At 62.2% G+C, this 111349-nt stretch carries 110 protein-coding genes and 2 pseudogenes (1 of these 112 cut by a window edge); 71 read left to right on the plus strand and 41 right to left on the minus strand.

All coding sequences use genetic code 11. The features are described from left to right. Positions 1 to 222: 222 nt before the first annotated feature. Positions 223 to 2220 (minus strand): methyl-accepting chemotaxis protein, encoded by a 1998-nt coding sequence (locus tag FHT70_RS09195; RefSeq protein ID WP_183700462.1) that lies wholly within the window; start codon positions 2218 to 2220, stop codon positions 223 to 225. 419 nt (positions 2221 to 2639) lie between these two features. Between FHT70_RS09195 and rpmH the strand changes: the two genes are divergently transcribed. The 4 genes from rpmH (at position 2640) to yihA (ending at position 5784) form a co-directional block, all read left to right on the plus strand. Next, positions 2640 to 2774, plus strand: coding sequence for a 50S ribosomal protein L34 (gene rpmH / locus FHT70_RS09200; RefSeq protein ID WP_183700465.1), 135 nt, complete (start codon positions 2640 to 2642; stop codon positions 2772 to 2774). A gap of 21 nt (positions 2775 to 2795) precedes the next feature. Next, positions 2796 to 3197, plus strand: a complete 402-nt coding sequence (rnpA, locus tag FHT70_RS09205; RefSeq protein WP_183700467.1) for a ribonuclease P protein component — start codon at positions 2796 to 2798, stop codon at positions 3195 to 3197. Beyond that, positions 3197 to 4990 carry a membrane protein insertase YidC gene (yidC, locus tag FHT70_RS09210; RefSeq protein ID WP_183700469.1) on the plus strand — a complete coding sequence of 598 codons (1794 nt, stop codon included), beginning with the start codon at positions 3197 to 3199 and terminating at the stop codon, positions 4988 to 4990. The genes rnpA and yidC overlap by 1 nt, the downstream gene beginning before the upstream one ends. A 140-nt stretch (positions 4991 to 5130) precedes the next feature. Beyond that, entirely contained in the window at positions 5131 to 5784 is a 654-nt protein-coding gene (gene yihA, locus FHT70_RS09215; RefSeq protein WP_183700472.1) for a ribosome biogenesis GTP-binding protein YihA/YsxC, read from the plus strand. Between the two features lie 160 nt (positions 5785 to 5944). On the opposite strand, the gene FHT70_RS09220 is transcribed toward yihA, so the two are convergent. Beyond that, complete coding sequence (locus FHT70_RS09220) at positions 5945 to 6664, minus strand: anti-sigma factor (RefSeq protein WP_183700474.1); 720 nt, start codon at positions 6662 to 6664, stop codon at positions 5945 to 5947. Continuing rightward, positions 6661 to 7195: pseudogene (locus tag FHT70_RS09225) on the minus strand (sigma-70 family RNA polymerase sigma factor). Before FHT70_RS09225 ends, FHT70_RS09220 begins: the two are co-directional and overlap by 4 nt. Positions 7196 to 7341: 146 nt before the next feature. On the opposite strand from FHT70_RS09225, the gene argB reads away from it, so the two are divergent. Continuing rightward, positions 7342 to 8229: an acetylglutamate kinase gene (argB, locus tag FHT70_RS09230; protein ID WP_011423809.1), complete on the plus strand. Its 888-nt coding sequence runs from the start codon at positions 7342 to 7344 to the stop codon at positions 8227 to 8229. 30 nt (positions 8230 to 8259) lie between these two features. On the opposite strand, the gene FHT70_RS09235 is transcribed toward argB, so the two are convergent. Further along, the gene (locus tag FHT70_RS09235; RefSeq protein WP_183700769.1) at positions 8260 to 9105 is read right to left on the minus strand and encodes an oxidoreductase; all 846 of its coding nucleotides are present in this window, start codon (positions 9103 to 9105) and stop codon (positions 8260 to 8262) included. 123 nt (positions 9106 to 9228) lie between these two features. Here FHT70_RS09235 and FHT70_RS09240 point away from each other — a divergent pair, with 123 nt between their 5' ends. The 4 genes and pseudogenes from FHT70_RS09240 (at position 9229) to FHT70_RS09255 (ending at position 12136) form a co-directional block, all read left to right on the plus strand. Further along, positions 9229 to 10125 (plus strand): LysR family transcriptional regulator, encoded by an 897-nt coding sequence (locus FHT70_RS09240; protein WP_183700476.1) that lies wholly within the window; start codon positions 9229 to 9231, stop codon positions 10123 to 10125. A gap of 62 nt (positions 10126 to 10187) precedes the next feature. Continuing rightward, positions 10188 to 10297: pseudogene (locus FHT70_RS09245) on the plus strand (acetylglutamate kinase); the annotation flags it as partial. A gap of 209 nt (positions 10298 to 10506) precedes the next feature. After that, a complete protein-coding gene (locus tag FHT70_RS09250; RefSeq protein ID WP_183700478.1) occupies positions 10507 to 10878 on the plus strand; it encodes a VOC family protein in 372 nt (123 codons plus the stop codon). Positions 10879 to 10987: 109 nt separating this feature from the next. Then, complete coding sequence (locus FHT70_RS09255; RefSeq protein WP_085776761.1) at positions 10988 to 12136, plus strand: alpha-hydroxy acid oxidase; 1149 nt, start codon at positions 10988 to 10990, stop codon at positions 12134 to 12136. A gap of 64 nt (positions 12137 to 12200) precedes the next feature. Here FHT70_RS09255 and FHT70_RS09260 read toward each other — a convergent pair whose 3' ends face one another. Both FHT70_RS09260 and FHT70_RS09265 read right to left on the minus strand, forming a co-directional pair. After that, positions 12201 to 12971 (minus strand): isocitrate lyase/phosphoenolpyruvate mutase family protein, encoded by a 771-nt coding sequence (locus tag FHT70_RS09260; RefSeq protein WP_183700480.1) that lies wholly within the window; start codon positions 12969 to 12971, stop codon positions 12201 to 12203. After that, complete coding sequence (locus FHT70_RS09265; RefSeq protein ID WP_183700482.1) at positions 12968 to 14041, minus strand: trifunctional transcriptional activator/DNA repair protein Ada/methylated-DNA--[protein]-cysteine S-methyltransferase; 1074 nt, start codon at positions 14039 to 14041, stop codon at positions 12968 to 12970. Before FHT70_RS09265 ends, FHT70_RS09260 begins: the two co-directional genes overlap by 4 nt. Before the next feature lie 104 nt (positions 14042 to 14145). On the opposite strand from FHT70_RS09265, the gene FHT70_RS09270 reads away from it, so the two are divergent. Together FHT70_RS09270 and FHT70_RS09275 are read left to right on the plus strand one after the other, a co-directional pair. Next, entirely contained in the window at positions 14146 to 14862 is a 717-nt protein-coding gene (locus tag FHT70_RS09270) for a pyrimidine 5'-nucleotidase (protein ID WP_085776758.1), read from the plus strand. Positions 14863 to 14970: 108 nt separating this feature from the next. Then, complete coding sequence (locus tag FHT70_RS09275; protein WP_183700484.1) at positions 14971 to 15588, plus strand: EF-hand domain-containing protein; 618 nt, start codon at positions 14971 to 14973, stop codon at positions 15586 to 15588. A 56-nt stretch (positions 15589 to 15644) separates the two neighbouring features. On the opposite strand, the gene FHT70_RS09280 is transcribed toward FHT70_RS09275, so the two are convergent. Beyond that, positions 15645 to 16526 (minus strand): LOG family protein, encoded by an 882-nt coding sequence (locus FHT70_RS09280; protein WP_183700486.1) that lies wholly within the window; start codon positions 16524 to 16526, stop codon positions 15645 to 15647. A 194-nt stretch (positions 16527 to 16720) separates the two neighbouring features. Between FHT70_RS09280 and dapD the strand changes: the two genes are divergently transcribed. From dapD to FHT70_RS09295, 3 genes are all read left to right on the plus strand, one after another. Then, entirely contained in the window at positions 16721 to 17581 is an 861-nt protein-coding gene (dapD, locus tag FHT70_RS09285) for a 2,3,4,5-tetrahydropyridine-2,6-dicarboxylate N-succinyltransferase (protein WP_097599424.1), read from the plus strand. 101 nt (positions 17582 to 17682) lie between these two features. Beyond that, on the plus strand, positions 17683 to 18876 hold the full coding sequence (gene dapE, locus FHT70_RS09290) for a succinyl-diaminopimelate desuccinylase (RefSeq protein ID WP_183700771.1): 1194 nt from the start codon (positions 17683 to 17685) through the stop codon (positions 18874 to 18876). Beyond that, on the plus strand, positions 18863 to 19459 hold the full coding sequence (locus FHT70_RS09295; protein WP_085776754.1) for a hypothetical protein: 597 nt from the start codon (positions 18863 to 18865) through the stop codon (positions 19457 to 19459). Before dapE ends, FHT70_RS09295 begins: the two co-directional genes overlap by 14 nt. Positions 19460 to 19480: 21 nt before the next feature. Here FHT70_RS09295 and truA read toward each other — a convergent pair whose 3' ends face one another. From truA to FHT70_RS09325, 6 genes are all read right to left on the minus strand, one after another. Beyond that, positions 19481 to 20278 carry a tRNA pseudouridine(38-40) synthase TruA gene (gene truA / locus FHT70_RS09300; protein WP_183700488.1) on the minus strand — a complete coding sequence of 266 codons (798 nt, stop codon included), beginning with the start codon at positions 20276 to 20278 and terminating at the stop codon, positions 19481 to 19483. After that, positions 20278 to 21213, minus strand: coding sequence for a methionyl-tRNA formyltransferase (gene fmt / locus FHT70_RS09305; protein WP_097599428.1), 936 nt, complete (start codon positions 21211 to 21213; stop codon positions 20278 to 20280). The genes truA and fmt overlap by 1 nt, the downstream gene beginning before the upstream one ends. A 20-nt stretch (positions 21214 to 21233) precedes the next feature. Then, positions 21234 to 21656, minus strand: coding sequence for a type II toxin-antitoxin system VapC family toxin (locus FHT70_RS09310; RefSeq protein ID WP_183700490.1), 423 nt, complete (start codon positions 21654 to 21656; stop codon positions 21234 to 21236). Next, complete coding sequence (locus FHT70_RS09315) at positions 21653 to 21937, minus strand: plasmid stabilization protein (RefSeq protein WP_183700492.1); 285 nt, start codon at positions 21935 to 21937, stop codon at positions 21653 to 21655. Before FHT70_RS09315 ends, FHT70_RS09310 begins: the two co-directional genes overlap by 4 nt. 62 nt (positions 21938 to 21999) lie before the next feature. Beyond that, positions 22000 to 22515, minus strand: coding sequence for a peptide deformylase (gene def / locus FHT70_RS09320; protein ID WP_085779941.1), 516 nt, complete (start codon positions 22513 to 22515; stop codon positions 22000 to 22002). 98 nt (positions 22516 to 22613) lie between these two features. Then, positions 22614 to 24110 (minus strand): globin-coupled sensor protein, encoded by a 1497-nt coding sequence (locus tag FHT70_RS09325; protein WP_097599430.1) that lies wholly within the window; start codon positions 24108 to 24110, stop codon positions 22614 to 22616. 181 nt (positions 24111 to 24291) lie between these two features. On the opposite strand from FHT70_RS09325, the gene FHT70_RS09330 reads away from it, so the two are divergent. From FHT70_RS09330 to FHT70_RS09340, 3 genes are all read left to right on the plus strand, one after another. Continuing rightward, positions 24292 to 25515, plus strand: coding sequence for a DNA recombination protein RmuC (locus FHT70_RS09330; protein ID WP_183700494.1), 1224 nt, complete (start codon positions 24292 to 24294; stop codon positions 25513 to 25515). A gap of 79 nt (positions 25516 to 25594) precedes the next feature. Further along, a complete protein-coding gene (locus tag FHT70_RS09335; protein ID WP_085779939.1) occupies positions 25595 to 26494 on the plus strand; it encodes a ribokinase in 900 nt (299 codons plus the stop codon). Between the two features lie 240 nt (positions 26495 to 26734). Then, positions 26735 to 29089, plus strand: a complete 2355-nt coding sequence (locus FHT70_RS09340) for a methyl-accepting chemotaxis protein (RefSeq protein ID WP_183700496.1) — start codon at positions 26735 to 26737, stop codon at positions 29087 to 29089. Positions 29090 to 29163: 74 nt separating this feature from the next. On the opposite strand, the gene ptsN is transcribed toward FHT70_RS09340, so the two are convergent. The 7 genes from ptsN to lptC form a co-directional block, all read right to left on the minus strand. Beyond that, positions 29164 to 29628 carry a PTS IIA-like nitrogen regulatory protein PtsN gene (gene ptsN, locus FHT70_RS09345; RefSeq protein WP_011423788.1) on the minus strand — a complete coding sequence of 155 codons (465 nt, stop codon included), beginning with the start codon at positions 29626 to 29628 and terminating at the stop codon, positions 29164 to 29166. A 73-nt stretch (positions 29629 to 29701) separates the two neighbouring features. Then, positions 29702 to 30277 (minus strand): ribosome-associated translation inhibitor RaiA, encoded by a 576-nt coding sequence (raiA, locus tag FHT70_RS09350; protein WP_085776747.1) that lies wholly within the window; start codon positions 30275 to 30277, stop codon positions 29702 to 29704. Between the two features lie 251 nt (positions 30278 to 30528). After that, the gene (locus FHT70_RS09355; RefSeq protein WP_183700497.1) at positions 30529 to 31473 is read right to left on the minus strand and encodes an EamA family transporter; all 945 of its coding nucleotides are present in this window, start codon (positions 31471 to 31473) and stop codon (positions 30529 to 30531) included. 87 nt (positions 31474 to 31560) lie between these two features. After that, complete coding sequence (rpoN, locus tag FHT70_RS09360; RefSeq protein ID WP_183700501.1) at positions 31561 to 33120, minus strand: RNA polymerase factor sigma-54; 1560 nt, start codon at positions 33118 to 33120, stop codon at positions 31561 to 31563. A gap of 144 nt (positions 33121 to 33264) precedes the next feature. Continuing rightward, positions 33265 to 34041 (minus strand): LPS export ABC transporter ATP-binding protein, encoded by a 777-nt coding sequence (gene lptB, locus FHT70_RS09365; RefSeq protein WP_085776744.1) that lies wholly within the window; start codon positions 34039 to 34041, stop codon positions 33265 to 33267. 37 nt (positions 34042 to 34078) lie between these two features. Then, complete coding sequence (locus tag FHT70_RS09370) at positions 34079 to 34711, minus strand: LptA/OstA family protein (protein WP_085776743.1); 633 nt, start codon at positions 34709 to 34711, stop codon at positions 34079 to 34081. A gap of 15 nt (positions 34712 to 34726) precedes the next feature. After that, complete coding sequence (lptC, locus tag FHT70_RS09375; RefSeq protein WP_097599436.1) at positions 34727 to 35392, minus strand: LPS export ABC transporter periplasmic protein LptC; 666 nt, start codon at positions 35390 to 35392, stop codon at positions 34727 to 34729. 223 nt (positions 35393 to 35615) lie between these two features. Between lptC and sppA the strand changes: the two genes are divergently transcribed. From sppA to FHT70_RS09390, 3 genes are all read left to right on the plus strand, one after another. Continuing rightward, positions 35616 to 36566, plus strand: coding sequence for a signal peptide peptidase SppA (gene sppA, locus FHT70_RS09380; RefSeq protein WP_097599437.1), 951 nt, complete (start codon positions 35616 to 35618; stop codon positions 36564 to 36566). Positions 36567 to 36595: 29 nt separating this feature from the next. Continuing rightward, positions 36596 to 36895 (plus strand): integration host factor subunit beta, encoded by a 300-nt coding sequence (locus tag FHT70_RS09385; protein ID WP_003544934.1) that lies wholly within the window; start codon positions 36596 to 36598, stop codon positions 36893 to 36895. Positions 36896 to 37024: 129 nt separating this feature from the next. Beyond that, positions 37025 to 37357, plus strand: a complete 333-nt coding sequence (locus FHT70_RS09390) for a LapA family protein (protein ID WP_085776740.1) — start codon at positions 37025 to 37027, stop codon at positions 37355 to 37357. Between the two features lie 19 nt (positions 37358 to 37376). Here the strand turns inward: FHT70_RS09390 and FHT70_RS09395 are convergent, their stop codons facing one another. Together FHT70_RS09395 and FHT70_RS09400 are read right to left on the minus strand one after the other, a co-directional pair. Further along, positions 37377 to 37811 (minus strand): GNAT family N-acetyltransferase, encoded by a 435-nt coding sequence (locus FHT70_RS09395; protein WP_183700773.1) that lies wholly within the window; start codon positions 37809 to 37811, stop codon positions 37377 to 37379. A gap of 58 nt (positions 37812 to 37869) precedes the next feature. Continuing rightward, on the minus strand, positions 37870 to 38325 hold the full coding sequence (locus FHT70_RS09400; RefSeq protein ID WP_183700503.1) for a carbon monoxide dehydrogenase subunit G: 456 nt from the start codon (positions 38323 to 38325) through the stop codon (positions 37870 to 37872). Between the two features lie 104 nt (positions 38326 to 38429). Here FHT70_RS09400 and FHT70_RS09405 point away from each other — a divergent pair, with 104 nt between their 5' ends. From FHT70_RS09405 to FHT70_RS09430, 6 genes are all read left to right on the plus strand, one after another. Then, the gene (locus FHT70_RS09405) at positions 38430 to 39020 is read left to right on the plus strand and encodes an NUDIX hydrolase (protein ID WP_183700505.1); all 591 of its coding nucleotides are present in this window, start codon (positions 38430 to 38432) and stop codon (positions 39018 to 39020) included. A 105-nt stretch (positions 39021 to 39125) separates the two neighbouring features. After that, positions 39126 to 40223: a class I SAM-dependent methyltransferase gene (locus FHT70_RS09410; protein ID WP_183700507.1), complete on the plus strand. Its 1098-nt coding sequence runs from the start codon at positions 39126 to 39128 to the stop codon at positions 40221 to 40223. Further along, a complete protein-coding gene (locus FHT70_RS09415) occupies positions 40220 to 41080 on the plus strand; it encodes an RNA methyltransferase (protein WP_183700509.1) in 861 nt (286 codons plus the stop codon). Before FHT70_RS09410 ends, FHT70_RS09415 begins: the two co-directional genes overlap by 4 nt. Continuing rightward, the gene (gene lspA / locus FHT70_RS09420) at positions 41077 to 41580 is read left to right on the plus strand and encodes a signal peptidase II (protein ID WP_085776735.1); all 504 of its coding nucleotides are present in this window, start codon (positions 41077 to 41079) and stop codon (positions 41578 to 41580) included. The genes FHT70_RS09415 and lspA overlap by 4 nt, the downstream gene beginning before the upstream one ends. A gap of 55 nt (positions 41581 to 41635) precedes the next feature. Continuing rightward, complete coding sequence (locus FHT70_RS09425) at positions 41636 to 43918, plus strand: ATP-binding protein (RefSeq protein ID WP_183700511.1); 2283 nt, start codon at positions 41636 to 41638, stop codon at positions 43916 to 43918. Positions 43919 to 44028: 110 nt separating this feature from the next. Then, positions 44029 to 44904 carry a GNAT family N-acetyltransferase gene (locus FHT70_RS09430; RefSeq protein ID WP_085776733.1) on the plus strand — a complete coding sequence of 292 codons (876 nt, stop codon included), beginning with the start codon at positions 44029 to 44031 and terminating at the stop codon, positions 44902 to 44904. A 225-nt stretch (positions 44905 to 45129) separates the two neighbouring features. Here FHT70_RS09430 and FHT70_RS09435 read toward each other — a convergent pair whose 3' ends face one another. Then, positions 45130 to 47412, minus strand: coding sequence for an NADP-dependent malic enzyme (locus tag FHT70_RS09435; protein ID WP_183700513.1), 2283 nt, complete (start codon positions 47410 to 47412; stop codon positions 45130 to 45132). A 113-nt stretch (positions 47413 to 47525) separates the two neighbouring features. On the opposite strand from FHT70_RS09435, the gene mutS reads away from it, so the two are divergent. From mutS to murJ, 4 genes are all read left to right on the plus strand, one after another. Then, positions 47526 to 50252 (plus strand): DNA mismatch repair protein MutS, encoded by a 2727-nt coding sequence (mutS, locus tag FHT70_RS09440; RefSeq protein WP_183700515.1) that lies wholly within the window; start codon positions 47526 to 47528, stop codon positions 50250 to 50252. Positions 50253 to 50263: 11 nt separating this feature from the next. Next, positions 50264 to 50539, plus strand: coding sequence for a hypothetical protein (locus FHT70_RS09445; RefSeq protein ID WP_085776730.1), 276 nt, complete (start codon positions 50264 to 50266; stop codon positions 50537 to 50539). Positions 50540 to 50664: 125 nt separating this feature from the next. After that, a complete protein-coding gene (locus FHT70_RS09450) occupies positions 50665 to 53568 on the plus strand; it encodes a [protein-PII] uridylyltransferase (protein WP_183700517.1) in 2904 nt (967 codons plus the stop codon). Between the two features lie 10 nt (positions 53569 to 53578). Next, positions 53579 to 55165: a murein biosynthesis integral membrane protein MurJ gene (gene murJ / locus FHT70_RS09455; RefSeq protein WP_183700519.1), complete on the plus strand. Its 1587-nt coding sequence runs from the start codon at positions 53579 to 53581 to the stop codon at positions 55163 to 55165. Positions 55166 to 55377: 212 nt separating this feature from the next. Here murJ and FHT70_RS09460 read toward each other — a convergent pair whose 3' ends face one another. After that, positions 55378 to 55806, minus strand: a complete 429-nt coding sequence (locus tag FHT70_RS09460; protein WP_085776727.1) for a D-Ala-D-Ala carboxypeptidase family metallohydrolase — start codon at positions 55804 to 55806, stop codon at positions 55378 to 55380. A gap of 187 nt (positions 55807 to 55993) precedes the next feature. Between FHT70_RS09460 and FHT70_RS09465 the strand changes: the two genes are divergently transcribed. From FHT70_RS09465 to FHT70_RS09540, 16 genes are all read left to right on the plus strand, one after another. Then, on the plus strand, positions 55994 to 56401 hold the full coding sequence (locus FHT70_RS09465) for a VOC family protein (RefSeq protein WP_085776726.1): 408 nt from the start codon (positions 55994 to 55996) through the stop codon (positions 56399 to 56401). Positions 56402 to 56488: 87 nt separating this feature from the next. Then, positions 56489 to 57553: a tryptophan--tRNA ligase gene (trpS, locus tag FHT70_RS09470; protein ID WP_085776725.1), complete on the plus strand. Its 1065-nt coding sequence runs from the start codon at positions 56489 to 56491 to the stop codon at positions 57551 to 57553. A gap of 100 nt (positions 57554 to 57653) precedes the next feature. Continuing rightward, positions 57654 to 58145, plus strand: a complete 492-nt coding sequence (locus FHT70_RS09475; protein WP_011423764.1) for a universal stress protein — start codon at positions 57654 to 57656, stop codon at positions 58143 to 58145. A 109-nt stretch (positions 58146 to 58254) separates the two neighbouring features. After that, on the plus strand, positions 58255 to 58821 hold the full coding sequence (locus tag FHT70_RS09480; RefSeq protein ID WP_183700521.1) for a NifU family protein: 567 nt from the start codon (positions 58255 to 58257) through the stop codon (positions 58819 to 58821). 89 nt (positions 58822 to 58910) lie between these two features. After that, positions 58911 to 59573, plus strand: a complete 663-nt coding sequence (tsaB, locus tag FHT70_RS09485; RefSeq protein ID WP_085776724.1) for a tRNA (adenosine(37)-N6)-threonylcarbamoyltransferase complex dimerization subunit type 1 TsaB — start codon at positions 58911 to 58913, stop codon at positions 59571 to 59573. A gap of 1 nt (position 59574) precedes the next feature. Continuing rightward, positions 59575 to 60069 (plus strand): N-acetyltransferase, encoded by a 495-nt coding sequence (locus FHT70_RS09490; protein ID WP_085776723.1) that lies wholly within the window; start codon positions 59575 to 59577, stop codon positions 60067 to 60069. A gap of 82 nt (positions 60070 to 60151) precedes the next feature. Beyond that, a complete protein-coding gene (locus FHT70_RS09495) occupies positions 60152 to 60580 on the plus strand; it encodes a Fur family transcriptional regulator (protein ID WP_085776722.1) in 429 nt (142 codons plus the stop codon). Between the two features lie 27 nt (positions 60581 to 60607). Next, entirely contained in the window at positions 60608 to 61405 is a 798-nt protein-coding gene (locus FHT70_RS09500) for a 1-acyl-sn-glycerol-3-phosphate acyltransferase (protein ID WP_183700523.1), read from the plus strand. A gap of 48 nt (positions 61406 to 61453) precedes the next feature. Beyond that, complete coding sequence (gene miaB / locus FHT70_RS09505) at positions 61454 to 62863, plus strand: tRNA (N6-isopentenyl adenosine(37)-C2)-methylthiotransferase MiaB (RefSeq protein ID WP_183700525.1); 1410 nt, start codon at positions 61454 to 61456, stop codon at positions 62861 to 62863. Positions 62864 to 62881: 18 nt separating this feature from the next. Further along, on the plus strand, positions 62882 to 63934 hold the full coding sequence (locus FHT70_RS09510; protein ID WP_085776720.1) for a PhoH family protein: 1053 nt from the start codon (positions 62882 to 62884) through the stop codon (positions 63932 to 63934). Then, the gene (gene ybeY / locus FHT70_RS09515; RefSeq protein WP_097599452.1) at positions 63934 to 64449 is read left to right on the plus strand and encodes an rRNA maturation RNase YbeY; all 516 of its coding nucleotides are present in this window, start codon (positions 63934 to 63936) and stop codon (positions 64447 to 64449) included. Before FHT70_RS09510 ends, ybeY begins: the two co-directional genes overlap by 1 nt. Then, positions 64446 to 65591 (plus strand): hemolysin family protein, encoded by a 1146-nt coding sequence (locus FHT70_RS09520; protein ID WP_183700527.1) that lies wholly within the window; start codon positions 64446 to 64448, stop codon positions 65589 to 65591. Before ybeY ends, FHT70_RS09520 begins: the two co-directional genes overlap by 4 nt. A 111-nt stretch (positions 65592 to 65702) precedes the next feature. Next, positions 65703 to 67307, plus strand: coding sequence for an apolipoprotein N-acyltransferase (gene lnt, locus FHT70_RS09525; protein ID WP_183700529.1), 1605 nt, complete (start codon positions 65703 to 65705; stop codon positions 67305 to 67307). Between the two features lie 147 nt (positions 67308 to 67454). Next, the gene (locus FHT70_RS09530; RefSeq protein WP_064707753.1) at positions 67455 to 67874 is read left to right on the plus strand and encodes a helix-turn-helix domain-containing protein; all 420 of its coding nucleotides are present in this window, start codon (positions 67455 to 67457) and stop codon (positions 67872 to 67874) included. A gap of 179 nt (positions 67875 to 68053) precedes the next feature. Further along, the gene (gene metK / locus FHT70_RS09535; protein ID WP_085776717.1) at positions 68054 to 69307 is read left to right on the plus strand and encodes a methionine adenosyltransferase; all 1254 of its coding nucleotides are present in this window, start codon (positions 68054 to 68056) and stop codon (positions 69305 to 69307) included. Further along, entirely contained in the window at positions 69304 to 70005 is a 702-nt protein-coding gene (locus tag FHT70_RS09540; RefSeq protein ID WP_183700531.1) for a tRNA (guanosine(46)-N(7))-methyltransferase TrmB, read from the plus strand. Before metK ends, FHT70_RS09540 begins: the two co-directional genes overlap by 4 nt. 209 nt (positions 70006 to 70214) lie before the next feature. On the opposite strand, the gene FHT70_RS09545 is transcribed toward FHT70_RS09540, so the two are convergent. Continuing rightward, entirely contained in the window at positions 70215 to 71093 is an 879-nt protein-coding gene (locus tag FHT70_RS09545; protein WP_097599455.1) for an alpha/beta hydrolase, read from the minus strand. Between the two features lie 213 nt (positions 71094 to 71306). Here FHT70_RS09545 and FHT70_RS09550 point away from each other — a divergent pair, with 213 nt between their 5' ends. After that, positions 71307 to 71861, plus strand: a complete 555-nt coding sequence (locus tag FHT70_RS09550) for an isoprenylcysteine carboxylmethyltransferase family protein (RefSeq protein ID WP_183700533.1) — start codon at positions 71307 to 71309, stop codon at positions 71859 to 71861. Positions 71862 to 71948: 87 nt separating this feature from the next. Here the strand turns inward: FHT70_RS09550 and FHT70_RS09555 are convergent, their stop codons facing one another. Further along, on the minus strand, positions 71949 to 72206 hold the full coding sequence (locus tag FHT70_RS09555; RefSeq protein WP_008524631.1) for a DUF1150 family protein: 258 nt from the start codon (positions 72204 to 72206) through the stop codon (positions 71949 to 71951). A gap of 47 nt (positions 72207 to 72253) precedes the next feature. Beyond that, entirely contained in the window at positions 72254 to 72679 is a 426-nt protein-coding gene (locus tag FHT70_RS09560) for an Hsp20 family protein (protein ID WP_010032703.1), read from the minus strand. Positions 72680 to 72960: 281 nt separating this feature from the next. Here FHT70_RS09560 and FHT70_RS09565 point away from each other — a divergent pair, with 281 nt between their 5' ends. Further along, complete coding sequence (locus FHT70_RS09565) at positions 72961 to 73905, plus strand: nucleoside hydrolase (RefSeq protein WP_183700535.1); 945 nt, start codon at positions 72961 to 72963, stop codon at positions 73903 to 73905. Positions 73906 to 73938: 33 nt separating this feature from the next. Here FHT70_RS09565 and grpE read toward each other — a convergent pair whose 3' ends face one another. Both grpE and hrcA read right to left on the minus strand, forming a co-directional pair. Next, complete coding sequence (grpE, locus tag FHT70_RS09570) at positions 73939 to 74574, minus strand: nucleotide exchange factor GrpE (RefSeq protein ID WP_085776712.1); 636 nt, start codon at positions 74572 to 74574, stop codon at positions 73939 to 73941. Between the two features lie 110 nt (positions 74575 to 74684). Beyond that, complete coding sequence (gene hrcA, locus FHT70_RS09575; protein WP_085776711.1) at positions 74685 to 75773, minus strand: heat-inducible transcriptional repressor HrcA; 1089 nt, start codon at positions 75771 to 75773, stop codon at positions 74685 to 74687. 125 nt (positions 75774 to 75898) lie between these two features. On the opposite strand from hrcA, the gene rph reads away from it, so the two are divergent. The 4 genes from rph to hemW are packed head-to-tail and all read left to right on the plus strand — an operon-like array spanning position 75899 to position 78898. Then, complete coding sequence (rph, locus tag FHT70_RS09580) at positions 75899 to 76618, plus strand: ribonuclease PH (RefSeq protein WP_085776710.1); 720 nt, start codon at positions 75899 to 75901, stop codon at positions 76616 to 76618. Then, positions 76615 to 77040 carry a VOC family protein gene (locus tag FHT70_RS09585; RefSeq protein WP_183700537.1) on the plus strand — a complete coding sequence of 142 codons (426 nt, stop codon included), beginning with the start codon at positions 76615 to 76617 and terminating at the stop codon, positions 77038 to 77040. Before rph ends, FHT70_RS09585 begins: the two co-directional genes overlap by 4 nt. A 1-nt stretch (position 77041) precedes the next feature. Continuing rightward, on the plus strand, positions 77042 to 77686 hold the full coding sequence (gene rdgB, locus FHT70_RS09590; RefSeq protein ID WP_183700539.1) for an RdgB/HAM1 family non-canonical purine NTP pyrophosphatase: 645 nt from the start codon (positions 77042 to 77044) through the stop codon (positions 77684 to 77686). Between the two features lie 9 nt (positions 77687 to 77695). Beyond that, positions 77696 to 78898 carry a radical SAM family heme chaperone HemW gene (gene hemW / locus FHT70_RS09595; RefSeq protein ID WP_183700541.1) on the plus strand — a complete coding sequence of 401 codons (1203 nt, stop codon included), beginning with the start codon at positions 77696 to 77698 and terminating at the stop codon, positions 78896 to 78898. A 56-nt stretch (positions 78899 to 78954) separates the two neighbouring features. On the opposite strand, the gene FHT70_RS09600 is transcribed toward hemW, so the two are convergent. The 5 genes from FHT70_RS09600 to mutM form a co-directional block, all read right to left on the minus strand. Beyond that, complete coding sequence (locus FHT70_RS09600) at positions 78955 to 80037, minus strand: saccharopine dehydrogenase C-terminal domain-containing protein (protein WP_183700543.1); 1083 nt, start codon at positions 80035 to 80037, stop codon at positions 78955 to 78957. A 121-nt stretch (positions 80038 to 80158) separates the two neighbouring features. After that, entirely contained in the window at positions 80159 to 81709 is a 1551-nt protein-coding gene (dnaA, locus tag FHT70_RS09605; RefSeq protein WP_085779934.1) for a chromosomal replication initiator protein DnaA, read from the minus strand. An 838-nt stretch (positions 81710 to 82547) separates the two neighbouring features. Beyond that, entirely contained in the window at positions 82548 to 82826 is a 279-nt protein-coding gene (gene rpsT, locus FHT70_RS09610) for a 30S ribosomal protein S20 (protein ID WP_064800423.1), read from the minus strand. A gap of 191 nt (positions 82827 to 83017) precedes the next feature. Beyond that, positions 83018 to 83791: an enoyl-CoA hydratase gene (locus tag FHT70_RS09615; RefSeq protein WP_183700545.1), complete on the minus strand. Its 774-nt coding sequence runs from the start codon at positions 83789 to 83791 to the stop codon at positions 83018 to 83020. 23 nt (positions 83792 to 83814) lie between these two features. Continuing rightward, a complete protein-coding gene (gene mutM / locus FHT70_RS09620; protein ID WP_183700547.1) occupies positions 83815 to 84705 on the minus strand; it encodes a bifunctional DNA-formamidopyrimidine glycosylase/DNA-(apurinic or apyrimidinic site) lyase in 891 nt (296 codons plus the stop codon). A gap of 147 nt (positions 84706 to 84852) precedes the next feature. Between mutM and ubiE the strand changes: the two genes are divergently transcribed. From ubiE to FHT70_RS09670, 10 genes are all read left to right on the plus strand, one after another. Continuing rightward, complete coding sequence (gene ubiE / locus FHT70_RS09625; protein ID WP_183700549.1) at positions 84853 to 85629, plus strand: bifunctional demethylmenaquinone methyltransferase/2-methoxy-6-polyprenyl-1,4-benzoquinol methylase UbiE; 777 nt, start codon at positions 84853 to 84855, stop codon at positions 85627 to 85629. 48 nt (positions 85630 to 85677) lie between these two features. Next, entirely contained in the window at positions 85678 to 87252 is a 1575-nt protein-coding gene (ubiB, locus tag FHT70_RS09630; protein ID WP_183700551.1) for a 2-polyprenylphenol 6-hydroxylase, read from the plus strand. Positions 87253 to 87340: 88 nt separating this feature from the next. Beyond that, the gene (locus tag FHT70_RS09635) at positions 87341 to 88918 is read left to right on the plus strand and encodes an aromatic amino acid lyase (protein ID WP_183700553.1); all 1578 of its coding nucleotides are present in this window, start codon (positions 87341 to 87343) and stop codon (positions 88916 to 88918) included. A 137-nt stretch (positions 88919 to 89055) separates the two neighbouring features. Next, positions 89056 to 90435, plus strand: a complete 1380-nt coding sequence (locus FHT70_RS09640) for an amidohydrolase family protein (RefSeq protein WP_183700554.1) — start codon at positions 89056 to 89058, stop codon at positions 90433 to 90435. After that, positions 90432 to 91712, plus strand: coding sequence for a Zn-dependent hydrolase (locus FHT70_RS09645; RefSeq protein ID WP_183700555.1), 1281 nt, complete (start codon positions 90432 to 90434; stop codon positions 91710 to 91712). The genes FHT70_RS09640 and FHT70_RS09645 overlap by 4 nt, the downstream gene beginning before the upstream one ends. Beyond that, a complete protein-coding gene (locus tag FHT70_RS09650; protein ID WP_183700560.1) occupies positions 91693 to 92790 on the plus strand; it encodes a DUF917 family protein in 1098 nt (365 codons plus the stop codon). Before FHT70_RS09645 ends, FHT70_RS09650 begins: the two co-directional genes overlap by 20 nt. A gap of 3 nt (positions 92791 to 92793) precedes the next feature. Further along, entirely contained in the window at positions 92794 to 93123 is a 330-nt protein-coding gene (locus FHT70_RS09655; protein WP_183700561.1) for a TfoX/Sxy family protein, read from the plus strand. Positions 93124 to 93190: 67 nt separating this feature from the next. Further along, positions 93191 to 94852: a urocanate hydratase gene (locus FHT70_RS09660; protein ID WP_183700563.1), complete on the plus strand. Its 1662-nt coding sequence runs from the start codon at positions 93191 to 93193 to the stop codon at positions 94850 to 94852. A 54-nt stretch (positions 94853 to 94906) separates the two neighbouring features. Beyond that, a complete protein-coding gene (gene vapB / locus FHT70_RS09665; protein WP_097599470.1) occupies positions 94907 to 95149 on the plus strand; it encodes a type II toxin-antitoxin system VapB family antitoxin in 243 nt (80 codons plus the stop codon). Further along, positions 95146 to 95538, plus strand: a complete 393-nt coding sequence (locus tag FHT70_RS09670; protein ID WP_183700565.1) for a type II toxin-antitoxin system VapC family toxin — start codon at positions 95146 to 95148, stop codon at positions 95536 to 95538. The genes vapB and FHT70_RS09670 overlap by 4 nt, the downstream gene beginning before the upstream one ends. A gap of 15 nt (positions 95539 to 95553) precedes the next feature. Here the strand turns inward: FHT70_RS09670 and FHT70_RS09675 are convergent, their stop codons facing one another. Both FHT70_RS09675 and FHT70_RS09680 read right to left on the minus strand, forming a co-directional pair. Beyond that, the gene (locus FHT70_RS09675; protein WP_183700775.1) at positions 95554 to 96792 is read right to left on the minus strand and encodes an MFS transporter; all 1239 of its coding nucleotides are present in this window, start codon (positions 96790 to 96792) and stop codon (positions 95554 to 95556) included. A gap of 33 nt (positions 96793 to 96825) precedes the next feature. Further along, complete coding sequence (locus FHT70_RS09680) at positions 96826 to 97731, minus strand: LysR family transcriptional regulator (protein WP_183700567.1); 906 nt, start codon at positions 97729 to 97731, stop codon at positions 96826 to 96828. A gap of 126 nt (positions 97732 to 97857) precedes the next feature. On the opposite strand from FHT70_RS09680, the gene FHT70_RS09685 reads away from it, so the two are divergent. Both FHT70_RS09685 and coaBC read left to right on the plus strand, forming a co-directional pair. Beyond that, the gene (locus FHT70_RS09685; RefSeq protein WP_183700569.1) at positions 97858 to 98622 is read left to right on the plus strand and encodes an SDR family oxidoreductase; all 765 of its coding nucleotides are present in this window, start codon (positions 97858 to 97860) and stop codon (positions 98620 to 98622) included. Positions 98623 to 98869: 247 nt separating this feature from the next. Continuing rightward, complete coding sequence (coaBC, locus tag FHT70_RS09690) at positions 98870 to 100078, plus strand: bifunctional phosphopantothenoylcysteine decarboxylase/phosphopantothenate--cysteine ligase CoaBC (protein ID WP_183700571.1); 1209 nt, start codon at positions 98870 to 98872, stop codon at positions 100076 to 100078. 35 nt (positions 100079 to 100113) lie between these two features. On the opposite strand, the gene FHT70_RS09695 is transcribed toward coaBC, so the two are convergent. After that, on the minus strand, positions 100114 to 100926 hold the full coding sequence (locus FHT70_RS09695) for a class II glutamine amidotransferase (protein WP_183700573.1): 813 nt from the start codon (positions 100924 to 100926) through the stop codon (positions 100114 to 100116). Positions 100927 to 101432: 506 nt separating this feature from the next. On the opposite strand from FHT70_RS09695, the gene FHT70_RS09700 reads away from it, so the two are divergent. The 4 genes from FHT70_RS09700 (at position 101433) to FHT70_RS09715 (ending at position 105434) form a co-directional block, all read left to right on the plus strand. Then, positions 101433 to 102110, plus strand: coding sequence for a FadR/GntR family transcriptional regulator (locus FHT70_RS09700; protein WP_097599476.1), 678 nt, complete (start codon positions 101433 to 101435; stop codon positions 102108 to 102110). Next, on the plus strand, positions 102107 to 103396 hold the full coding sequence (locus FHT70_RS09705) for an MFS transporter (RefSeq protein WP_183700575.1): 1290 nt from the start codon (positions 102107 to 102109) through the stop codon (positions 103394 to 103396). Before FHT70_RS09700 ends, FHT70_RS09705 begins: the two co-directional genes overlap by 4 nt. Positions 103397 to 103495: 99 nt before the next feature. Then, positions 103496 to 105022 (plus strand): carboxypeptidase, encoded by a 1527-nt coding sequence (locus FHT70_RS09710; RefSeq protein ID WP_183700577.1) that lies wholly within the window; start codon positions 103496 to 103498, stop codon positions 105020 to 105022. A gap of 10 nt (positions 105023 to 105032) precedes the next feature. Then, positions 105033 to 105434 (plus strand): GFA family protein, encoded by a 402-nt coding sequence (locus tag FHT70_RS09715; protein WP_183700579.1) that lies wholly within the window; start codon positions 105033 to 105035, stop codon positions 105432 to 105434. 255 nt (positions 105435 to 105689) lie between these two features. On the opposite strand, the gene FHT70_RS09720 is transcribed toward FHT70_RS09715, so the two are convergent. From FHT70_RS09720 to FHT70_RS09730, 3 genes are all read right to left on the minus strand, one after another. Continuing rightward, a complete protein-coding gene (locus FHT70_RS09720) occupies positions 105690 to 105962 on the minus strand; it encodes a BON domain-containing protein (RefSeq protein ID WP_183700777.1) in 273 nt (90 codons plus the stop codon). Between the two features lie 636 nt (positions 105963 to 106598). Next, positions 106599 to 106886, minus strand: a complete 288-nt coding sequence (locus FHT70_RS09725; protein WP_183700581.1) for a DUF1236 domain-containing protein — start codon at positions 106884 to 106886, stop codon at positions 106599 to 106601. Positions 106887 to 107111: 225 nt separating this feature from the next. After that, positions 107112 to 108695 carry a peptide chain release factor 3 gene (locus FHT70_RS09730; protein WP_183700583.1) on the minus strand — a complete coding sequence of 528 codons (1584 nt, stop codon included), beginning with the start codon at positions 108693 to 108695 and terminating at the stop codon, positions 107112 to 107114. A gap of 90 nt (positions 108696 to 108785) precedes the next feature. Here FHT70_RS09730 and dut point away from each other — a divergent pair, with 90 nt between their 5' ends. Then, positions 108786 to 109256, plus strand: coding sequence for a dUTP diphosphatase (gene dut / locus FHT70_RS09735; RefSeq protein WP_183700585.1), 471 nt, complete (start codon positions 108786 to 108788; stop codon positions 109254 to 109256). After that, the gene (locus FHT70_RS09740; RefSeq protein ID WP_183700587.1) at positions 109256 to 110155 is read left to right on the plus strand and encodes a GNAT family N-acetyltransferase; all 900 of its coding nucleotides are present in this window, start codon (positions 109256 to 109258) and stop codon (positions 110153 to 110155) included. Before dut ends, FHT70_RS09740 begins: the two co-directional genes overlap by 1 nt. A gap of 5 nt (positions 110156 to 110160) precedes the next feature. Here FHT70_RS09740 and FHT70_RS09745 read toward each other — a convergent pair whose 3' ends face one another. Next, a complete protein-coding gene (locus FHT70_RS09745; RefSeq protein ID WP_183700589.1) occupies positions 110161 to 110634 on the minus strand; it encodes an Lrp/AsnC family transcriptional regulator in 474 nt (157 codons plus the stop codon). A 111-nt stretch (positions 110635 to 110745) separates the two neighbouring features. On the opposite strand from FHT70_RS09745, the gene FHT70_RS09750 reads away from it, so the two are divergent. After that, on the plus strand, positions 110746 to 111349 hold the 5' portion of the coding sequence (locus tag FHT70_RS09750) for a DMT family transporter (RefSeq protein WP_183700591.1). It continues 296 nt past the right edge of the window; 604 of the gene's 900 nt are visible here — the first part of the coding sequence; it begins with the start codon at positions 110746 to 110748; its stop codon lies beyond the right edge, outside the window.

The raw sequence follows: 111349 nt of genomic DNA on the forward strand, positions 1-111349 counted from the left end.
CGCCCGAAAACTCATCGTTCTCGCCAACACAATCCTCTTTCGCAAGACCGAATGGACGCCACAACACCGCAAGAATTAAACATGGTTGCTCCCCGTAAACGGGGCGAAGGGACATGCCGCACCGGCCTCCTCCATCTCAACGTCGCGCCTGGCACGTCCCCTCGCCCCGTTTTACGGGGCGAGGGTTAGGGTGAGGGGCAGCTACTGGGCGTTGGAAAATTCTCAGAACTCTTCCCAGCTCTGCTCGGCTGCAGCCGCACTGCCGCCGAAGGCGCGGGCGACTTTGGCGATCGCGCGGCGGGCGGGTGAGGCGACCGGCTGCCTGTGCGGCTCGTTGCGCACAAGCGCCACGGGCGCCACCGCATCCGAAAGCTTGAAGCGGGCAATGAGGTGCACCAGCCCGTTGGCTTCGGCTGAAAGCCGGTGCGTGGCGGCAGAGGTTTCTTCCACCATTGCAGCATTCTGCTGGGTCACCTGATCCATCTGGTTGACGGCCGTATTGACCTCCTTGAGACCGGTCGACTGTTCGACCGCGGCCGTGGCGATCGAATGGATATGGTCGTTGATGGCGATGACGCGGGCGCCGATTTCCGACAGCGCCTCACCGGTCGCCTGGACGAGTTTGACGCCGACCTGCACCTCATCGCCCGATTTGGTGATCAGTGCCTTGATGTCCTTGGCAGCGGTCGCCGAACGCTGGGCGAGTTCACGCACTTCCTGCGCGACCACCGCGAAGCCCTTGCCGGCCTCGCCGGCGCGGGCGGCCTCGACCCCGGCGTTCAACGCCAGGAGGTTGGTCTGGAAGGCGATCTCATCGATAACGTTGATAATCTGGCTGATTTCGCGCGAGGCCTGCTCGATGCGGCCCATGGCCTCGACGGCGTTGCGGACGACGACGCCGGAGCGGCCGGCATTTTCTTTGGCTTCTGAGACCATGACGGTCGCTTCATGCGCCCGCTCGGTGGAGTTCTGGACGACGGCTGTGATCTCGTCGAGCGCCGCGGAGGTCTGTTCGAGGGCCGCCGCCTGCTGCTCAGTGCGCTTCGACAGGTCGTCGCTGGCATTGCGCAGCTCTGATGTGTTGCCGTTCATCGCTTCGGTCGTCTCGCGCACTTCGCGCATCGTCGCCTGCAGCGTTACGAAGCTGTTGTTGACGTTCTGCTGCAGCTCGGCGAAGGCGCCCTGGAAATTGCCGTTCATCGTCTGGGTCAGATCGCCTTCGGCAAGGCTTGCGATGACGCGGCGGGTCTCGCCGATCCCGGCATCGACGCTCGACAGCAGCGTGTTGATATTGCCGGCGAACTGGTTGAGGTTCTCGTCCTGATAGTCCTTGTCGATGCGATGGCTGAAATCGCCGGCCGCAGCCGCGGCCACGACGACCGACATGCTCGACTGCAGATCGTCGCTCTTGGCGCGCATCGCCGCCTCCTGAGCGTTCAGGCGCTTGACGGCAAGGCCGTTCTCCTTGAAGACCGCGACCGCGGCGGCCATCTCGCCGATTTCGTCCTTGCGGCCGGCAAAGGGAACCTCGGCGTCGAAATTGCCGTTGGCGACCTCCTTGATCGCGTGGGTGACACGCTTGATCGGGCGGCTCAGATGGCTGGTGCCGATATAAAAGCCCATGCCGATGCCGACCGCGATGCCGATGCCGGTAATGCTGAGCACGAGCGTCAGGACCCAGGAGCGGAAACTTTCGATATCGGCGTTGACGGCTTCGAGAGCTGCCTTGTCGGTAGCGACGACCGCGTCGATTTCAGCCTGGAAGGCCTTGCGATTGGCGCGATTGGCCTCGTTGTTGCCCTGCTGGCTGGCGGCCTCGGGCCCGACTTCGGTGCCGAGGCGGGCCGTTTCCGTGCGGAAGGTGCGGAATTCGGCGGCGCGAGAGACGAGCTTGGCGAAGTTGGCCTTCTCGCTTTCGGGAACGAGCGGCGCCCAGCCGGCGATGACCTTGTCGATCTCATCGAGAGCGGCCGTGATGCCCTTGGCGAAGTTCGGCGTATCCTTGATCGTCTTCGCCGCATAGATGCCGCGCGACTCCATGACGACAGCGGTGACGAAACGGTTGAGGCGCTCGCCGGCATAGGCGCGGGCGGCGGCCTGCTCGTAAGCAGTGAGGTTGCGGCTGTATTCGCGCATGGCGGACAATGCCGTTGCGCCGATCAGAAGGGCGACGGCGCCCATTACGCAAACCAGCAGATTAATCTTGCCGCGGATCTTCAATGCAATGCCTCCTAGCTCCCATCACTGCCTGGAAAGCCAGTTCCCGGCTGATGGTGCGAATATCCGCGAAATTCCTTAAAGTTACATTTCTAATGTTTACGATTATGGCCCCAGAATATTAGCCATGCCGGCGTCCGCCCCAGGCGCAAGTCGCTGAAAAGCATGACTTTCCGTCGCGGCGGCGACCAAGCACAACCTTCTGGAGCAAAACAAACTTATTAACACTTACATGCGAAAACCACGCGCAGGCCAGCATTACCGGTGAAATGATCTGTTATAAATTGACTTTGGCAGGCTTCATCCGTATAAGCCGCCGCACGTCCGGTCACCTAAGGCCTTCATGGCTCGCCCGTTCGAAAAACAACGCTCCTTGCATCATGCAAATTCAAGAAGGGCCGCACTCCGCGGTGTTTAAATAAATGAAGCGTACTTACCAACCATCCAAGCTTGTTCGCAAGCGTCGCCACGGCTTCCGTGCGCGCATGTCCACGAATGGTGGCCGCAAGGTCATCGCTGCCCGCCGCGCGCAGGGCCGCAAGCGTCTCTCGGCTTAAGGCCGGGTTGCCCGATAAGAGATGGCGGGCGAATTGACGACCAGTGAGAAAAAACACGCTGTCGGGCGGCTGAAGAGCCGCCCGCAGTTTCTTGCCGTGCGCGAGGGCGAAAAACGCCGGGGAGGACTCTTCCTTCTCGAAGTGCTCGACCGGAAGGAACCCGACAGCCAGGCGCGTGTCGGTTTCACAGTCACCAAAAAACATGGCAATGCCGTAGAGCGAAACCGCATGCGCCGCCGCCTGAAAGAGGCGGTGCGGCTTCATGCGGGGTTTGCAATGAAGCCCGGACACGACTATGTGGTTGTCGCGCGCAGGGACGTGCTCGACGCGTCCTTCCAGGAATTGGCCGCGGAATTGAAATCCCGCGTGGAAACCAGGCCGAAACACCGGCGCCCAGGAAACGGACGCCCCAGGAACCTATGATGGAAAACAACCGCAATTATTTCATTGCGATCGCTCTCTCGGTGCTGATCGTCCTCGGCTGGCAGTTTCTCTATATGAATCCGCGCATCGAGGCCCAGCGCAAGACGCAGGAAGCCCAGAAGGCGCAACAGCAGACCGAGCAGACGCAGCAGCCGGCTGCTGCCGGCGGAGCACCGGCGCAAACGACCGGCGCGGCCCCGACCGGCCAGGCAGCCGCGACGGCGACGCGCGAGCAGGCGCTCGAAAAGACCCCGCGCATCGTCATCGACACCCCTGCCCTTTCCGGCTCGATCAACCTTGCCGGCGCCCGGCTCGACGACCTGAAGCTCAAGGGCTATCACGAGACCGTCGACGACTCGAGCCCGACCATCACGCTGTTCAGCCCGGCCGAAACCAAGGATGGTTACTTCACCGAGCTCGGCTATATCGGCAGCGACGCAACGGGTGCGGTCCCCGGTCCCTCGACGCTGTGGACGGCGCCGGAGGGCGCCAAGCTCACCGAGAAGACACCGGTGACGCTCTCCTATACCAATGACAAGGGCCTGACCTTCACTCGCACGATTTCCGTCGACGACCGCTACATGTTCACCGTCGCCGACAAGGTTCAGAATTCGAGCCAGGCTCCTGCCTCGCTTTCCTCCTACGGCCGCGTGACGCGTTACAACAAGCCGACGACCCCCTCCGTCTACGTGCTGCACGAAGGGTTTATCGGCGTCATCGGCGACGACGGCCTGATCGAAAGCAAATATAGCGCGGTGGAGAAGGAAGCCGTGGCCCCGGCGAAATCCACCGGCGGCTGGCTCGGCATTACCGACAAATACTGGGCGGCGACGATCGTACCGCCGCAGACGTCAGCCTATGAGGCACACTTCTCGTATTTTTCCGACGGTCAGCCGCGCTATCAGGCCGACTATAAGGACGATGCCTTCACCGTTGCGCCGGGCCAGTCGGTTGAGCTCAAGAACCTCGTCTTTGCCGGCGCCAAGGAAGTGCCCGTCATCGACGGCTACGAGGCCTCCTATTCGATCCCGAAGTTCGACCGGCTGATCGACTGGGGCTGGTTCTATTTCATCACCAAGCCGATGTTCAAGCTGATGGACTTCTTCTATCGCTTCTTCGGCAATTTCGGCGTGGCGATCCTCTGCACCACGATCGTCGTCAAGGCGCTGTTCTTTCCGCTCGCCAGCAAGCAGTACGCCTCCATGGCGAACATGAAGCGCATGCAGCCGAAGATGGAGGAGCTGAAGGCGAAATTCGGCGACGACCGCATGGCGCTGCAGCAGGCGACGATGCAGCTCTACAAGGACGAGAAGATCAACCCGATCGCCGGCTGCTGGCCGGTGGCGCTGCAGATCCCGATCTTCTTTTCGCTCTACAAGGTGATCTATATCACCATCGAGATGCGGCACGCCCCGTTCTTCGGCTGGATCAAGGACCTTTCGGCGCCCGATCCGACGACGATCATCAACCTGTTCGGCCTGCTGCCCTTTGAGGCGCCGACCTTCCTGCATCTCGGCGTGTGGCCGCTGATCATGGGCGTCACCATGTTCCTGCAGATGCGCATGAACCCGACGCCGCCCGACCCGACGCAGGCGATGATCTTCAACTGGATGCCGCTGGTGTTCATGTTCATGCTGGCAAGCTTCCCGGCCGGCCTCGTCATCTACTGGGCCTGGAACAACACGCTCTCGGTGATCCAGCAGTCGGTGATCATGAAGCGCCACGGCGTCAAGGTCGAACTCTTCGACAATCTGAAGGGCCTGTTCCGACGAAAGACGGCACCGTCGAAATGATGCTTTCAAGCCCCGCTTCGGCGGGGCTTTTCATTTCCGGCCAGCTTGTGAAGCAAGACGCTGCCCGCCTGAAAGCTTGACATCCGCCGCCAAAACCACGAAGCCGACAGAAGACTGAACCCGGAGATTGCCGAGCCCGCATGCCCGAAAACGAAAAGCCACTCTTCGGCCACCCATGGATTTTTATCCGCGGCGTCCCGTCGCTCAACTTCCTGCCGCCGGAAGGACCGCCGGAAGTGGCCTTTGCCGGACGCTCGAATGTCGGAAAATCGTCTCTCATCAATGCGCTGGTCGGCCAGAAGGGCCTGGCGCGCACCTCGAACACGCCGGGGCGCACGCAGGAACTCAACTACTTCGTGCCGGACGGATATTCCGGCGAAGCGGGCGACCTGCCGCCGACGGCGATCGTCGACATGCCGGGTTATGGCTATGCGCAGGCGCCGAAGGAACAGGTCGACAAGTGGACGAAGCTCGTCTTCGATTACCTGCGCGGCCGCGCGACGCTGAAGCGCGTCTACGTGCTGATCGACAGCCGCCATGGCATCAAGAAGAACGACGAGGAGGTTCTGACCCTGCTCGACAAGGCGGCCGTCTCGTACCAGGTGGTGCTGACCAAGACCGACAAGATCAAGGCGCCGGCCGTGCCGAAACTTCTGGCCGACACGGCGGAAAAGATCCGCAAGCGCCCGGCCGCCTATCCCTACGTGCTGTCCACCTCGTCCGAAAAAGGCGACGGGCTCGATGACCTGCGCCAGGCGATCGCCGAAACCGTCGGCATTGCAGGTTGGAAATAAAAGCGGCGCTCCGCAGAGCCCCCGATGCCTCTGCCGATACGGATAGTTTTACATCGTCGGCAACAGCACCTTATCGACGACGTGGACGACGCCTTCGTCCTTGTCCTTGTCCTTGATTATCTTGGCGACGGGCCTGGCCATCGCATCGCGCGAGGCATCGTTATGGCCGGTGCACCTTACCGCTCGCAATGACCGGACCGCTCACCTGTCCGCTCGGCGAGCCGCCGAAAGGCTCTAGGCTGACGGCAAGGGTTGCGCCATCGGCGACGTTATTGCGCAGATCGGCGGGAATGACGAGTTCGCCGCTTTCGCCGGGCTGAAAGATGCCGAGCGATTTCGGCGCGCCGCTGCCCGGCACCAGCCAGAGTTCGAGCGATTTCTCCTCCGGCGTGCCGGCGGCGACCGGCACGATCTTCAGCCGGCCGCTCTGGATCTCATAGGAGGCGCGGAGATTGATCGCGTTGTTTTGGCCCGAAAGTTCGGCCGCCAGCGGTGCCGGCCCCTGCGGCTGCGGCACAAGGCCGGAGGCGAAGATGACGGCACTGACGGCGACGACGATGCAGGCGAACGCCAATGAGCGCCAGAAGACCGCCGAATTCCACAGCCCCTGCGAAAAGGATGCGGGTTTTCCGGCCTCGCCGAACAGCCGGGACTCGATCTGCTTGAAGGTTTCCCGGCTCGGCGCGACGCCGTCATATTCGTCGTTGAAGGCGGAGAGGTTGGTTTCCCAACGGCTGACGATCGCCGCAAATATCCGATCGCGGCGCATGCGCTCTTCCACCACCCGGCGATCCTGCTGCGATAGGACGCCCAAGACATATTCACCGGCGAGGACCTCGTCGCGGGAGCGGTTTCCCTTGCTTTTGTCGGGCGATGTCATCGTTCCATGCACTCTCTCAGTTTCAAGAGGCTGCGCCTGAGCCAGGTCCGCATCGTGTTCAGCGGAACGCCGAACTGATCCGCCAGTTCCTGATAGCTCAGCCCTTCGACATAAGCCCGTTTCACGGCGACCGCACGATCAGCTTCCAACTCTTCCATGCAGGTGTCAATCCGCCTTCCTTCATCCTTCGTCACCGTCTGTCTTTGCGGGGCGGATTCGGAATCGGCAAGATCGTAAACGCTCTCGAGTTCGTCGGTGACGGGCTTGCGCGCACGCAGCAGATCGATCGACCGGTTGCGGGCAATTGCGGCCAGCCACGCCGAGGACGATCCCGCGGCTGCCCGGAAGCTTCGAGCGCTTGCCAGATGCTGATATAGACTTCCTGCAGGGCATCCTCGGCCTCCGTGCGGTCCTCCAAGATGCGCAGGCAGATTGCGAAAAGTTTCGGTGCAGTCTGATTGTAGAGGGCAATGAATGCCAGGCGATCGAGCGCGACGCGGCCGTCAGGTCCTTGATCTCATCGCCTTGCATGCCGTTCCCCATATCGTGCCTCGCTCAGCCGGCGGGTCCAACTCCTTTGGCTCCGTGCCACATACGAAAAACTATTGCGGTCTGGATTATTCCCTCTGTCAGAAACTTGCGATAAAAGGCCCGCGATCAACTCCTGCGGGGTCCCCATGAACGAGTCCGAAAGCGAAATCCAGGCACGTCTTCTCGCCCAGGCGCTGCCTTTCATGCAGCGTTATGAAAACAAGACGATCGTGGTGAAGTACGGCGGCCACGCGATGGGCAATCCCGAGCTCGGCAAGGCCTTTGCCAGCGATATCGCGCTTCTGAAGCAGTCGGGCGTCAACCCGATCGTCGTCCACGGCGGCGGCCCGCAGATCGGCGCGATGCTGACCAAGATGGGCATCGAATCGAAATTCGAAGGCGGGCTTCGCGTCACCGACCAGAAGACGGTCGAGATCGTCGAGATGGTGCTCGCCGGCTCGATCAACAAGGAGATCGTCGCGCTGATCAATCAGACCGGCGAATGGGCGATCGGCCTTTGCGGCAAGGACGGCAACATGGTCTTCGCCGAAAAGGCGCGCAAGACCATCAAGGACCCGGATTCCAACATCGAGCGGGTGCTCGATCTCGGCTTCGTCGGTGAAGTGGTGGAGGTCGACCGCACGCTGCTCGATCTGCTCGCCCGCTCCGAGATGATACCGGTCATCGCGCCGGTGGCGCCGGGCCGCGACGGCGCGACCTACAATATCAACGCCGACACTTTCGCCGGCGCCATTGCCGGCGCGCTCAACGCCACCCGCCTGCTGTTTTTGACCGACGTTCCCGGCGTGCTCGACAAGAAGGGTCAGCTCATCAAGGAACTTTCCGTCGCCGAAGCGCATGCGCTGATCGCCGACGGCACTATCTCGGGCGGCATGATCCCCAAGGTCGAGACCTGCATCGATGCGATCAAGGCCGGCGTGCAGGGGGTCGTCATCCTGAACGGCAAGACCGCCCATTCCGTCCTGCTCGAGATCTTCACCGAGCACGGCATCGGAACGCTGATCGTTCCCTAATCGAACAGGGCGCTTGCAGGCGCCCCTTTCTCATGCTTCGGCAAAATCCGTCGAAAGCGTGAGGTTTTCCCAGGCGTCGATTTCCGCGCTCAAGCTTTTCAGCTTGTCGCGGATGAGCGAAAGGGCATCGGCTCCAAGCACCAAATGGACAGGTGGTTTTTCTGCCTCGACCAGCGCCATCACGGCTGCGGCTGCCTTACGAGGATCGCCCGGCTGTTTGCCGTTCTTTTCCTCACGTGCCCTGCGGATCGGATCGAATAGCGCATCGTAATCGGCAATGTTCCTGCCGCTGCGCACCATGGAGCGGCCCGCCCAATCGGTTCGGAACGAGCCAGGAGCCACCGCTGTGACCGAGATGCCGAAGTCTTTCACTTCTTTTGCAAGAACCTCGCTCACGCCTTCCAGCGCAAATTTGCTTCCGCAATAATATGCGATGCCCGGCATGGTGATGAAACCGCCCATGGAGGTGATGTTGATGATATGGCCTGCCCGTCGCCGGCGCATAAACGGCAGGACGGCCTTCATCATTCCGACAGCCCCGAAGACATTAACTTCGAATTGCCGGCGCATTTCCTCGATGGGCGATTCCTCCAATGTTCCCTCATGTCCGTAGCCGGCATTGTTGATGAGAACGTCCACGGGACCGACTGATTTCTCGATATGCATAACAACCAGTTCAATCGCCTCGACATCGGCGACGTCGAGCTGAACGGCGATGGCACGACCGGGCGCCAGATTTTCGAACCGTCTCGCGGCTTCGATGTTGCGCACCGTGCCAACGACTCTGTACCCCTTTGCGAGTGCGGCTTCCGCGAAGGCTCGGCCAAGGCCCGAGCTAACACCGGTAATCAGCAACTGCTTTCCAATTGCACGCATGTTGAACTCCTGAATCGCTATAATCGCGCACCGGCAAGGCGAGTGCGCTGCGATTATGTGGACAGGCGAAAGGAGTATTTCCAATATATTGCACAGGCGATGTTGATATCTTAAAGGTATGACATGGAGCTGCGTCACCTTCGTTATTTCATTGCCGTCGCCGAAGAACTGAACTTTACGCGGGCGGCGCGCAGGGTTGGCATCGGACAGCCCCCGCTGAGCAACCAGATTCGCGATCTTGAAAATGAGGTTGGCACGTCGCTTTTCCGGCGCCTTCCGAGCGGCACCGAACTGACCGAGGCGGGTAAGGCTTTTCTGCCTGAAGTTCGAGCCATCCTGTTGCAGGCGGAACAAGCAAAGCAAAGCGCTCTGCGGGCAGCGCACGGCCAGCAGGGTCGGCTGCGGGTGGGGTTTACCAGTTCAGCGGTTTTCAATCCGATCGTGCCTGCCGCGATCAACGTCTTTCGCGAGAAATATGCAGCGGTCGGGTTCAGCCTGGAGGAAGCGCCCACTGCGCGATTGCTGGAACGGCTGAATGCGGCCGAACTCGACGCCGTCTTCATCCGTCCGGGCAGTGGCGACCCGGCGCAAGCCCGGTCTCAGCTTCTGGCCGAAGAGCCGATGGTCATCGCCCTGCCGTCCGGACATGCCAAGTCAAAAGCGCAGGCATTGCGGCTCGACGAACTTGCGGAAGAAAGCTTCGTCCTCTTTCCGCGCGAGGCAGGCGCCGGTTTTTTCGACGACATTCTCGCCGCCTGCCGACAAGCGGGATTTGAACCGGTTCTTGGCCAGCCGGCGCCGCAAATCACGGCGATTCCCAGCTTGATCGCCGTCGGCCTCGGCATCTCGATCGTACCGGCGGAGATGACCAAGATCAATGTCCCCGGCGTTCGTTACATTGCGATCGCCGGTGACGCGCCAAAGGCACGATTGGCCCTCTCGACCCGGCGTGACGAGCGCTCGCCCGTCGTTCGAAATTTCGTCGCACAAGCCATCAGCATGCAGCGGAGCTTCGCCTAGCAAAAGCCAGCTGCGGCGCAAGTTCGCCGCCGTCAACGACCTCAGGCCGCACGATCCGAAGGTCAGTCAAGGCCGGCGTGCAGGGCGTCTTCATCCTGAACGGCAGACCGCCCATTCCGTCCTGCTCGAGATCTTCACCGCGCACGGCATCGGGACGCTGATGGTTCCCTGATCGAGGCTGCGCCCCTTGCCGCACGAGAGGCGCATCTGCCCAGCTGGTCCCTCCTGTCGCGCTTTTATCCGGCGATCAGACCGGCATGGGAAGGATGCCCCGCGCCGAAGCAAAGAGGTGTTGAAGGATCGCATCCCATGCAATAACTGGCATTGAAGCGTGGCAAGGCAGAGCCAATGCGGGTGCGCCCTCAGCAGAGGATATGGATCATGCGCCTCAATCAGGTGACCGTTACGATGCCTGACCTCGATGCGGGCTGGCATTTCTACTACGTCCTCGGTCTTCGCCCCGTTGTCGATGCGCGTCCCCGGTATGCGCGTTTCGTCTGCCCCGATGGGGACAGCACTTTTTCGCTTCACCAGGGCGAGAAAGGCGGCGGCGGGACGACCGTCTATTTCGAGTGCGAGGATCTGGACGAAACGGTCGCCAAGCTTAGCGCAGCCGGACTTCGGTTCGCAAGCGGGCCGGAGGACAAGAGCTGGCTGTGGCGTGAGGCGGAGCTGTTCGATCCCGGCGGCAACCGCGTCGTTCTCTATTTCGCCGGATCCAACCACGTCGATCCGCCATTGCGGGTGGGATGAGCGGCCAATCTTCGCGCCGAGAGGTCGCAAATCGTACAATGAAGCCTTGGCAAGATTTCGAATCGTGCTTTAGGTTGCGCCCCGAAAATCAAACGGCTCGAGCAAAAAGATGCGCCTTACAGACTGCTATAACTTCCACGATTTCCGGCGCATGGCCAAGCGGCGTCTTCCAGGGCCGATCTTCGACTATATCGACGGCGCCGCCGATGACGAGGTGACGTATCGGCGCAATACCGCAGCCTTCGACAATTGTGATCTGGTGCCCGATGTTCTCAAAGGGGTGGCCGATGTCGATATGTCGGTGACGGTCATGGGGCAGAAGCTCGCCATGCCGGTCTATTGCTCGCCGACGGCGTTGCAGCGGCTGTTTCACCACCAGGGGGAACGGGCAGTCGCGGCGGCAGCGGCGAAATACGGCACGATGTTCGGCGTCTCCTCACTCGGCACGATCAGCCTGGAGGAGGCCAGGCAGATCAGCGACGGACCTCAGGTCTACCAGTTCTATTTCCATAAGGACCGCGGGCTGAACCACGAAATGATGGCGCGGGCGAAAACGGCGGGCGTGCAGGCGATGATGCTGACGGTCGACAGCATCACCGGCGGCAACCGCGAGCGCGACAAGCGCACGGGTTTTTCCATTCCCTTCAAGCTCAATCTCGCCGGCATGATGCAGTTTGCGATCAAGCCCTCCTGGGCGATCGGCTGGCTGACGCATGAGGGTTTCCGGCTGCCGCAGCTCGAAAACCATGTCAAGATGGATGGCGGCGCGCTGTCGATCAGTCGCTATTTCACCGAAATGCTCGATCCCTCCATGTCGTGGAACGACGTGGCCGACATGGTACAGGCCTGGGGTGGGCAATTCTGCCTGAAGGGCATTATGTCGGTGGAGGACGCCAAGCGCGCGGTCGAGATCGGCTGCACCGGCATCGTGCTGTCCAACCATGGCGGCCGCCAGCTCGACGGCTCGCGCAGCGCCTTCGATCAGCTGGCCGAGATCGTCGATGCCGTCGGCGACCGGATCGACGTCATGATGGATGGCGGCGTTCAGCGGGGAACGCATGTTCTCAAAGCGCTGTCGCTGGGGGCCAAGGCCGTCGGGCTCGGCCGTTACTACCTCTTCCCGCTGGCAGCGGCCGGCCAGCCGGGCGTGGAGCGGGCGCTGGAGACGATGCGCACCGAGCTCGAGCGTGACATGAAGCTGATGGGCTGCACCTCGGTCGACCAGCTGACGCGGCGCAATCTGCGCTTCCGTTCCTGAGCGGCGCAGCATGTGATTACGGGCCGCAGCCTTTCATGCGGATGCGGCCCCCGCCGCAGCCCGCTCAGAGTAGGCTGTAGATCGCCGCGGCCTCCTGCTTCAGCTTTTCCATCATCGACCGGTATGGTCCCGGGCCGTAGCTGATGCGGCCGACGCCGAGCTTTGCCAATGTTTTCACGTCAGGCGCGCCCGTCCGCATCATGATGTTGACCGGCAGCGACGAGGCTGCGCAGATCTTTTCGATCAAGGCGGGATCGATCAGGCCCGGAACGAAGAAGCCGCTGCCGCCGGCCGCGGCGTAGGCCCTGCCCCGCTCGATCGCCTCATCCACCAGGCCGGTATGTTTGGAGAGGTCGCTCTCGGCCAGGAAGAGGTCGGTACGGGCATTGACGAAGAAAGGCATGTCTTTGCTGTCGGCCATGGCGCGAATGGCGCGGATGCGGGCCGCCTGGCTTTCGACCGGATAGAGCCCCTCGCCCGCAACCACCCGATCCTCGAAATTGATGCCGATGACGCCGACCTCCATCAGCTTGGCGACATTGGCGGCCGCACCCTGAGGGTCTGCCGAATAAGCCCCTTCGAAATCGACCGAAAGCGGCAGGTCGACGGCATCGGTGATGGATTTCGCCGTCTCTACAAGCACCGACATCGGCAGTTTCTCGCCGTCGGCAAAGCCATGAGCTGCGGCAACCGACCAGCTTCCGGTGGCAAGCGCCTTGGCGCCGGCATCGGCGACGGCCTTCGCCGTCCCCGCATCCCAGATATTGTAGAGGACGATCGGGTCGCCCTTCTTGTGAAGCGCGCCGAATGCCTTGGCCTTTTCAGTCCGGTTCATGCTGTCTCCTCCATCCTTGTCTCCATGCTGATCTTCTCTTCGTGGCGCAGCAGCCATTGCTTGCGCCAGAGGCCGCCGCCGTAGCCGGTCAGCGAGCCGTCCGCACCGAGGATACGATGACAGGGCACGATGATGGCAAGCTGGTTGGCGCCATTGGCGCGGCCGACTGCCCGTACGACCTCCGGCCTTTCCATCTCCCTGGCGAGATCGCCATAGGCGCGCGTCTGCCCGACCGGGATCTCCATCAGCTTTGCCCAGACATGCTTTTCGAAGGGCGTGCCGCCAAGCGCCAGAGGCGTCCTGAAGACGGTCAACCGGCCTTCGAAATAATCGCGGATCTCCCCCTCGATCTGATCTATCGCGGGGGTGCGGCCGATTGCGAGGGAGGAGCGAACGCGCTTCTGCAGCGCTTCGAGTTCGCTCAGTAGCGCCTTGCGATCGTGAAATTCGAGAAGATGCAGACGCGTCTTGTCCGCGACCGCGATCATCGGCCCGAGCGGCGTATCGAACCAGTCGGCAAAAAGCAGTTCGCGATTCTGCGAGAGTGCCGGCGCCTTGCCGACGAGCCGCTGGAACGCCGCCCGGAAACCGCTCGGAGATTCGTACCCCGCGTCGATCTGGGCATCGATGACACGCGCCCCATCCGCCAGCTGCCGGGCCGCTTCGCCGAGCCTGATATAACGGACGATGTCATGGAAGGTCATGCCGAGCGCCCGCTTGAAGGCGCGCCGCACGGTCGAGGGATCATGGCCGCGGCGCACGAGCTCCTCCTCGCTCCAGCGAACCTCCGGCTCGTCGTCGAGTGCGGCAAGCAACAGATCGACGACCGGCTCCCTGCCCGGTTGCTCCAATGGCCTGCAGCGCCGGCAGGGGCGGAAGCCGGAATGCATGCAGGCGGCGATTGTCTCGAAGAACAGCGTATTTTCCCGCTTCGGCTTGCGCGCCGGACAGGTCAGACGGCAGAAGATGCCTGTCGTCTTGACGCAGACATAGGCCTGGCCCTCATACTCGGCGCTGCGCGCGATCAGGGCATCATAGAGCGTGTCATCGTCGGGGCGTTCGAAAAGCATGACCGCTTTCTAACATCCCTGGCCTGCCGCGTCCGCCGAAAATCGGGCGCCTATTTTTTCTCTGTCGATTTCCTTGGGCGACCAGCCGTGCCATAAGGGCGGCCATGACCAAGATCGACCGTACGCCTGAAAAAGCCGATTTCGAACACGTGACAGATTGGGTGTTCGATCTCGACAACACGCTCTATCCCCATCACATCAATCTCTTCGCGCAGATCGACAAGAACATGACCGCCTATGTCGCGGCGCTGTTGCAGATGGAGCGGGAAGAAGCGCGCAAGCTGCAGAAGCAGTATTATCTCGACCACGGCACGACGCTGCAAGGCCTGATGATCCATCACGGCATCGATCCGAACGACTTCCTCGAAAAGGCGCATGCGATCGACTATTCGGCGCTGACGCCGCAGCCGGAACTCGGCGAAGCGATCAAGGCGCTGCCGGGGCGCAAGTTCATCTTTACCAACGGCAGCGTCAAACATGCAGAGATGACCGCCGGAGCGCTCGGTATCCTCGAGCATTTCGACGATATTTTCGACATCGTCGCCGCCGAGTACGTGCCGAAGCCGGCGCAGGCGACCTATGACAAGTTTGCGGCGCTGAAGCGTGTCGAAACGAACAAGGCGGCGATGTTCGAGGATCTGCCGCGCAATCTGACGGTACCGAAGGCGCTCGGCATGCAAACCGTGCTGCTTGTGCCGCGCAACCTGGAAGAAACGGTTGTCGAATGGTGGGAAAAGACCAGCGGCGACGAGGATCACATCGATTTCGTCACCGACGACCTCGTCGCGTTTCTCGGCAAGGTGACCAGATCCGGCGGCTGACCGCCAGGTTACGAAAGTTTCACACAGCTTACCGATGTTTAACTGGGTCTTTCAGGCCCGCTGCCATAGCTTCTTTCGTGAGGGGACACCTTACGAAAGGGAAACACGATGTACCGCAACAAGCTGATACTGGCAGCGCTCTCCTCCGTCCTAATCTTCGGCGCTGCAACCGGCGCAAGCTTTGCCGCGCCGGGCGACGGGCCGCGCCCGCATCATACCGGCATGGACCGCCCGGGCCGCGACGCCTTCCTCGAAATCACCTATGTCCGCATGCTCAAGCAGTTCGACGCGAACAAGGATGGAAAGGTCTCCAAGGAGGAGGCGACAAGCGGCCTCGACAAGATTTTCGCGGCGATCGACACCAACAATGACGGGTCGCTGACGCCCGGCGAAATCCGGCAGTACCGGCAGACGCAGCTGCAGGCGATGAGAGATCAGCACAAACAGGACGCCGGCGACGAGAAGGACGCGAATGCCGCGCCCGACATGCCGGACAGCGAATCCGGGCAGCGGCCGCGCGACGGCCATGACGGTCATCGCTGGATGCGCCATGGCGGCAACATCATGCGCGCTTCGATGATCATGCATTGGATCGACACCGACGAGAACGGGCAGATTTCCAAACAGGAGGCCGTGACCGCCTTCGACAAGCTGTTCACGCGCATGGACCGCAACAAGGATGGCGTCATCTCGATCGACGACATGCCGGATCGGCCGCTGCTGTAAGCGCGGACGAACCGTTGCCCCTGCTCTTTCCCCGTCCGACGGGGAAAGAGCATATCTCAGAGACTCTGGCCCGGTTCGCGGTGTTCGTAGAACTCCTGGACGATCTTCCACGCGGCGTCAGCCGTGTCGACGAAGCTGATCAGCTTGACGTCATCCGGCGCGATCGTGCCGAATTCCGCCAGGGCGTCGAAATTGATGATGCGGCGCCAGAAGGCCTCGCCGAAAAGGATCAGCGGCAGACGCTCCATGCGGCCGGTCTGGATCAGCGTCAGACATTCGAAGAATTCATCGAGCGTTCCGAAACCGCCGGGGAAGACCGCGATCGCTTTGGCGCGCACCATGAAATGCATCTTGCGAATGGCGAAATAGTGAAAATTGAAGCTGAGTTCGGGCGTGACATAGATGTTCGGAGCCTGCTCGTGCGGCAGCACGATGTTGAGACCGATCGACGGCGCGCCTTCGTCGGCCGCACCGCGATTGCCGGCCTCCATGACGCCGGGGCCGCCGCCGGTCACGATGACATATTCCTGAAAGTCGAAGCCCGCCGAATATTTCGAGCAGAGACGGGCAAATTTGCGCGCCTCGTCATAATAGACGGAGGCCGCCTCCAGATTGGCGCGCTGGATCTCGTTGCGCGCCGCCCAGGCACTCTGGCCGGGAGCGGGAATGCGGGCGCCGCCGAACATGACGACGGTCGACCGGATGCCGCGCTCGGTCAGCATCATCTCCGTCTTCAGCAGTTCCAGTTGCAGGCGGATCGGCCGCAACTCCTCACGGCAGAGGAAATCCTCGTCGACATAGGCTAGGCGATAGGCCGGCGACAGCGTCTGCGGCGTCTTCGGCACGGCCTCGGCGCGCTGCCTGTCGGTCGAGCTGCTCTTCAACGGGTCCCATACGCCGTCCTTGCGCCTAGAACCGCCGTTTCGTCCCTTCGCCATGTCGAAATGCCTTTCAGTATTGCCGGCCGTGAAACCGGATATGTCGCTATAACGCCTTGAATCCAGGTATGATCTTGTTCGAAAAATCATTCCGTTCTACGCGTGCATGCTGTAGAGCAGGACAAACCCACGCCGATCGCATGTCCGGAGACTCCGCCGTCTCCACGATAAAGATCGAAGTTTAAGGAATTCTCATGAGCGCCACCGACCTCGCATCCCTGGAAAAGACCATCGAAGCGGCCTTCGACAATCGCGATAATGTGAACGTCTCGACGAAGGGCGAGGTCCGCGATGCGGTCGAAGCGGCGCTCGATCTGCTCGATTCCGGCAAGGCCCGCGTGGCGACCCGCGGCGCCGACGGCGCCTGGACGGTCAATCAGTGGCTGAAGAAGGCGGTGCTCTTGTCCTTCCGCCTCAACGACATGGAAGTGGTCAAGGGCGGCTCGGGCAATTCCGTCTGGTGGGACAAGGTCCCCTCGAAGTTCGAGAACTGGGGCGAAACCCAGTTCCGCGCCGCGGGCTTCCGCGCCGTTCCGAACTGCGTCGTGCGCCGCTCGGCTTATATCGCCCCGAATGCGATCCTGATGCCCTCCTTCGTCAATCTCGGCGCCTATGTCGGCGAAGGCACGATGGTCGACACCTGGGCGACGGTCGGCTCCTGCGCGCAGATCGGCAAACATGTGCATCTGTCCGGCGGCGTCGGCATCGGCGGCGTGCTCGAACCGATGCAGGCCGGCCCGACCATCATCGAAGACAATTGCTTCATCGGCGCCCGTTCCGAAGTGGTCGAAGGCTGCATCATCCGCGAAGGCTCGGTGCTCGGCATGGGCGTCTATATCGGCAAGTCGACCAAAATTGTCGACCGCGCCACCGGCGAGGTGATGTACGGCGAAGTGCCGCCCTATTCCGTCGTCGTCGCCGGCTCGATGGCCTCGGCCAACGCGACGATGGCAAACGGCCAGCCGGCGCCGCATCTCTACTGCGCCGTCATCGTCAAGCGCGTCGACGAACAGACCCGCTCCAAGACTGGTATCAACGAGCTGCTTCGCGATTGATGACATCGGGAGATTGATCCGGTAAACAGACGGCGTCTTTTTGCGCGAGGCGGCCCCGCCTTGCCATGTCTTTGCCATTGCCGCTGGATAATTCGACCGCCATGACCGTTACCGATCCCGTCGCCAATCTGCAGACGCTGATTCGCTGCCCCTCCGTCACACCAGCCGAAGGCGGCGCGCTGACGGCCCTCGCGGCGATGCTTGCGCCGCTTGGCTTCAAAGTCGACAAAGTGAGAGCGAGCGAAGAGGGAACGCCCGATATCGAGAACCTTTATGCCCGCCTCGGCAGCAACGGCCCGCACTTGATGTTTGCCGGCCATACCGATGTCGTGCCGGTTGGCGATGAAGCCGCCTGGACGCACCCGCCTTTTGCCGCGGAGATATCAAAGGGCGAACTCTTCGGCCGCGGCGCCGTCGACATGAAGGGCGGCATCGCCTGTTTCGTCGCCGCCGTTGCCCGCCACATCGAAAAGAACGGGCCGCCTGCCGGCTCACTCTCTTTCCTGATTACCGGCGACGAAGAGGGCCCGGCGATCAACGGCACGATCAAACTGCTGCAATGGGCGGCGGAGCGCGGCGAACGCTGGGACGCCTGCCTTGTCGGAGAACCGACCAATCCGGACCGGCTCGGTGACATGATCAAGATCGGCCGGCGCGGCTCGCTATCGGGCAGGATCATCGTACATGGCGTTCAGGGCCATGCCGCTTACCCGCACCTCGCCGACAATCCGGTGCGCGGTATACTGCAGCTGACGCAGGCGCTGATGGATCCGCCTTTCGATGGCGGCACCGACGATTTCCAGCCGTCGAACCTCGAAGTGACGACGGTCGATGTCGGCAATCCTGCGACGAACGTCATTCCGGCAAAGGCATCGGCAAGCTTCAATATCCGCTTCAACGACAGCTGGACCGTCGAGACGCTGCGCGCCGAAATCCTGCGCCGGCTCGAAGCCGCCGCCGGCCATGGCCAGCTGCGTCCGGGCCGCGAGCCAGTCAAATACGATATCGTCTGGGCGGACCGGCCGAGCCATGTCTTCCTGACCCGCAACAACGCCCTGATTGCTTCGCTGTCGTCTGCCGTCGAAAGCGTCGTCGGCCGGTCACCGGCGCTTTCTACCACCGGCGGCACGTCGGATGCGCGCTTCATCAAGGATTATTGCCCGGTCGTCGAGTTCGGCCTGGTCGGCCAGACGATGCACATGGTCGACGAGCGCGTCGCTGTTGCCGATCTGGAGACGCTGACGGCGATCTACGAGACCTTCATCGACCGCTGGTTCGCCCATGCCGGGTCTTAGAGAAGTTCAGTACTACCTGGCCGGCCTCTGGCTGCTGATCCGGATGGATCCGCGCGGCTTCCGCTTCCTCGATCTGTCGGAGCGCGGCGTCAACCGGTCGTTCTGGGCGATGGCCTGGTGCCTGCCGCCGATGGGTATTTCCTGGCTCTGGTGGCGACAGGCCTTCCTGCGGTCGATGCCGCCGGAGGCCGATGTCGATCTTGCCTTCTACATCAGGCTCGGCCTTGTCGAGGTCGCCAACTGGTTCGTGCCGCTGGTCTTTGCCGGGCTGCTGCTGCTTGCCTTCCGCATGGGCGAGCGCTTCGCCCCCGTCGTCGTCAGCGTCAACTGGCTCGGCGTGCCGCTCTCCTATATCAACGGTCTGCTGCTGGCGCTGGTGTTCTTCCTGCCCGGCACGGTCGGCCTCGTCTCGCTGCTGCTGCTCGCCTTCATGCTGGCGCAGGTCTTCGCTTTGGCGCGCATTCTCAGAATGATCTGCCACGATCACGCGCTGATGGTCGGGGCGCTGACGCTGGTGCTGCTGGTGCCATCGATGATCCTTTCGGAATATCTGCAGCACTTTCTCGGCATCTACCCCGCCTGACCAGCCTCGGCGGCGGCGGCTTTACGACGGATCGTCGTTTTCGTCGCTCGGCCTTCGCCGGTCGGTGATCACCTCGGGATAATCCACCTGCATGAAATAGAGGCCTTCCGGCGGCGCCACCGGGCCGCAAGCCTTGCGATCCTGCGCCTCCAGCGCGGCCTGGACATCTTCAGGCGTCCATTTGCCTTCACCGGCGAGCTTCAGCGTGCCGGCGAAGGAACGGATCTGGTTGTGGAGGAAGCTCTGCGCCGTGGCGCGGATCTCGATCAATTCGCCATTTCGCGTCACGTCAAGCCGGTCGAGCGTGCGCACCGGGCTGTTCGCCTGACAATGGGCGGAGCGAAAGGTGGAGAAATCGTGCCGGCCGACCAGCCGCTGAGCGGCGGCGTGCATGACCTCGTGATCGAGCGTCTTCGGCACCCACCAGGCCTTGCCGGCCTCGAGCGCCAGCGGCGCCCGGCGGCTGACGATGCGGTAGAGATAATGGCGCCGCAGCGCCGAAAAGCGGGCATCGAAGAAGTCGGGAACGGCCTCGACGTCGAGAATAGAGACACGCTCGCCGGCAAGCCGCAGATGCGCGTTCAAGGCATTTTGCAGCTTGTAGGGCGACCAACTCTTGGAAAGATCGGCATGGATCACCTGTCCCATGGCGTGGACGCCGGAATCGGTGCGGCCGGCGCCGCGGATCGACACGGTCTCGCCGGTCAGCGACAATACCGCCGCCTCGATCGCGCCCTGCACCGAGGGTCCGTTCTCCTGCCGCTGCCAGCCGACATAGGGGCCGCCGTCATATTCGACGGTCATGCGGAAGCGCGGCATCAGGAAAGCCTCGTGCCGGCCGCAAGCGGCGTGCCTCGGAGGAAATCCGCCGCGGCCATCGGCTTGCCGCCGGCCTTCTGCAGCCGTGTCAACCGCACGGCGCCGGAAGCGCAGGCGACGACGAGATCGTCGGTCAGCAGCTCTCCGGCAGCGCCCTGCCCGTCGGCCAGTTCGGATCCCAGCACCTTGACCCGCTCCGGCCTGCCGCCGATCTCTAGCTCGAACCAGGCGCCGGGAAACGGCGCCAGGCCGCGGATATGGTTGTGCACATCACGGGCGTTTCTTGCAAAATCGATGCGCGTCTCGGCCTTGTCGATCTTGGCGGCGTACAGCACGCCCTCCTCCCGCTGCGGCGTCAGCGGCAGGTCGTTCATCTCCAGCTTCACCATGGCTTCCGCTATAGCCTTGGCGCCAACGAGCATCAGCCGGTCGTGCAATTCGCCCGCCGTCATGTCCGGACCAATCTCGACTTCGCGGGTCAGCGCGACCGCGCCGGTGTCGAGCCCCTTGTCCATCTTCATCACCATCATGCCGGTCTTGTCGTCGCCGGCCATGATCGCCCGCTGGATCGGCGCAGCACCGCGCCAGCGCGGCAGCAGCGAAGCATGACCGTTGTAACAGCCCTCGCGGGTGCCGTTCAAAACGGCCTCCGGCAACAGCAGTCCGTAGGCGACGACGACGCCGACATCGGCCTTGAAGGCGGCAAACCGCTCGCGCTCCTCGGCATCTTTGAAATTGACCGGCGTGAAGACGGGAAGACCGAGCAGTTCGGCCGCCTGATGCACCGGCGATTTCTGCAGATCGAGCCCGCGGCGTCCACCCGGCCGCGGCGGCTGTGTGTAGACGGCGACGATTTTGTGGCCGGCGTCGACGAGCAAGCGCAAGGTCGGAACCGAGAACTCAGGCGTTCCCATAAAGATGATGCGAAGAGACATTTTATCTCGCCAGTTGAGGATCAGCCGTCTTCAAACGGGTTTATGAGCTTGAGATCAAGCCCCTCGAAATCTCTGGTGTTGCGGGTGGCAAGCGTCGCACCGTTTACAAGGCAAATGGCGGCAATCATGGCATCCTGAACCGAAATTGGCCGTCCCACGCTTTCGCGTCTTGCGCGCAGACGGCCCGTTGCCATTGCCGCTTCCAAATCCCAACCGACGATACGGTCACGAAATTGGCCCTTCACCAAATTCTCTATGGCACGGAAGAAGCGGTCCGATCCTGTCTTCAACAGAACCCTTTCAGCGCTATAAATCTGCTCCATCAACCCGACGGCGCAAAGCCAGATCCGCGAACCATCCTGCCGCTGCAACCAGGTCTTCACTTTTTCATCTGGCAGTAACTTTGCGAATTCTGATACTACATTCGTATCCAGAACGATCATTCGATATCCTCGAACGGCCGACCGAAATCCTTTTTCCGCGCGGCCTCGACTTCTTTCATGACTGCGACAATTTCGTCGTCCACCGCGTTTTCGCTTACGAACGCGGCGCGTATCGCTTCATATGCCGACATAGGCTCAGCCTTGGCCTCGGCTTTTCTTTGAAGCGCTTCCCGCAAAAGCTCCTTGGCCTCATCAGAAAGGCTGTTCCCACTCCGTTGGGCCGCTTCCGCGATGTCTCGCTTCATTGCGTCGGAAATATTTCGGATCAGAAGGTCGCCCACTCAAAGCCTCCCTTATGATATCAATGATATCATAATGCCGTTGAAGCCCATTTCAATCGTCGTCAGAGGGCCTTGGACTTTGCCGCCTTGGTGAACTTCTTGATCACCATCTCCCGCTTCAGCCGCGAGATATGGTCGATGAAGAGCACGCCGTTCAAGTGATCGATCTCGTGCTGCAGGCAGGTGGCAAGCAGCCCGTCGGCTTCCACCATCTGTTCCCTGCCGTCGCGGTCGAGGTATTTGACCGAGACGACAGCCGGGCGCTCGACCTCGGCATAATAGTCCGGAATCGACAAGCAGCCTTCCTCATAGACCGAGCGCTCGTCGGACGATTTGACGATCTCCGGATTGATGAAGACCTGCGGCTGCTTTTCCTCGCCCTCGCGGGAGACGTCAATGACCAGCATGCGGCGCGGCACGCCGATCTGGATTGCGGCGAGGCCGATGCCCGGCGCGTCGTACATGGTTTCCAGCATGTCGTCGGCAAGGCGCTGCAGGTCGGCATCCACACGCTCGATCGGCTTGGAGAGCTGACGGAGAACGGGGTCGGGAAGAATGATGAGTGGCTTGATGGTCATGGGCGTTCCCATAACCCATCTTTTCCCGCTATGGAATTATCCGGCGGGCGGGGAAGACGCTTTTTTGCATACCCGCCCGGAATTTCGCCATATTTGAGTCAGGCCGCCCGGCGGGCACCGACGACGGCGTGGCCTTCCGAACGGACGCGGAAGCGGCGCAACAGCTCGATCAGCTGGTCCACCTCGTCCTTGAGGCGGCGGGTTTCCGCCGACGTGCGCTCGACCATGCCGGAATTCTGCTGGGTGATTTCGCCCATGCTGCGGATCGCCACGCTGACCTCGTTGACGCCGGTCGCCTGATCGCGGGCGGCGGCGGCGATATCGGCGACGAAGCGGTTGATGATATCGATGCGGCTGATCATATCGTTCAGCGCCTCGCCGGTGCTCGAGACGATGCCGACACCCTCGTTAACCTGACTCGAACTCTGCGAGATCAGGTTCTTGATCTCCTTGGCAGCATCGGCCGTGCGCTGGGCGAGCTGGCGGACTTCCTGCGCGACGACCGCAAAACCCTTGCCGGCATCACCGGCGCGCGCCGCCTCAACGCCGGCGTTCAGCGCCAGAAGATTGGTCTGGAAGGCGATTTCGTCGATGACGCCGATAATTTTGGAAATCTCCGTCGAGGATTTCTCGATACCGGCCATCGCCGACACGGCGCTGGTGACGAGTTCGCCCGAATTCTTCGCCTTCTGCTGCGTCTCGCGTACGGCGTCCGAAGCCTTCTCGGCATTGGCGGCGGTCTGGCCGACGCTGACGGAAAGCTGCTGCAGGGCAGCCGAACTCTCCTCGACGCCGGCCGCCTGCTGGGCAGTGCGCAATGCGAGATCGTTGGTCGCATTGGAGATGACGTCGGCGCCATTCATGATATGGCCCGACGTGTCGCGCACCGATGCGAAGGAATGGCGCAGCGCCTTGACGGCACGGTTGTAATCCTCGGCCATCTGCCGAAAATTACCGGGCAGGTCGGATGGCAGAGTGGCCTCGAGATCGCCGCTCGACAGCGCCTCCAGACCGCGGCGCAGCTGCTCCAGCGCCATCGCCTGATCGGCCTCGGCCTGGGCACGCTGCTCTTCCAGAGCCTGGCGCTTGGCTTCAAGCGTCTCGAGGTAGACCGAGATCGAATAATCCATGTCGAGCATGCCGGCCTTGATGACCGCCGACAGCCTTTCGGCGAGCAATTTGCCCTGCTGGCGCGCAAAGACCGACGGCCACTGCTTCTCCATGATGCCCTTGACGAGCTCGGACAGAACCAGGGCATAGCCGCCGACATACCAGCGCGGCTCCAGCCCGATGCGGGCGTGCGTGCGCCCGACCGCGGTCACGCCGTCGACGTAGGTTTCGTCGAAGGCGCCGCCTGCAAGCTTGCCCCAATGATCCTGCTGCCGCTTCTTGGCATGAGCGACATGGTTCTTGTCGGCGAAAAAGCCTGAGACGGCGGGGGTCTTGGCGATCTTGGCATAGAACTTGTCGAGGGCACCGCCGATTAGCTCTGATATGACGGGGCTGAGATCCCGTATCGACCGGCGCGCCGCCTCGTCCAGTTCGATGAAATCGAGGCGCTGCCTGAGTGCACTGTCGGTCTGCTGGGATGTCATGGAAATCTCTGTACTTGGCGCAACGGCGCTGGAGGGAATTCTGCGGCACAGATTTTGGCGAATATGGTTGAGCAATGGTTAAATCGGCGGCGATTTTCTGCATCGGTGAGGAAAAAGGCCACAGAGGATTTCGTTCACGTTTTGATCTATGTATTGCCGCAGCTTCTGTTATGGTTGCGGCATGACCGTTCATTCCGAATCGCTCGCCCTCTCCAACGCCTCGCTGAGCCCGGCCATGCTGGCGCTTGCCGGCGGCGTTTTTGTCGCCTTCGTGCTTCTGGTGATCATCCTTCTCTTGCGCAGCGCCAGCCTCCGCCGCGAGCAGGCGGAGGAGGCGAGCCTGCGGGCTGGCGAAAGCGAGGCGCGCATGGCCGAGCTTTTGAAGATCCAGGCGGAGATGCAGGGCCGCATCACGGCCATGGCCGAGGTTTTTGGCGCGCGTCAGAGCGAGCTCAACCAGGCAATCAGCCAGCGTCTCGACGGCATGTCGCAGCGCGTCAGCTCGACGATCACCGAGCAGACGAAATCGACGCATGAGAACCTGCAGCGCCTGCAGGAGCGGCTGGCGGTCATCGATGCCGCGCAGAACAATATCCAGACGCTCGCCAAGGACGTGGTCGGACTGCAGGCGATTCTCTCGAACAAGCAGACGCGCGGCGCCTTCGGCCAGTCCCGGATGGAGACGATCGTCGCGGACGGCCTGCCGATGGGCACCTATGCATTCCAGCAGACGCTCTCGAACGGTTCGCGGCCGGACTGCACGATCCGCATGCCAAACGGCGCGCCGCCACTCGTCATCGATGCGAAGTTCCCGCTCGAAGCCTGGAACGCCATCCGCGACGCAGCCAGCCCCGAGGCCGGCAAGATCGCCAGCCAGCAGTTCCGCCGCGACATGGAGATTCATATCCGGGATATTTCAGAGAAATATCTGATTCAGGGGGAAACCCAGGAGACGGCTTTTCTCTTCGTGCCGTCGGAATCGATCTTCGCGGAGATCCATGAGAACTTCGAGGCCCTGGTGCAGAAGGCACACCGCGCGCGCATCGTTATCGTCTCGCCATCGCTGCTGATGCTGTCGATCCAGGTCATCCAGGCGGTGCTGAAAGACCAGCGCATGCGGGCGCAAGCGCATCTGATCCAGGGCGAGGTGGCGCTCCTGATGGACGATCTCGGCCGCCTCGACGAGCGGGTGCGCAAGCTGCAGGGCCATTTCGCCATGGCGCAGAAAGACATCGACATGGTGGTCACGTCAGCCGACAAGCTCACCAAACGCGGCGCCAAGATCGAGGCGCTGGAATTCGAGGCAGGCGGCGACGCAAAGCCTGCCCGCGACGGCGAGGTCCCGGCCAAATCCGTGGAAAGCCGTACCGGCCTTCTCAAGCTTCGGGTGGTTGACGAGGAGTGATCGCTTCGGGCAGTGTCTCGCCCCATGAAATAGCAGGAGCATGATGTCCTTGGCATGCTCCAAAAGACGGGACAGCCTGATGATCACAGTTTTCGGATCCATCAACATGGATCTCATCGCCACGACCGAGCGCCTGCCGAAGCCCGGCGAAACAGTGGCCGGCAACGGTTTTGCCACGGCCGCCGGCGGCAAGGGCGCCAACCAGGCGCTGGCAGCCCGCCGCGCCGGTCGCTATGTGCATATGGCCGGCGCCGTCGGCAAGGATGCTTTTGCTGCCGATGCTCTTTCTCTGCTCGATGAGGCAGGAACCGATCTCTCCCTCGTCAAGCATATCGACGGTCCCACAGGAACGGCGCTGATCCTGGTCGGCGGCGACGGCGAGAACATGATTGCCGTGGTGCCGGGCGCCAACGGCCTGGTCGCGCCCGCCGATGCGGAAACCGCGATCGGCCGCATGCACGAGGGCGACATACTGATGTTGCAGCTTGAGGTGCCGGTCGCGGCCGTCGAACGCGCGCTCTCGGCCGCACGCGCCAAGGGCATCACCAGCATCCTCAACCTCGCCCCATTGATTCCCGATGCGCCGCGTCTCGGACGCCTCGCCGATATCGTCATTGCCAATGAGACTGAGTTCGAGCGACTTGCCGGACAGGACGGCATGGACGCAGGAGCGCGCGAGGCAGCGCTTGTCCGCCTGCATCACGAAACCGGCCAGACGCTGATCGTGACGCTCGGCGGCGATGGCGTCATCGCCATTCGTGACGGGGTCCTCTCAAGAGCGCAGGGGCTGGCGATCGATCCTGTCGATACGGTCGGAGCGGGAGACACCTTCTGCGGCTATTTCGCCGCCAGCCTCGATGACGGGCTTGATTTTCCGACAGCGTTGCGCCGCGCGGCAGTCGCCGGTTCGCTCGCATGTCTCAAATCAGGAGCGCAACCGTCAATCCCTTTGAGTGGGGAAGTCGCAGACAGAATATAGCCTGGCCTGCCTGCGAAACGCCGGCAGATGTCCTTCAATTTTAAAGGAGATTTCTGCGGTTTTGCTCATATAACCACTCAAGTTTCATTTAAATTTAACAGGTCTCCGGCGATCTTCCCAGCGATCGCCGGATCGTCGCATATGCGGATCCGCGGCTGATGCGGCTGCTCCATGACGGAGCCATGCCTTCGCTCCTGCGCCGAAGAATGCCCGTTCGGCGCATCCTTGCCTGAGGAACCCATGTTCATTTTTCGCATGAAATCGCTTGCGGCGAAACTTATCGCCATCACCGGCATCGCCATCGCACTTGTTCTCATCGCTTCGAACTTTTTCCTCATAGGCCAGACCCGGGATCGCGTTCAGACGCTGACGATGGATCAAGCCAATCTCGAGGCAAAGTCGATCGCCAATGAGATCGCCGCCAATGTCGGCGAACTCGCCAGCGCTGCCCGCAGCATGTCAGGCGTTATCGGCCGAGCCCACGATGGAAAGTCGCTCGATCGCAAGGGCATGATCAACGTGCTGAAAGCCAACCTGGAACAGAATGCCTTCGCCTTCGGCAGCTGGTTCTGCGAGCAGCTTGGTGGGCTGGACGGAAAGACGACCGAGATTGCCAACAACAATGACGAAGGCACCAACAAGAACGGCGCCTTCACGCCCTATTGGTCGAAAACCAAGGATGGCGGCATCCAGTATTCGACCTTCGACAATGATTATACCGCTGAGTGGTGGAAACTTGCTGCCGACAGCGGCAAGGGCGCGATCACCACGCCTTACATGGCCGAGGGAACTGACGTACCGACGCTGCTGACTTCCATTGCCTATCCTGTCATGTCGGGCGGCAAGATGATCGGCGTCGGCGGCGTCGACATCTCGCTGAAGTCGCTGACCGATAAGCTTCAGGCGCTGCACCCCTTCGGCTCCGGCCGCGTGACGCTGCTCTCGCAGGCCGGCAACTGGATCGTCGCGCCGGTCCCCGACCTGATGACCAAGCAATATGACGGCGAAGGCGCCGACGTCGTCAAGGCGGCGCTGTCGAACAAGCAGCCCGGCCTCGTCCGAAACCTCACCTATGACGGCCTCGATCCTTTCGACCGCGTCGTCTATCCATTCGAAGTCCCCGGCGTCAACGCCACCTGGGTCGTGCTTGTCGACGTCCCGCACACCGCGATCAACGCGCCGGTGCAGGATCAGACCTACATGATGATCGCCACCGGCCTGATCGTGCTCGGCGCGGTGATGCTGGCGCTCTATTTCGCCGTCCGCTCGCTCGTGCAGAGGCCGCTCGGCAGCCTTGTCGCCAGCGTCAAAACGCTCAGCGACGGCGAATATGCCGAACCCGTCGCGGCCCAGGACCGTACCGACGAAGTCGGTTCGGTCGCAAAGGCACTCGAAGGCTTCCGCTTCAAGCTCGCCGACTCCAGGCGCCTCGAAGACGAGGCCACCCACCAGCGACAGGTCGCAGAGGCCGAGCGCGGCCGTTCGGAATCGGAACGGCAGCAATCGGTGTCGCTGCAGCGTCACATCGTCTCGGTCGTCGGCGCCGGACTCTCGGAATTGTCTCAGGGCAATCTGGGTTACCGCATCACCGAAGATTTCCCCGGCGAATACGGCAAACTGAAGCAGGATTTCAATGCCGCGCTTGCAAGCCTCGAAGAGACCATCAATACGATGAATCTCAGCGTCGTCAATATCGGCGCCGGCACCGGCGAGATCAGCAACAGCGCTTCCGATCTCGCCAAACGTACCGAGCAGCAGGCAGCAAGCCTGGAAGAGACGGCGGCAGCGCTCAACGAGCTCACCGCCCAGGTCGATTCCAGTGCCGAGAATGCCCGCACGGCTGCCGACAACGTCAATCTCGCCTGCCAGGATGCCGAGAAATCAGGCGAAGTGGTGCAGAAGGCCATCGCCTCCATGCAAGGGATCGAGCAGTCTTCGACGGAGGTATCGCGGATCATCGGCGTCATCGATGAGATCGCCTTCCAGACGAACCTGCTGGCGCTGAACGCCGGCGTCGAAGCGGCTCGCGCCGGCGAAGCCGGCAAGGGTTTTGCCGTCGTCGCCCAGGAAGTGCGTGAACTCGCGCAGCGTTCGGCCACTGCCGCCAAGGAGATCAAGACGCTGATCAACACCTCGGCCGTCCAGGTCAAGGAAGGCGTCGATCTCGTCGGGCGCGCCGGCGGGACGCTGCACAAGATCGCCGAACAGGTGATGGGCATCAACAGCCTCATCCGGCAGATCTCGGCATCGGCCAGCGAACAGGCGGTGGGGCTGAAGGAAATCAACCAGGCCATGAACCAGATGGATCAGGTGACGCAGCAAAATGCGGCGATGGTGGAGGAGGCGACCGCCGCCAGCGTGGCGCTCAACGACGAGGCGCAGACGCTGAAGACGCTCGCCACGCGCTTCAGGGTGTCGGGCTCCGCCAACGCGACCGCGCTCGCCTCCGTGGCGAGGCAGATGCGTGCGCCGGCTGCGGCCCCCTCGCACTTGGCAACCGCTCCTGTGGTCCGCCACGCGCCGGCGACCCGCCGCACCACACCTCAATCGCATGGCTCGGCCGCCGTGGCTGGGGATAACTGGGAAGAGTTCTGACCGTTCAGCCCTGGGTAAATCAAAAAATGCGCCTGCGAAATCAGGCGCCTTTTTTCATTTAGGGATTATGCAGCTCAAGCAGCGTTCGACGTCTGCTCTTCGTTGAGGAAGGCGTAGATCGCCGAGGCGGAATCGGTGGCCCGCAGCTTTGCAACCAGGTCTTGATCGCGCAGGACGCGGGCGATGCGCGACAGGGCTTTGAGATGGTCGGCGCCGGCGCCCTCCGGCGCAAGCAGCAGGAAAACGAGGTCGACGGGCTGGTCGTCCAGCGCTTCAAAATCGACAGGCTGCTCCAGCCGGGCAAAGATGCCGACGATGGAATGAATGTTCACCAGCTTGCCGTGGGGAATGGCGATACCGTTGCCGACGCCGGTCGAGCCCAGGCGTTCGCGCTGCAGGATGACGTCGAAGATCTCCCGTTCGGAGAGCCCGGTGATCCTCGCGGCTCTTGCCGCCAATTCCTGAAGCAACTGTTTCTTGGAATTTACTCTGAGGGCGGGAATGATCGCATCCTGATGGAGCAAATCTGCCAATGCCATTTCTTTTTCCTTCTGTCGCCGGGATCAGTTGATGCGAGGAGCGGCGGCGATACCGCCGCTCACCACTCTGATCTCAGCCTTTGATATTGGCCGAATCGATCCAGCCAATATTTCCGTCGTGCCGACGATAAACGATGTTCAGATGTTCCTTGCCGGGACTGCGGAACAGGAGAAGCGGCTCGTCGGTCATGTCGAGCGCCATCACGGCGGTGGCGACGGACATGGTCTTCAACTGCTTCGTGCTTTCAGCGACGATTGCCGGGGCGAAATCGTCGGGAATTTCATCCTCGTGATCAGGAACGGAGTCCATGACCGTATAGGAGACTTCTGCAAAGCCATTCAGGTGGTTTCCGGCATGGTGGTCCTTCAGCTTGCGCTTGTAGCGACGCAGGCGTTTCTCGATGCGTTCGGAAGCGGCGTCGAAAGCAAGCTGCGGATCCGTCGCTTCGCCGGCGGCATGAAGCACCACCCCGCTGTCGAGATGAAGCTTGCAGTCTGCCGAGAAACGAGAACTCGCCTTTTCGACGGTCACCTGGCCGGAATACCCCCCATCGAAGTATTTCGTGATGGCCGTTCCAATTTGGTCCTCGATCTTTTGGCGGAAGGATTCACCAATTTCCATATGTTTCCCGGATACACGCACACTCATGGAGTTTCCCTTCTTATGGTCGTTTGCGGGTATCAGTTTACGCCAAGCCTCGGGTTCATCCAAGCACTTCGCGCAATCTCAAGCAAGATCGGCGTAGGCCTGAGGTCCTCGGTGCCCTTGGGATGATGGGGATAACTTCAAAACGCCGTTCACGGCGACGACTGCGGCGGGCTTCTAGCCAGAGGTTGCCGGAAAGTCAATAGGGCGCCGAATCAGCTCCGGGCGCGCTCCCAGAAGGTGTAGCAAATCTCCTACGGAAGGAGCCTTCCGACGACTTTCCCTTCATCAGCTCCCGCGCTTCGTGCCTGCGTTGCGCGCGGCATCGTCATGGCGATGACACCGAGAATGACGCAGACCAGTCCGATCCACGCCGTCGGGCTCAGCCTCTCGCCGAGAAAGACGATACCGATCGCCACACCGATCGGCACACGGAGATAGGCTTGCGACGTGGTTCCGACCGAACCCAGCGTCTGAACGAGGCGGAAATAGATCGTAAAGGCAAGCGCCGTCGAAAAGGCAGAAAGGGCAAGCAGCGCCAGCACCGATGCGGCCGAGGGATCGAGCCCCCAGGGCCGGTCGACGAGCAGGCTCACAGGCATCAGAATGACCGCGCCCGAGATCAGCGAACCGGCCGCCGGCACGGCAGGATCGAGGCCTCTAAAGTTCTTGCTGAAAATCGCGGCCCCTGCGTAACAGATGGTTGCCAGGATGATGGCGAGCTGCGCCATCAGGCTTTCGCCTAGACCGCCGAGCGCTTCGACGCCGATGACGAGGCAGATGCCGGCAAGCCCGGAGACGACGCCGAAAAGCTTTCGCGCCGTCGCCGGCTCATGGCGGGTTATCGACACGGTCAGCAGGAAGGTGAAAATCGGCGTCGCCGAATTCAGGATCACCGCCAGTCCGGCATCGACGGACTGCTCCGCCCAGGCGATCAGCGTGAAAGGAAAGACGCTGTTCAGGCAGGCCTGAACGACGAACAGGCGCCATGTCGCGCGATCGCGCGGCAGGCGGACATGCCGATGGCGAAGCACGGCCAGCAGAATGGCGCCGGCGATCAGTGTGCGCACCGCGATCAAGGTCACCGGCGGGATCGTTTCGACCCCGATCTTGATAAAGGTGTAGGAAGAACCCCAGAGGGTCGCAAGCACCAAAAGCAGGACAAGTTCTCTGGTAAGGTTCGGCTTTTGCGGCGTCATAGGCACATCGATCTTCGTTCAAGACGCGGGAGAAATAGGCCAATTCGGAAGGTGGATGCTTCGATCCAGATCGAAGCATGTGCTGCGTCAGAAGCCCGCGACTTTGGCGAGCGCCCGCTTCTCGCGGCGGCGCTGCACCGAGGAAGCGATGTTCATCGCTTCCCGGTATTTGGCGACCGTGCGGCGGGCGAGATCCACACCGCCCTTCTTCAGCATGTCGACGATATCGTCATCGGAGAGCACCGCGTCGGGACTCTCCTGCATGATCAGCGCGCGGATCTTGTGACGCACGGCCTCGGCCGAATGGCTGTCGCCGCCCTCGACCGCGCCGATCGATACGGTGAAGAAATATTTGAGTTCGAAGAGGCCGCGCGGCGTCAGCATATATTTGTTCGAGGTGACGCGGCTGACGGTAGACTCATGCATCTTGATCGCCTCGGCCACCGTCTTCAGGTTCAGCGGCCGCAAGTGGTCGACACCGTGCAGCAGGAAGGCGTCCTGCTGGCGGACGATCTCGCTTGCCACCTTCATGATGGTTTTTGCCCGCTGGTCGAGGCTGCGGGTCAGCCAGTTGGCGCTCTGCAGGCACTCGGAAAGGAAGGCATGATCTTCGCCGTTCCGGGTCACGCGGGAAAAATAGGACTGATTGACGAGCACGCGCGGCAGCGTATCCGGGTTGAGCTCGACCAGCCATCCACCCTCAGCGGAGGGCCTGACGACGACATCGGGCATGATCGCTTCGGAAACGCCCGTCTCGAAACCGCTGCCGGGCTTCGGATTGAGCTGGCGAATCTCGCCGAGCATGTCGAGAAGATCTTCCTCATCGACGCCGCAGAGCCGCTTCAGCGTGGCGAAGTCGCGCCGCGCCAGGAGTTCGAGATTTTCGACCAGCGCCTGCATGGCTGGGTCGTAACGGTCTTTATGCCGGAGCTGGATCGCCAGGCATTCGGCGAGGCTGCGGGCGAAAACACCCGGAGGATCGAGCGTCTGCAGGGCGGCGAGCACGTGTTCGACCTGCGTGAGGTTCGTGCCGAGCCGCTCGCCGGTTTCGACGAGATCGACCTGGATGTAACCGGCATCGTCGAGTTGATCGATGAAATTCTGCGCGATCAGCCGGTCGCTCATATCGGGCAGGACGAAGGGGATCTGCTGCGCGAGATGATCGCGCAGGGACACCTGACAGGCGACAAAATCGTCGAGATCGTAATCGGCGCCGTCGGCGCTGCCCGGCATCGACTTCCACTGACCGACGAGTTCCGGTGCGTCGAGGCGCTGGGGACCACCATCATCGGGAAAGACATTGGTGTAATTGGCGTCGAGCTCGTCGTTCAGCCGGCTGCTGCTTTCGCTGCCGCCATTGTCGTACCAGTCGCTCGACAGCGCCTCGGCGCGATTGTCGGCGCCATCGTCCGCGCCGGCGTCCTCCGGCGAATGAGCGAACTGCTCGTCCTCGCCTGCCGCCCGTTCGTCGCCCGCCTCGCCATCATTCGACGGAAATTCGAGCAGCGGGTTCTTCTCCACTTCCTGAGCGATGAACTGGGTGAGCTCAAAATGGGTCATCTGCAGCAACTGGATGGATTGCATCAGTTGCGGCGTCATGACCAGGGACTGGCTCTGGCGCAGAAATAGATTGGCGGACAGTGCCATGACGGACGCGAAACTCCCTCGACTCCTCCGGGAAACCACGGCCGATCCACGCTTCAGGCCACGGAAATCCGAGTTGGCCCAAAAATTGCTTTTTTATCTCATTTGGTCAAGCGGAACTACGCGGCAAGGTGAATCAGCGTGGGATCAAAGGCTGAAATTGTCGCCGAGGTAGAGCCGGCGTACTTCCGGATTGTTGACAATGTCATTCGCACGGCCGTGGGTCAGCACTTCGCCGGCATGGATGATATAGGCGCGGTCGATGAGGCCGAGCGTCTCACGCACATTGTGGTCGGTAATGAGAACGCCGATGCCGCGGGCCGTCAGATGGTGGACGAGGTTCTGGATGTCGGCGACCGAAATCGGGTCGACACCGGCGAAGGGCTCGTCGAGCAGCATGAAGGTCGGGTCGGTTGCAAGCGCTCGGGCGATTTCGAGACGGCGGCGTTCGCCGCCGGAAAGGGCGACGGCGGCACTCTTACGCAGCTTCTGGATATGAAATTCCTCCAGCAGCTCGTTCAGCTTCTGCTCGCGCTCGGCCTTGTCCTTCACATGCACTTCGAGGACGGCACGGATATTTTCTTCCACCGTGAGTCCGCGAAAGATCGAGGCTTCCTGCGGCAGGTAACCGACGCCGAGGCGCGAGCGCCGGTACATCGGCATGGTCGTGACATCGTTGCCATCGATCTCGATCGTGCCTTCATCGACCGGCACCAGACCGGTGATCATGTAAAAGCAGGTCGTCTTGCCGGCGCCGTTCGGGCCGAGCAAGCCGACGGCTTCGCCGCGACGCACCACAAGGGAGACGCCGTTGACGACACGCCGCGTCGCATAGGTCTTCGTCAGACCACGAGCGATCAGCGTTCCCTGATAGCGGCTCTTGTCGGCGGCACCTGCAGCTTGCGGCTCAGGCCGGCCGAACATGGTGGATAGCGATGATAATTTCACGGGGGAGGCCGGTTCAGTTCTGCTTCTGCGCGTTCGGCTGCGATTTCGGATCGAGCTGAATCTGGACACGACCGCCGCAGCTTTCAAGCTCCGCCTGGCCGGTTTGCATGTGAACGGTCAGCTTGCAGCCGGTGAAGACGTTCGGTCCGTCCGACAGAATGACCTTGTTTCCCTGATCCGCGGTCAGGATGAATGTCTGCGAGGCCATGTCGAAATTGCCGTCGTCGGCAGTCGCCGTCTGCGTGCCTGAAACCAGGTAGACCTTGTCCGTCACCAGGATCTTGTCGATATCCGCACTTCCCGATGCCAGCGAGGCCGACTGCTCGGGCTTCGCCTCCGGTTGAGCCGGCGCGCCGGCGCCCGGCTTTGCCGCCTTGTCCTTGTAATAGACGGTCATCTTGCCGGACTGCATCGTCGTCGTGCCCTGGACGACCTTGACGTTGCCGGTGAAGAGCGCCGTGTGCTCCTGATCATGGATCTCCAGCTTGTCGCTTTCGATTTGGATCGGCTGATCGTTGGAAAGCTTCATGCCCGACATGGTGGTCGACTGCGCCCCCGCGCCCGAGACCGTCAGAATAAGGGCAAATGCGCCGGCAACGAATGCGATGCCTGTCTTGCAAGCTGAAATGCGACAATCTTTTGTCATGAGTGACCCGGCTGGTTAAGTGCCCTGTTTATGAATGGTGGATGGATCGACATTCATGCGAACATTCCCCTCGAATGTGATCACGCGCCCCTTATCGGTTATCTCCAGCGTCTTCGCAACAATGGAAGCATTGTCCTTTGTGATGGTGACGGGATCGTCGCTGCGCATGTTGCCGCCCTTGATGTCGAGCCGGGCGGACTGGAATTGCGCGTTGAGGCCGCTGCTCAGCACCAGGGTGAAGGGAGCCGTCATATGCAGGTTGTCGGTGGCGCGATTATAATCGGCAGTCGAAGCGATGACGCGGGCAATCAGCCCGTCATTCATCGGCACGGCGGCCTTGATGGTCTCGAGGGTGATGAGATCAGGATTGCGGATATCCTGCAGCGCCCTTTCCGCAAGCATGGAATAATTGACACCGTCGGAGTTGCGTCCGGCAATTGCCGGCTTTTCCATCACGACCTTGCCGTTCTCGATCTTGGCGCCTTCCATCTTGATATTCTCGGGCAGATATATCTTGACCAGTGCAACCGCCGTGAGGCCGGCCGCGATGACGAGGGCGGCCAGGGGCAGCAAGATCTTCAGCCGCCGCACGCGGGCGGAATGGAACAACGCATCGCCATAGGGGCTCCGACCGGAGCCCGCATAAGCGGCATTTCCGTTGTTCTTCAGGGTATCGAGCATAGGTCTCGTTCCATGTGCGATGATTGCCCCGCCTGCGTAACAAAGCGGCCGGCAATCACAGTTCGTTTCGCATTATTACATTGGCTTGCCAATATGGAATTTTTTCTGCAACAAGCAACAAAACGGAAAAACATACAAAAGTGGCATTCGTACGCGCCGCTGCGATCAATTTCACCGGACCCATCGGCGCCATGCCGACCCCGGGCCAGCGCTGGAGGTTTCTATGGACAGTTCGATCATCGCGGATCGCCGGCGGCTGCGCCGCAAACTCGGCTTCTGGCGCATCGTCGCGGTCGCACTCATCGTGGCGCTTGGTTTTGCCTTTTACCGCTTCGCACTCGGCGGAGCCGGCACGGCAAGCCCGCATATCGCCCATGTGACGATATCGGGGCTGATCGTCGATGACGACGAGCTGCTGGAGCGGCTGAAGAAGGTCGAGACCAGCGATCAGGTGAAGGCTGCGGTGATTTCGATCTCCTCGCCCGGCGGCACGACCTATGGCGGCGAAAAAATCTTCAATGCGATCCGGGCGATATCAGCCAAGAAGCCTGTTGTCTCGGACGTGCGCACGCTGGCCGCCTCCGCCGGCTACATGATCGCCACCGCGGGAGACACGATCATTGCCGGCGACAGCTCGATCACCGGCTCGATCGGCGTCATCTTCCAGTATCCGCAGATCCAGCCGCTGCTCGACAAGATCGGCGTATCGCTGCAGGAGATCAAATCCTCGCCCCTGAAGGCCGAGCCCTCGCCCTTCCACGAGGCGAGCGAGGAAGCCAAGGCGATGATCCGCAACATGGTGGTCGACAGCTATAACTGGTTCGTCGACCTGGTCGCCGACCGGCGCAAGCTGCCGCGCGACGAGGTGTTGAAACTCGCCGACGGCACGATCTATACCGGCCGGCAGGCGCTGAAGGCGAAGCTCGTCGATACGATCGGCGGCGAGGCGGAAATCCGCGCCTATCTCAAGTCGCGCGGCGTCGACACCGATCTGCCGATGGTGGATTGGGACAAGAAGAGCAACACGCCTTTTCTGCTCGCAGGAGCTGTTTCGCGGCTGGTTACTATCTTGGGTTATGATGATCTGGTCAAAGGCCAGGATATTAATGGAATCCTGCCCCCAAAGTTGCTTCTTGACGGGCTGCTTTCAGTTTGGCAGGTTGGCCGGGATTGATAAGAAATCAATAATTTAAGGGGGCGACTGTGATCAAGTCCGAATTGGTGCAGATTGTTGCGGCACGCAACCCGCATCTCTATCATCGCGACGTCGAAAATATCGTCAACGCGGTTCTCGACGAGATCACCGATGCACTGGCTGCGGGCAACCGCGTCGAATTGCGCGGCTTCGGCGCGTTTTCGGTCAAGAACCGCCCTTCCCGCTCCGGCCGTAACCCGCGCACCGGCGATACCGTCTTCGTCGAGGAGAAGTGGGTTCCCTTCTTCAAGACGGGCAAGGAACTGCGCGAGCGGCTCAATCCCGGCCAGGCCGACGAAGAGGATTGAGCGGCGCGAGCCGCCTGCGGCGAAACCGCACTTGAACTTGAACACCGTTTTCCTATTCTGCTAGCGCATCGGCCCGAAAGTGGGAATCGATTTTCGGGCCGATGCATATAAGACGCATGGAGAGCTCAAATGGCCAAGAAGATCGTCAACCTGTTGATTCTGCTGCCGCTCGGAGTCATCCTCATCGTCTTCTGCGTCGCCAACCGGCAGAGCGTCACGCTCGCCTTCAATCCCTTCAGGCCCGAAGACCAGGTGCTTGCGGTTTCCGCACCCTTCTTCGTCTTCCTGTTCATCGCATTGATAGCAGGCATGCTGATCGGCTCGGCCGCCACCTGGTTCAGCCAGGGCAAACACCGCAAGCGCGCCCGCACCGAGGCCAAGGAAGCCATTCGCTGGCAGGGCGAGGCCGATCGTCACAGGTCCCGCGCGGAGGAGATCGCCGGCCAGCTGCCGTCGCGATAAGATCGGCTCTCGCCCCGAGTCAAACCGGAGAAAAGCTCAGCTCCTCGTAGTCGCCTTCCGGCGACGCGCCGTTGCCGGTCACCGCGAAACCGTGGGAAAGATAGAAGGCCTTCGCCCGCCGGTTGTTCACAAGGCATTTCAGCCGGTACTTATGTCGCGGCCATTCCGGCAGCGCCCTGAGCAGCGCCGTGCCGGCGCCGAGCCCCTGGAACTCGGGCCTTATATAAAGCATGTGAATGAAATCGTCCTCCGGCCAGAGCGACAGGAAGCCGGCGACGCTCCGGTCGGCATGCTCGCAGACGAAGATGGTCTCGCCATTGGTCTGGGCGGAGAAATCCTCGCGGTGAAACTTGCCGGGATCGACCCAGACGAATGTCTGGCGGCGCACGGAAAGATAGATGTCCGCAAGCAATTCCTGGTCTTCCGCCCGTGGCGGCCTGATGGTCCATGTCATCATGTCGCAATAGCTCAGGCGCAGGTCCGCGCCAAGCCGCAGCGAAAGCCTTCGGCGCTCAATCCGCAGTCATTTTTGCAACGATCGCAGCATTGAAATCCGAGAAGAAACCTTCGGCCAGCCGCTGCGAGGTCGAATCGAGCAGGCGTGCGCCGAGCTGGGCGAGCCTGCCGCCGAGTTCGGCTCTTGCCCGGTAGTGCAGGATCGTCTCCTCGCCCCTCGCCTCGAGCACGACATCGGCGCTGCCCCTGGCGAAGCCGGCAAGGCCGCCCTTGCCTTCGGCCGACAACGTATAGCTTCTCGGCGCATCGATATTGGAAAGCGTCAGCAACCCGTGGAAGGTGGCGGAGAACAGGCTGAACTTCACCTTGATCGTCGCCTCGAAAGCGCTTGGCGACAGCCGCTCGATGTTCTGACACCCCGGAATGCAGCCGCGCATGATCTCCGGATCGTTGAGCGCTGCCCAGACCATGTCCCGCGGCGCGGCGATGCGTTCTTCGCCGGTGAAATCCATTCGACAGCCCCATCTGCGATTCGCCCCATCTTATCCCACCAGCAAAGCCCTTTGCCACGGCGGACGGGAATGTTATCTGGTGGCTTCTATCGGAAAGAATTACGATGAGCGACGAATTGAAACCCTGGAGCGTGACGGCGAGCCGGATCACCTACGAGGATCGCTGGATCCGGCTTCGCAGCGACGATTGCGTTACCGCCGAGGGGATCGTCGTCGCTCCGTTCCATGTGCTCGATTATCCCGATTGGATCAACGTCATCCCGCTGATGCCCGACGGACGCGTGCTGTTGACGCGGGAGTACCGGCATGGCCGGGCCGAAATCGTCCTCGGTCTAGTCGCCGGCGGCGTCGAACCCGCTGACATCGAAGCCGGCGATGCGGCGATGGCGGCAGCGCGGCGCGAACTGCGGGAAGAGACCGGCTATGACGCCTCGACCTTCGTCAAGCTGCTCACCTCCTATCCGAATGCCGCCAACCACAGCAATATAGTCACGAGCTGGCTGGCGTTTGGCTTGAACAGATCGGGCGAACCCCGTTTCGACCCTGGTGAGAAAGTCGACATGTTGTTTGCAGATCTTGGCGATATCCTTGCCGACCTGCGGTCCGGCGCCGTTATCATGCAATCGATGCATGTCGCGGCCCTCTATGCGGCGGAAAGCTGGCTTCGCACGCACGCATCCGAGGGCTTGAAATGAGCGCCGCCACAAGAGAACCTGTCCAGGCGTGGTCGGCGCCCAGTTGATCCGCTGCAGTCTTCTAGGCTAGAGGACGAAAAAACCGACAGAGACGCGGAAGAGCACGTGAAACAAAGAGAACGCCGGCCGGGCCAGAAGAAGACATCAGGTCCCGCCGGTGAAAGCCGCAGGGACGATCGGGCCGGCCGAGCACCGAAGCCCGTGGCACGTCCCGCGGCCACACGCGATACGGTTCGCGAGAGTGCGACGCCGGCTGCGGTTTCGCGCCCGCTCATGACGCGCAGCGGCGATCGGCCGGCGGAGCGCGTGCCTGTCATTCTCGAATCGCTCGGCGCCGGCGATTTCCACCTGATCGACAGCGGCGACGGCCAGAAGCTGGAGCAATATGGCCCCTACCGCATCATCCGCCCGGAAGCTCAGGCGCTGTGGCGGCCTTCGCTGGCGCCGCAGATCTGGGAGAAGGTGGATGCCGTGTTCACCGGCGATACCGACGAGGAAGGCACCGGCCGCTGGCGCTTCCCGAGGGAGGCGCTCGGCGAGACCTGGCCGCTCAACCTGCTCGGCGTCGATTTCCTCGGCCGCTTCACCTCGTTCCGTCACGTCGGTGTCTTTCCCGAGCAGATCGTCCATTGGAGCTGGATGAAGGAGGCTGTCGAAAGGGTCGGCCGACCGCTGAAAGTGCTGAACCTCTTCGGTTATACCGGGGTCGCGTCGCTGGTCGCCGCCGCTGCCGGCGCCGAGGTCACCCATGTCGACGCGTCGAAGAAGGCGATCGGCTGGGCGCGCGAGAACCAGGCGCTCGGGCGCATGGAGAAGCTGCCGATCCGCTGGATCTGCGAGGATGCGATGAAATTCATCCTGCGCGAGGAACGCCGCGGCAGCCAATACGACATCATCCTCACCGATCCGCCGAAATTCGGCCGCGGCCCCAACGGCGAAGTCTGGCATCTCTTCGAGCATCTGCCGCTGATGCTCGATGTCTGCCGCGAAATCCTCTCCCCGAGGGCAGTCGGCCTGGTGCTGACGGCCTATTCGATCCGCGCCAGCTTCTATTCGATCCACGAACTGATGCGCGAAACGATGCGCGGCGCCGGCGGCGCGGTCGAATCCGGCGAACTGGTCATTCGCGAGGCCGGCACGGATGGCCGGACTGCGGGCCGGGCGCTTTCCACCTCCCTCTTTTCGCGCTGGGTGCCGCAATGAGCAAGGACTTCCACGATCACGGGCCACGCAGGGTCGGGCAGGTGAAGGAAGTCACCTCGCTCGCCAATCCGATCATCAAGGACATCAAGGCGCTGACCAACAAGAAGTCGCGGGAGGAAAGCGGGACTTTCCTCGCCGAAGGGCTGAAGCTCGTCATCGATGCAATCGAGCTCGGCTGGACGATCCGCACGCTGGTCTATGCCAAGGCCGCCAAGGGTAAGCCGCTGGTCGAGCAGATGGCGGCAAGGACCGTCGCCTCGGGCGGGCTGGTGCTCGAAGTCAGCGAAAAGGTGATTGCCGCGATCACCCGGCGCGACAACCCGCAAATGGTCGTCGGCATCTTCGAGCAGCGCTGGACGCCGCTCAAGGGCATCCGGCCGCAGGAGGGTGAGACGTGGGTGGCGCTCGACCGCGTGCGCGATCCGGGCAATCTCGGCACCATCATCCGGACGGCCGATGCGGCCGGCGCGGCCGGCATCATTCTCATCGGCGAGACGACCGATCCCTTCTCGCTGGAGACCGTGCGGGCAACCATGGGCTCGGTCTTCGCCGTTCCAGTCGCGCGGGCGACGCCGGAGGAGTTCCTGGCCTGGCGGAAATCGGCCGGCGTTTCCATCGTCGCCACCCATCTGGCCGGCGCGGTCGACTATCGCACGATCGACTACCGCAAGAAGCCCACGGTCCTCCTGATGGGCAACGAACAATCCGGCCTGCCGGACCAGCTCGCCAGGGAGGCCGATGCGCTCGCGCGGATCCCGCAGCAGGGCCGCGCCGACTCCCTGAACCTCGCCGTCGCCACTGCCGTCATGCTTTTCGAGGCGCGCCGCCATCTCCTTTCACTTGCCGAGGGCAAATGACCGAACCGACGCATGCACGCCCCGCGCTGTTTTCGCGCCCGGCGCCGATCCTGATTTTCATCCTTCTCGCCGTTCTCATCGACCAGGTCGTCAAGATCGCCGTCGATCATACCCTGCCGCTGCAGGAAGCCGTTCCCGTCATCCCGATGCTGGCGCTCTACCGCACCTACAATCTCGGCGTCGCCTTTTCGATGCTGGAGGGCATGGACGGCTGGATCATCGTCGGCATGCGGCTCGTCATCGTCGCCTTCGTCATCTGGCTGTGGTACCGCACGGCAAAAGACCGCTGGCTCGCGCATCTCGGCTATGCGCTGATCATTGCCGGTGCGATCGGCAATCTTGTCGATCGCTTCGCCTACGGACATGTGATCGACTACATCCTCTTCTACACCGAAAGCTGGTCTTTCGCCGTGTTCAATCTCGCCGACAGTTTCATCACCATCGGCGCCGGCTGCGTCATCCTCGAGGAGCTGCTGCTGCCGAAAAAGGCCGGCCGCTAAAATCTTATCGAATTCCTGAAGGCATTCGGAATAAGCCTCATGTTATCCAGATACCATGCAGAGTCTGGGACAGTTGCAGGAAAGATTGTCCGCCGCCTTCGGCGGAACCGCCGTCAAGCCGCATCAGGAGCGGACGGAGGAAACCTCTTCGCGTCCCGGAGCATCGACAGCGCGCACGGGGGCTGCTGCCCTATCAGGGCCTGCAGCGACGCGGCGCCTGCTGTTCTACTGGCTGAGCGGCGCCGGCTTTCTGGCCGCGATGGTCCTGACGCTGCTCGCCCATGCCGGCGAGCCGTTGCTCCTTTCGGGCGGTCTCGTCGCTCTCGGCCTTGCCGTCATCGCCTGTTACGCCGTGCTGATGGTACGCCGGCAGAGAAGCAGGCAGCCCGCCGGTCGATCCGCTCCGAACGGCGATGATGGCGCGAAGCTCTTCGCCGAGGTGCATGACGTGCTCGGCGACATCACCCTCACCCGTGCCATGGACCGTCGCATCATCTCGGCCAACGACACCTTTCGCCGTCTGACCGGCCGGCTGCGCCCGGAAGGGCGGACCTGCGAAGAGATCGGGATTGCCTTCCGTCCCGGGCCGATCCCGCACTGCTACGACGTCGAGATATCGACGCCGGAAGGCCAGCGTATTTTCCTGTGGCGCGACGTGGTCACCCGCGATCCGGGCAGCGGCCACCTGCTGCTGCAGAGTGTTGCCCGTGATGTGACGGAGGAGCGGCTCGTCGCGCAGAGCCGCGAGTCGGCCCGCCAGAAAGCCGAGTATAACAGCGCCGCGAAATCCCGACTGCTTGCAACCGTCAGCCACGAGGTGCGCACGCCGCTTTCGGGCATTCTCGGCATGACGCACCTGCTCGCGGAAACGCGGCTGACGCAGGAACAGCAGAATTATCTCGCCAACATCCGCCAATCCGGCCACGCCTTGACGCAGCTTGTCGAGGATCTGCTCGATTTTTCCACCATCGAAGTCGGCCGTTTCGAGCTTCACCCGCGCTCGGAATCGCTGCGGAAGCTTCTCGAAAGCGTCGTCGAAATGCTCGCCCACCGGGCGCATGAAAAGGGGATCGAGATCGGCGCCACCGTGTCGTCAGACGTTCCGGAGAAAATGAGCTTCGATGCGGCGCGGCTGCGCCAGGTTCTGTTCAACGTCATCGGCAATGCTGTCAAATTCACGCAGGCCGGCGGCGTTTTCATCCGCGTATCGCTCGATGCCGGCAACCTGCTGATTACCGTCACCGACACGGGTCCGGGCATGACGGCGGAGGAGCTGGCGCGCGTCTTCGGCGAGTTCGAACAAGGTGGAAACGTTGCCGACAAGAGCGGCGGCACCGGGCTCGGCCTTGCCATCTCCGCCCGCATCATGCGCGAATTCGACGGCGCCTTGACGGTCACCAGCGAAAAGGGCAAAGGCAGCACATTCACCATACGCTTCCCCATTGAACTCGACAGCGAGCGCTCCGAACGGCGAAACACGCTGCTTGCCGGCAACAGCGTCGTGCTGCTGGCGCCGGCAGGGGCGGCCCGCTCCGCCATTGCCGAAACGATCACCGTGCTCGGCGGCACCTGCCATCTTGTCGACAGCGGCGAGGCTGCGCGCGCGAAGCTGCTCGGAATGGCAAGCGGCAGCCGCCGGCCGACCGATATTATCGTCGATCATCGCATGTCGGCGGAATTTTCAGCGCATCTCGCCGATCGCGCCGAAATCGCTGCCCTTGGCCTGCGCAAGGTCCTGCTCGTCAATCCCGAAGAGCGCAGCGCCCATCCGCTCGACCTGTTCGATGCCTGGCTCATCCGGCCTCTGCGCGAACAGTCGCTGATCGATGTGCTGCGCGGGCGCATGCGCGGCATGGAGAAGCGCGACGCGCTGAACGACAACCAGCCGGGTTTCGGACCGCCGATGGCCGAAACCATGGTGGCCGCACACGGCCTGCACATCCTGCTCGGCGAGGACGATCCGATCAATGCGATGCTGGTGCGCGTCGTCCTGGAAAAGGGCGGACACAAGGTGCACCATGTCGAGGATTTCGACACACTCCTCGATTGCGCGCTCGGCGAGGCGAGCGCGCGGCCAGACATCATCATCAGCGATCTGTCGATGCCCGGCGGCAACGGCATCGACATGCTGGGGCGGCTGCGCGGCCACGAAAGGCGGCTCGATCTTGACCCGGTGCCGGTGATCGTGCTCACCGCCGACAAGAGCGACGAGTCGCGCCGCCAGGTCTTGCTCAATGGCGCCAACCGCGTGATGGTAAAGCCGGTCGATCCGGTGCGGCTGCTGACGGAAGTTCAGGCGATCGCCGCCCTTTCCGCCCGACGGGCAGAAGCGCGGTAGGTCGCTGAATTGACTGCGCAGGCTGCTTGCGCCGGGAAATTCAATATGTCACTTTCCTGTCGCACAGAAGTGTTTTATGGCGTCGATAAGCCGGCAACGGGAGAATCGCCATGTCCTCCATCGACATCCTGAATTGTGACGTTACCGCGGAGGCTGCGCGGCCGTCGACGGCTGCGCAGCAAGACGGCGACATCCTCGGCCGGATCGGCAATCTCGAAACCCGCCTTGCCCGCACGGCACGCGAGATCGATGCGGCCCAGGCCGTGCGCTACCGCGTCTTCGTCAAAGAAATGAAGGCGCAGCTGCCGCCGGAAGCCATGCGGCGCGAACGCGATTTCGATGCCTATGACGCTGTCTGCGACCATCTTCTCGTTCTCGACCGCTCGCTCGAAGGTGATCCGGAAGATCAGATCGTCGGCACCTACCGGCTGCTGCGCCAGGATGTCGCGATCGCCAATGGCGGTTTTTATTCGGCTTCCGAATTCGAAATCGAGAGCCTCCTCGCCAGGCACCCGGACAAGCGCTTCATGGAGCTCGGGCGTTCCTGCGTGCTGCCGGAATACCGCACCAAACGCACCGTTGAGCTTCTCTGGCAGGGCAACTGGGCTTATGCATTGAAGCACGGCGTGAGCGCCATGTTCGGCTGCGCCTCGTTCCCCGGCGTCTATCTCGAAAGCCACGCACTGGCGCTGTCCTTCCTCTACCACAATGTGCTGGCGAAAGACGAATGGGCCATCGGCGCACTGCCGCATCTCGCCCGCAACATGGATCTGATGCCGGCCGAGGCCGTCAACCCGAAGCGGGCGCTGATGGCCCTGCCGCCGCTGATCAAGGGCTACCTCAGACTCGGCGCAATGGTCGGCTCCAGCGCCGTCATCGATCATGCCTTCAACACGACCGACGTGCTGATCGTGCTGCCGATCTCCAGCATTTCCGACCGCTACCTGAACTACTACGGCGCCGACGCCGGTCGCTTCGCAAGCTGATTGCAGTCAGGCGAAGCAGAGATTGCCAGTGCTGCCCCTCACCCTAACCCTCTCCCCGTTCTGACGGGGAGAGGGGACTTGCCGCACGAGCCGTGGATGGGGCGGAGAGATCGCGGCATATCCCCTTCGCCCCGCAAACGGGGAGAAGGTGCCGACAGGCGGATGAGGGGCTGATCTCGCCGATCTCCCTGGTCACTGAATATCTCGCTGTGCGGGCAGATGGCCTTATGACCCGCCATAGGCGGCGATCGCCGCCATGTTGACGATATCGCTGTCCTTGGCGCCCATCGAGGTGATCTGCACCGGCTTGTCGAGGCCGACGAGGATCGGGCCGATGACCGTGGAGCCGCCGAGTTCCTGCAGCATCTTGGTCGAGATAGAGGCCGAGTGGAAGGCCGGCATGACGAGGACGTTGGCGGGGCCGGAGAGCCGGCAGAAGGGATATTGCTCCATCACCTTGCGGTTCAGCGCCACATCGGCAGCCATCTCGCCGTCATATTCGAAATCGACGCGGCGCCGGTCGAGGATCTTGACCGCTTCGCGCACCCGCTCGGAGCGTTCGCCGGAGGGATGGCCGAAGGTGGAATAGGCAAGCATGGCGACCCGCGGCTGATACCCCATGCGCCGTGCGAGACCGGCAGCTTCTTCGGCGATATCGGCAAGCTCTTCGGCGGTCGGCATGTCATGCACCGCCGTGTCGGCGACAAAGACCGTGCGGCCGCGGCAGAGCGCCAGCGACACGCCGATGACGCGGTGGCCGGGCTTCTCGTCGATGCAGCGGCGCACATCCTCGAGCGCGGTGGAATAGTTGCGGGTGATGCCCGTCACCATGCCGTCGGCGTCGCCGAGCGCCACCATCGTGGCGGCGAAGTGGTTGCGGTCGTTGTGGATCAGGCGCTGGGCATCGCGGTGGAGGTAGCCGCGCCGCTGCAATCTGGCATAGAGGTAATCGATATAGGCTTCGACCCGGGTGGAGATGCGGGCATTGACGATATCGAAGCCGGGCCGGTTGAGGTCGATGCCGGCGCGCTCCGCCGTCGCCCGGATCAGATCCTCGCGGCCGAGCAGGATGGCGGTGCCGAGCTGCTGGTTGGCGTAGGACATGGCGGCGCGCAGCACCTGTTCTTCCTCGGCCTCGGCAAAGACGATCCGCTTCGGGCGGCGGCGGACACGTTCGTAGAGGCTGGCAAGCGTCGAAGCGATGGGATCGCGGCGCGCCGAAAGCTCGCGTGCGTACCCGGCCATGTCGGTAATGACCTTGCGGGCTACGCCGCTTTCGATCGCGGCTTCTGCGACAGCCACCGGGATGGCCGAGATCAGCCGCGGATCGAAGGGAACGGGAATAATATATTGCGGCCCGAAACGCGGCCGGTTGCCCTGGTAGGCGGCAACCACGTCATCCGGCACGTCCTCACGGGCAAGGTTTGCCAGCGCCTTGACGGCGGCGATCTTCATCGCGTCGTTGATCGTGGAGGCGCGCACATCGAGGGCGCCGCGGAAGATATAGGGAAAGCCGAGGACGTTGTTGACTTGATTCGGGTAATCCGAGCGGCCCGTTGCCATGATGGCGTCGTCGCGGATGCGGGCGACCTCCTCCGGTGTGATCTCCGGATCGGGATTGGCCATGGCGAAGATGATCGGCCGGTCGGCCATCGAACGGATCATCTCGGCCGAGAAGGCGCCTTTCTGCGACAGGCCGAAAATCACGTCGGCGCCGTTCATCGCCTCTTCCAGCGTGCGCGCATCGGTCTTTGCCGCATGCGCCGATTTCCACTGGTTCATGCCTTCGGTGCGGCCCTGGTAGATGACGCCCTTGGTATCGCAGAGGATGATGTTTTCGGGCGCAAAGCCCATCGCCTTGATGAGTTCGACGCAGGCGATCGCCGCAGCGCCGGCGCCATTGCAGACGAGCTTCGTCGTCTTCAGGTCGCGGCCGGTCAGTTCCAGCGCGTTGATCAGGCCGGCGGCGGCGATGATCGCCGTGCCGTGCTGGTCGTCATGGAAGACGGGAATGTCCATCAGCTCGCGCAGCCGGCTCTCGATCACAAAGCAGTCCGGCGCCTTGATATCCTCAAGATTGATGCCGCCGAAGGAGGGGCCCAGGAAGCGGACGCAGTTGATGAACTCGTCGACATTTTCCGTGTCGATTTCGAGGTCGATGGAATCGACGTCGGCGAAGCGCTTGAAGAGCACCGACTTGCCCTCCATGACCGGCTTGGAAGCAAGCGCACCGAGATTGCCGAGGCCGAGAATGGCCGTGCCGTTTGATATGACGGCGACCATGTTGCCGCGCGCCGTATAGTCATAGGCGGCCTGCGGATCGGCGGCGATCGCCTTGACCGGAACGGCGACACCCGGGGAATAGGCAAGCGAGAGGTCGCGCTGCGTCGCCATCGGCTTGGTCGGGTTGATCTCCAGCTTGCCGGGGCGGCCCATGGCGTGAAAATCGAGCGCCTCCTGATCGGTCACCGAGGTCACCGGCCGGTCCTTCTTATCAATATCGGGCATAAATCCTCCAACGTCCTGTGGGCGACGCTTCGCTCTTCCTCAAATGCAGTTGTCATCTATAGCGGCGCGCGGATAGGGTTGGCACCTGTTTTTTTGGGAAAAACTGCGCCTCCGTGAACGCACGAATAGACATTGGGAATGAAGCCTTTTCGGCTGCCGAGCTCGCCACGGCGGAAAGCCGTGCCTCCGCGACGCCGATGATGGAGCAATATATCGAGATCAAGGCGAACAATCCGGGTTCGCTGCTGTTCTATCGCATGGGCGACTTCTACGAGCTCTTCTTCGAGGATGCGCTGGAAGCCTCCCGCGCGCTCGGCATCACGCTGACGAAGCGCGGCCAGCACATGGGCCAGGATATCCCGATGTGCGGCGTGCCCGTGCATGCGGCCGACGACTATCTGCAGAAGCTGATTTCGCTCGGCTTCCGGGTCGCCGTCTGCGAACAGATCGAGGATCCGGCCGAAGCGAAAAAACGCGGTGGCAAATCGGTCGTCAAGCGTGACGTGATCCGCCTCGTCACGCCCGGCACGATCACCGAGGAAAAGCTGCTTTCACCCTCGGAATCCAACTATCTGATGGCGCTTGCCCGCATCCGCGGCGGCGGCGAGCCGCAGCTGGCGCTCGCCTGGATCGATATTTCCACAGGCGTCTTCCGGCTTGCCGAGACGGAAGCCTCGCGGCTGCTTGCCGATATCCTGCGCATCGATCCGCGCGAATTGATCCTGCCCGACACGATCTTCCACGATGCCGAGCTCAAGCCGGTCTTCGACGTGCTTGGCCGCACGGCGGTGCCACAGCCTTCCGTGCTCTTCGACAGCGCCAGCGCCGAAGGCCGGATCGCACGCTATTTCGGCGTCTCGACGCTTGACGGCTTCGGCAGCTTCTCGCGCGCCGAGCTGGCGGCGGCCGCAGCCGCCGTCGCCTATGTCGAGAAGACGCAGATCGCCGAGCGGCCGCCGCTTGGCAAGCCCGAGCGGGAAAGCGCCGCTTCAACGCTGTTCATCGACCCGGCCACCCGCGCCAATCTGGAGCTTGCCCGAACTCTGTCGGGAGATCGCAACGGTTCGCTCTTGAAGGCGATCGACCGTACCGTCACCGGCGGCGGCGCGCGGCTTCTGGCCGAGCGGCTGATGTCGCCGCTCACCGATCCTGTCCGCATCAATGCGCGACTCGATTCGATCGGCTTCCTGATCGAGGAGCCCTCGCTCTGCGGCAGGCTGCGCGACACGCTGAAACATGTGCCCGATATGCCGCGCGCGCTCTCCCGCCTGGCGCTCGACCGCGGCGGGCCACGCGATCTCGCTGCGATCCGCCAGGGGCTGCAAGCCGCCGAGGGTGTTGCGGAGATGCTCGCAACCGCCATGCTGCCTGATGAGCTCGGCGAGGCGCTGTCCGGCCTGAAAGCGCTTCCCGCGCCGCTGTACGAACTGCTCGCCGAGACGCTCGCCGATGAATTGCCGCTGTTGAAACGAGACGGCGGTTTCCTGCGCGATGGCGCGAGCGCCGAGCTTGACGAGGTTCGGGCGCTGCGCGACCAGTCACGCCGCGTCATCGCCGGACTGCAACTGCAATATGCCGAGGAAACCGGCATCCGGGCGCTGAAGATCAAGCACAACAATATCCTCGGCTATTTCATCGAGGTGACCGCCGGCAATGCCGCCCCGATGACGGAGACGGCGGAGGCGAAGGCCCGCTTCATCCATCGCCAGACGATGGCGAGCGCCATGCGCTTCACCACCACCGAGCTTGCCGATCTCGAAAGCCGTATCGCCAACGCCGCAGACCGAGCGCTGACGATCGAACTCGACGCCTTCGACAGGATGACGACGGCCGTGGTCGCTGAAGCCGAAGCGATCAAATCCGGTGCGCGGGCGCTTGCCGTGATCGACGTCGCCGCAGGCCTGGCGCTGCTTGCCGAAGAGCAGGCCTATTGCCGACCGCAGGTCGACGGCTCGAAAATGTTTGCGATCGAAGGCGGGCGCCATCCGGTCGTCGAACAGGCGCTGCGCCGGCAGGCGGGCGGCCCCTTCGTCGCCAACAATTGCGATCTGTCGCCGAAGACCGGCGACAAGGATGGGGCGATCTGGCTGCTGACCGGCCCGAACATGGGCGGCAAATCGACCTTCCTGCGCCAGAACGCCTTGATCGCGATCCTGGCGCAGATGGGCTCCTTCGTGCCGGCGACATCGGCCCATATCGGCGTCGTCGACCGTCTGTTCTCGCGCGTCGGCGCCTCCGACGATCTGGCGCGCGGACGCTCCACCTTCATGGTCGAGATGGTGGAAACGGCTGCCATTCTCAACCAGGCGAGCGACCGCTCCCTCGTCATCCTCGACGAAATCGGCCGCGGCACCGCCACCTTCGACGGTCTGTCGATCGCCTGGGCCGCCGTCGAGCACCTGCATGAGGCCAATCGCTGCCGCGGCCTCTTCGCCACGCATTTCCACGAGCTGACCGTGCTGTCGGAAAAGCTTGGCCGGCTATCGAACGCCACGATGCGCGTCAAGGAATGGGACGGCGATGTCATCTTTCTCCACGAGGTCGGGCCGGGTGCGGCCGATCGTTCCTACGGCATCCAGGTCGCCCGCCTCGCCGGGCTTCCGGCCTCGGTCGTGGCGCGGGCCCGCGACGTGCTCACCCGCCTCGAAGATGCCGACCGCAAGAACCCGGCGAGCCAGCTGATCGACGATCTGCCGCTCTTCCAGGTGGCGGTGAGGCGAGAAGACACTTCTCGCGGCCCATCGAAGGTCGAGGAGGCGCTGAAGGCGATGAGCCTCGACGACATGACGCCGCGCGAGGCGCTGGATGCGCTTTACGATCTCAAGAAAAAGCTGAAATAGGAGCGCAGTCCATGTTCATGGAGAAGCTGGTTCGCGAAACCGAGCGCCTCTCGCTCATCTGCTCCATGCTCGACACGATGCGGCGCGCCGACAAAGATCGCAACGCCCGCGGCTGGACATCGCCGATCGGCCTGCTGAAAATCACCCGCTCCTGCGCTATGATCTCCGAACTCGGAACGTCGATTGCCAAGGCGGGCTACCGCGAGTGCGACAGGGCGACGCTCGAGGAGATCCAGCGCGAGACCCGGCAGGTGCTGTATTCGCTGCATGCGCAGGCCGCAGACTGAGACTTTACGGAAGGTTTGCGGCAGAGCGTCCCGCATCGCGGCATTGGCAACACCATTTCGCCAAATTTAAAGGTTCTTGCAGTATGAAGGCCCGTGTCAATCGCCGGGCAAAGAGGTTATAGCGCATGCAGACGAAACGTGAGGCGAGCCCCAATCAGGCAGCCCGGCATGAACAGGAAACCGCCCCTGTGAGCGCGACGCGCAACCTCGATTTCTCGGAGATCCTCGACGCCGAACTCCTGCAGAAGCAGTGTGAAGCCGTTTCCGAAGCCAATCGAAACCGGCCCGACATCATGCGCGCCGATCTTCTCGCGGCGCTGAAAAGGGCGAGCACGGACGGCCGGCAGAAGGCGCGCGCGGCCCTTGCCGCCGACGGAAGCGGTCTCAATTGCGCCTATCGGATTTCCTGGCTGCAGGACCAGATCATCACCGTCCTCTATAATTTCGCCACCACTCATATCTTCCCGCTGCAGAAGGACAAATTCGCGGTCACCGCCGTCGGCGGCTATGGCCGCGACACGCTGGCGCCGGGCTCCGATATCGACCTGCTCTTCCTCTTCCCGCCGCGGCCGGCGGAGGAGACGCACAAGGCGGTCGAATTCATGCTCTACGTGCTCTGGGACATGGGCTTCAAGGTCGGCCACGCCACCCGCACGGTGGAGGAATGCATCGCGCTTTCCAGGTCGGACATGACGATCCGTACCGCGATCCTCGAGATGCGTTATATTTGCGGCCTGCAGCGACTGGAAACCGAGCTCGAAGCCCGTTTCGACAAGGAGATCGTCACTGGAACCGGGCCTGAATTCATCGCCGCCAAACTAGCAGAACGCGACGAGCGCCACCGCAAGGCGGGCGACACGCGTTACCTCGTCGAGCCGAACGTCAAGGAAGGCAAGGGCGGGCTTCGCGACCTGCACACGCTGTTCTGGATCTCGAAATATTACTACCACGTGCGCGACCAGGCGGAGCTGATCAAGCTCGGCGTTCTGTCGAAACACGAATATCGCCTTCTGCAGAAGGCGGATGATTTTCTCTGGGCCGTGCGCTGCCATATGCACTTCTTGACGGGCAAGGCCGAGGAACGTCTGTCCTTCGACATCCAGCGCGAGATCGCCGAGGCATTCGGCTATCACACCCGCCCCGGCCTTTCGGCGGTCGAGCGCTTCATGAAACACTATTTCCTCGTGGCCAAGGATGTCGGCGATCTCACGCGCATTCTGTGCGCCGCACTCGAAGACCAGCAGGCGAAGTCGATCCCGGGTCTCACCGGCGTCATCAGTCGCTTTACCCATCGTACCCGCAAGATTGCCGGCAGCGTCGAATTCGTCGAAGACCGCGGCCGCATCGCTCTTGCCGACGCCGATGTCTTCAAGCGCGATCCGGTCAGCATCCTCAGGCTCTTCCACGTCGCCGACATAACCGGGCTGGAATTCCATCCGGATGCGCTGAAACGCGTCACCCGCTCACTCGCCCTGATCGACAACAGCTTAAGGGAAAACGACGAGGCGAACCGTCTCTTCATGTCGATCCTGACGTCGAAACGTGACCCGGCGCTGATCCTGCGCCGGATGAACGAGGCCGGCGTGCTTGGCCGTTTCATCCCCGATTTCGGCAAGATCGTCGCGATGATGCAGTTCAATATGTATCATCATTATACGGTCGATGAGCATCTGATCCGCACCGTCGAAGTTCTCTCGGAGATCGACAATTCACGAGCGGAGGACCTGCATCCGCTCGCCAACAAGCTGATCTCGGGAATCGAGGACCGCGAGGCGCTCTATCTCGCCGTTCTCCTCCATGACATCGCTAAGGGCCGCCAGGAGGATCATTCAATTGCCGGCGCCCGCGTCGCCCGCAAGCTCTGCGCCCGCTTCGGCCTCTCGCAGAAGCAGACGGAACTCGTGGTCTGGCTGATCGAGGAACATCTGACGATGTCGATGGTGGCGCAGACCCGCGACCTCACCGATCGCAAGACCATTATCGATTTTGCCGACCGCGTACAGTCGCTCGACCGGCTGAAGATGCTTCTGATCCTGACGATCTGCGACATTCGCGCCGTGGGCCCGGGCGTCTGGAACGGCTGGAAGGGCCAGCTTCTGCGCACGCTCTATTACGAGACCGAGCTGCTGCTGGCCGGCGGCTTTTCGGAGGTGTCCCGCAAGGAGCGGGCCCACGCCGCCGCCGAGGCGTTGCGCGGCGCCCTATCCGACTGGAGCCAGAAGGACCGCAACACCTATACCAAGCTGCATTACCAGCCATACCTGCTCTCGGTGCCGTTGGAAGACCAGCTCCGCCACGCCGATTTCATCCGCCAGGCCGACAAGGCGGGCCAGGCGCTAGCCACGATGGTGCGCACCGACAGTTTCCACGCCATCACTGAGATCACCGTGCTGTCGCCCGACCACCCCCGGCTGCTCGCCGTCATTGCCGGCGCCTGTGCTGCGGCCGGCGCCAACATCGTCGACGCGCAGATCTTCACGACCTCGGACGGACGGGCGCTCGATACGATCCATGTCAGCCGCGAATTTGCCGATGATGCCGACGAACTGCGCCGCGCCGGCACAATCGGGCGCATGATCGAGAACGTGCTGTCCGGCCGCAAGCGCCTGCCCGAGGTTATCGCCACGCGCACGCGTAACCGCAAGAAAAGCAAGGCCTTCGACATTCCGCCTTCGGTCAACATTACCAACAGCCTGTCGAACAAGTTCACGGTCATCGAGGTCGAATGCCTCGACCGGCCGGGCCTGCTGTCGGAGATCACTGCCGTGCTCTCCGATCTGTCGCTCGATATCCAGTCGGCGCGCATCACCACCTTCGGCGAGAAGGTAATCGACACCTTCTACGTCACCGACCTCGTGGGTCAGAAGATATCGGGCGACAGCAAGCGCGCCAATATCACCGCCCGCATGAAGGCCGTGATGGCGGAGGAGCAGGACGAGCTGCGCGAGCGCATGCCCTCCGGCATCATCGCGCCCGCCGCCACCCGAACATCGCCCGCAGCCGAAAAGAAAGCCGATTCCCCCGCATGAGCCCCAAAGCATGAGCCTCGTCAAGAAATTCGCGACCGTCGGCGGCGCCACTCTCGGCAGCCGCATCTTCGGCTTCGCCCGTGAAACGCTGATGGCAGCGGCGCTCGGCACCGGGCCGATGGCCGACGTCTTCTACGCCGCCTTCCGTTTTCCGAACCTCTTCCGCCGGCTGTTTGCCGAAGGCGCCTTCAACGCCGCCTTCGTGCCGCTCTTTGCCAAGGAGATTGAGGCGAACGGCACGGATGGCGCCAAGCGCTTTTCGGAAGAAGTCTTCGGCGTGTTGTTTTCGGTGCTGCTCCTCATCACCATCGTGATGGAGCTTGCCATGCCGCTCTTGGTGCGCTTCATCATCGCGCCGGGCTTTGCCGACGATGCCGAGAAATTCTCGATCACGATCCGCATGGCGGCCGTGATGTTTCCCTATCTGATGTGCATGTCGCTGACGGCGATGATGAGCGGCATGCTGAATTCGCTGCATCATTTCTTCGCCGCCGCCATCGCCCCCGTCTTCCTCAACGTGGTGATGATCGGAGCGCTGTTTTATTCGCTCTATACCGGCGCCGATCCGCTCGCGACGGCCTGGTATCTCTCCTGGGGCGTTCTTGCCGCCGGCGTGCTGCAACTCGCCGTCGTCTATGTCGGCGTGCTGACAGCCGGCATGAGCATCGGCCTGCGCTTCCCGAAGATGACTGCGAATGTCAAGCGGCTGCTGATCCTTGCGGTGCCCGCCGCCGTGACAGGCGGCATCACTCAGATCAACCAGCTGATCGGCCAGGCGATCGCCTCCTCCCGCGACGGCGCGATTGCGGCGCTACAGTATGCCGACCGCATCTATCAGCTGCCGCTCGGCGTCGTCGGCGTCGCCGTCGGCGTGGTGCTGCTGCCGGAGCTTGCCCGGGCGCTGAAGGGCGGGGCGCTGCGCGAAGCGGCAAACCTGCAGAACCGCTCGATCGAATTCGTGCTGTTCCTGACCATCCCCGCCGCTTTCGCGCTCTGGATCCTCTCCGACGAAATCATCCGCGTGCTCTACGAACGCGGCGCCTTTCATCAGGAAAACACCGCCGTCGTCGGCTCGATCCTGGCGATCTACGGCATTGGCCTGCCCGCGTTTGTGTTGATCAAGGCGCTGCAGCCGGGCTTTTACGCCCGCGAGGACACCAAGACGCCGATGCGCTTCTCGGCGATCGCAGTGGGGACCAACTGCGCGACGGCGCTGACCCTGTTCCCCTTTATGGGCGCGCCCGGCATCGCCGTCGCCGAAGCCACCGCCGGCTGGATCAGCACGCTTTTGCTGTTCACCACGCTTTTGCGCCGCGGCCATCTGACCTGGGAATGGGCGCTGGCAAAACGCGCCGCCCTGCTGATCGTCGCCTCGGCCGTCATGGGCGCGGCAATCGTCTTCCTCAAGCAATATTGGGCGCCGTGGCTCGCCTCCGCCGCGCCGCTTCTGACCAAGGTCGGTACGCTGGGGCTGCTGATCGCAATCGCAATGCTCATCTATTTCGCCGCCGCCTTCCTGATCGGCGGAGCCGACCTCGGCATGATTCGGCGCAACCTGAACCGCAAGCCGGTGCCGGCGAAGGATGCACAAAGCTAGTTGATTGCCGAGAAAGCCCCTCATCCGGCCGCCGCCACCTTCTCCCCGTTCTGACGGGAGAAGGGACTTGCCGCGCCGCCGCGCCTCTCTCAGGCCTCTCGTAGGCACGTCCCCTCGCCCCGTTTACGGGGAGGGTTAGGGTGAGGGGCAAAAGTAGCCGGCGCAAACCTGACCGCCGTGGCACAAAACCCCTGCACACTTTTCTCGCTCGCCTAACAATCGACCCATCGTCTCTGCGGGCCGACATCGACATGAATGATGCCGTTGCAATAGCTGCCGATGCCGCCGATGCCTGGAGCTGTCTTGGCGGCAGCAATGATGGTTCGTTCCGAGAGGCCCGGCACCCGGATATCGGCCGCCAGGCATTTTCCATGCAGGGAGCCATGACGGCGGGGATGTGGCCGGAGGCCGGAGGTAACGATCGGGCGACGTCCGGTCTTTGCGGCGATATGCGAGAGGATCGCTCGCAGGCGCTCTGGAAAACAGCCGGCGCGCACGCTGACGGTCTGAACCGCATAGGCGAGTCGCGTCTCATGCTTGGGAAGATGAACGGCCGGTCTCTTGCTGTCTTGACCGACGGCGTCGGTTGCGGATTGTAGGGCGAAAAGGCCTGCCATGACGAGCAAACGGGTGTTCTGCATGGTCCCCTCCGGGCGGTTGGCCTGGCGACTGACGGGCCGCCAGTGTGCGGAGAGGATTTTCAGTTCAATAAAAGCTTTTCTGTGAAATTTTATACTCAATTTGAACTAAGGACGCTGATCAATTCGGCTTAAAAATGAGCATCCTTCGCGTTCTAGATGGAATAAACATCCAAACATGGGAGATCACATGACTGTCCAGTCTCTTTTTCTCGTCACGCTCGTCGTTGACGATTACGACCGCGCCAAAGGCTTCTATTGCGGCACCCTCGGTTTCGATTGCCTTCAGGACGAGCCCCAGCCGGAGGGCAAACGCTGGGTGGTCGTGAAGCCGAAAGGCGGGGATGGCGCAGCCTTTCTGCTGGCGCAGGCGGCAAACCAGACGCAGCGCGCGGCGATCGGCAACCAGACGGGTGGCCGCGTCGGCTTCTTCCTGAAGACCGACGATTTCGCCCGCGATTATGCCGCGATGCTCGGCGCCGGAGTGCGCTTTCTGGAGGAGCCCAGGCATGAGGTCTACGGCACGGTCGCCGTCTTTACGGATCCTTACGGCAACACCTTCGACCTGATCCAGCATGCCGCAGCCCGAACCACTTGATTGGGACGGGTTGCCCGTGCATAAGCCGCGGCGTTAGCAACATGGGCGAACAGCCCTGGGGCCCTCCACCAGCCTATTGAGGACGACATGAGCGAATTCCAAAAACTCGTATTCTCCGGCGTGCAGCCGACCGGCAATCTGCATCTCGGCAACTATCTCGGTGCGATCCGCCGCTTCGTGGCGCTGCAGGAAGGCAATGACTGCATCTACTGCGTCGTCGACATGCATGCACTCACCGCCCAGCTGGTGCACGAGGACATGCCGAGCCAGACGCGCTCGATCGCCGCTGCCTTCATCGCCGCCGGCATCGATCCGGAAAAGCACATCGTCTTCAATCAGTCAGCCGTGCCGCAGCATGCGGAACTTGCCTGGATCTTCAACTGTGTCGCGCGCATCGGCTGGATGAACCGCATGACGCAGTTCAAGGACAAGGCCGGCAAGGACCGCGAGCAGGCTTCGCTCGGCCTCTACGCCTATCCAAGCCTGATGGCCGCCGACATTCTCGTCTACCGCGCCACCCATGTGCCAGTCGGCGAGGACCAGAAGCAGCATCTGGAGCTTGCCCGCGACATCGCGATGAAGTTCAACCTCGATTATGCCGAGCATATACGCAAGAGCGGCTACGGCGTCGACATCACCGTCGGCGACGAGCCAGTGCATGCCTATTTTCCGATGGTCGAACCCTTGATCGGCGGACCGGCGCCGCGCGTCATGTCGCTTCGCGACGGCACCAAGAAAATGTCGAAATCCGATCCTTCCGACCTCTCGCGCATCAATCTGATGGACGACGAAGAGGCGATCTCGAAGAAGATCCGCAAGGCCAAGACCGATCCGGACGGTTTGCCGAGCGAGGTCGACGGGCTCCAGGGCCGTCCGGAAGCCGACAATCTGGTGGCGATCTATGCCGCGCTGGCCGACAAATCGAAGGCCGAGGTGCTTACCGAATTCGGCGGCCAGCAATTCTCGGTCTTCAAGCCGGCGCTGGTCGATCTCGCCATCCATGTGCTGGCGCCGATCACCGGCGAGATGCGCCGGCTGATGGACGATACCAGCCATATCGACGCGATCCTGCGCAAGGGCGGCGAACGCGCCAGGGAGCGTGCCGAAGTGACGATGAAGCAGGTGCGCGACGTTATCGGCTTCCTGTACTGAGACAACGCCCCTGTCCTTCGGGGAACAAGGAATCCCCAGAGGCAGAGGCGCCAAAAACTGCGCTTGCAATTTTTCCGCTTCGGGTGTCAGAGTCCGCCCCATGGTATCGAAGCGACTCTCACGGCTCGAAGGTCACCGCCGCAAATTCATGGCGGTGATCGACGGGACACCCGAATGCCAGCGCGCCGTTCATTATGCCGGCCGGCGCGCGAAGAATTCCAATGGCGGCCTGGTGCTGCTCTATGTGATCCCCAACGGCGATTTCCAGCAATGGCTCGGCGTCGAGGAGATCATGCGGGCCGAGGCGCGCGAGGAAGCCGAGGCAACGGTTGCCAAGATCGCCCAGATCGTGCGCGAGACGATCGGCATTGAGCCTGAGGTCGTCATCCGGGAAGGCAGTGCCGCCGAGCAGATCAACGCCGTGATCGAAGAAGACCGCGATGTGGCGATCCTCGTTCTTGCCGCCGGCTCGGCAAAGGAAGGTCCCGGACCACTGGTTTCGTCGGTCGCTGGACGCGCGGCGGCGTTTCCGATCCCGGTCACTGTCCTGCCGGATACGCTGACCAATGAGGAAATCGACGCCCTCTGCTGAGCCTATTTCTTGAGTACAAGTCTCTTGATTAGGTCAGGCAATGGGCTTATCTTCTTTGGAAGAATTCTAAAGACGGCCGAGGTCTCGAGCCTGTCACATGGAGAGCCAGATGTTCATTCAGACCGAAGCCACGCCGAACCCCGCCACACAGAAGTTCCTGCCGGGCAAGGTTGTCATGGAAAACGGCACCGCCGAATTCCGCAGCGCCGAAGAGGCTGAAGCCTCGCCGCTCGCCGCCCGCCTGTTCGAAATTCCTGGCGTCACGGGAGTCTATTTCGGCTATGATTTCATTTCCGTCTCCAAGGACAACGCCGAATGGCAGCATCTTAAGCCGGCTATCCTTGGCTCGATCATGGAGCATTTCATGTCCGGCAAGCCGGTCATGAGTGATGCTTCCATCCTTTCCGAAGATGCCGATGCCGGCGACGAGTTCTTTGATGAAGGCGACGAGTCGATCGTGCTGATCATCAAGGAGCTTTTGGAGACCCGCGTGCGTCCGGCTGTCGCCCAGGACGGCGGCGACATCACCTTCCGCGGCTTCAAGGACGGCAAGGTCTATCTGAACATGAAAGGCTCCTGCTCCGGCTGCCCGTCTTCGACGGCGACGCTGAAGCACGGCGTCCAGAACCTGCTGCGCCATTTCGTTCCCGAAGTGCAGGAAGTGATTGCCGCTTAAGAATTTCAAATTCGCTCCGGCCGTTCATCTCAGGTTCGGCCGGAGGGTCTATGGTTAGGCGACAAACAGTTTATTCGGAAATTGATGGCATGATCGTTCTGGCGCTCGACACGGCAGGTGTGGATTGCGCTGCCGCCGTTTATGACAGCGGCAGGAATACGGTGCTGGGGGAGGCATCGGACATGATCGGCAAGGGGCATGCTGAACATCTGATCGGGATCGTCGATCGCGCGCTGGATCAGGCGGGTGTCACGCTTTCTGACGTCGACCGCCTTGCCGTCACCATCGGCCCCGGCTCGTTTACCGGCATCCGCGTCGGCGTTGCCGCAGCCCGGGGTTTTGCGCTTTCCCTCAATGTGCCCGTCGTCGGCGTCACCACGCTCGAGGTGATGGCATCAGCCCAGCGTGCGAGGACGCCGGGCCGTGCCGTGCTGGCGGCGATGGACGCCAAGCGGGACGAAATCTATCTCCAGTCCTTCGCCGCCGATGGTTCCCCGCTGGATCAGCCGCGGGCGGCAAGCGTTGCCGAGGCCCAGGCTTTCGCCGCCGGCTTCGATGGTGAAATCACCGGTTCGGCAACGCCGCTCCTGAAGGCCGGCGCCGGTGGCGACCACCCCAACGTCTTTCCGATTTCGATTGTCGCGCGTCTGGGGGCTGCGGCCCCTGCCGACGCCGGAAAGCCCAAGCCCCTTTATCTGCGCGGACCGGATGCCAAGCCGCAGGCCGGATATGCGATTGCGCGACGAGTGTGACATGCTGGAAGCCTATCTGACGCTGAAGCCGGAATTCGAAATCATCGCCATGGAGCGCGAGGATTGCCGCGACGTCGCCGTCCTGCATGGCGAGCGTTTCGCCCAGCCCTGGGGCGACGGCGAATTCCACAGCCTGCTGTCGCAGGAGACTGTTTTCGGCTTCGTCGCGCGCCAGACCAACGCCATCCTGAAAAAGCCGCTTCCCGGCTTTATCCTTGCCCGCCAAGTCGCCGGCGAAGCCGAGATCCTGACGATTGCCGTGCAGGCGAAAGCCGCCCGTGCCGGACTGGGCTGGCGGCTGATGCAGGCGGCGATGCGCGAGGCGCGGGCGCGTGGCGGCGAGAGCATGTTTCTTGAGGTCGACAGCGGCAATACGGCAGCACTCGGCCTCTACCGCAAGCTCGGTTTTGAAAAGGTCGGCGAGCGCCAGGGCTACTACAAGCAGGAAAACGGCGCCCCTTCCACGGCGCTTGTCATGAAGCGCGTTCTTCGATAGTTCCCTGGCAGAGCAGGACATGCGGACCGGCGCAAACGCCGTGCAGGCATTGTGGAAACGCGATTACTTTTGAAGGCGGGCCATGACCGACGTAGCCAAGACCCTCGAGGAGCTTTGCGCCGAACGCGGCATGCGCATGACCGAGCAGCGCCGCGTGATCGCGCGCATCCTCGAAGAATCCGAAGACCATCCCGACGTCGAAGAGCTTTACCGCCGTTCTGTGAAGGTCGACGCGAAAATCTCGATCTCCACGGTCTATCGCACCGTCAAGCTGTTCGAGGATGCCGGCATCATCGCCCGCCACGATTTCCGCGACGGGCGCTCGCGCTACGAAACGGTGCCGGAAGAGCATCATGACCATCTCATCGACCTGAAGACCGGCACGGTCATCGAATTCCGTTCACCTGAGATCGAGGCGCTGCAGGAGCGCATCGCCCGCGAGCACGGCTTCCAGCTGGTCGACCACCGCCTGGAGCTCTACGGCATTCCGTTGAAGAAGGAAGATCTCTGAAGCGATGGCCGCCCGGGAGTGCCGAATTTGATCGCCTGGCTGCGCATTGCCTTCGCTGCGGTCGTCATCCTTGCCGTCAGCATCGTGCTCATGCCGCTGCAGCTGTTGGCCCTGCGTTTCGACTGGCGGCTGCGCCGCAGACTTCCGCGCGTCTGGCACCGTATCATCTGTTATTGTCTCGGCATCCGCGTCCGGGTGACGGGCAGGCTGGAAGACCGCCGACCGCTGATGCTCTGCTCCAACCATTCGTCCTGGCTTGACATCATGGTCATGTCGGCCGTCGCCGACGTCGCTTTCATTGCCAAGATCGAGGTCAGAGACTGGCCGATCTTCGGCACGCTCGCCAAGCTGCAGAAGAGCGTGTTCGTTGTGCGCGAGGAAAGGCGCAAGACCGGCCATCAGGCAAATGAGATCGCCGGGCGCATGGCCGACGGGGAAATCGTCGTGCTTTTTCCGGAGGGCACGACCTCGGACGGCAACCGGTTGCTTGAGGTCAAGTCGTCGCTGTTCGGCGCTGCCGCGATGGCGGTGCCTTATTCGCCGACGGGAACCGTCGTGGTGCAGCCGGTGGCCGTTGCCTATACCAGAGTGCATGGCATTCCGATGGGGCGCTACCACCGGCCGCTCGCTGCCTGGCCGGGGGATATCGAGCTCCTGCCGCATCTGATCGACATCCTCAGATGCGGCGCCATCGACGCCGAAGTTTCCTTCGGCGAGGCGGTGGAATACCGCGCCGAGAGCAATCGCAAAGAGGTGAGCGCGACGATCGCCTCGCGCATCCGCAGCCTTCTCAACACAAGCCTGCGCGGGCGCAATGTCGGGTGAGCCGAGAGTCTCTTTTCTCCGACGGCAAAAACCACTAAATAGCGCGCCATGACACAGGATAACGCCCTTCTTCAGGCCCCGGAGGTTTCTCTCCGTGACGGCAGCAACAGCCGCAAGGTCTTCATCAAGACCTATGGCTGCCAGATGAACGTCTATGATTCCATGCGCATGAGCGATGCGCTTGCCCGCGACGGCTACGAACCGACCGAAGACATGGAACAGGCGGATCTCGTTCTGCTCAACACCTGTCATATCAGGGAGAAGGCGGCCGAGAAGGTCTATTCGGCGCTCGGACGGCTGCGCGAGATGAAAAAGAAGAAGGCAGCCGACGGCCGGGAGATGATGATCGGCGTAACCGGCTGCGTCGCCCAGGCCGAAGGTGAGGAGATCCTGCGCCGGGCGCCGGCTGTCGACGTCGTCATCGGGCCGCAGACTTATCACCGCCTGCCGGAGGCGCTGCGCCGGGCCAAAGAGGGCCAGCGCGTCGTCGATACGGAATATGCGATCGAGGACAAGTTCGAGCATCTGCCGATTGCCGAGAGCCGCAAGATCCGCGCCCGCGGCGTCACCGCCTTCCTGACGGTGCAGGAGGGCTGCGACAAGTTCTGCACATTCTGCGTCGTGCCTTATACGCGCGGCTCGGAAGTATCGCGGCCGGTCTCGCAGATCGTCGAGGAGGCCGAAAAGCTCGTCGAAGCCGGAGTGCGCGAAATCACCCTGCTCGGCCAGAACGTCAATGCCTGGCATGGCGCCGGACCGCGTGGCGAGGCATGGAGCCTCGGCGACCTGCTCTACCGGCTTGCCGAGATCCCCGGCCTGGCGCGGCTGCGTTATACCACAAGCCATCCCCGCGACATGGACGACCGGCTGATCGAGGCGCATCGCGACCTCCGGGCGCTGATGCCCTACCTGCACCTGCCGGTGCAATCGGGCTCCGACCGAATCCTGAAGGCGATGAACCGCCGTCATACGGCGGCCGAATATCTCAGTCTGATCGAGCGCATCCGCGCCGTGCGTCAGGACATCGCGCTATCGGGCGATTTCATCACCGGTTTTCCGGGGGAGACAGACAAGGATTTTGAGGATACACTCAGACTTGTGGAGGAAGTGCGCTATGCGCAGGCCTTCTCGTTCAAATACTCGACTCGGCCGGGCACGCCCGGCGCGGAACTGAAGGACCAGGTGCCGGAAGAGATCAAGGCAGAACGGCTGGAACGCCTGCAAGTGCTTCTTTTGAAGCAGCAGCAGGAATTTGCCGAATCCTGCATCGGCAAGGAGATCGATCTACTGCTCGAAAAGCCCGGCCGCATGCCGGGTCAGCTGATCGGACGTTCTCCCTGGCTTCAATCCGTGAATGTTGATGCAAAAGCATCGCAAATCGGTGACATTATCAAAGTGCGAATCACCGGAACCGGAACGAACAGCCTGTTTGCCGAACGCGCAGAGGCTACGGTCTAACCCAAGGAGCCCGACCGCTTGAACGGACAAGAATTGGTTTCTTCTTCACCGCGCCACCCCCGCACGCCGAGCGACACCAATCACTTCGTCCTGACGTTCGAGAACAATCGGTTCGCCAGCGAACTCTTCGGGCAGTTCGACCAGCATCTAAAGCTGCTCGAGGAGCGGCTGAATATCGATGCGCGGGCACGCGGCAATTCCGTCGTCATATCGGGCGATGTCGTGACCACCAATCAGGCGCGGCGCACGCTCGATTATCTCTATGAAAAGCTTCAGAAAGGCGGCAGCGTGGAACGATCCGACGTCGAGGGCGCAATCCGCATGGCGGTCGCCGCCGACGATCAGCTCAGCCTTCCCACCATGGAGCGCAAGGCCAAGCTGACAATGGCGCAGATTTCGACGCGCAAGAAGACGATCATCGCCCGCACGCCGACGCAGGACGCCTATATCAGGGCGCTGGAGCGCGCCGAGCTCGTCTTCGGCGTCGGCCCGGCCGGCACCGGCAAGACCTATCTCGCCGTCGCCCATGCCGCCCAGATGCTGGAGCGCGGCGCGGTCGAAAAGATCATCCTGTCGCGCCCGGCCGTCGAGGCCGGCGAGCGCCTCGGCTTCCTGCCCGGCGACATGAAGGAAAAGGTCGACCCCTATCTTCGCCCGCTCTATGACGCGCTCTACGATATGATCCCGGCCGACAAGGTCGATCGGGCCATCACCGCCGGCGTCATTGAAATTGCGCCGCTCGCCTTCATGCGCGGCCGCACGCTCGCCAACGCCGCCATCATCCTCGACGAAGCGCAGAATACGACGTCGATGCAGATGAAGATGTTCCTGACGCGTCTCGGCGAAAATGCTCGCATGATCGTCACCGGCGACCCTAGCCAGATCGACCTGCCGCGGGGCGTCAAATCCGGTCTCGTCGAGGCCCTGGAGCTGCTGAACGGCGTTGAGGGCATCTCGATCGTGCGCTTCAAGGACACCGACGTCGTGCGCCATCCGCTGGTCGGGCGCATCGTCAGAGCCTATGACGCCACCTATCTTGTCGAAGCCGAAGACGTCGGTCGGCAGGACTGATGGCTGAACTCGATATCCAGATCAGCATCGAGAATATCGGCTGGCCCGGCGAGGAAACGCTGCTGGTTTTTTGCGAGCGTGTGCTCGGGGCCGCCGCGGTCTATCTTCGCGACAATGAGAAGCAGCCCTTCCCGAAGATGCCGCCTGAAGTTTCGCTGGTCTTTACCGACGATGCCTCAATCCAGGACATCAATGCCGAATGGCGCGGCAAGGACAAGCCGACCAATGTCCTTTCCTTCCCGGCCTTTCCGGTTGAGCGCGGCAAGCTGCCCGGGCCGATGCTCGGCGACATCATCATCGCCCGGGAGACGGTGGAGCGGGAAGCCCAGGAACTCGAGAAGAGTTTTGACGACCACCTGACCCATCTTCTGGTGCACGGTTTCTTGCATCTTCTCGGCTACGACCATATGAATAATGCCGAAGCCGAAATTATGGAGGGGCTGGAGACTCGCATTTTGGCGCAGCTCGGCCTATCTGATCCCTACGAGGGTCAAGACCTTAAAATGGAACCATGAGCGACTTTACGACGAAGCCGGCGGCAGACGCCAAGGACTCCGAGCCATCCTCTTCTTCGGATGAGGTCGGCAGTAGTAGTCGGCCATCCGGCCGATCCCAATCCTTCTGGTCGCGCGCCGCCCGCATTCTCCGCCCGCAGCAGGGCTCGCGACTGCGCGAGGATCTTGCCGATGCGCTTATGACCGATGCGGCCGGCGACGACGCTTTTTCGCCCGACGAACGGGCGATGCTGCACAATATCCTGCGCTTTCGCGAGGTGCGCGTCGCCGACGTGATGGTGCCGCGCGCCGATATCGAGGCGGTGGACCAAAATATCACCATCGGCGAGCTGATGATCCTTTTCGAGGAATCCGGCCGCTCGCGCATGCCTGTTTATGCCGATACGCTCGATGACCCACGCGGCATGGTGCATATCCGCGACCTGCTCTCCTACGTCGCCAAGCAGGCGCGCAACAAGCGCCGCGGCCCGGCAAAGCCGGCCGCTGCAGCCCCGGCGATCGAAGTCGCGCCGGAGAACATCCAGAAGCCGCTGCGCTCGACCAAGCCGAATTTCGATCTTGCGCGGGTCGACCTGCAGAAGACGCTCGCCGAGGCCGGCATCATCCGCAAGATCCTGTTCGTGCCGCCGTCGATGCTGGCCTCCGACCTCTTGCGCAGAATGCAGGTGAACCGTACGCAGATGGCGCTGGTCATCGACGAGTATGGCGGCACCGATGGTCTCGCCTCGCACGAGGACATCGTCGAAATGGTGGTCGGCGACATCGACGACGAACATGACGACGAAGAGGTGATGTTCAAGCGCGTCGCCGAAGACGTCTTCGTCGCCGACGCCCGTGTTGAGCTGGAAGAGATCGCTGAAGCGATCGGACCGGATTTCGACATCAGCGAACAGGTCGACGAGGTTGACACGCTGGGAGGGCTGATCTTCTCCGCGCTCGGCCGCATCCCCGTTCGCGGCGAAGTCGTCCAGGCCCTGCCGAACTTCGAATTCCATATTCTTGACGCAGATCCGCGCCGCATCAAGCGGCTGCGCATCACCCGCAAGCGCCACGCGATCCGCCGCCGCGCCAAGGAGGCTGGCGACATCACGCCCGGATCCGAGACCGGCGACGACCGGCCGGCCGAATCGACCACGAACTAGGCATCAGTACGAAAATCGGGTCGCCTTTCAGGGCCGTTGCGGAAACAGGACAAAGAGCCGCTTTTTTGAAAGACTGCGCATGGGTTGATTCGCGGTTTGATGGGAGTGCGCATGGAGCGGCTTGCGGACAGGGTTATCCTCGTCTGGGGGTTAAAACGGTCGTTGGTGGCCGTCGCCGCTGGAGCATTCGCCGCTCTGGCGCTGCCGCCTTTCGGTTTTTTCGCTGCGATGTTTCTCTCCTTCACGCTGCTCGTCTGGCTGCTCGACGGGGCGGCGGCTTCTCCTGAAAGCGGCATGATCGGCAGGCTATGGCCGGCCTTTGCCGTCGGCTGGCTGTTCGGCTTCGGCTATTTCGTCGCCGGCCTCTGGTGGATCGGCCATGCCTTGCTGGTCGATTCGGAGGAATTTGCCTGGGCACTGCCCCTGGCAGTCCTCGGACTGCCGGCCGGCCTTGCGGTCTTCTATGGGCTGGCGACTGCACTTGCCCGGATCGTGTGGTCGGACGGCATGGGACGGATCGCCGCACTTGCGGCCGGTTTCGGCCTGATGGAATGGCTTCGAAGCGTGATTCTCACCGGCTTTCCCTGGAATGCCATCGGTTACGGCCTGATGCCCGTTCCGCTGATGATGCAGTCGGCGCATGTGATCGGCGTGACGGGGGTGACGACACTTGCCGTCTTCGTCTTTTCCGCCCCGGCGCTGATCGGGACGCGACAGGGCGCGAAGCCTGGAATTGCGCTCGCCGCCCTGCTGTTTGCCGCCCATCTCGGTTACGGCGCCTATGCCCTCCATCTGGCGCCGCGGCCGCAGCCCTTGCCCGAGGACAAGCGGCCCGTGGTGCGGCTGGTGCAGCCGGCCATCGATCAGGCGGCGAAGATGGACAACGACGCCGACCGCAATGCGATCTTCGAGACCCATCTGAAGCTTTCGGCCGAAGCGCCGAGGAATGGCGGACGCAAACCCAACATCATCGTCTGGCCGGAAACCTCGATCCCCTTCATCCTCACCGACAACCAGGATGCGCTGACGCGGATCGCCGATACGCTCGACGACGACCAGATCCTGATCGCCGGCGCAGTGCGCGCCGAGGAGATAGGGCCCGGCACACCGGTGCGCTACTACAATTCCATCTATGTGATCGACGGCCGCGGCCAGATCATCGCCGCCTCCGACAAGGTGCATCTCGTGCCTTTCGGCGAATATCTGCCCTTTGAGGACATCCTCACCGAACTCGGCATCCAGAACATCGTCGAGATACCGGGCGGCTTTTCGGCCGCCGCAACCCGGCACCTGTTGGCGCTGCCCGGCGGCCTCAATCTCTACCCGCTGATCTGCTATGAGATCATCTTTCCGGGCGAAATGACCGGCGACATCGTGGATGCCAACGCGCTCCTCAACCTCACCAACGATGCCTGGTTCGGCATCACGCCCGGACCCTACCAGCATTTTCAGCAGGCGCGGGTGCGGGCAATCGAGACCGGCCTGCCGCTGATTCGCGACGCCAACAACGGCATATCGGCACTCGTGAACGCGCATGGGGAAATCATCGCAGGCCTCGGTCTTGGTGAGACCGGCTTTATTGATGCAACTGTTGATGGGTTCGGCAATGGGTTCGGAACCACATACCCCCTTCAGACATACTTCTGGTTGATCGAAGCACTGCTGATATTGATTGCGCTAATTTCACGCGGAGGTTTTATTTTAGGGTTGAATTGACCAAAAACCCCTAAAATTGCATAGTGGTGTCAATCGGCGTTCTTAACGTATGTTTATCGGCGGGTTCCCGCCGCTTACAACGTGGCGTTTTGGGATGGATCAGGGGCATGCCGGTTGGAAACAGAAATTCGTAGCTAGGGCACGACCATGATTGAAAATAAGAAGAAGCCGAATCCGATCGACATCCATGTTGGCAGCCGCATTCGCCTTCGCCGGACGATGTTGGGCATGAGCCAGGAAAAGCTTGGCGAAAGCCTCGGCATCACCTTCCAGCAGATCCAGAAATATGAGAAGGGCACCAACCGTGTCGGCGCAAGCCGTCTGCAGAACATCTCGAGCATCCTCAATGTTCCGGTCTCCTTCTTCTTCGAAGATGCGCCCGGCGAACATGCCGGCGCCGTCGGCGGCATGGCCGAAGCCTCCAGCTCGAATTACGTCGTCGATTTCCTCTCCTCCTCGGAGGGTCTGCAGCTCAACCGTGCCTTCGTCAAGATTTCCGATCCCAAGGTACGCCGCAAGGTCGTGGAACTGGTCAAGGCGCTCGCTGCCGAAGCCGACGCTGACTGATCCAGCTCTCATCGCAAAATAGGAAAGGCGGTCGAAAGGCCGCTTTTTTTTGCGTTTTCGGGCAAAATTTGTCACATCGCCGCAGATATAAAGATATATTTATGTCCTTGTGCGCTTGTCATCAGCGCTCGAACTGAGTACCTACTAGCTTGCTTTTATTCTTTGAGGGGAATCCCGGAATGCGCGCGAATTATCTCTTTACCAGCGAATCTGTTGCCGAAGGTCATCCGGACAAAGTGTGTGACCGCATCTCCGACGAGATCGTCGATCTGGTCTACCGCGAAGCGGCCAAGACCGGCGTCAATCCGTGGGGCGTGCGCATTGCCTGCGAAACGCTGGCAACGACCAATCGCGTCGTCATCGCCGGCGAGGTCCGCCTGCCGCCGAGCCTGATGAAGAAGGACAAGGACGGCAAGGACGTCATCAATCCCTCGAAGTTCAAGGCCGCTGCTCGCCGCGCCATCAAGGATATCGGCTACGAACAGGACGGCTTCCACTGGAAGAAGGCAAAGATCGACGTGCTGCTGCACTCGCAGTCGGCCGATATCGCCCAGGGCGTCGACAGCGCCGCCGACCAGCAGGGCGACGAGGGCGCCGGCGACCAGGGCATCATGTTTGGTTACGCCTGCAAGGAAACGCCGGACCTGATGCCGGCTCCGATCTATTATTCCCACAGGATTCTGCAGCTGCTTGCTGCGGCCCGCAAGAAGGGCGACGGTGAAGTCGCCAAGCTCGGCCCCGACGCCAAGAGCCAGGTGACCGTGCGTTACGTCGACGGCAAGCCGTCGGAAGTGACCTCGATCGTGCTTTCGACCCAGCATCTCGACGAGAGCTGGGATTCCAAGAAGGTCCGCGCCGTCGTCGAGCCCTATATTCGCGAGGCGCTCGGTGAACTGAAGATCGCCGAGGATTGCAAGTGGTACATCAATCCGACCGGCAAGTTCGTCATCGGCGGACCGGACGGCGATGCGGGCCTGACCGGCCGCAAGATCATCGTCGACACCTATGGCGGTGCGGCTCCACATGGCGGCGGCGCATTTTCCGGCAAGGACACGACCAAGGTCGACCGTTCGGCTGCCTATGCCGCCCGCTACCTCGCCAAGAACGTCGTCGCCGCCGGCCTCGCCGACCGCTGCACGATCCAGCTCTCCTACGCCATCGGCGTCGCTCAGCCGCTGTCGATCTATGTCGACCTGCACGGCACCGGCAAGGGTGTGTCGGAAGACCAGGTTGAAGCGGCGATCCGCCAGAATATGGACCTGTCGCCGTCGGGCATCCGCCGTCACCTCGACCTCAACAAGCCGATCTACGCCAAGACCTCGGCCTATGGTCATTTCGGCCGCAAGGCTGGCCGCGACGGCTCGTTCTCCTGGGAGCGCACCGACCTCGTCAAGGCGCTCAAGGAAGCCGTCAAGACCAAGGTCGCTGCATGACGGATATGGAGCGCCGGGGACGGGCGACCGAAGCCTTTTTCGGTCGCCGCAAGGGAAAGGCCCTGCGCGAACAGCAGGCGGAAACGCTGAATAGCCTGCTCCCGGCATTCCTCATCGATCTCTCGGCGGCTCCCCCGGAGCCGCTGACCTCCCTCTTCCCGGTTCCGGTCAAGACATTGCGGCTGGAAATCGGTTTCGGCGGCGGCGAGCATCTGATGCATCGCGCGCTGGCGACCCCGTCCACCGGCTTCATCGGCGCCGAACCCTTCGTCAATTCGATGCAGAAGCTTTTGTCACGCGTCGGCCAGACGGGCGCGCAGAACATTCGCGTCTATAATGACGATGCGACGCAACTGCTCGACTGGCTGCCGGACGCTTCGCTCGACCACATCGATCTGCTCTATCCCGATCCCTGGCCGAAGCGGAAGCACTGGAAACGCCGCTTCGTCTCGAAGACCAATCTCGACCGCTTCCACCGGGTGCTGAAGCCCGGCGGCCTGTTCTGCTTCGCCTCCGACATCGACACCTATGTGAACTGGACGCTGATCAAATGCCGCGACCATGGCGGCTTCGACTGGCTGGCCGACAATGCGGCGGATTGGCTGACCCCCTATGAGGGCTGGCCGAGCACGCGCTACGAGGCCAAGGCACGCCGCGAGGGCCGCTCTTCGGCCTATCTGACCTTCAGGAAGATCTGAGGCTGTCGGCAATTTCCGGCATCCTGCTCTAAAACCGACGACGAAAACAAACCGAACTGAACGCGCTACGCTCTCACTTGTGGCGCGTAGAGTTCCGCCGTGGAACGGTTGCAATTGCCGCTGACGCGACTATTTCCGTGCTGGCCACCCTCCGCTCAAATGGAAGGGAGAAAATGACCGGGAGCATGTCATGTGCCGAAATGATGATCCTATATCTGGCTTCCACTGCGGCGACAGTGTTGATTTTTCAGGTCGGTATTGGCTTCATGAGCGGCGACTGTGTTCAGGAACCGGTCGAGCATCGAGTTGAAGCTCTCCGGCTTTTCCCAGAAGGGCGCGTGTCCAGCCCCTTCTATTACATGCGCTTTGCCTTCGAAGAGCAACTGGATGTTCAGGCCCGAAAAATAGCTGAGTTTGACAAAGGGGTCATAAGATCCATTCACAAAAGCAATGGGTATATCAGCCTGTTCGACGGTGCGGCGCTGATCCACGCCCTGCCCCCGCAACATTGCGCGAGAAAAAACGCTCCTTAGTCTCCCGTCCGCGCGCGCTATGGCATCGCGAAAGGAGGGGTTGCTCGTGTCTCCAAAGCAAAGAGACTGAAACCGCTCCACATCACGCGATGTAAAGTTCTCTTTTGATGCCAGAAGAATATCAAATGATGGATGGAATCCCCGCAGCATTCCGAGGAGACCGCTGTGGATCGGTGGCGTGCCGCACAACATCAGGCCCGAAATGCCGTTGCTGCTGCCTGCCATCTCAATCGCGACGTGACCGCCAAGCGACCATCCCAGCACGGGAAAGCGACGGAGCCCCAGGCGGGCTGCCACCTCTCCTATGCAGTCGGCAAGACCGGTGACGGTGTAAGTTGACTGTGGATCTCGAGCGTCGCTCGATTCGCCATGTCCCGGAAGATCGAGCGCAATCAGACGCCAATTCCGGGACAAATGGCTGTGTAATTGCTGTGAAAAGACCGTCCGTGAGCTGCCCGAACCGTGTATCATAACCAGTGGTGCAGCGCCATCAATAGTGTCACTGATGCGCACAGCGCCGTGGCTGGTGTCGATTGTACAGTGAAATATGTCCATAAACTGCGACCCCTAACGCGCAGCCAAAGTCTTGCACGAAAATATCTATGGCAGGTGCATGATCATCGTAAACCAGATCTGAACCAGGTCGTGCAATCACGACACGTTTCGGGGCGGTTACGCATCAATACACAATCATTTGCCTTGGCGTTGTATACGGGTTAGGTCTGTCGCAGCAGCAATTGCAACCAACCTTTCACGGTGAGCATCACGATGCAATTTCTTCTGGACATTGTTATTTCGATCACCAGCCTGAGTGTCGTCGGGTTCTACGCGTGGTCGTTGCGAGGCCACTTCAACTCGCCGAAGATGGAAGCCGGAGCAAAGCTGATCACCGTCGTCGTCATCGCGACGACGGCGTTTTTCCTGTACCTGGTTTGGTCCGGGACGCAGATGCTATGGGTACAGGTAGTCGGACTGGGATTTGAAATCGGGTCGGCGGGCTTGTTCTGGTGGGCGGTGTCGGCATCGCGAGAGGCCAGGTTGCGCTTTGTGTTCACCCTCGATCACCCAGATAGTCTTGTCACCGACGGTCCCTATCGCTACCTGCGGCACCCTTTTTACACGTCCTACCTGCTCTTCTGGTCGGGGTGGGCGCTGGCATCTTGGTCGATATGGTCGATCCTGCCGGTCTTATTTTTTACGGTTGTCTACGTGATTGCAGCTCGCAGCGAGGAGAGGAAATTCGCCCTATCACCGCTGGCATCCGAATATGAAGCCTATCGGCGCAAGACGGGCTTGCTGACGCCGTGGTTCGATTGGCGATAATGTCGCGACATCCGTCACGACGGCAGCGAAATCGAATAGAGCGACCGTGCACCGCAAGCAGTGAAACGTAGCAGACGGTCTTGACGGTCAGTGCAGGCTGACCGTCTTCAATTCGTCCTCGGCCGCTTTGAAGAAGGTGCTGGAACGGTTGTCCGTCAGCAGAATCGGCGTGCCGTCGGCGCCGAAGAGCGCCCAGAGATCGACATTCGGATCGATATCCGGCGCCTCTGGAAAGCACTTGGCGACCTCTTCGGTGCGCATCTTTCTGATGTAGGCGACCTCGCCGTTGCCGATGTGGGCAAGCTCGGATTTGGTCAAGTGAGACGTGGCTTCTTTCATCAACATTCCTGTTCCTCCGGAAGAAGGGACCAACGGTTCGACAAACCGTTGTTCTACTGTGAAACCGAAATGTTAATTTTCTTGACCATGCGGGCGGGTTCGGGTCGAATTAGATCGACGGAGAGCAGACCGTTCTTTAGGCCGGCGCCCAAGACCTGCATGCCGTCGGCCAGCACGAAGGTGCGCTGGAACTGGCGGGCGGCGATGCCGCGATAGAGATAATCCCGCTCGCCCTGCTCCACCTGACGGCCGCGGATGACAAGCTGGTTCTCCTCGGTGGAGACATCAAGCTCCTCCTCGCTGAAACCGGCAACGGCAAGGGTGATGCGCAGACGCTCGGGCGCGCCGCTGTCGGCGGCGATGCGTTCGATATTGTAAGGCGGGTATCCGTCGCTCGCCTTGGAAATGCGCTCCAGCGTCTTTTCCATGGCGTCAAAGCCCAGAAGTAGAGGGCTGGCGAATGGGGTAATGCGGCTCATCTCTTTTCAAGTCCTTGATGCAAGCGACCATCCCGGACCTAAAAGTGCAGCATCCGGATGCCGCTAATATGGGGGCATGATCACGGCGCTGCAAGGCGCGCGCGCCCTCCCCGATTTAAACATCTGTCACTTTTCGAATGGCGGCGTCTGCCTCCTTGCTTGACAAAGGACCTGCTGCCTCGCATCAAAACATGCCCGCGCGGAATGTGCCGATTTGTGGCGGGAAATGAAGAAATGGTGTCCGCCGGGATAAGCGGCGTGGCGAGAACGGGACGATTGGAATGGCAAGCGCGAGAAAGATCATCATCGACACCGATCCCGGCCAGGACGACGCGGCCGCCATCATGCTGGCTTTCGGCAGCCCGGGTGAGCTCGAGGTGCTGGGGATCACGACGGTCGCCGGCAACGTGCCGCTGTCTCTCACCAGCCGCAATGCGCGCATCGTCTGCGAACTCTGCGGCCGCACGGATGTGAAGGTTTTCGCTGGCGCCGACAAGCCGATCGCCCGCAAGCTGGTGACGGCAGAACATGTGCACGGCAAGACCGGCCTCGACGGCCCTGTTCTGCCCGAACCGACGATGGCGTTGCAACCCGGCCATTCCGTCGATTTCATCATCGAGACGCTGCGCCGCGAGCCTGGAGGCACGGTGACGCTCTGCACGCTCGGGCCGCTCACCAATATCGGCATGGCCTTCCAGAAGGCGCCCGACATCGTTGCCCGCATTCGCGAGCTGGTGATGATGGGCGGCGGCTTCTTCGAGGGCGGCAATATTACGCCGGCCGCCGAATTCAACATCTATGTCGATCCCGAGGCGGCCGATATCGTTTTCCGCTCGGGCGTTCCGATGGTGATGATGCCGCTCGACGTGACGCACCAGCTGCTGACCCGCAAGGACCGGGTCAAACGCATGGACGAGATCGGCACGGCTCCGGCAAAGGCGATGGTCGAAATGCTGGAATTCTTCGAACGCTTCGATATCGAGAAATACGGCTCAGACGGCGGGCCGTTGCACGACCCGACGGTCGTCGCCTATCTGCTGAAGCCGGAACTTTTCCAAGGCCGGGACTGCAATGTCGAGATCGAGGTCCGGTCCGAACTTACCACCGGCATGACCGTCGTCGACTGGTGGCATGTGACCGACCGCAAGCGCAACGCCAAGGTGATGCGTTACGTCGATGCGGACGGTTTCTTCGATCTCCTGATCGAGCGCTTCGCCCGCATCTGATTATTCTTTCCTTCTCCGAAGAGCGAAACGACCTCAGGCGTCCTTCTCGTCGAAGACGGAATTGGCTTCGGCCTCGACCGGTTTCGGGCCGCCCTTGGCGACGCCGACCATGGCCGGGCGCAGGACGCGCTCGCCGATGGTGAAGCCGGCCTGCACGACCTGGACGACGGTGTTGTTCGGCACTTCGGAGTTCGGCACCTCGAACATTGCTTGATGGAAATTCGGATCGAATTTCTGGCCGACCGGCTCCAGCTTGCGAACACCGTGTCGCTCCAACGCCGAGAGCATCGAGCGCTCGGTCATTTCCACACCTTCGATCAGCGTGGTGAGGCCGGCGTCGGCCGTGGCTTTGGCCTCCGGAGAGATGGCGTCCAGCGCCCGGCGCAAATTGTCCGAGACGGCGAGCATGTCGCGTGCGAAACCGGCGACGGAATAGGATTTTGCATCCTTCACCTCGCGCTCGGTGCGACGGCGCAGATTATCCATCTCGGCGGCAAGTCGCAGATAGCGGTCACGCAGCTCGGCATTCTCGGCCTTCAGAAGCTCGAGCGGATCCGGCTGCTTGGCCTCCTCCTGCTCGACAGTGGCAGTCTCGACGTTGACGGCAGCGTCGGCTGCGGCATCGGCCGCAGTTGCGTCAGGTCCGTTTTTCGTCGTTTCATCGGTCATGACGGTCTCCGGTTGGTATTTTCAGATGCGCCCGATATCGAGGTTTGGCCGGAAAAAATCAAGTCTGCGTGACGAAGAAGCGAAAATTCCGCGCTTCCTCAGTGATGACGTCAAAGCGGATTGCGCGACAGGCGGGAGACGAGCTGAGCGGTGTAATCCACCATCGGCACGATGCGGGAATAATTGAGCCGCGTCGGGCCGATGACGCCGACAGCGCCGACGATCCGGTCATCATCGTCGCGATAGGGCGCGACGATGAGCGACGAGCCCGACAGCGAGAAGAGCTTGTTTTCCGAACCGATGAAGATTCGCACGCCCGAACCGCTTTCGGCCAGGTTGAGAAGCTCGATCAGGCTGTCCTTTTTTTCGAGATCGTCGAACAGCATGCGAAGCCGGTCGAGATCTTCGGCGCCGGCAAGGCCTTCGAGCAGGTTGGCGCGGCCGCGGATGATCAGCTGGGCGGGCTTTCCCTCCTCCGGGCTGCCGGCCCAGACGGCGATGCCGCGCTCTACAAGATCGCGCGAGAGCGCATCGAGCTCATGGCGAACGTCATCCTTCAGACGGCTTAATTGTTTGCGCAGCTCCGGCAGGGTCTGGCCGGACATGTGCGCGTTGAGGAAATTCGCCGCCTCCGTCAATTGCGACGATGTGATGCCTGCAGGCAGTTCGATGATGCGGTTTTCCACCTGGTCGTGATCGCCGACGAGCACGGCGAGCGCCTTTGTCGGTTCAAGCCGGATGAACTCGACATGTTTCAGCACCGGATCGCTTTTCGAGGTGATGACGAGCCCGGCCCCGCGCGAGATGCCGGAAAGCATGCGGCTCGCCTCGTTCATCATCGATTCCACCGGATTGCCGCCGCTTTCGGCCCGCACCTGCCGGTCAATACTGGCGCGGTCCTCGGCGGAGAGATCGCCGATCTGCATGAAGGCATCGACGAAGAAGCGCAGCCCGATCTGGGTTGGCAGCCGGCCGGCGCTGACATGGGGGGAATAGATGAGACCGAGTTCCTCGAGATCGCTCATGACATTTCGCACTGACGCCGGCGAGAGTGACATCGGCAACAGGCGCGACAGATTGCGCGAGCCGAGCGGCTCGCCGCTTTCGAGATAACCCTCGACGATGCGGCGAAAAATTTCTCTGGAGCGCTCGTCCAGCGCAGCAACGGCATCCGAAACCGACGTCGACCTGATGCCCATGAACCTCTCGAACCCACGCTGATGATGCTCCCGAAAATATAGTCAAACTCGCACGCGTGGCAAAAGGGAATTTGCAAATGAGCGCCGCCAATCGTAGAAGCGGTCAGCAACTCCAGGAGATAAGAATGCGGCCTTCAGGCAGAAAAACCGACCAGATGCGCAAGGTCTCGTTCGAGCGCAATTTTTCCAAGCATGCGGAAGGCTCCTGCCTGGTGAAATTCGGGGATACGCATGTGCTTTGCACCGCAAGCCTCGAGGAAAAGACGCCGCCATGGCTGCGCAACACCGGCAAGGGCTGGGTCACGGCCGAATACGGCATGCTGCCGCGGGCGACCGGCGAGCGCATGAAACGCGAGGCCGCCGCCGGCAAGCAGGGCGGCCGCACGCAGGAAATCCAACGGCTGATCGGCCGGTCGCTACGCGCCGTCGTCGATCTGCAGGCGCTCGGCGAAAAGCAGATCACGCTCGATTGCGACGTCATCCAGGCCGATGGCGGCACACGGACGGCCTCGATCACCGGCGGCTGGATCGCGCTTTACGATTGCCTGAAATGGATGGAAAGCCGCAACATGATCAAGGTCGACCGGGTCCTGAAGGATCATGTCGCCGCCATCTCCTGCGGCGTTTTCGCCAACCAGCCGGTGATCGACCTCGATTATCTTGAGGATTCCTCTGCCGAGACCGATGCGAACTTCGTCATGACCGGCGCCGGCGGCATCGTCGAAATCCAGGGCACGGCCGAAGGCACGCCGTTCAGCGAAGAGGAATTCAGCTCTCTGATGCGGCTTGCCAAGAACGGCATCAGCGAACTCGTCACCCTGCAGAAAGAGGCGATTGCGGGATGAATGCCATGCTGGAAGGCATCTTGGAAACGGCGCTTTATGCGCGCGATCTCGATCAGGCCGAGACGTTCTACGAGGGCGTTCTCGGGCTTGAAAAGATCTCCCGCGCCGGCAACCGGCATGTCTTCTTCCGCTGTGGGCCAGGCGTTCTCCTCATCTTCAACCCCGAGGAAACGATAAAGCCGCCGGCAGCCGACGCGCTGCAGGTGCCGCCGCACGGCGCGACCGGCCAGGGCCATGCCTGTTTTCGTGTGTCCGGCCGCAATATCGATACCATGGCCGAACGGCTGAAGGCGGCTGATGTCGCGATCGAATCCGAGGTGCACTGGCCAAATGGCGGCCGCTCGATCTATTTCCGCGACCCTGCCGGCAACAGCCTGGAATGCGCGGAGGCAAAAATCTGGGGCCTCGAACAGGATATCTGAATTGCGCAAGCTCGAAACCAAAACAATCGTCGTCGCCAGCCACAATACCGGCAAGATCCGCGAGATCCAGGAATTGATCGGGCCGCTTGGCTTCACCGCCAAATCCGCGGCCGAACTGAATTTCGTCGAACCTGACGAGACCGGCACGAGCTTCGAGGAGAATGCGACGATCAAGGCGGTGGCCTCGGCCAATGCCGCCGGCATGCCGGCGCTTTCGGATGATTCCGGGCTGGTGGTCGACGCGCTCGGTGGCGATCCCGGCGTCTACACCGCCAACTGGGCGGAGACCGCAGACGGCACGCGCGATTTCGACATGGCGATGGCCAAGGTGGAAAAGGCGCTGCAGGATGCCGGCGCAACGACGCCTGAACAGCGCGGGGCGCGTTTCGTCAGCGTGCTCTGCCTTGCCTGGCCGGACGGGCATACCGAGCTTTTCCGCGGCGAGGTCGAAGGCCATGTCGTCTGGCCGCCGCGCGGCACCCAAGGCTTCGGCTACGATCCGGTCTTTCAGCCCGAGGGTTATGACGTCACCTTCGGCGAAATGAGCGGCGAGGAGAAACACGGCTGGAACCTCGGCAAGCCGCAGGCGCTGTCGCACCGGGCCCGTGCCTTCAAACTTTTCGTCGAAACCTGCCTGGAGGCATAAGGTCTGTTCGTGGGCAATTTCGATACGCCAAGCCTCTCGCGCGACGCCGCGCTGCTGCCCGATACCGGCGAGCCCGGCTTCGGCGTCTATGTGCATTGGCCCTTCTGCGCGGCGAAGTGTCCCTATTGCGACTTCAACAGCCATGTACGCCATCAGCCGGTGGACCAGGAGCGCTTTGCATCGGCCTTTCTGAAGGAGATGGCGGCAGTTCGGGCAATGAGCGGGCCGAAGACGGTGACGAGCATCTTCCTCGGCGGCGGCACGCCATCGCTGATGAAGCCGGAAACGGTCGATGCCATTCTCGACGGCATCGCGCGGCACTGGCATGTGCCCGCCGGCATCGAAATCACCATGGAAGCCAATCCGTCGAGCGTCGAGGCCAAACGGTTCCGCGGCTACCGCGCGGCCGGCGTCAACCGTGTCTCGCTCGGCGTACAGGCGCTGAACGACCGCGATCTGAAATTCCTCGGCCGGCTGCATGACGTCGCCGACGCGCTGAAGGCGATCCGGCTGGCGCGCGAGATCTTCCCGCGCATGTCCTTCGACCTCATCTATGCCCGGCCGGACCAGACGGTCGAGGAATGGGAGAAGGAACTGAAGGAAGCGATCTCCTATGCGGTCGACCATCTGTCGCTCTATCAGCTGACCATCGAGGAAGGCACGCCCTTCTTCGGCCTGCACAAATCAGGCAAGCTGATCGTGCCGGACGGCGAGCAATCGGCCCTGCTCTACGAGGCGACGCAGGAGATCACGGCGCGTGAGGGCATGCCCGCCTACGAGGTTTCCAATCATGCCCGGCCGGGTGCCGAAAGCCGCCATAACCTGACCTATTGGCGTTACGGCGACTATGCCGGCATCGGTCCGGGCGCGCACGGCCGCCTGACGCGTGGGCATGAGAAGCTCGCGACGGCGACCGAGCGCAAGCCGGAAGCCTGGCTCGAGATGGTCGAGCGCGACGGCCACGGCATTCTCGATGAGGAGCGGCTCGGTTTCGAGGAACAGTCGGACGAACTGCTGCTGATGGGACTGCGGCTCAGGGAAGGCGTCGATCTCGCCCGCTGGCAGCAGCTTTCGGGCCGTGAGCTCGACCCGAAACGCGAGGAATTCCTGCTCGAACACAAATTCGTCGAGCGGATCGGCAATTCGCGGCTGCGCTGCACGCCATCGGGCATGCTGATCCTCGATTCCGTCGTCGCCGATCTCGCCTGCTGACACCCATAAGAGTTCCGGCGCGGTAACGATATCGCTGCCCGCGCCGAAAAATCTTCTCAGCCGTGGCTGGTGGCGCCTGCCTTGAAGAGGCTGCCGGTCGGCGTCTTCAGGAACATCTCCAGCGGAATGTGTTCCTGGTGCAGGAAACCGGACGCCGGCAAGAGACCATCGCGGACCATCTCGATGACGGCGACGACCGAGGCCGACGTCGTCCAGGCGATCGCTGTGCGGCGGGCGCCGGCGATCTCGATCGGGTAATAAGCGCGCACGAATTCCTTGCGACGCAGGCTGCCGTTCTCCGTGCCTTCCGCGGCCACGTGCACGTAGACGACATCGTCTTCGACAGGCGGCTTGGCATTGGTCAGGATCTCGCCGGCGAGCTTGCGCTTGTCGCGCATCAAGAGCTCATGGAAGAAGAAGTTCATCAGCTCCATATGGCCGGGATAACGCATGGTCTTGTAGTCGAGATTGTCAACCGTGCCGAGCATGGTGTCGCACATGGTGCCGAGGCCGCCCGATGTCGTGAAGGCTTCGAGCTTGACACCACCGACATAGATGGTCTCGTGCCACTCCATCGGCGAGACGAGCTTGCGCACGCCGGCTTCGATGACCTCGCAATCATTCAGATATTCGTTGACGACGCCTTCCGGCGACCAGTTGAAGGCATAGCCGAGAAGACCCGTGGGATGCTGCGGCAGGGCGCCGACGCGCATGCGGATCGATCGGCAGCGATCGAAGCCGTCGGCCAGGCTTGCGCCGACGATGCCGACGAAACCGGGCGCCAGGCCGCATTGCGGCGCCATCAGTCCGCGGGCGGTCTTCGACAGTTCGATGATGAAATTGGTGGTTGGGACGTCTTCCGTAAGATCGAAGTAATGAATGCCGGCAAGATGGGCAGCGCGAGCCAGCTCGATGTTCAGGTGATAGGGCAGGCAAGACAGCACCGCCTCAACGTTCGAGAGCAATTCGCCGATCACCTGCGGATCGGATATGTCGCCTGCGCGGCATGTAAAGGGCAGCTCGCCCAGGGGCAGCTGCGCGTCGACACCAATGACCTTGAAGCCGCCTTCATGCAACAGCGTTGCCGCCAGCCGCCCGACCTTGCCGAGGCCGAGAACGGCGATCTTTTCGAAACTCATTCATTCCCTCCCATGCGCCGTTCGGCGCTCTTCTTGGACGGGGAGATATAGAATAAAAAGCTTATAAAGGAAAACGGCTGGAATCGCTTCCAGCCGTCAAATTTCCCGACAGGTCCGCCGACTACTCGTTGATCAGCCGCTTCAGCAGCTCGATTTCATGCGAAAGCTTGGTGTCACCTGATATCAGCTCCTCGATCTTGCGCACGGCATGCAGCACGGTCGTGTGATCGCGCCCGCCGAAGCGGCGGCCGATTTCCGGAAAGGAGCGCGGCGTCAGCGTCTTCGACAGATACATGGCGATCTGGCGCGGCTTGACAATGACGCGGGTGCGCCGATTGGAGACCAGTTCCTGGCGCGAGACGTTGTAATGCCTGGCGACGATGCGCTGGATATCCTCGATGCGTACACGGCGCGGTTCGCCCGAACCGACGAGATGGGCGAGCAATTCGTCGACGCGCTCAATCGACAGGTTCGGCTCGAAGGAGCGGCGGAAGATCAGCTGGTTGAAGGCGCCTTCGAGTTCCCGGCCGCTGGCCGTGATATTGCGGGCGACATGCTGCAGGAGGTCTGCGGGAATTTCGAGAGAGGGGTCCTCGAGCCGGGCCGCGGCCAGGCGCCGCTTGAGGATTTCGAGCCGCATTTCATAATCCGGCGCGTCGAGTTCGATGGCAACGCCGCCCTGCAGGCGCGAGCGGACGCGCGGATCGAGCGACTCCAGCTCCCATGGAGCGCGGTCGGCGGCGACGACGACCTGCTTGGCGCTGTCGAGCAGCATATTCAGAAGATGGCAGAATTCATGCTGGATCATCTTGCCCTGCAGGAACTGCATGTCGTCGATGATCAAGAGGTCGATGTTGCGCAACGAGTCTTTCAGCGTCAGCGCATCATTGTCGCGGATTGCCGTGGCGAAGCGCCACATGAAATATTCGGCCGTCAGATAGACGACACGCAGGGCCCGCGGGTTCTGGACCGCCGCATTGGCGATCGCCTGCAAGAGATGAGTCTTGCCGAGCCCGACCGTCGAATGGACAAAGAGCGGATTGAACCGTACGGCGCCGGAGCCGACTTCCGCGATCGTCTTGGCAGCCGCAAGCGCGACGCGGTTCGAGCTGCCTTCCACGAAGGTATCGAAGGTGAAACGGCTGTCGAGCGGCGAGCCGAACAGCGGGGTACCGAGGCTTGCTGGCCTTGCGGCGGCAACGGCCGAAACTGCCTGCTGGACAGCCTGACCGGCCGGCTGGGCGCTCGGCGGACGGCGCATCTGCGCGGGAGCAGCCGGCTCGGGCTGAACCACCTCGTCGACGGCCTTCATGCCGCTGCGCGTTGCGGTGCGGACCAGGATTTCGACTTTCAGGATTTCCGGGTCTTCGGCCTGGAACAGACCGGTGATGAGATCGAGATAACGATTGTTGATCCACGACTTCAGGAAGGTCGTGGGAACCGAAAGGCGAACAACGCTCTTCGAGACCGAATGCAGCTTCAACCTGGCAAACCAGCTGGCATAGACGTCAGGACCGACCTGGGCCTTCAAGCGCGCGCTGACGCGCTCAAACAAAATGCTCTGCTTCATTTCCGCCTTAGCTTCCCCCACTTCCTGGCGCATGGAGCCGAACGCTTGCGGTGCCGCATCTCCATTGTCGAGCCCGCCTGCCATCATCGTATTCATCTGCATAATGCCGCCTTTCAATTCCACCGGGCGGCCTCCGCTAAAACAGCCGCCCGATCATTCCCCGCTTTGACGGGCTGGCGGCATCCTCATGAAGCCACTCGCCTGCCGGTTCACTCAAACACGACACAGAAGCCCGTTGCAGGTACCGCATTCATGCGGCGCCTTCATCGGCTTTCCGTGCCAGGCTGTCGGTCAATCCTCGTTTTCGGCCGACCAGCCCGAACGCAATATTACTATCCCTATCCGGCAGCCTCACGTTAAACGTGTGCTTGCCATAGGCACAAAACATCCCTGCCCCGTAACAGCCACGTTACGGCCCAAATCCGTCAAGTGCTTGAAAAAACGGAAGCGCAAGGCTCCGTAACAGATGGCACAAATTCATCGCCCTGCCGACGTGGCAGTTAAGACCGAACTCTGCAGGTGATGTCCGCGCCCTCTGTTGGACGCCATTTAGGCAGGATCAAATGGCAAGATCAACGATGAATTTTACGCAAAATTAAGATGCGGCCATTGACTCCGGCCGCCCTTTTCGGGCGTCACACCAGCGTCAAAAAAGAATCGCAGTTGAATCAAAGAGATTCCCCATTCGGGCTATTTTGACACGCAAAGAAAGAAAAAAAATAAAAATCTTCTTGACTCGTCCGTGATCCGCAAAGGTTCGGCCAGAGTCGCGCAACGGGAAAGCATCCTTGCGCAAGTACTTGTTTTTAAAGTATTTTTCATGTCATGGCACTGACACGAAACAGTCGTGAGATTTACCATGCAGAGGTTGTTCGGCGGAATCGAAAAAGCCCGGTAAAATTACCGGGCTAATCATAACGAGGAGGTCGTTAATGGATCATTACGCGGTCGTGGAGACCGACAGAGCCTTCACACGAGCGGCCAAGCGAGAGACCTTGCGCGATGCCGTGTTGGAGTGCAGCACGCCCTTGCTGGCGGCGCGGGCGAGTTCCGGCTGAGCAGCCAGGAAAGCTGCCTTCGCCTTGTCGGCGTCACCGGATGCGATGGCCTCTTCGACCTGGCGAACGAAAGTACGCACGCGCGAGCGACGAGCCTTATTGACGTCGGTACGGCGGGCGATCTTGCGGGTCGCTTTTTTCGCCGAAGTTGTATTGGCCATGGATGCCTCTCTCAAGAATTCGAACAAACTCCGCCATTACCGCGGGCCCTGCGGCCACCAAATCCAGCAATACGGGAGCAATCGCGGAAAACCAGAGCGGCTTTCCGAACCGTGGGCGGGCATATAACCCTAAAGCCGGCCCACGTCAACGCGGATTTTCAAGCTTTCCGGCAGCAAGCGCCGAAAAGCATTCAACGGTGCTTGAAGGCAGGTTTGCGCTTCTCGATGAAGGCGGCCATGCCTTCTTTCTGATCGTCCGTGGCAAAGAGACTATGAAACAGGCGGCGTTCGAACCGCAACCCTTCCTCCAGCGTCGTCTCGAAGGCGCGGTTGACCGCCTCCTTGGCCATCATGACCGAGGGCTGTGAAAGCGAGGCGATCTTTTCGGCTGCGGCCAAAGCCTCGTCGATGAGACGCTCGGGCGCCACCACACGCGAAACGAGTCCGGATCGTTCCGCCTCGGCCGCATCCATCACGCGGCCGGTCAGGATCAGGTCCATGGCCTTCGCCTTGCCGACGGCGCGCGTCAGCCGCTGCGAGCCGCCCATGCCGGGAATGACGCCAAGGGTGATTTCCGGCTGGCCGAACTTCGCGGTCTCCGAGGCGATAATGAAATCGCACATCATGGCAAGTTCGCAGCCACCGCCGAGGGCAAAACCGCTGACGGCAGCGATGACAGGCTTGCGCGCCTTGGCGACGTCATCCCAGCCGCTGATGAAATCACTCTTATAGATATCGGCGAACTGAAGCGACTGCATCTCCTTGATGTCGGCGCCGGCGGCAAAAGCGCGTTCGGAGCCGGTGAGCACGATCGCACCGACGGCATTGTCTTCATGGAAAGCCGCATAGGCCTGCTTCAGTTCCCTCAGCACAGTGGAGTTCAGCGCGTTCAGCGCCTGCGGGCGGTTCAGCGTGACGAGGCCGACAGTGCCTCGGGTTTCGACGATCAAGGTCTCGTAAGCCATGCTGTTCTCCCGGTTTCTCACTGTTACTTCTGACAGGCGGCGCAATAGAAGGTGGAGCGGCCCGCCTGCACGATGCGACCGACCGTACCGCCGCAGCCGGGCGTGCCGCAAGCCTCACCTTCGCGATCATAGACGGAGAAGGAATGCTGGAAATAGCCGAGCGATCCGTCGGCCTGGATATGGTCTCGCAGCGACGAGCCGCCGGCGGCGATTGCATCGGCGATGACGTCGCGGATCGAGGCGACCAGCAGGTCGAGCTGCTGCTTCGGCCGGCCGCCCGGCGTCACCAGCGTGCCGGCGGCACGCAGCGGCGACAAATGCGCGCGCCACAGCGCCTCGCATACATATATATTGCCGAGACCGGCAATGTTCTTCTGGTCGAGTAGCGCGCTCTTCAGCGGCTGCGCCTTGTCCCGGAAGCGTTCGGCCAGATAAGCAGCGCCGAGTTCGTTTCCCGTCGGCTCCGGGCCGAGATCGCGGAAGAAGGGATGGGCGGCAAGATCGGCGCGTCCGACCATATCCATGAAGCCGAAGCGGCGCGGGTCGTTGTAGATGACGCGGCGAACGCCATCCTGACCCTGCAGATGAAAAACGACGTGATCGTGTTTCTCGTCCTTCGAGCGTGCGTGGTGGAATTGCCCCGGCGTTGCGGAGGCGGCGCCCTCTTCGATGCGAAAGGAACCGGACATGCCGAGATGGGAAATCAGCGTGTTGCCGTCGTCGAGATCGACCAGCAAATATTTTGCGCGGCGGCCGAGACCGACGATGGTGCGTCCGGAAACCCTGTCCGCCAAGGCATCGGGAAAGGGGAAGCGCAAATCCTTGCGCCGCAGTTCCAGCCTGGCAACCAGAGCGCCTTCCATCGCCGGCGCCAGGCCGCGTTTGACGGTTTCGACTTCTGGCAATTCCGGCATCTTAACCCATCTCTATCGAACGTGTTTCAACCGAGGACGATGTGCGCTATAGCGCCATGTGCCGCGGAGAGCGCGGTCCAGTGATAACGTCGCGCGCGGTCTTTCGCTACGGTCGCCGCGCCGATCTTCAAGGAACGGAGCAGCCTGATGTCAGAAAGCCGCACTTCCGCCGATGGCGGCATGGAGACCTCTTACGGCTTCCGCGAGGTGCCGGGCGGCGAGAAACAGGGTCTGGTCAACCAGGTATTCCACAAGGTCGCCAAGCGCTACGACATCATGAACGACGTCATGTCGATGGGCATGCACCGGGTCTGGAAAGATGCGATGATCTCGGCGTTGAACCCGCGCAAGGAGCCAGGCTACAAGGTGCTCGACGTTGCCGGCGGCACCGGCGACATCGCCTTTCGCATCATCGAGGCCTCTGGTCGGAAGGCACATGCGACGGTGCTCGATATCAACGGCTCGATGCTTGGCGTCGGCGCCGAACGGGCGGCAAAGAAGAAGCTTTCCGACAATCTCACCTTCATTGAGGCGAATGCCGAGGAACTGCCGTTTGAGGCCGCCAGCTTCGATGCCTATACGATCGCCTTCGGCATCCGCAACGTGCCGAGAATCGACAAGGCGCTGTCCGAGGCCTATCGCGTGTTGAAACGCGGCGGTCGGCTGCTGGTCCTGGAGTTTTCGGAAGTCGACATGCCGCTTCTCGACAAGATTTATGACGCCTGGTCGTTCAACGCCATTCCGCAATTCGGCAAGGCGATTACCGGCGATGCCGAGCCCTACCAGTATCTGGTGGAATCGATCCGCAAGTTTCCGAACCAGGAGAATTTCGCAGCGATGATCCGCCAGGCTGGTTTTTCGCGCGTCACCTATACCAATTATACCGGCGGCATCGCCGCGCTCCATTCCGGCTGGAAGCTCTGAGGGAATGAAGGAAAAAAAGACGAACCTCCCTCGGCGGGGCACTTCAGCATGAGCACTTTCGGAGCCTATTTTCGCCTTTGGCGCGTCGGCTGGGTGCTCGTGCGCGAAGGCGTCGTGTCGGCCCTGCCGTCAGAAGGCCTGCCGCCTTCGGTCGCACTTGCCAAATCCTTCGTCACGATTTTCGAGCGCGGCAGGGCGCGGTATCAGAAGCGCAGCGATCGGCTGGCAAAGGCCGTCGAGCGGCTCGGCCCCTCCTATGTCAAGATCGGTCAGTTCCTGGCGACGCGGCCTGACGTCGTCGGCGTCGAATTCGCCAACGACCTGTCTCAGTTACAGGACCGGATGGCCTTCTTTCCCTCGGCGGCCGCAAAGGCGAATATCGAAGGATCGCTCGGGCGGCCGGTCGATGAACTCTATGCGAGCTTCGGCGAGCCGATAGCCGCCGCCTCGATCGCGCAGGTGCACCCCGCCGAAGTCGAAACGACAGAAGGCCGAAGGAAGGTCGCCGTCAAAGTCGTCCGACCGGGCGTGCGCCAGCGTTTTGTCCATGACATCGAGGCAATGTACCTGGTCGCTCATATGCAGGAGCGCTTCATGCCGTCCAGCCGGCGGCTGCGGCCGGTCGAGGTGACGAAGACGCTGGAACAGACGACGAAGGTGGAGATGGATCTTCGCCTTGAGGCCGCAGCGCTTTCGGAGATTGCCGAAAACACCGACAGCGATCCCGGCTTTCGCGTGCCGAAGGTCGACTGGGAGCGCACGGGCCGCGACGTCATCACCATGGAATGGATCGACGGCACGAGAATGTCTGACGTCGAGGGGCTGCGCGCGGCCGGCCATGACCTCAACCTGCTCGCCGACACGCTGATCCAGTCCTTCCTGCGCCACACGCTGCGCGACGGTTTCTTCCATGCGGACATGCATCCCGGCAATCTCTTCGTCGATGCCGGCGGCATGATCGTCGCGGTCGACATGGGTATTGTCGGGCGGCTCGGCAAGAAGGAGCGGCGGTTCCTCGCCGAAATCCTCTATGGCTTCATCACCCGCGATTACATCCGTGTCGCAGAGGTGCATTTCGAGGCCGGCTACGTGCCCGGCCACCACAATGTCGAAAGCTTCGCCCAGGCGATCCGGGCGATCGGCGAGCCGATCCACGGGCAGCCCGCCGAAACGATCTCGATGGGCAAGCTGCTGACGCTGCTGTTCGAAGTGACCGAACTCTTCGACATGGCGACACGGCCCGAGCTGGTGATGCTGCAGAAGACCATGGTCGTGGTCGAGGGCGTGTCGCGCATGCTCAACCCGCGTTTCAACATGTGGAAGGCCTCCGAGCCCGTCGTCGGCGACTGGATCCGCACCAATCTCGGCCCGAAACGAATCGTCACCGATCTCAAGGATGGGCTGAAGGCGGCGGTCAAGCTCGCCGAAGCCGCGCCCGAAATCGCAGCAAAAACCGAGAAATTCCACCATCAGCTGCTGCATATGAGCGAACACGGCCTGCGTTTCGACGATCAGACGGCCGAGGCGATCGGCAAGGCCGAGGCGCGGCACAACCGCTCGGGCAGGATCGCGCTCTGGGTGATCGCATTGACGCTCCTCTATATTGCCTGGATGTTGAGCTGACCGCTCCGACAACATGCTGTGTTCAGCATTTAGGATATCCCATGTGACGGAGGGCTAGCTTAGTCTCGCAGTTTAGGAGATACGGCACATGCAGCACGAACGCCTTGGCATCGAACTTTCCGGACGGCCGCTCGGCTTTGCCGAGATGGTGACGATTGGTGCCGGCAAGGCGAGGATTTCGGCTTCACCAACCGGCATGGCCCGCATCGCGATTGCCCGCGAAATCGTCGAGGACGCGATTGCCGCCGGCACGCCCGTCTATGGCTCGACGACCGGCGTCGGCGCCATGAAAGACGTGGAGTGGTCGGCCGACGAACTCGACACGTTCAATCTCGGCCTGGTGCGCGCCCATCATTTCGGCACCGGCACGCCCTTTTCCTGCAATGTCGTGCGCAACGCCATGGCGATCCGCATCAACACGGCGCTGACCGGCCAGGTCGGCTGCACGCCGGAGCTGATCGACGCCTATATCAGGATGCTCGAGGCCGATCTCATCCCGGTCGTGCGCCGCACCGGCTCGATCGGCTGCGCCGATATCGGCCTCATGGGGCAGATCGGTGCTGTGTTGACCGGTGTCGGCGAAGCGGTCTATCGCGGCAGCCGGATGCAGGCGGCCGACGCTTTCCGGGCTGCGGGGCTGGAACCGGTGCGGATGGCGCCGCGCGACAGCCTCGCTTCGCTCAGCGTCAATGCAGTGAGCTTTGCGGCGGCGGCGGAAACGACGCGCAATGCCGCGGCCTCGATCCGCATTCTGCTCGCCACCGGGATGATGGCATCGGGTGCGCTCGGCGCCTCCCGTGATCCCTGGAAGGCGGTCCGCCATGTCGGCACTGCGCGTGAGGCACTGATCGGCGCCTGGCTCTGCAACGCGTCGGACGAATGGGACTGGCCTGTTGCAACGCATGTGCAGGATCCGCTCAGCCTGCGCATGATCGCCCAGGTATTCGGCGCCGTCATCGAAAATCTGCTTTCGACCGGTCACAAGATTCTCGCCGCCACCGGACGCTCGGACGACAATCCCGTCGTCGTCGAGGGGCGGGTGATGACATCAGGCGGTTCGCTTCCGCTCGATGTGACGATCCTGCTCGAATCGGCCGCACTCTGCATGGCGCATGCGGCGCGCAACGCCTTCAACCGCTGTGTCATTCTCGGCAACGGGCAACGGCGCGACCTGCCGGTCAACCTCGTGCCGTCGGGACGGATTGCCACCGGCTTCGGGCCGATCATCAAGCTTGCCGGCGAAATCTTCTCACGCGTCCTGTCGATGTCCGGCCCCGTTTCGGCGCAGTCGCTGGTGGTTGCAGCCGGCCTGGAGGATGAGGCCGCCTTCTTGCCGCTGGTCATCGAGCGCTTCGAGCGGCAGATGCAGGCACTGAAGCGCCTCGCGGCGCTCGAGGCGCTCTTGTCTGCCCAGGCGATCGACATTCTCGGCGATGAGCCGAAGGGCGTGGCCGGCATGCTCTACGACGTCGTTCGCAAACATGCGGCCTTTTATACCGTCGACCGGCCGCTATCGGCTGAAGTGGAGGCGATCGAGGAAGAGCTCGGATCGGACGACTTTCTCGCGAAACTGACCGAGCAGGTTCCGATCGCCTCCTTCGACGATTTCTTCGCACTCGGCTCGCCGGAGCCCATCGAAGGGCGCTTGGCAAGCCGAGCAGGATGATTGCGGGCCGAGGCCCAAAATCTCGATCCTGCTCTACATTAACCCATCGATGCGTGATGCCGTCCGAAAGACGTTTCAAACTTTGGCATCACGTTTCGGCCGACAGCGGTTCCGACGTCAGTCTAGGAGGAAGCGGCATGGACTTCGATCTCGTTCTGCAGGGCACGGTGGTGCTGCCGGACCGCATCGTCGAAGCGGGTTATGTCGCCGTGCACGCCGGCAAGATCGCCGAAGTCGGCCTCGGCGTCCCGCCTGCGGCGCGCGAACGGCATCTGCTCGGAAGAGCGTTGATCCTGCCCGGCGCCATCGACGCGCAGGTGCATTCGCTTTCCCAGAAGGATCAGGAGGATTTCGTCTGGTCGACGCGGTCGGCAGCGGCCGGCGGCGTGACTACGATCGTCGACATGCCTTATGACGAGGGCAACCTCGTCTGCTCGGCGGCGGCCGTCAAGCGGAAGATCGACCATGCCGCCCCGCAGGCGCGCGTCGATTTTGCCCTTTACGGCACCATCGATCCGCAAGAGGGCCCAGCGCTAATCCCGGAGATGGTTGAGGCCGGCGTCGCCGCCTTCAAGTTTTCGACCTTCGGCACCGATCCCAAACGTTTTCCGCGCATTCCCCCCGCCTTGCTCGACGCCTGCTTTGCCGCAATCGCGCCGACCGGGCTGACGGCAGGCGTGCATAACGAGGATGACGAGGCGGTGCGCAGCTATATGGAACAGGTGAAAGCGAGCGGCATCACCGACTGGCGGGCGCATGGTCTGTCACGGCCGCCAATCACAGAGCTCCTGGCGATGCACACGATCTTCGAGACCGGCGCCAATACCGGCTGCCCCGCGCATGTGGTGCATTGCTCCCTCGGGCGCGGCTACGATATCGCCCGCGCCTATCGCCGCGATGGTTTTGCCGCGACAGTCGAATGCTGCATCCATTACCTGACGCTCGACGAGGAAAACGATGTGAGGCGCCTCGGCGGCAAGGCGAAAATCAACCCGCCGGTGCGGCCGCGCGCCGAGGTGGAGAGGCTCTGGCGGAAGGTGGCCAAAGGCGATGTCTGGTTGGTCTCGACCGATCACGTCAGCTGGTCGGAGAACCGCAAGACCGATCCCGACATGCTCGCCAACGCATCCGGCGTTCCCGGTCTCGAGGTGATGGTGCCCCTATTCGTCAAAGGCGCTCTCGAGCGCGGCATTCCCCTGACCTGGGCCGCGCGGCTGATGGCCGAGAACCCGGCGAAACATTTCCGGCTCGACCATATCAAAGGGGCGCTGACCCCAGGCAAGGACGCCGACATCACCGTGCTGGAGCCGCGCGGAAGCGTCTACGATGCGTCTGCGAGCGGCAACAACGTCGTCGGCTGGAGCCCCTATAACGGCATCCGCCTGCCCTGGACCGTTTCCGCCACCTATTTGCGCGGCGAAAAGATCGCCGAGGGCGGGAAGGTATTGGCCGAGCCTGGCAGTGGCCGGTTTATCCGGCCGCCGCCGCGCCAAGTCATTTCGGGAGCCGCCGCATGAGCCGCAATCTTCCCGTCAATGCCGACCGGATCGCTGAAGATATCCAGGCGCTTGCCGATATCACGGAGCCGGGGCGCTCCTGGACACGTCGGGCTTTCACGCCGCTCTTTCTGGAAGGCCGGGCCTATATCGAGACTCGAATGAAGGCGGCAGGGCTGGAAACACGGATCGATGCCGCCGGCAATCTGATCGGCCGGCGCACCGGCAGGAAGCCCTGGCTCGGCACGATCATGATCGGCTCGCACTCCGACACGGTGCCGGAGGGTGGCCGCTTCGACGGCATTGCAGGCGTGGTTGCGGCGCTCGAGGTGGCGCGGGCGCTGCATGACCACGGCCTGGAACTCGACCATGATCTTGAGATCGTCGATTTCCTTGCCGAAGAGGTCAGCATCTTCGGCGTCTCCTGCATCGGCAGCCGCGGCATGACCGGACAGTTGCCGGAGGCCTGGCTGTCGCGGACAAGCGGCGGGCTCGATCTTGCCGGCGGCATCGCCCAAGTGGGCGGCGAGCCGGGCGTGCTGGGACAGCAGAAGCGACCGGATCTGGCAGGCTTCCTGGAGCTCCATATCGAACAGGGGCCAGTGCTCGAAGCCGAAAGGGAGGATATCGGCATCGTCACGGCAATCTCCGGCATTACCCGCATCGAGATCACCGTCGAGGGGCGGGCCGACCATGCCGGCACGACGCCGATGGACAGGCGGGCGGATGCTCTGGTCGCGGCCTCGCAGCTGGTGCTCGACATCCGAAATGCCGCCGCCGAGCTTGCCAAGACGCCGGGGCATTTCGCCGCGACGGTCGGCGAGTTCAGGATCGAGCCGAATGCCGCCAATGTCGTGCCGTCGAAGGTCGTGCTGCTGATCGACGGGCGCGCGGAAATCCGCGCCGACATGGAGGCCTTCTGCCGCTGGCTCGAGGGCCATGTCGAAAAGCTGGCAACCGCCTATGGCGTTACGATCGAGCCGCCGAATCGGGTTTCCGACAATCTGCCGACGCCAAGCGATGCCGCGCTGCTTTCGACGCTGGAGACCGCCTGCGACCGCGTCGGCGCAAAATACCGGCGCATGGCCTCCGGCGCAGGGCACGATACCGCCTGGATCGCCAAGGTGGCGCCGGCGGCAATGATCTTCGTGCCCTGCCGGGAAGGCCGCAGCCATTGCCCCGACGAATGGGCCGACAATGACGATATCGCGCTCGGCGCCGCCGTGCTTTTCCAAGCGGTGCGCGAGATGGACAAGGATTCGAAGCGGGAGAAGGCCGATGGGACGCATACTGGTTGAGAAGGACGTGGAAGCCGCCGTCAAAGGCGGCTCCGTCTATGCCGCCGGCGGTGGCGGCTGGGCTGAGCACGGGCGGATGCTCGGGCATGCGGCCGTCACCATCGGCAAACCGGAGCTGGTCTCGATCGACGAGTTGAAGGATGACGACTGGGTCGCCACGGCGGCCGCGATCGGCGCGCCGGCCTCCACCACGCCCTGGGAAATGCAAGGCGTCGATTACATCAAGGCGGTGCAATTGCTGCAGGAGGCGCTCGGCGAAAGGCTTTCCGGACTGATCATCGGCCAGAACGGCAAATCCTCGACGCTGAACGGCTGGCTGCCATCGGCGATCCTCGGCACCAAGGTAGTCGATGCCGTCGGCGACATCCGCGCGCACCCGACCGGCGACATGGGGTCGATCGGCATGGCCGCCTCACCCGAGCCGATGATCCAGACCGCCGTCGGCGGCAACAGGGCCGAGAACCGTTACATCGAGCTGGTGGTGAAGGGCGCGACGGCGAAGATCTCGCCGGTGCTGCGCGCCGCCGCCGATCAGTCCGGCGGTTTCATCGCCAGCTGCCGCAATCCGCTCCGGGCTTCCTATGTCCGGACGCATGCGGCCCTCGGCGGAATCTCGATGGCGCTTGCGCTCGGCGAAGCGATCATTGCGGCGGAGAAGCGAGGCGGGCCAGCGGTCATCGACGCGATCTGCAAAACGACGGGCGGGCATATCCTCGCCGACGGCGTCATCACCCGAAAGGACGTCGTCTATACCAAGGAGGCCTTCGATATCGGCACCATCGCCGTCGGCTCGGGCGATAAATCGGTGACGCTGCATGTGATGAACGAATATATGGCCGTGGACGATGCGGGTGGCGGGCGGCTTGCGACCTTCCCCGCCGTGATCACCACGCTGTCGCCGGAGGGCGAGCCGCTGAGCGTCGGCCAGTTGCAGGAAGGCATGCACGTCTTCATCCTGCATGTGCCGATGGAGATCATTCCGCTCTCGGCCAGCGTGCTCGATCCGACAGTTTATCCCGTAGTCGAAAAGGCGATGGGTATCGAGATCGCGCGTTATGCGCTGGCGGCGAAGGCCTGAGCCATGGCACGCGATCCCGGCCTTGAAGAACTGCTGCGCGAGGAACTCGACGATCGTCCTGGCCTCAGCGAAAAATCCATGTTCGGCGGCCGCGCCTTCCTGCTGAACGGCAATCTTCTCTGCGGCGCGCGCAGTGACGGCATGCTGATCCGTCTCGGCAAGGGCAATGATGATTGGGCGCTGGCGCTGCCGGGCGTAACCCGGATGGTGATGGGCGAGCGAGTCATGCACGGCTGGCTGCGCGCCTCCGCCGAGGCTTACGGCGACGATGCTCTGAGACGGCGTCTGCTCGATGCGGCGCTTGCCTATGTGGAATCGCTGCCGGGCAAGTGACCAACTAGCTTTCGCCCTTCTCTCCAGCGGGGAGAAGGGAAAAGCAGAGAAAAACGAGGAACCCACGATGCCGAAGGCCAATCCACGCCATCCGAAATTTCCCATTCCCGGCGGACCGGAGTTGCGCGCCAAGGGCTGGCGGCAGGAGGCGCTGCTGCGGCTGCTCGAAAACGTGCTGGCCGTCGGCGAGGATCCCGACAATCTGATCGTCTATGCCGCGCTCGGCAAGGCCGCCCGCAACTGGGCGGCGCATAAGGGCATCGTCAAGGCGCTGACGGAGATGGATGAGGACCAGACGCTGCTCATCCAGTCCGGCAAGCCGATCGGGCTCGTAAAGACCCATGCCAGGGCGCCCCTCGTCATTATGGCGAACTGCAACATCGTCGGGCAATGGGCAAAGGCCGAAGTGTTCTACGAGCTGCAGCGCAAAGGGCTGATCTGCTGGGGTGGGCTGACCGCCGGGGCCTGGCAATATATCGGCAGCCAGGGCGTCATCCAGGGCACCTATGAAATCTTCATGCGCATCGCCGAGCGGCGTTTCGGCGGCGACCTTCACGGCCGCTTCGTGCTGACGGCCGGACTCGGCGGCATGGGCGGGGCCCAGCCACTCGCCGGCCGCATGGCGGGCGCTGCGATCCTCTGCGTCGACATCGATCCGGAGCGAGCGCGCAAACGCCAGCAGATCGGCTATCTCCAGGAGATCGCGCCGGATCTCGATACCGCCCTTGAGATGATCGACGCAGCTGTAAAGGCGAAGCGGGCGCTGTCCGTCGGCCTCGTCGGCAATGCGGCGGAGGTCTATCCCGAGATTGCGCGGCGCGGCATCGTGCCAGATATCGTCACCGATCAGACCTCGGCGCATGACCTCGTCTATGGCTATGTGCCGAAAGGCATGAGCCTCGATCAGGTGAGAGACCTGCGCGACGATGGCCAGGGGCAATTGATGGCGGCAAGCCGCGCCTCGATCGTCGAACATGTCAGCGCGATGCTGGAATTCCAGAAACGCGGGTCCGAAGTCTTCGACAACGGCAATCTGATCCGCACCCAGGCCAAAGAGGGCGGCGTCGCCAACGCCTTCGACATTCCAATCTTCACCGAAGCCTATCTCAGGCCGCTGTTTGCCCGGGCAATCGGCCCGTTCCGCTGGATGGCTCTCTCAGGCGAGGAGAGCGATATCGCCCGCATCGACGATCTGCTGCTCGAGATGTTTCCCGACAACAAGATCATCACCAACTGGATCCGGCTGGCGCGCGAGCATGTTCCCTTCGAGGGACTGCCGGCGCGCATCGCCTGGCTCGGCCATGGCGAACGCACCGCACTCGCACGACGTGTCAACATGCTGGTGGCAAGCGGCGACCTAAAGGGCCCGGTCGCCTTCTCCCGCGACCATCTCGATGCCGGCGCCATGGCGCATCCGAATATCATGACCGAGCGGATGAAGGACGGCTCCGATGCGATCGCCGACTGGCCGCTGATCGATGCAATGATGCTCTGCTCGTCGATGGCCGATCTCGTCGTCATCCATTCCGGCGGCGGCGGCTATGCCGGCTACATGACGAGCTGCGGCGTCACCGTGATTGCCGACGGCACCGATGCCGCCGACGAACGTCTCGACCACGCGCTGACCAACGACACGGCGCTCGGAGTCATGCGTTATGCCGATGCCGGATATGAAGAGGCCCTTGATGAGGTGGCGAAGAAGGACGTTCCCTATCTCAGGCTTGGTTGAAACGGACAGAGGATTGCTATATATCATTGCCATATCTCATCCGGAGCGAATGACATGGAAACAGCTAAAATCTTCTGGTCGGGGCGCTCCCAAGCCGTCCGGCTGCCTAAGGAATTTCGCTTCGACGGCGATATCGTCGCCATTCGGCGGCAGGGGCGTGCGGTCATTCTCGAACCGATTTCCGACGATTGGGGATGGCTTGCCGATGTAATCGGTCCTGTTGACGCCGACTTTGCGACGGCGGCGGAAGAGCAGCCTGCACAGCAGGAACGTCCCGAACTCGACTTCTTCAAATGAAATACTTGCTCGATGCGAATGCCGTGATTGCCCTGATGAAAAGCAACGAGGGCCTGATTGCCGAACTGAGCAAACACCTGCCCCACGACTTCGCCGTGCCCGCAATCGTTGCGCATGAACTGTTTTACGGCGCCTATAAAAGCCATCGCATTCACGAAAACTTAGCGCGGATCGATGCACTGCAGTTTTCAATACTGGAATTCGACCGGAACGATGCACGCAAAGCGGGGGAAATCCGCGCCGCGCTGCATGCATCGGGAACGCCGATCGGACCCTACGACGTATTGATTGCGGCCCAGGCTGTCGCACGCAACCTCATCCTGATCACCCGAAACCTGCGGGAGTTCGAACGTGTGGCAGAGTTGCGGGTGGAGAATTGGGAGCGTTAGCTCTCGCGCTCCAAATTATCGGGCATTCTTTGCGAAATGCTGAGCGACACAGGCTGACATATAGGCCAACGCCAGCATGGCAAGCGTGAAGACGACGACGGCTACCCAGCCTTCGACCGCGAAGAACCAGCCCCCGGCCGAGCCCATGAGGCTGGAGCCGACGTAATAGGCCAGCATGTAGATGGAAGAAGCGTGCCCCTTGTTGCCAAAGGCAAGCTTGCCGACAAGGCCGCTGGCGATGGAATGGCTCATGAAGAAGCCGGCGGTCAGCACGATGATACCGAGGATGATCGACGGCAGCGCGGCTAAGAGCGTCAATGCGCTACCGGCAGCCGTCAGCGCGAGGCCGAAGAGCAGCACGGGAAAGTGACCGATCCGGTCTCCCAGCAGCCCTCCGATCGAGGCGGCGCCGATGCCGAAGACATAGACGGTGAAGATCAAGCCGAGTTCGGTCTGATTGAGCCCATAAGGCGGCGCCACGAGGCGGTAACCGGCGTAATTGTAGATTGTCACGAAGGAGCCCATCGCCAGGAAGGCGATGGCGAAGACGAAGGGTAGCGCCGGATTTCTAAGATGGCTAAGCCAGGCTTTCGCGTGGAAACGCGGATCGAAACCCGGCCGGCGAACGAAATTCCTTGACGGCGGCAGAAGGGCGATGAAGCCGATCGCCGCGGCAAGACCGATGGCGCCGACGAGGAAGAGCGCCGGGCGCCAGCCAAAATATTCGGCGAAGATGCCGGCGAGCACGCGGCCCGACATGCCGCCGAAGGCCGTACCGCCGACATAAAGGCCCATGGTGGCGCCAAGGCCGCGCGGATCGATTTCTTCGGCAAGATAGGCCATGGCGACGGCCGGCACGCCGCCGAGGACGAGGCCCTGCAGGGCGCGGATGACGAGCAGCAGGTGCCAATTCGAGGCGAAAGCCGTGGCAATTGTCAGTACTGCCGCGCCAACCAGCGATATCGACATCAGGCTGCGGCGGCCCAGCCCCTCCGCAACGGCGGCGGCACAGACAATGGCAAGCGCGAGAAAGCCGGTGGAAAGCGACAGCGACAGCGAGCTTTCGGCCGGACTGACGGAAAACTCCTGCGAGAAGACCGGCAGCAGCGGCTGCACACAGTAGAGCAGCGAGAAGGTGGAAAAACCGGAGAGAAAGAGCGCCAAGCTGGCGCGGCGATAAGCGCCTGTGCCGCGCGTCAGGTAATGCTTTTCTCGTGCGATCACGGTCTTCACGCTTTCCGCTGCCGGCGGCATATCTTCATCCTGGCGGGTCTTCGAACTCATGTGTTAACCCGCCGGATCCCAATAGGGCGGATCGCCGAAGCTCTTCCTCAAGTGATCGGCGATGGCGCGAAGCTTGGCGGATGGATTTCGACCTTCCGGATGGGCCATATAGATGAATTCGGCCTCCGGCCTGTGACCGACATCGATTTCGGCAAGCCGGCCCTCGCGGATGGCCGGGCCGGCAATGAAGGCCGGCAGCAGCGCGATGCCGAGACCGGCAATCGCGGCATCGCGCATCATGTCGCCATTGTTGATGCCGAGCGCCAGTTTGGCGCGGACGGCGACCGCCCCCTCCGGCGTCTGGAAGCGCCAATCGGCAACGCCGCGGTTGGTGTAGAAGACGCCGCGATGGCGGTTCAGGTCGGCAAGCGACGATGGCGTTCCCTCGCGGGCGAGATAATCCGGCGAAGCGCAGAGAAGACGGCGGCTGCGGGTGAGCTTCCAGGCGATCAGCCTGCTATCGGCGATCGGGCCATTGCGGATGATGGCGTCGTAGCCGTCCGAGGCCGCATCGACGCGGCGGTCATCGATGTCGAGCGTCAACTCGATATCGGGATGATCGGCAAGAAAGGGGTAGAGCGCCGGGCCGAGATGCATGCGGCCGAACGTGACCGGGGCGGCGATGCGGATCGGGCCGGACAGCGTGCCGCGCCGCTCGGCCATATCGGCGGCGGCCTCGTCAATTTCACGCACGATGCGAGCGGCGCGCCGCAGAAATGCAGCTCCGTCCTCCGTCAAGGTGAGCTTGCGTGTCGTTCGGTGCAGCAGGACGCCGCCCAAGGACTTCTCCAATTCCGCCAATCTTTCGCTGACGACGGATTTGGAGAGCCGCAGCCGCCTGGCCGCCTCGCTGACCGAGCCTGCCTCCGTCACGGCGACGAAAGCCGCGATGCCTTCTATCCTGATCATCGTTCGGTATTTCCGAATTCCAGTTCCTCAATCTGGAGACTAATCCGAACGAAAAGGAAATGCCATCTTCTGATCAACGAAACGGACGGCAAGGGCCGCCTCGGATCAACCACAGGAGATGCAACCATGAACCGCTTGAATAACAAGGTCGCAATCGTTACCGGCGCAAGCTCCGGCATCGGCCGCGTCACGGCAAAGCTCTTTGCCGCCGAAGGTGCCAAGGTCGTCGTCGGCGCGCGCCGCGAGCGCGAACTCGACAGCCTCGTCGCAGAGATCGAGGCCGAGGGCGGCAAGGCTATTGCCGTTGCCGGCGACGTCCGCTCGGAAGATTATCATAAAGCGCTGGTGGCCGCCGCGATGACGAATTACGGCAAGCTCGACATCGCCTTCAACAACGCCGGCATCATCGGCGAAGCCGGTCCGAGCACCGGTGTCTCGGAAGCAGGCTTCAGCGAGGCGCTGGCCGTCAATCTCACAGCATCCTTTCTCGCTGCCAAACATCAGATCGGCGCGATGGCAGAAAATGGCGGCGGCTCGGTGATCTTCACCTCGACCTTCGTCGGCTACAGCTTCGCCTTTCCCGGTGTCGCCGCCTATGCCGCCAGCAAATCCGGCCTGATCGGGCTGACGCAGGCTCTCGCCGCCGAGTTCGGACCGCAGGGCGTGCGCGTCAACGCCATTCTGCCGGGCGCCGTCGATACCGACATGTACCGCGATGTGAACGATACAGCAGACAAGCAGGCTGCCATCACCGATATGCATGCGCTGAAGCGCGTCGCGACACCTGATGAAGTCGCCCGCTCGGTTCTCTACCTCGCCTCCGATGATGCGAGCTTCGTCACCGGCACGGCCTCGCTGGTCGACGGCGGCATTTCGATCACTCGCACCTGAGATGGTGGGGCGATTATTCGCTGCGGGTTGGGGCGAAATGGATCGGCCAAGATGAGAGGGAACGCCGTGTAGCCCCTCATCGCCCGCCGGCACCTTCTCCCCCGAGGGGAGAAGAGATTTGCGGCAACCTCTCCGTTTCCCCGCGACTCCCATAGGGCCTGTCACCTCGCTTGCCCGCGCGATTGCATGTTCTGCGCCAAAGGCTTAGGGTCAAGATCAATCAGAAAAAGGCGACGGGTAGAAGGCCATGGCTCTCAGCGGCAAACGCATCCTCCTCATCATCTCGGGCGGCATCGCCGCCTATAAGAGCCTGGATCTGATCCGCCGGCTGCGGGAGCGCGGCGCAAGCGTGCGTCCGGTCATGACCAAAGGCGCGCAGGAATTCGTCACGCCGCTGGCCGTCGGGGCACTAGCGGCTGACCATGTCTTTGTCGATCTGTTTTCGCGCCAGGACGAACAGGATGTCGGCCATATCAGGCTGGCGCGCGACTGCGATCTCGTGCTGATTGCCCCCGCCAGCGCCGACCTGATGGCGAAGATGGCGAACGGCCTTGCCGACGACCTCGCCTCGACCGTGCTTCTGGCGACGGACAGGCCGGTGCTGGCCGCACCGGCGATGAACCCTCGCATGTGGGCGCATCCCGCGACACGGCGCAATGCGGCGACGCTGAGAGCCGACGGCGTGCGTTTCATCGGGCCGATGGCCGGCGAGATGGCGGAGAGCCGCGAGGCCGGGCTCGGCCGGATGGCGGAGCCGCTGGAGATCGTCGCGGCCGCCGAAACCCTGCTCGACGACGGAGAAAAGCCGCTGAAGGGCCGCAAGGCGATCGTCACATCAGGACCGACCCATGAGCCGATCGACCCGGTGCGCTACATAGCCAACCGCTCCTCCGGCCGGCAGGGACACGCGATCGCCGCAGCGCTGGCCAAGCTCGGGGCCGACGTGACGCTCGTCTCCGGGCCGGTGACGATCGCCGACCCGGTCGGCGTCAATGTCGTCCATGTCGAGCGGGCGGAGGAGATGCGCGATGCCGTGCTGGCGGCGCTGCCGGCCGATATCGCCGTGATGGTGGCGGCGGTGGCGGACTGGCGCGTGGCCTCCGCCGCCGACCAGAAACTGAAGAAACATCCGGGCGAATCCATTCCGACGCTGGCGCTGACCGAGAACCCCGACATCTTGAAGACTCTCGGACATCACACGATGCGGCCGAGGCTGGTGATCGGCTTTGCCGCCGAGACCCAGGACGTGGAAAGCAATGCCAAGGCGAAGCTCGAGCGAAAGGGCGCCGACCTGATCGTCGCCAATGACGTTTCTCCTGCGACGGGCATCATGGGCGGCAGCCGCAACAGGGTCAAACTCATTCGCCACGACGGTGTCGAGCAATGGCCAGACCTGACGAAGGAAGAGGTCGCCGAAAGGCTGGCGGCGCTGATCACCCAACGCTTCCACGCATAGTCCCCTAGAAAATCGATCCCGTTTTTCGGAAGGGATTATGCCGAGATAGCCATGCGTTGCGATTTGGTTTTGCTCGGCTTTTCCGGGCGAAATTCCGCGACATTGATACCGTCTCTGCCGACGATGACGGCGCTGCCGTCAGGAATCTCCGCCCAGGCGTCGACGTCGTCGTTCAAGGGTTCCGAGACGAGGCAGTAGCCGGCACCGACGGGCGAGGCGTAGAGCGTCGGCGCCTTGCGATCCGTGGCATAGCGGATCGCATAGAGCGACTTGCCGTCGGAGAAGGCGGCGGTAAAGCGCAGCAGGATCGAGCCGATGATGCTTTCGGCGAGATCTTCGACGAAGCCGATCATATCAGCCATCGCGGCGACCGGCGCCTCGCGCAGGCCGAACTGCAGCGCCAGCAGGAACATCAGCTCGGAATCGGTCGTGCCGCTGCGGGCATTGAACAACTCGTCATCAAGCATCGCCTCCATCGGCCGACGCAGACGCTCGAAGCCCGATATCTGGCCGTTGTGCATGAATGACCAGGTCTCATGCGTGAAGGGATGGCAATTGTCGCGGCGGGTGCCGCCGCCGGTGGCGGCACGGACATGGGCGAGGAAGAGCGGCGAGCGGATCTGCCGCGCCAGGCTCTTCAGATTGCAATCCGACCAAGCCGGCAGGATGTCGCGGTAGCGGCCGGGCTCCGGCCTGTCGCCATACCAGGCGATGCCAAAGCCGTCGCCATTGGTCGCGGTCTTGGCACGAGTGGCGCAATGGGACTGCTCGATCAGCGAATGGGCCGGCGAGGATACCAGCTCCTCGAGGTAGAGAGGGTCTCCGCGATAGGCTGCCCAGCGACACATGGCTCTTTTGCTCCGGAACCCGCGGCATCGGCGGGCATGCTCTAAATTGTCGAACGCCACGGCTAATAACAGCTTAACGCGCGACTGATTTGCAGGCCGATCATGACGGTTTGGTGACCGAGTGGAACTTCAAATTCGGCGAAAGCCTGTGTTCTTTTGTGAACGCGGGTCCGCCCCCGAGTGGATGTCTCGAGTGCAATTTCTTCTTGCATCTGGCGCGAATCGTCCTACCTTTTCCCTATCAGCAACAGAAAGAAAGGAAGGTGATCCAATGTCTAATGAGATTTCGGACCTCGTATCGGGCATGGAAGAGGTGATGAAAGCGAGGCAGCCCTCGCTCTAAGACCCGCCTTCCTGGGGCTGCTTTGACGGTCCAGGCCAGTTCGAGGCCAAACTCATGGAAAGGGTCGCCGAGGCGGCCCTTTTTTATTGCCCGCCTCCCAGCATTGACAGAAGACGGCAATTCTTCTACTCATAAAGTCATCTGATGACTTTATGAGTAGAAAATGCAGGCGCTCCGCAAGACCAATCTCGCCGATGGAGCGATCGAGGCAATTCGCAACGACATTGTCGGCAAGCGCTGGGCGGTCGGCGACAAGCTGCCGAACGAGGCATCGCTGTCGGCCACGCTCTCCGTCAGCCGCGGCACGGTGCGCGAGGCGGTGCGGGTGCTTGTCTCCCAAGGTTATCTCGAAACGCGGCAGGGATCAGGCACCTATGTGCGCTCGACCAACGACGCCGGCCGGCCGCTGACAATGGCGCGGCGCGCCAGCCTGCGTGATCAGTTCGAAGCGCGCTGCGCCCTCGATGTCGAGGCCGCACGGCTGACGGCGATGCGCAAGACGCCGGAGGTGATAGCCGAGCTGCGCCGGCTGCTGAACGAACGCGGCAGTTACGCCGGCGGCGATGAAGCCGCCTTCATCGAACGGGACCTCGCCTTTCACAAGGCGATCATCGCTGCTTCCGGCAATCGGGCGATGATCGAAATCTACGATTTCTTCTCGGCCTCGATCGCCGACACCATTGCGGCGACGCTCGGCAAGGATATTCCCGAACCCGACATGCAGGCGCATGTCGATATTGTCGATGCGATCGAAACCGGCGATCCCGATCAGGCGGATGCGGCGGTGCGCCGCTTCATGGCCCCCGTTCTTGCCGCACTCGATCGAATGATCCTGTCATGAACACGTCTTCCAACGATGCCACCATCACGCTTGACCTGGCCGACGAATTGCTGATCGATGCCGAGGCTGCCAGCCTTCCCGCCCCAGAGGCGACGCCGGTGCGGGATGGAGCAGCCAGTTTGCTGCTCGGCGCGAGCCTCGTGCTCATCGCTTTCAACCTGCGCCCAGTCTTTTCGAGCGCCTCGGCACTCCTGCCTGAGATCCGTACCGAGCTCGGGTTGAGCGCGCTCGGCGCCAGCCTGCTGACGACGCTGCCGGTCGTCTGCCTCGGCGTCTTCTCGCCGCTTGCGCCGCGTCTTGCCCAGCGCATCGGTTCGGAGCGCACACTGCTCGGCGTTCTCCTATTGCTCGCCCTCGGCACCGCCTTGCGTGGGCTTTCCTCCGTGCCGCTGCTCTTCATCGGCACGGCCCTTGCCGGTGCCTGCATCGCCGTCGGCAACGTGCTGCTGCCGGGACTGGTGAAGCGGGACTTCCCCACGCGCGCCGCGCTGATGACCGGCTTTTATACGATGGCGCTCTGTACGGGTGCTGCCAGCGCGGCGGGGCTGACGCTACCGATCGAGCATGCGCTCGGCGGCTCTCTGAACGGCGCGCTCGCTGCCTGGGCGCTGCCGGCGCTCGCCGTCGGCCTGATCTGGCTGCCGCAGGTCCTTCGCGGCGGCGCCGGAGGAAGGCGAAACGGCTTTCGCGTCAAAGGGCTCTGGCGGGACCGGCTCGCCTGGCAGGTCACGCTGTTCATGGGGCTGCAATCGGCTCTGGCCTATTGCGTTTTTGGCTGGCTCGTTCCGATCCTGCGCGAACGCGGCCTCGACGGCGTCACGGCCGGAGCGATTGTTTCGCTCTCCGTCATGGTGCAGGCGGCGTCCTGCCTTGTCGTGCCGCATGTCGCCGTGCGCGGCCGGGATCAGAGATGGATCAATGCCGGCCTCTGCGGCGTCGCCGTCATCGCCCTGCTCGGGCTGCTCTTTGCCCCGCTTTCGAGCGTCTGGCTGTGGGCGGTGCTGCAAGGCATCGGCCAGGGCGGGCTGATCGCGGCCGCCATGACGACGATCGTGTTGCGCTCGCGCGATCCCGATGTTGCCGCCCATCTCTCCGGCATGGCGCAATGCGTCGGCTATCTGCTCGCCGCAATCGGGCCGCTGATCGTCGGCCTGATCCGCAGCTGGACCGGCAGCTTTTCCTGGTGTGCGGCTCTTTTCATCGCGCTCGGGCTCGGGGCCGCGATCAACGGCTGGAAGGCCGGCCGGGCGCTGGAAGTGAATGTGCACGCGGTCGAGAAACTCTGAGCGGCCCTGCACCTCACCGGCCCATCACCATCTCTTGATGCCGGTCGTCAGACGCGGATGCTACGCTATCTCAGCCTGCATTCGCCGGAGGACAAATCGTTGCGCCTACGAACCCTGTTTCTGCTGACCGCCCTCGTGGCATCGCTCTGGCCTGCCCTTTCCCCGGCGCAGGAAAGCGGCGGGCGCCAGGCCAATGTCGAGCGGAGCGCGCGCGACGGCGTGCTGAAGCTGCTGCCGGCCGACTCCGTCACCGAGCACGAGCTGACGGTCGACGGCCGGAAGATCGCCTATACGGCGACCGCCGGCACGCTCGATCTGTTCGGTCAGGACGGAGCGCAGACCGGCGCGATCTTCTACACCGCCTATGTCGCCAAGGGTGGCGGGCCGGATCGGCCGCTGACTTTTGTCTTCAACGGCGGGCCGGGCGCGGCCTCCGCCTTTCTGCATCTCGGGCTGGTCGGGCCCAAAGTGCTCGATTTCGGGCCTCAGGCACGCGACGGCGCCCATGCGAAGCTCGTCGACAACCAGCATAGCTGGCTCGACTTTACCGATCTCGTGCTGATCGACCCGATCGGCACCGGCTGGAGCCGGACGGCGAAGGCGGACGACGCCTCCAACTATTACAACGTCAACTCGGATGCCCAGAGCATCGCCAAGGCGATCGCGCTCTATGTCGCCCATAACAACCGTTCCAACTCGCCGAAATACCTGCTCGGCGAAAGCTACGGCGGTTTCCGTGCCGCCAAGGTTGCCTCCACCCTGCAGGAAAGCCAGGGCATTGTCGTTGCCGGCGCCGTGATGCTCTCGCCGCTGCTGGAAGGGCAGCTGATGTTCGATGCCGACCAGTTCGCGCTCGGCGCGGCACTCGAGCTGCCGTCCTTGGCTGCAGCCGAACTCGACCGGCAAAATGGCTTTACCGAGGAGAAGCAGAGGGAAGCGGAGCGTTTCGCGCTCGGCGACTATTTGACGACGCTCGCCGGCCCGCCGCCGAGGGGCGCCGATGCTGCAGCCTTCTATGGCAGGATCGCTGGGCTAACCGGCATTCCGCAGGATATCATCGCGCGCAACCGCGGCTTCCCAGGCAATTCCTTCGTCAAGCACTCGGACGGCGGCGGTCAGGTGACAAGCCCCTACGATGCGTCCTTCGCGGCGCCCGATCCCTATCCGGAATCCGATTACGACCGCGGCGACGACGCCATCCTCGACGGCTTCACCCGCGCCTATGGCGGCGCCTTCGCCGATTATGCCCGCAACGAGCTCGGCTTCAAAACCGAAATGACCTATTCGCTGCTCGACAGCGACATCAGCCGGCGCTGGGAATGGGGCGGCGGCCGCGGCGGATCACGCTTCCAGGCAAGCGCCACCGACGATATCAGGCAACTGCTCGCCTCGAACGCGGCCTTCCATCTGCTGATCGCGCATGGCTACAGCGATCTGGTGACACCGTACAGCGTCAGCCGCTATGTGGTTGACCACCTACCGCCGTTGCTCGCCGATGGCCGCGTCGGGCTGAAGCTCTATCATGGCGGCCATATGTTCTACACGCAAGCCGATCAACGGGCCGCCTTCACGGCCGATGCCAAGGCCTTCTATGCCGCACGCCCGGCCGCACAGCCGGCGGATTGAGGAGTTGCCGATGCGTATAACGGGAGGATGTCATTGCGGGGCGATCCGCTACCAGGCGGAAATCGATCCGGAGCGCATCTCGATCTGCCACTGCACCGATTGCCAGCGATTGACGGGATCGGCCTATCGCGTCACCGCGCCGGTGCAACCGGAAAGCTTCACGCTCATTTCCGGCGAGCCGCACATGTATACGAAACATGGCGACAGCGGCGCCCTCAGCCGGCAATTCTTCTGTCCGAATTGCGGATCGCCACTCTACCGCACGGACGGCGAAGGCGGCGCGATCGGCATCCGCGTCGGCAGCATCGACCAGCGGCAGGACCTGACGCCAAAGAAACAGATATGGTGGCGGTCGGCTCTGCCGTGGGTGGAGAATATCCAGCCGCTACCGCGGTTCGATGGCGAGGACTAGTTGATCTCAGCGGGAGACAAGTTTCGCAATGAGGTTAGTCAGTTGGAGCTAATTGACCATCCTTAGAACCATGTCATCCTATTCTACGTTGTCGAGTCCCTCCGGCTGGCGGCACGGGTAGTGCAAATGCCCCGCGATTTGCGGGGCATTTTGCTTGTTGGCCGGCTGCCTCGACATGGGGCGAGGCAAGATGTTGATCGGCAAATGCCCGCCGGGACCGCTATCAGACTTTAGCCCCAGCCCTCAAGCCGTCCACTACTGTGTCGGGAAACGGCTAAGCATCCGGTCGTGGACATTCTCCTGACCGACGATCATCGCCGCAAGCGCGATGGCTCTGTCGCGGTCGGCGGGCGTTGTTATATAGCCTTCGAGCAGCACGACAGGACCGAGCATCCTGACCTCGATGGCGCTGCTGTCGATGTCGGGATCAGCGGAAAGGGCTGCTTCGATTGTTTCGATCGTCGATGCTGAACTGTGGCCTTGCGAGCAGCGCTCTTCGTGGTTGCAGTTGTCGGGGCCGAACTTCATATTCTCCTCCTGTTCCGCCCCTCCACGGACCTTCATGTTACCTCTCCCTAATATGAGCTGCGACCCTGAAGCCGGCCAGTCCGACTTAGGTCCGTCTTTCCGCCCGCAGTGTCCGGGTTAGATTTTTCTTATCCTTGTCGAAAGGACATCAGGGAGGTTCGGTCGTCGTAGCTAGTCTAGTCAGAACCTCCCTGATGAAGCTACACCGAGGAAGCCGGATTTCCCGTGATTGCCTTCGTTCACTGACGCAATGCCAGGCATATTCGAAAAAGACCTTGGCGAACGAGCCCTTCATGCGCTTGCTCGGCGAGAACAAGATTCTTGGCCTCTCGGCGTCTGTGCGTTTTTCATCACTAGCGGCTTCCTCGTCACGCAGAGCGCGCAGTTCGGCAGCGCGGGCGGTTTTCTCTGGCGGCGGGCGCTGCGAATTTGTCCGGCGTTTGTCGTCTGCACGCGCTCAGCTTCTATGTCCTGGGCGCCTTAGGCTTATGTTTCGGCGTCACCTGACGCGGCTGACTGCCGTGGATGCCATGTTGAGTTCAACTCTTACGCTCCGAGCGAACAGGACCTGATGCGTGGAAAGGGGGAATGATAAAGGATTGCGAGCCTTGGAAGCAGGCTCGCAATCCTTTGACGTTATTGGACTACCTCGATCACCGCGCGGGTTTTCGGATTGACGAGCACGCGCTTTTTGTTGACGACCACATAGCCATAATCAGGTTGGTCAGGAATTGTGTGGATTTCGACTGTGTCAGGGAGCGTCGTACCGACAGCAACGTCACCTTCAAACGTGACGGATGGCGTTTCCTGTTTCATGACATAGGTCTTGACCTCGCCGGGAACGACCACTGCCGTAGTCTGCGCGACCGCAGCGCCGCCGAGCGACAGAAACAGCGATACGGCAGAGATGACCAGTACTTTCATGTTATCCTCCCAGGATCTTGAGTGTCCCGGCAAAACGCTACCGATAAGATATTGTTCCTCCGCTACACGGAATGCCTGCGGGCATGTCGCTCCCGGACAGCAGGCGCGGGTCGGGTTTCCGGCCTTTGTCCGCCATAACCTGCCGCCGCTCGACAGCGTTGTGGAAATCGTATCGGCTGACAGAATGGTGGGAGCGCCAGCCCCCACTCTTCCAAGACTCCCCGATCACGCCGCCTTGGCGGCGTGATATTCCTTGATAGCGACCATCTTGATCGCCGGGTAGCGCTCCGCCTCGTAACGCAGCGAGAAGGCGTCCTGAGCGAGGAAAACCGGATCGCCGTCGAGATCGCGGGCGATATCGCCGCGCTTGACGGTGAGGAACTTTTCCAGATCGGCCGGCTGGTCGGCCGAGATCCAGCGGCAGACGGAGAAACGCGACATTTCGAAGGAGACCGGCAGGCCGTATTCGGCCATCAGCCGCTCTTTGAGGACGTCGAGCTGCAGGGCGCCGACGACGCCGACGATCGCCGGTGAACCGTCTTCCGGCGAGAACAGCTGCACGACGCCTTCCTCAGCCATCTGCTGCAGCGCTTCCTTGAGCTTCTTCGCCTTCATTGCGTCTTCGAGACGCACGCGGCGCAGAATTTCAGGCGAGAAGTTCGGCACGCCCTGGAAGACCAGGGCTTCGCCTTCGGTCAGCGTATCGCCGATGCGCAGCGTCCCGTGGTTGGGAATGCCGACGACGTCGCCGGCATAGGCAGTGTCGGCGAGCTGGCGCTGCGAGGCGAAGAAGAACTGAGGCGCCGTCAGGCCGAGCTGCTTGCCGGTGCGGGCAAGCCTTGCCTTCATGCCGCGCTCAAGCTTGCCCGAGCAGATGCGGGCAAAGGCGATGCGGTCGCGGTGGTTCGGATCCATGTTCGCCTGGATCTTGAAAACGAAGGCCGTCATCTTTTCGTCGGTCGCGTGCACGGTCCTGGTATCGGCGACCTGGTCACGCGGCGGCGGCGCAAACTCGCCAAGCGCGTTGATGAGGTCGCGAACGCCGTAGTTGCGCAGCGCCGAACCGAAGAAAACAGGCGTCATATGGCCTTCGAGGAAAGAATCACGGTCGAAGGGGCGGCAGGCCTCGATCGCAAGCTCAGTTTCGTCGATGAAGGCCTGGCGTTCGTTTTCCGGCAGCCTGTCGGCGACGGCCTGCGGGCCGTTGACCGGTGTCGTCTCGACTTCGGTGTCGGAACCGCGGGCGGTGCTGTTGGCGAGATGATAGGAGCCGCAGAAGGTCTTCGAACGGCCGATCGGCCAGGTGATCGGGGCCGTATCCAGCGCCAGCTTTTCTTCCACCTCGTCGAGGATCTCGAAGGGATCGCGGCTTTCCCTATCCATCTTGTTGATGAAGGTGATGATCGGAATATCGCGCATGCGGCAGACTTCGAAGAGCTTCAGCGTGCGCGGCTCGATGCCCTTGGCGGCATCGATGACCATAACGGCGGCGTCGACGGCCGTCAGCGTGCGATAGGTGTCATCGGCGAAATCCTCGTGGCCCGGCGTGTCGAGGATGTTGAAGACATTATCGTTATACTCGAAGGTCATCACCGAGGTGACGACCGAGATGCCGCGTTCGCGCTCGATCTTCATCCAGTCGGAGCGCGTCTGCATGCGGTCCTTCTTCGCCTTAACTTCGCCGGCAAGCTGGATGGCGCCGCCGAACAGCAGCAGCTTTTCGGTGAGTGTCGTCTTGCCCGCGTCTGGGTGGGCGATAATAGCGAATGTGCGGCGGCGGGAAACCGCCTCGGAGAGGCTTTCGGCCATGATGTGAATCCTGTGGAATTGCGGCTTAACTAGCGATTAAAGGCTGAGATTGCAATTGACCCCGGCCGCTCACGCGCAAAGTAATGGGTCATGACCATTCATCACGATCTCAGCCCGACGCTGAACCTCATCCGCCTGGCCAACGGCGAGGGCCTCGACCTGCCCGCCTATGAAAGCAAGGGGGCGGCCGGCATGGACCTGCGCGCCGCCGTCGCCGACGGCGAACCGCTGACGTTGCTACCTGGCAAGCGGGCGCTGGTGCCGACCGGCTTCATCTTTGAAATTCCGGAAGGCTTCGAGGGGCAGGTGCGGCCGCGCTCCGGCCTTGCCTTCAAACACGGCATCACCTGCCTTAATTCGCCCGGCACCGTCGACAGCGACTATCGCGGCGAGGTGAAAGTGCTGCTCGCCAATCTCGGCGAGGAAGCCTTTGTCATCGAGCGCGGCATGCGTATCGCCCAGATGGTGATCGCGTCGGTGACCCAGGCGCGGGTGACGGAACTGTCAGTGGCGAGTGAAACGGCGCGCGGCGCAGGCGGCTTCGGCTCCACCGGCGTTTGATGGCAAAGCGCCTCGACAGCACGGGCTTAACCTTCCGACAGGATTATTTCGGCGACCCCGCTGGTTGGGCAGCGCTGGTGCGCCTGCTTCAACATATTTTCGGCATTGACATCGGCCCGCTGCAGCATCTCGGCGGACCCGACCCTACCAGCATGCCCTTCGGCTGGTTCGATGCCACAGGCGAGCTTGCTGCCAATATCTCCGCCTTTGCGCTGCCCTTCGTCATCAATGGCAGGGTCGTTCATGCCGCCGGCCTGCAATCCGGCGCGGTGCGGCCGCAGTGGCGCGGCTGCGGGCTCTATCGCGACCTGACGGTGAAAGCGCTCGACTGGTGCGAGCAGCAGGGTTTCGAGGCTGTCATCCTCTATACCGACAAACCATCGCTCTATGAAGCCTACGGTTTCCGCTCGATACCGCTGCACCGGTACGAAGGGGCGGCCCCTGCTCCGTCGACACCCACAGCACCGGCCCTGCCGCTTTCGCCGGCGAATGCGGACGATCTTGCCCTGCTGCAAGCGCTGCTGAAAACGCGCAGCCCCATTTCGACGACGCTCTCGGTGACTACAAATGCGGCGATGTTTCTCATCAATACGCAGATCGATCCCGAGATCCGTGTCAGCTTCCTCGAAGACCAGCAAGCAGTCATCGCCTGGAAAATGGATGCGGCGGGTCGCTTCAGCCTTCTCGACGTCGTCGCGAGCGAGATCCCATCACTTGCCGCTATCCTCGGCGGACTCGACATCGCCTCCGCCGCCATTGACGTGTTTTTCCGTCCGGAGAAACTGGACTGGGTGGGTACTCCACAGCCTTTGGAAAGCACCACAACACTGATGCTGCGTGGGCTCGGCGATGTCACCCCGCATTTTCCGGCCATGCTTTCGCCACTGGCGGATTTCTGACCGTTTCAGCGATCCTGTTTCCCGCGTGAGAGCGGCGGCAGGCGACGTTTGACAGGCGACGATTTGATCATCGAGGTGTTGGTTTCCGCCCGTTCGGCGACTTTGTCCAGAATGCCGTCGAGCTCCGCCATCGAGCGCACGACCAGGCGAGCGATAAAACAATCCTCGCCCGTCACCTTGTCGCATTCGACGATTTCGGGAATGTCCTGGATGATGCGCTCGACGATGTGCAGCTGTCCCGGCAGTGGCCGCACGCGGACGAGCGCCTGCAGGGGATAACCGACGGCGGCCGGATCGAGATCGATGGTGAAGGCCTTGATGACGCCGCGCTCCTCCAGCCGCCGCAGGCGCTCGGCGGCACTCGGCGAGGAAAGCCCGACCTGCTGCGCCAGCTCCTTCAGCGAAATCCGGGCATTGCCGGCCAGCGCCTCCAGAATGGACTGATCGATATCGTCGAGCTCCAGCACACCATTAGGCATCGTAATTATTTTCCCTTCAATTATTAGGCAAAAGTCGTTTTGATCCTTCTTATTTCTATATTGAACCAGCTGCTGACGCAATATTATTGTCCGAGCAAAACGGAGGCTACCATGAGCGGCGATATCAAAAGAGGTTCGGTGGAAATGACGGCAGCGATGCTGATCTCGGGGACGATCGGCTGGTTCGTCGTCATGTCGGGCCAGCCGGTCAGCGGTGTGGTTTTCTGGCGCTGCCTGTTCGGCGCGCTGACCCTGCTCGTCATCTGCGGCGCCCTCGGACTGCTGCGGCCCGGCATCATCACGCTGCGCGCCTTTGGCATCGCCGTCATCGGCGGCGTCGCCATCGTCGTCAACTGGCTGCTGCTCTTCGCCTCCTATTCACATGCGACGATCTCGATCGCCACGACCGTCTACAACACTCAGCCCTTCATGCTGCTGGTGCTCGGGGCGCTGTTCCTCGGCGAAAAGATCACCGCGGCCAAGCTGTTCTGGCTGACGCTCGCCTTTGCCGGCATGGCAGCAATCGTCGAGGCAAAACCTCAGGCCGGCGGGGGAACGGATGGCTACGGCCTCGGCATTCTGATGGCGCTCGGCGCCGCCTTCTTCTACGCGCTGGCAGCCTTAGCCGCGAAATGGCTGAAAGGCACGCCGCCGCATCTGATCGCACTGATCCAGGTCACAACCGGAATGCTGATGCTGGCGCCGATGACGGAGT

The organism is Rhizobium sp. BK049, assembly GCF_014193135.1.
Taxonomy (GTDB): domain Bacteria; phylum Pseudomonadota; class Alphaproteobacteria; order Rhizobiales; family Rhizobiaceae; genus Rhizobium.

What these genes read in the sequence shown, in the direction of transcription:
- FHT70_RS09310 (WP_183700490.1), bottom strand. Translation starts at nt 21,656, where the DNA reads ATGATCGTTCTGGATACGAATGTAGTATCAGAATTCGCAAAGTTACTG.
- rph (WP_085776710.1), top strand. Translation starts at nt 75,899, where the DNA reads ATGCGGCCTTCAGGCAGAAAAACCGACCAGATGCGCAAGGTCTCGTTC.
- rnpA (WP_183700467.1), top strand. Translation starts at nt 2,796, where the DNA reads ATGGCGGGCGAATTGACGACCAGTGAGAAAAAACACGCTGTCGGGCGG.
- FHT70_RS09390 (WP_085776740.1), top strand. Translation starts at nt 37,025, where the DNA reads ATGGCCAAGAAGATCGTCAACCTGTTGATTCTGCTGCCGCTCGGAGTC.
- FHT70_RS09465 (WP_085776726.1), top strand. Translation starts at nt 55,994, where the DNA reads ATGACTGTCCAGTCTCTTTTTCTCGTCACGCTCGTCGTTGACGATTAC.
- FHT70_RS09425 (WP_183700511.1), top strand. Translation starts at nt 41,636, where the DNA reads ATGCAGAGTCTGGGACAGTTGCAGGAAAGATTGTCCGCCGCCTTCGGC.
- truA (WP_183700488.1), bottom strand. Translation starts at nt 20,278, where the DNA reads ATGCCGCGCTTCCGCATGACCGTCGAATATGACGGCGGCCCCTATGTC.
- dapD (WP_097599424.1), top strand. Translation starts at nt 16,721, where the DNA reads ATGAGCGCCACCGACCTCGCATCCCTGGAAAAGACCATCGAAGCGGCC.
- FHT70_RS09460 (WP_085776727.1), bottom strand. Translation starts at nt 55,806, where the DNA reads ATGCAGAACACCCGTTTGCTCGTCATGGCAGGCCTTTTCGCCCTACAA.
- argB (WP_011423809.1), top strand. Translation starts at nt 7,342, where the DNA reads ATGAACGAGTCCGAAAGCGAAATCCAGGCACGTCTTCTCGCCCAGGCG.
- FHT70_RS09235 (WP_183700769.1), bottom strand. Translation starts at nt 9,105, where the DNA reads ATGCGTGCAATTGGAAAGCAGTTGCTGATTACCGGTGTTAGCTCGGGC.
- FHT70_RS09415 (WP_183700509.1), top strand. Translation starts at nt 40,220, where the DNA reads ATGAGCAAGGACTTCCACGATCACGGGCCACGCAGGGTCGGGCAGGTG.
- FHT70_RS09490 (WP_085776723.1), top strand. Translation starts at nt 59,575, where the DNA reads ATGCTGGAAGCCTATCTGACGCTGAAGCCGGAATTCGAAATCATCGCC.
- FHT70_RS09395 (WP_183700773.1), bottom strand. Translation starts at nt 37,811, where the DNA reads ATGACATGGACCATCAGGCCGCCACGGGCGGAAGACCAGGAATTGCTT.
- FHT70_RS09355 (WP_183700497.1), bottom strand. Translation starts at nt 31,473, where the DNA reads ATGACGCCGCAAAAGCCGAACCTTACCAGAGAACTTGTCCTGCTTTTG.
- FHT70_RS09660 (WP_183700563.1), top strand. Translation starts at nt 93,191, where the DNA reads ATGCCGAAGGCCAATCCACGCCATCCGAAATTTCCCATTCCCGGCGGA.
- ubiB (WP_183700551.1), top strand. Translation starts at nt 85,678, where the DNA reads ATGAGCACTTTCGGAGCCTATTTTCGCCTTTGGCGCGTCGGCTGGGTG.
- FHT70_RS09585 (WP_183700537.1), top strand. Translation starts at nt 76,615, where the DNA reads ATGAATGCCATGCTGGAAGGCATCTTGGAAACGGCGCTTTATGCGCGC.
- coaBC (WP_183700571.1), top strand. Translation starts at nt 98,870, where the DNA reads ATGGCTCTCAGCGGCAAACGCATCCTCCTCATCATCTCGGGCGGCATC.
- rpoN (WP_183700501.1), bottom strand. Translation starts at nt 33,120, where the DNA reads ATGGCACTGTCCGCCAATCTATTTCTGCGCCAGAGCCAGTCCCTGGTC.
- FHT70_RS09330 (WP_183700494.1), top strand. Translation starts at nt 24,292, where the DNA reads ATGACCGTTCATTCCGAATCGCTCGCCCTCTCCAACGCCTCGCTGAGC.
- FHT70_RS09270 (WP_085776758.1), top strand. Translation starts at nt 14,146, where the DNA reads ATGACCAAGATCGACCGTACGCCTGAAAAAGCCGATTTCGAACACGTG.
- FHT70_RS09295 (WP_085776754.1), top strand. Translation starts at nt 18,863, where the DNA reads ATGCCGGGTCTTAGAGAAGTTCAGTACTACCTGGCCGGCCTCTGGCTG.
- FHT70_RS09675 (WP_183700775.1), bottom strand. Translation starts at nt 96,792, where the DNA reads ATGCCGCCGGCAGCGGAAAGCGTGAAGACCGTGATCGCACGAGAAAAG.
- FHT70_RS09430 (WP_085776733.1), top strand. Translation starts at nt 44,029, where the DNA reads ATGTCCTCCATCGACATCCTGAATTGTGACGTTACCGCGGAGGCTGCG.
- FHT70_RS09480 (WP_183700521.1), top strand. Translation starts at nt 58,255, where the DNA reads ATGTTCATTCAGACCGAAGCCACGCCGAACCCCGCCACACAGAAGTTC.
- rpmH (WP_183700465.1), top strand. Translation starts at nt 2,640, where the DNA reads ATGAAGCGTACTTACCAACCATCCAAGCTTGTTCGCAAGCGTCGCCAC.
- lptC (WP_097599436.1), bottom strand. Translation starts at nt 35,392, where the DNA reads ATGCTCGATACCCTGAAGAACAACGGAAATGCCGCTTATGCGGGCTCC.
- FHT70_RS09720 (WP_183700777.1), bottom strand. Translation starts at nt 105,962, where the DNA reads ATGAAGTTCGGCCCCGACAACTGCAACCACGAAGAGCGCTGCTCGCAA.
- FHT70_RS09655 (WP_183700561.1), top strand. Translation starts at nt 92,794, where the DNA reads ATGGCACGCGATCCCGGCCTTGAAGAACTGCTGCGCGAGGAACTCGAC.
- FHT70_RS09530 (WP_064707753.1), top strand. Translation starts at nt 67,455, where the DNA reads ATGATTGAAAATAAGAAGAAGCCGAATCCGATCGACATCCATGTTGGC.
- FHT70_RS09705 (WP_183700575.1), top strand. Translation starts at nt 102,107, where the DNA reads ATGAACACGTCTTCCAACGATGCCACCATCACGCTTGACCTGGCCGAC.
- FHT70_RS09635 (WP_183700553.1), top strand. Translation starts at nt 87,341, where the DNA reads ATGCAGCACGAACGCCTTGGCATCGAACTTTCCGGACGGCCGCTCGGC.
- FHT70_RS09265 (WP_183700482.1), bottom strand. Translation starts at nt 14,041, where the DNA reads ATGCTTTTCGAACGCCCCGACGATGACACGCTCTATGATGCCCTGATC.
- FHT70_RS09540 (WP_183700531.1), top strand. Translation starts at nt 69,304, where the DNA reads ATGACGGATATGGAGCGCCGGGGACGGGCGACCGAAGCCTTTTTCGGT.
- FHT70_RS09555 (WP_008524631.1), bottom strand. Translation starts at nt 72,206, where the DNA reads ATGTTGATGAAAGAAGCCACGTCTCACTTGACCAAATCCGAGCTTGCC.
- trpS (WP_085776725.1), top strand. Translation starts at nt 56,489, where the DNA reads ATGAGCGAATTCCAAAAACTCGTATTCTCCGGCGTGCAGCCGACCGGC.
- raiA (WP_085776747.1), bottom strand. Translation starts at nt 30,277, where the DNA reads ATGAGTGTGCGTGTATCCGGGAAACATATGGAAATTGGTGAATCCTTC.
- FHT70_RS09520 (WP_183700527.1), top strand. Translation starts at nt 64,446, where the DNA reads ATGAGCGACTTTACGACGAAGCCGGCGGCAGACGCCAAGGACTCCGAG.
- tsaB (WP_085776724.1), top strand. Translation starts at nt 58,911, where the DNA reads ATGATCGTTCTGGCGCTCGACACGGCAGGTGTGGATTGCGCTGCCGCC.
- def (WP_085779941.1), bottom strand. Translation starts at nt 22,515, where the DNA reads ATGACCATCAAGCCACTCATCATTCTTCCCGACCCCGTTCTCCGTCAG.
- FHT70_RS09335 (WP_085779939.1), top strand. Translation starts at nt 25,595, where the DNA reads ATGATCACAGTTTTCGGATCCATCAACATGGATCTCATCGCCACGACC.
- FHT70_RS09475 (WP_011423764.1), top strand. Translation starts at nt 57,654, where the DNA reads ATGGTATCGAAGCGACTCTCACGGCTCGAAGGTCACCGCCGCAAATTC.
- FHT70_RS09240 (WP_183700476.1), top strand. Translation starts at nt 9,229, where the DNA reads ATGGAGCTGCGTCACCTTCGTTATTTCATTGCCGTCGCCGAAGAACTG.
- ybeY (WP_097599452.1), top strand. Translation starts at nt 63,934, where the DNA reads ATGGCTGAACTCGATATCCAGATCAGCATCGAGAATATCGGCTGGCCC.
- FHT70_RS09250 (WP_183700478.1), top strand. Translation starts at nt 10,507, where the DNA reads ATGCGCCTCAATCAGGTGACCGTTACGATGCCTGACCTCGATGCGGGC.
- FHT70_RS09495 (WP_085776722.1), top strand. Translation starts at nt 60,152, where the DNA reads ATGACCGACGTAGCCAAGACCCTCGAGGAGCTTTGCGCCGAACGCGGC.
- FHT70_RS09650 (WP_183700560.1), top strand. Translation starts at nt 91,693, where the DNA reads ATGGGACGCATACTGGTTGAGAAGGACGTGGAAGCCGCCGTCAAAGGC.
- FHT70_RS09565 (WP_183700535.1), top strand. Translation starts at nt 72,961, where the DNA reads ATGGCAAGCGCGAGAAAGATCATCATCGACACCGATCCCGGCCAGGAC.
- vapB (WP_097599470.1), top strand. Translation starts at nt 94,907, where the DNA reads ATGGAAACAGCTAAAATCTTCTGGTCGGGGCGCTCCCAAGCCGTCCGG.
- ptsN (WP_011423788.1), bottom strand. Translation starts at nt 29,628, where the DNA reads ATGGCATTGGCAGATTTGCTCCATCAGGATGCGATCATTCCCGCCCTC.
- FHT70_RS09340 (WP_183700496.1), top strand. Translation starts at nt 26,735, where the DNA reads ATGTTCATTTTTCGCATGAAATCGCTTGCGGCGAAACTTATCGCCATC.
- FHT70_RS09280 (WP_183700486.1), bottom strand. Translation starts at nt 16,526, where the DNA reads ATGGCGAAGGGACGAAACGGCGGTTCTAGGCGCAAGGACGGCGTATGG.
- FHT70_RS09670 (WP_183700565.1), top strand. Translation starts at nt 95,146, where the DNA reads ATGAAATACTTGCTCGATGCGAATGCCGTGATTGCCCTGATGAAAAGC.
- FHT70_RS09550 (WP_183700533.1), top strand. Translation starts at nt 71,307, where the DNA reads ATGCAATTTCTTCTGGACATTGTTATTTCGATCACCAGCCTGAGTGTC.
- FHT70_RS09400 (WP_183700503.1), bottom strand. Translation starts at nt 38,325, where the DNA reads ATGGATTTCACCGGCGAAGAACGCATCGCCGCGCCGCGGGACATGGTC.
- lptB (WP_085776744.1), bottom strand. Translation starts at nt 34,041, where the DNA reads ATGTTCGGCCGGCCTGAGCCGCAAGCTGCAGGTGCCGCCGACAAGAGC.
- FHT70_RS09405 (WP_183700505.1), top strand. Translation starts at nt 38,430, where the DNA reads ATGAGCGACGAATTGAAACCCTGGAGCGTGACGGCGAGCCGGATCACC.
- yidC (WP_183700469.1), top strand. Translation starts at nt 3,197, where the DNA reads ATGGAAAACAACCGCAATTATTTCATTGCGATCGCTCTCTCGGTGCTG.
- rpsT (WP_064800423.1), bottom strand. Translation starts at nt 82,826, where the DNA reads ATGGCCAATACAACTTCGGCGAAAAAAGCGACCCGCAAGATCGCCCGC.
- FHT70_RS09325 (WP_097599430.1), bottom strand. Translation starts at nt 24,110, where the DNA reads ATGACATCCCAGCAGACCGACAGTGCACTCAGGCAGCGCCTCGATTTC.
- lnt (WP_183700529.1), top strand. Translation starts at nt 65,703, where the DNA reads ATGGAGCGGCTTGCGGACAGGGTTATCCTCGTCTGGGGGTTAAAACGG.
- miaB (WP_183700525.1), top strand. Translation starts at nt 61,454, where the DNA reads ATGACACAGGATAACGCCCTTCTTCAGGCCCCGGAGGTTTCTCTCCGT.
- sppA (WP_097599437.1), top strand. Translation starts at nt 35,616, where the DNA reads ATGGACAGTTCGATCATCGCGGATCGCCGGCGGCTGCGCCGCAAACTC.
- FHT70_RS09545 (WP_097599455.1), bottom strand. Translation starts at nt 71,093, where the DNA reads ATGGACATATTTCACTGTACAATCGACACCAGCCACGGCGCTGTGCGC.
- hrcA (WP_085776711.1), bottom strand. Translation starts at nt 75,773, where the DNA reads ATGGGCATCAGGTCGACGTCGGTTTCGGATGCCGTTGCTGCGCTGGAC.
- FHT70_RS09715 (WP_183700579.1), top strand. Translation starts at nt 105,033, where the DNA reads ATGCGTATAACGGGAGGATGTCATTGCGGGGCGATCCGCTACCAGGCG.
- dapE (WP_183700771.1), top strand. Translation starts at nt 17,683, where the DNA reads ATGACCGTTACCGATCCCGTCGCCAATCTGCAGACGCTGATTCGCTGC.
- FHT70_RS09275 (WP_183700484.1), top strand. Translation starts at nt 14,971, where the DNA reads ATGTACCGCAACAAGCTGATACTGGCAGCGCTCTCCTCCGTCCTAATC.
- FHT70_RS09260 (WP_183700480.1), bottom strand. Translation starts at nt 12,971, where the DNA reads ATGAACCGGACTGAAAAGGCCAAGGCATTCGGCGCGCTTCACAAGAAG.
- FHT70_RS09680 (WP_183700567.1), bottom strand. Translation starts at nt 97,731, where the DNA reads ATGATCAGGATAGAAGGCATCGCGGCTTTCGTCGCCGTGACGGAGGCA.
- FHT70_RS09685 (WP_183700569.1), top strand. Translation starts at nt 97,858, where the DNA reads ATGAACCGCTTGAATAACAAGGTCGCAATCGTTACCGGCGCAAGCTCC.
- mutM (WP_183700547.1), bottom strand. Translation starts at nt 84,705, where the DNA reads ATGCCGGAATTGCCAGAAGTCGAAACCGTCAAACGCGGCCTGGCGCCG.
- FHT70_RS09725 (WP_183700581.1), bottom strand. Translation starts at nt 106,886, where the DNA reads ATGAAAGTACTGGTCATCTCTGCCGTATCGCTGTTTCTGTCGCTCGGC.
- dnaA (WP_085779934.1), bottom strand. Translation starts at nt 81,709, where the DNA reads ATGCAGATGAATACGATGATGGCAGGCGGGCTCGACAATGGAGATGCG.
- FHT70_RS09435 (WP_183700513.1), bottom strand. Translation starts at nt 47,412, where the DNA reads ATGCCCGATATTGATAAGAAGGACCGGCCGGTGACCTCGGTGACCGAT.
- FHT70_RS09560 (WP_010032703.1), bottom strand. Translation starts at nt 72,679, where the DNA reads ATGAGCCGCATTACCCCATTCGCCAGCCCTCTACTTCTGGGCTTTGAC.
- FHT70_RS09370 (WP_085776743.1), bottom strand. Translation starts at nt 34,711, where the DNA reads ATGACAAAAGATTGTCGCATTTCAGCTTGCAAGACAGGCATCGCATTC.
- FHT70_RS09600 (WP_183700543.1), bottom strand. Translation starts at nt 80,037, where the DNA reads ATGAGTTTCGAAAAGATCGCCGTTCTCGGCCTCGGCAAGGTCGGGCGG.
- FHT70_RS09700 (WP_097599476.1), top strand. Translation starts at nt 101,433, where the DNA reads ATGCAGGCGCTCCGCAAGACCAATCTCGCCGATGGAGCGATCGAGGCA.
- grpE (WP_085776712.1), bottom strand. Translation starts at nt 74,574, where the DNA reads ATGACCGATGAAACGACGAAAAACGGACCTGACGCAACTGCGGCCGAT.
- dut (WP_183700585.1), top strand. Translation starts at nt 108,786, where the DNA reads ATGACCATTCATCACGATCTCAGCCCGACGCTGAACCTCATCCGCCTG.
- FHT70_RS09645 (WP_183700555.1), top strand. Translation starts at nt 90,432, where the DNA reads ATGAGCCGCAATCTTCCCGTCAATGCCGACCGGATCGCTGAAGATATC.
- murJ (WP_183700519.1), top strand. Translation starts at nt 53,579, where the DNA reads ATGAGCCTCGTCAAGAAATTCGCGACCGTCGGCGGCGCCACTCTCGGC.
- FHT70_RS09730 (WP_183700583.1), bottom strand. Translation starts at nt 108,695, where the DNA reads ATGGCCGAAAGCCTCTCCGAGGCGGTTTCCCGCCGCCGCACATTCGCT.
- lspA (WP_085776735.1), top strand. Translation starts at nt 41,077, where the DNA reads ATGACCGAACCGACGCATGCACGCCCCGCGCTGTTTTCGCGCCCGGCG.
- FHT70_RS09220 (WP_183700474.1), bottom strand. Translation starts at nt 6,664, where the DNA reads ATGACATCGCCCGACAAAAGCAAGGGAAACCGCTCCCGCGACGAGGTC.
- yihA (WP_183700472.1), top strand. Translation starts at nt 5,131, where the DNA reads ATGCCCGAAAACGAAAAGCCACTCTTCGGCCACCCATGGATTTTTATC.
- FHT70_RS09695 (WP_183700573.1), bottom strand. Translation starts at nt 100,926, where the DNA reads ATGTGTCGCTGGGCAGCCTATCGCGGAGACCCTCTCTACCTCGAGGAG.
- ubiE (WP_183700549.1), top strand. Translation starts at nt 84,853, where the DNA reads ATGTCAGAAAGCCGCACTTCCGCCGATGGCGGCATGGAGACCTCTTAC.
- FHT70_RS09450 (WP_183700517.1), top strand. Translation starts at nt 50,665, where the DNA reads ATGCAGACGAAACGTGAGGCGAGCCCCAATCAGGCAGCCCGGCATGAA.
- FHT70_RS09255 (WP_085776761.1), top strand. Translation starts at nt 10,988, where the DNA reads ATGCGCCTTACAGACTGCTATAACTTCCACGATTTCCGGCGCATGGCC.
- FHT70_RS09640 (WP_183700554.1), top strand. Translation starts at nt 89,056, where the DNA reads ATGGACTTCGATCTCGTTCTGCAGGGCACGGTGGTGCTGCCGGACCGC.
- metK (WP_085776717.1), top strand. Translation starts at nt 68,054, where the DNA reads ATGCGCGCGAATTATCTCTTTACCAGCGAATCTGTTGCCGAAGGTCAT.
- FHT70_RS09745 (WP_183700589.1), bottom strand. Translation starts at nt 110,634, where the DNA reads ATGCCTAATGGTGTGCTGGAGCTCGACGATATCGATCAGTCCATTCTG.
- FHT70_RS09740 (WP_183700587.1), top strand. Translation starts at nt 109,256, where the DNA reads ATGGCAAAGCGCCTCGACAGCACGGGCTTAACCTTCCGACAGGATTAT.
- fmt (WP_097599428.1), bottom strand. Translation starts at nt 21,213, where the DNA reads ATGTCTCTTCGCATCATCTTTATGGGAACGCCTGAGTTCTCGGTTCCG.
- FHT70_RS09615 (WP_183700545.1), bottom strand. Translation starts at nt 83,791, where the DNA reads ATGGCTTACGAGACCTTGATCGTCGAAACCCGAGGCACTGTCGGCCTC.
- FHT70_RS09445 (WP_085776730.1), top strand. Translation starts at nt 50,264, where the DNA reads ATGTTCATGGAGAAGCTGGTTCGCGAAACCGAGCGCCTCTCGCTCATC.